This window comes from Mycolicibacterium arabiense, assembly GCF_010731815.2.
GTDB classification, from domain to species: domain Bacteria; phylum Actinomycetota; class Actinomycetes; order Mycobacteriales; family Mycobacteriaceae; genus Mycobacterium; species Mycobacterium arabiense.
The window spans coordinates 2241966-2357308 of sequence record NZ_AP022593.1 but is presented as its reverse complement, the minus strand read 5'-3'; the positions used below and the strand labels follow the sequence as shown (position 1 = coordinate 2357308).

110 protein-coding genes and 1 riboswitch (2 of these 111 cut by a window edge) are annotated in these 115343 nt (G+C 69.4%); of the genes, 72 read left to right on the top strand and 38 right to left on the bottom strand.

The window, feature by feature from the left end; genetic code table 11:
* Positions 1–1048: the 5' portion of a type VII secretion integral membrane protein EccD gene (eccD, locus tag G6N61_RS13010; RefSeq protein WP_163918902.1), read on the bottom strand. It extends 197 nt beyond the left edge of the window; 1048 of the gene's 1245 nt are visible here — the first part of the coding sequence; its start codon is at positions 1046–1048; its stop codon lies beyond the left edge, outside the window.
* Between the two features lie 166 nt (positions 1049–1214).
* On the opposite strand from eccD, the gene eccCa reads away from it, so the two are divergent.
* The 11 genes from eccCa (at position 1215) to G6N61_RS12955 (ending at position 14131) form a co-directional block, all read left to right on the top strand.
* Positions 1215–4817 carry a type VII secretion protein EccCa gene (gene eccCa / locus G6N61_RS13005; protein ID WP_235887518.1) on the top strand — a complete coding sequence of 1201 codons (3603 nt, stop codon included), beginning with the start codon at positions 1215–1217 and terminating at the stop codon, positions 4815–4817.
* The gene (locus G6N61_RS13000; RefSeq protein WP_163918901.1) at positions 4814–5938 is read left to right on the top strand and encodes a type VII secretion-associated protein; all 1125 of its coding nucleotides are present in this window, start codon (positions 4814–4816) and stop codon (positions 5936–5938) included. The genes eccCa and G6N61_RS13000 overlap by 4 nt, the downstream gene beginning before the upstream one ends.
* A 90-nt stretch (positions 5939–6028) precedes the next feature.
* Positions 6029–6352, top strand: a complete 324-nt coding sequence (locus G6N61_RS12995) for a WXG100 family type VII secretion target (protein WP_163918900.1) — start codon at positions 6029–6031, stop codon at positions 6350–6352.
* 28 nt (positions 6353–6380) lie between these two features.
* Positions 6381–6677 (top strand): WXG100 family type VII secretion target, encoded by a 297-nt coding sequence (locus G6N61_RS12990; RefSeq protein WP_163918899.1) that lies wholly within the window; start codon positions 6381–6383, stop codon positions 6675–6677.
* 131 nt (positions 6678–6808) lie between these two features.
* Entirely contained in the window at positions 6809–8092 is a 1284-nt protein-coding gene (locus tag G6N61_RS12985) for a helix-turn-helix domain-containing protein (RefSeq protein WP_163918898.1), read from the top strand.
* Positions 8093–8234: 142 nt separating this feature from the next.
* A complete protein-coding gene (gene adh, locus G6N61_RS12980; RefSeq protein ID WP_163918897.1) occupies positions 8235–9758 on the top strand; it encodes an aldehyde dehydrogenase in 1524 nt (507 codons plus the stop codon).
* Positions 9759–10010: 252 nt separating this feature from the next.
* Positions 10011–10454 carry a 50S ribosomal protein L13 gene (rplM, locus tag G6N61_RS12975; protein WP_163918896.1) on the top strand — a complete coding sequence of 148 codons (444 nt, stop codon included), beginning with the start codon at positions 10011–10013 and terminating at the stop codon, positions 10452–10454.
* A gap of 68 nt (positions 10455–10522) precedes the next feature.
* Positions 10523–10972 (top strand): 30S ribosomal protein S9, encoded by a 450-nt coding sequence (rpsI, locus tag G6N61_RS12970; RefSeq protein ID WP_235887630.1) that lies wholly within the window; start codon positions 10523–10525, stop codon positions 10970–10972.
* Between the two features lie 126 nt (positions 10973–11098).
* Entirely contained in the window at positions 11099–12430 is a 1332-nt protein-coding gene (gene glmM / locus G6N61_RS12965) for a phosphoglucosamine mutase (protein WP_163918894.1), read from the top strand.
* Between the two features lie 43 nt (positions 12431–12473).
* A complete protein-coding gene (locus tag G6N61_RS12960) occupies positions 12474–12776 on the top strand; it encodes a type VII secretion target (RefSeq protein ID WP_163918893.1) in 303 nt (100 codons plus the stop codon).
* Between the two features lie 2 nt (positions 12777–12778).
* Positions 12779–14131 carry a hypothetical protein gene (locus G6N61_RS12955; protein ID WP_163918892.1) on the top strand — a complete coding sequence of 451 codons (1353 nt, stop codon included), beginning with the start codon at positions 12779–12781 and terminating at the stop codon, positions 14129–14131.
* Positions 14132–14153: 22 nt separating this feature from the next.
* On the opposite strand, the gene G6N61_RS12950 is transcribed toward G6N61_RS12955, so the two are convergent.
* From G6N61_RS12950 to G6N61_RS12940, 3 genes are all read right to left on the bottom strand, one after another.
* Positions 14154–15554, bottom strand: a complete 1401-nt coding sequence (locus G6N61_RS12950; protein WP_163918891.1) for a DEAD/DEAH box helicase — start codon at positions 15552–15554, stop codon at positions 14154–14156.
* Positions 15555–15738: 184 nt separating this feature from the next.
* On the bottom strand, positions 15739–16779 hold the full coding sequence (locus G6N61_RS12945) for an LLM class F420-dependent oxidoreductase (protein ID WP_163918890.1): 1041 nt from the start codon (positions 16777–16779) through the stop codon (positions 15739–15741).
* A gap of 43 nt (positions 16780–16822) precedes the next feature.
* Positions 16823–17668 carry a dienelactone hydrolase family protein gene (locus tag G6N61_RS12940; protein ID WP_163918889.1) on the bottom strand — a complete coding sequence of 282 codons (846 nt, stop codon included), beginning with the start codon at positions 17666–17668 and terminating at the stop codon, positions 16823–16825.
* Between the two features lie 98 nt (positions 17669–17766).
* On the opposite strand from G6N61_RS12940, the gene glmS reads away from it, so the two are divergent.
* Positions 17767–19635, top strand: coding sequence for a glutamine--fructose-6-phosphate transaminase (isomerizing) (glmS, locus tag G6N61_RS12935; RefSeq protein ID WP_163918888.1), 1869 nt, complete (start codon positions 17767–17769; stop codon positions 19633–19635).
* A 7-nt stretch (positions 19636–19642) separates the two neighbouring features.
* Here glmS and G6N61_RS12930 read toward each other — a convergent pair whose 3' ends face one another.
* Positions 19643–20515 (bottom strand): alpha/beta fold hydrolase, encoded by an 873-nt coding sequence (locus G6N61_RS12930; protein ID WP_163918887.1) that lies wholly within the window; start codon positions 20513–20515, stop codon positions 19643–19645.
* 83 nt (positions 20516–20598) lie between these two features.
* Between G6N61_RS12930 and G6N61_RS12925 the strand changes: the two genes are divergently transcribed.
* Positions 20599–21072 (top strand): CGNR zinc finger domain-containing protein, encoded by a 474-nt coding sequence (locus tag G6N61_RS12925; RefSeq protein WP_235887516.1) that lies wholly within the window; start codon positions 20599–20601, stop codon positions 21070–21072.
* Positions 21073–21079: 7 nt separating this feature from the next.
* On the opposite strand, the gene G6N61_RS12920 is transcribed toward G6N61_RS12925, so the two are convergent.
* Complete coding sequence (locus G6N61_RS12920; protein ID WP_163918885.1) at positions 21080–21541, bottom strand: MarR family winged helix-turn-helix transcriptional regulator; 462 nt, start codon at positions 21539–21541, stop codon at positions 21080–21082.
* An 89-nt stretch (positions 21542–21630) separates the two neighbouring features.
* Here G6N61_RS12920 and G6N61_RS12915 point away from each other — a divergent pair, with 89 nt between their 5' ends.
* From G6N61_RS12915 to groL, 12 genes are all read left to right on the top strand, one after another.
* Positions 21631–22035 carry a VOC family protein gene (locus G6N61_RS12915; protein WP_163918884.1) on the top strand — a complete coding sequence of 135 codons (405 nt, stop codon included), beginning with the start codon at positions 21631–21633 and terminating at the stop codon, positions 22033–22035.
* Positions 22036–22129: 94 nt separating this feature from the next.
* Positions 22130–23569 (top strand): NAD(P)H-hydrate dehydratase, encoded by a 1440-nt coding sequence (locus tag G6N61_RS12910; RefSeq protein ID WP_163918883.1) that lies wholly within the window; start codon positions 22130–22132, stop codon positions 23567–23569.
* A gap of 8 nt (positions 23570–23577) precedes the next feature.
* Positions 23578–24969: a glutamate decarboxylase gene (locus tag G6N61_RS12905; protein WP_163918882.1), complete on the top strand. Its 1392-nt coding sequence runs from the start codon at positions 23578–23580 to the stop codon at positions 24967–24969.
* Positions 24970–25014: 45 nt separating this feature from the next.
* Positions 25015–26175, top strand: a complete 1161-nt coding sequence (alr, locus tag G6N61_RS12900; protein WP_163918881.1) for an alanine racemase — start codon at positions 25015–25017, stop codon at positions 26173–26175.
* Positions 26172–27296, top strand: a complete 1125-nt coding sequence (locus G6N61_RS12895) for an alpha/beta fold hydrolase (protein ID WP_235887515.1) — start codon at positions 26172–26174, stop codon at positions 27294–27296. Before alr ends, G6N61_RS12895 begins: the two co-directional genes overlap by 4 nt.
* Complete coding sequence (gene tsaE, locus G6N61_RS12890) at positions 27289–27798, top strand: tRNA (adenosine(37)-N6)-threonylcarbamoyltransferase complex ATPase subunit type 1 TsaE (RefSeq protein WP_264077047.1); 510 nt, start codon at positions 27289–27291, stop codon at positions 27796–27798. Before G6N61_RS12895 ends, tsaE begins: the two co-directional genes overlap by 8 nt.
* A complete protein-coding gene (gene tsaB / locus G6N61_RS12885) occupies positions 27795–28424 on the top strand; it encodes a tRNA (adenosine(37)-N6)-threonylcarbamoyltransferase complex dimerization subunit type 1 TsaB (RefSeq protein ID WP_163918880.1) in 630 nt (209 codons plus the stop codon). The genes tsaE and tsaB overlap by 4 nt, the downstream gene beginning before the upstream one ends.
* Positions 28421–28894 (top strand): ribosomal protein S18-alanine N-acetyltransferase, encoded by a 474-nt coding sequence (gene rimI / locus G6N61_RS12880; protein ID WP_163918879.1) that lies wholly within the window; start codon positions 28421–28423, stop codon positions 28892–28894. The genes tsaB and rimI overlap by 4 nt, the downstream gene beginning before the upstream one ends.
* Entirely contained in the window at positions 28891–29916 is a 1026-nt protein-coding gene (gene tsaD / locus G6N61_RS12875; protein ID WP_163918878.1) for a tRNA (adenosine(37)-N6)-threonylcarbamoyltransferase complex transferase subunit TsaD, read from the top strand. Before rimI ends, tsaD begins: the two co-directional genes overlap by 4 nt.
* On the top strand, positions 29913–30386 hold the full coding sequence (locus G6N61_RS12870) for a nuclear transport factor 2 family protein (protein ID WP_163918877.1): 474 nt from the start codon (positions 29913–29915) through the stop codon (positions 30384–30386). The genes tsaD and G6N61_RS12870 overlap by 4 nt, the downstream gene beginning before the upstream one ends.
* A gap of 198 nt (positions 30387–30584) precedes the next feature.
* Positions 30585–30887 carry a co-chaperone GroES gene (gene groES, locus G6N61_RS12865; protein ID WP_070356489.1) on the top strand — a complete coding sequence of 101 codons (303 nt, stop codon included), beginning with the start codon at positions 30585–30587 and terminating at the stop codon, positions 30885–30887.
* 108 nt (positions 30888–30995) lie between these two features.
* Positions 30996–32618 carry a chaperonin GroEL gene (groL, locus tag G6N61_RS12860; RefSeq protein WP_163918876.1) on the top strand — a complete coding sequence of 541 codons (1623 nt, stop codon included), beginning with the start codon at positions 30996–30998 and terminating at the stop codon, positions 32616–32618.
* 187 nt (positions 32619–32805) lie between these two features.
* Here groL and G6N61_RS12855 read toward each other — a convergent pair whose 3' ends face one another.
* Positions 32806–33672 carry a bile acid:sodium symporter family protein gene (locus G6N61_RS12855; protein ID WP_163918875.1) on the bottom strand — a complete coding sequence of 289 codons (867 nt, stop codon included), beginning with the start codon at positions 33670–33672 and terminating at the stop codon, positions 32806–32808.
* A gap of 288 nt (positions 33673–33960) precedes the next feature.
* Here G6N61_RS12855 and G6N61_RS12850 point away from each other — a divergent pair, with 288 nt between their 5' ends.
* The 5 genes from G6N61_RS12850 to G6N61_RS12830 all read left to right on the top strand — a co-directional run bounded on the left by G6N61_RS12850 (position 33961) and on the right by G6N61_RS12830 (position 38091).
* Entirely contained in the window at positions 33961–34518 is a 558-nt protein-coding gene (locus G6N61_RS12850; RefSeq protein ID WP_276078361.1) for a hypothetical protein, read from the top strand.
* Complete coding sequence (locus G6N61_RS12845; RefSeq protein ID WP_163918874.1) at positions 34515–34919, top strand: nuclear transport factor 2 family protein; 405 nt, start codon at positions 34515–34517, stop codon at positions 34917–34919. Before G6N61_RS12850 ends, G6N61_RS12845 begins: the two co-directional genes overlap by 4 nt.
* Complete coding sequence (locus G6N61_RS12840) at positions 34916–36244, top strand: Dyp-type peroxidase (RefSeq protein ID WP_163918873.1); 1329 nt, start codon at positions 34916–34918, stop codon at positions 36242–36244. Before G6N61_RS12845 ends, G6N61_RS12840 begins: the two co-directional genes overlap by 4 nt.
* A gap of 18 nt (positions 36245–36262) precedes the next feature.
* The gene (locus G6N61_RS12835; protein WP_163918872.1) at positions 36263–37264 is read left to right on the top strand and encodes a hypothetical protein; all 1002 of its coding nucleotides are present in this window, start codon (positions 36263–36265) and stop codon (positions 37262–37264) included.
* Between the two features lie 77 nt (positions 37265–37341).
* Positions 37342–38091 (top strand): SDR family oxidoreductase, encoded by a 750-nt coding sequence (locus G6N61_RS12830; protein WP_163918871.1) that lies wholly within the window; start codon positions 37342–37344, stop codon positions 38089–38091.
* Positions 38092–38177: 86 nt separating this feature from the next.
* On the opposite strand, the gene G6N61_RS12825 is transcribed toward G6N61_RS12830, so the two are convergent.
* On the bottom strand, positions 38178–38468 hold the full coding sequence (locus G6N61_RS12825; RefSeq protein WP_163918870.1) for a WhiB family transcriptional regulator: 291 nt from the start codon (positions 38466–38468) through the stop codon (positions 38178–38180).
* Between the two features lie 433 nt (positions 38469–38901).
* On the opposite strand from G6N61_RS12825, the gene G6N61_RS12820 reads away from it, so the two are divergent.
* From G6N61_RS12820 to G6N61_RS12810, 3 genes are all read left to right on the top strand, one after another.
* Entirely contained in the window at positions 38902–39687 is a 786-nt protein-coding gene (locus G6N61_RS12820) for a hypothetical protein (RefSeq protein WP_163918869.1), read from the top strand.
* 88 nt (positions 39688–39775) lie between these two features.
* Positions 39776–40354: a sigma-70 family RNA polymerase sigma factor gene (locus tag G6N61_RS12815; RefSeq protein ID WP_163918868.1), complete on the top strand. Its 579-nt coding sequence runs from the start codon at positions 39776–39778 to the stop codon at positions 40352–40354.
* A complete protein-coding gene (locus G6N61_RS12810) occupies positions 40347–41585 on the top strand; it encodes an anti-sigma-D factor RsdA (protein ID WP_163918867.1) in 1239 nt (412 codons plus the stop codon). Before G6N61_RS12815 ends, G6N61_RS12810 begins: the two co-directional genes overlap by 8 nt.
* A gap of 35 nt (positions 41586–41620) precedes the next feature.
* Here the strand turns inward: G6N61_RS12810 and G6N61_RS12805 are convergent, their stop codons facing one another.
* The gene (locus tag G6N61_RS12805) at positions 41621–42028 is read right to left on the bottom strand and encodes a DUF5319 domain-containing protein (protein WP_163918866.1); all 408 of its coding nucleotides are present in this window, start codon (positions 42026–42028) and stop codon (positions 41621–41623) included.
* A gap of 177 nt (positions 42029–42205) precedes the next feature.
* On the opposite strand from G6N61_RS12805, the gene guaB reads away from it, so the two are divergent.
* From guaB to guaA, 4 genes are all read left to right on the top strand, one after another.
* Positions 42206–43747, top strand: a complete 1542-nt coding sequence (guaB, locus tag G6N61_RS12800) for an IMP dehydrogenase (protein WP_163924793.1) — start codon at positions 42206–42208, stop codon at positions 43745–43747.
* Between the two features lie 47 nt (positions 43748–43794).
* Entirely contained in the window at positions 43795–44943 is a 1149-nt protein-coding gene (locus G6N61_RS12795; RefSeq protein WP_163918865.1) for a GuaB3 family IMP dehydrogenase-related protein, read from the top strand.
* A gap of 179 nt (positions 44944–45122) precedes the next feature.
* On the top strand, positions 45123–46859 hold the full coding sequence (locus tag G6N61_RS12790) for an FAD-dependent oxidoreductase (protein ID WP_163918864.1): 1737 nt from the start codon (positions 45123–45125) through the stop codon (positions 46857–46859).
* A gap of 34 nt (positions 46860–46893) precedes the next feature.
* Entirely contained in the window at positions 46894–48474 is a 1581-nt protein-coding gene (gene guaA / locus G6N61_RS12785; protein ID WP_163918863.1) for a glutamine-hydrolyzing GMP synthase, read from the top strand.
* 18 nt (positions 48475–48492) lie between these two features.
* Here guaA and G6N61_RS12780 read toward each other — a convergent pair whose 3' ends face one another.
* The 9 genes from G6N61_RS12780 to G6N61_RS12740 all read right to left on the bottom strand — a co-directional run bounded on the left by G6N61_RS12780 (position 48493) and on the right by G6N61_RS12740 (position 57832).
* Positions 48493–49410, bottom strand: a complete 918-nt coding sequence (locus tag G6N61_RS12780; RefSeq protein ID WP_407666438.1) for a MerR family transcriptional regulator — start codon at positions 49408–49410, stop codon at positions 48493–48495.
* A 1-nt stretch (position 49411) separates the two neighbouring features.
* Positions 49412–50956, bottom strand: coding sequence for a flavin-containing monooxygenase (locus tag G6N61_RS12775; RefSeq protein ID WP_163918862.1), 1545 nt, complete (start codon positions 50954–50956; stop codon positions 49412–49414).
* A 1-nt stretch (position 50957) separates the two neighbouring features.
* Positions 50958–51878, bottom strand: coding sequence for a ferritin-like domain-containing protein (locus G6N61_RS12770; RefSeq protein ID WP_163918861.1), 921 nt, complete (start codon positions 51876–51878; stop codon positions 50958–50960).
* Between the two features lie 10 nt (positions 51879–51888).
* A complete protein-coding gene (locus G6N61_RS12765) occupies positions 51889–52734 on the bottom strand; it encodes an SDR family NAD(P)-dependent oxidoreductase (protein ID WP_163918860.1) in 846 nt (281 codons plus the stop codon).
* Positions 52731–53732 (bottom strand): alpha/beta hydrolase, encoded by a 1002-nt coding sequence (locus G6N61_RS12760; RefSeq protein WP_163918859.1) that lies wholly within the window; start codon positions 53730–53732, stop codon positions 52731–52733. The genes G6N61_RS12765 and G6N61_RS12760 overlap by 4 nt, the downstream gene beginning before the upstream one ends.
* A 177-nt stretch (positions 53733–53909) precedes the next feature.
* Positions 53910–54629, bottom strand: a complete 720-nt coding sequence (locus G6N61_RS12755; protein WP_163918858.1) for a hypothetical protein — start codon at positions 54627–54629, stop codon at positions 53910–53912.
* Positions 54630–54631: 2 nt separating this feature from the next.
* Complete coding sequence (locus G6N61_RS12750; protein WP_163918857.1) at positions 54632–55843, bottom strand: zinc ribbon domain-containing protein; 1212 nt, start codon at positions 55841–55843, stop codon at positions 54632–54634.
* Complete coding sequence (locus tag G6N61_RS12745; RefSeq protein ID WP_235887629.1) at positions 55840–57363, bottom strand: S53 family peptidase; 1524 nt, start codon at positions 57361–57363, stop codon at positions 55840–55842. Before G6N61_RS12745 ends, G6N61_RS12750 begins: the two co-directional genes overlap by 4 nt.
* Positions 57364–57577: 214 nt before the next feature.
* On the bottom strand, positions 57578–57832 hold the full coding sequence (locus G6N61_RS12740; protein WP_163918856.1) for a hypothetical protein: 255 nt from the start codon (positions 57830–57832) through the stop codon (positions 57578–57580).
* A gap of 407 nt (positions 57833–58239) precedes the next feature.
* Between G6N61_RS12740 and G6N61_RS12735 the strand changes: the two genes are divergently transcribed.
* From G6N61_RS12735 to G6N61_RS12720, 4 genes are all read left to right on the top strand, one after another.
* Positions 58240–58947, top strand: coding sequence for a DnaE2-dependent mutagenesis accessory factor ImuA' (locus G6N61_RS12735; protein ID WP_163918855.1), 708 nt, complete (start codon positions 58240–58242; stop codon positions 58945–58947).
* An 85-nt stretch (positions 58948–59032) separates the two neighbouring features.
* Positions 59033–60652: a DNA polymerase Y family protein gene (locus G6N61_RS12730; RefSeq protein ID WP_163924790.1), complete on the top strand. Its 1620-nt coding sequence runs from the start codon at positions 59033–59035 to the stop codon at positions 60650–60652.
* A 53-nt stretch (positions 60653–60705) separates the two neighbouring features.
* Positions 60706–61152 (top strand): MarR family winged helix-turn-helix transcriptional regulator, encoded by a 447-nt coding sequence (locus tag G6N61_RS12725; RefSeq protein WP_163918854.1) that lies wholly within the window; start codon positions 60706–60708, stop codon positions 61150–61152.
* On the top strand, positions 61149–61571 hold the full coding sequence (locus G6N61_RS12720) for an organic hydroperoxide resistance protein (RefSeq protein WP_163918853.1): 423 nt from the start codon (positions 61149–61151) through the stop codon (positions 61569–61571). Before G6N61_RS12725 ends, G6N61_RS12720 begins: the two co-directional genes overlap by 4 nt.
* On the opposite strand, the gene G6N61_RS12715 is transcribed toward G6N61_RS12720, so the two are convergent.
* Both G6N61_RS12715 and G6N61_RS12710 read right to left on the bottom strand, forming a co-directional pair.
* On the bottom strand, positions 61568–62620 hold the full coding sequence (locus G6N61_RS12715) for a nucleoside hydrolase (protein WP_264077043.1): 1053 nt from the start codon (positions 62618–62620) through the stop codon (positions 61568–61570). The genes G6N61_RS12720 and G6N61_RS12715 overlap by 4 nt on opposite strands.
* A 25-nt stretch (positions 62621–62645) precedes the next feature.
* Complete coding sequence (locus tag G6N61_RS12710; RefSeq protein ID WP_179973617.1) at positions 62646–64667, bottom strand: SDR family oxidoreductase; 2022 nt, start codon at positions 64665–64667, stop codon at positions 62646–62648.
* A 109-nt stretch (positions 64668–64776) separates the two neighbouring features.
* On the opposite strand from G6N61_RS12710, the gene G6N61_RS12705 reads away from it, so the two are divergent.
* Positions 64777–65646: a MaoC family dehydratase gene (locus G6N61_RS12705; RefSeq protein ID WP_163918851.1), complete on the top strand. Its 870-nt coding sequence runs from the start codon at positions 64777–64779 to the stop codon at positions 65644–65646.
* Between the two features lie 24 nt (positions 65647–65670).
* Here G6N61_RS12705 and G6N61_RS12700 read toward each other — a convergent pair whose 3' ends face one another.
* From G6N61_RS12700 to G6N61_RS12690, 3 genes are all read right to left on the bottom strand, one after another.
* On the bottom strand, positions 65671–66147 hold the full coding sequence (locus G6N61_RS12700) for an SRPBCC family protein (RefSeq protein ID WP_163918850.1): 477 nt from the start codon (positions 66145–66147) through the stop codon (positions 65671–65673).
* Positions 66144–66854 (bottom strand): DUF899 domain-containing protein, encoded by a 711-nt coding sequence (locus G6N61_RS12695; RefSeq protein WP_163918849.1) that lies wholly within the window; start codon positions 66852–66854, stop codon positions 66144–66146. The genes G6N61_RS12700 and G6N61_RS12695 overlap by 4 nt, the downstream gene beginning before the upstream one ends.
* 71 nt (positions 66855–66925) lie before the next feature.
* Positions 66926–67621, bottom strand: coding sequence for a histidine phosphatase family protein (locus tag G6N61_RS12690; protein ID WP_163918848.1), 696 nt, complete (start codon positions 67619–67621; stop codon positions 66926–66928).
* Positions 67622–67789: 168 nt separating this feature from the next.
* Here G6N61_RS12690 and G6N61_RS12685 point away from each other — a divergent pair, with 168 nt between their 5' ends.
* The 3 genes from G6N61_RS12685 to G6N61_RS12675 all read left to right on the top strand — a co-directional run bounded on the left by G6N61_RS12685 (position 67790) and on the right by G6N61_RS12675 (position 73090).
* On the top strand, positions 67790–68266 hold the full coding sequence (locus G6N61_RS12685) for an ester cyclase (RefSeq protein ID WP_163918847.1): 477 nt from the start codon (positions 67790–67792) through the stop codon (positions 68264–68266).
* A 93-nt stretch (positions 68267–68359) separates the two neighbouring features.
* Entirely contained in the window at positions 68360–71653 is a 3294-nt protein-coding gene (locus tag G6N61_RS12680; protein WP_163918846.1) for an error-prone DNA polymerase, read from the top strand.
* Positions 71654–72436: 783 nt separating this feature from the next.
* On the top strand, positions 72437–73090 hold the full coding sequence (locus G6N61_RS12675; RefSeq protein WP_163918845.1) for a nitroreductase family protein: 654 nt from the start codon (positions 72437–72439) through the stop codon (positions 73088–73090).
* On the opposite strand, the gene G6N61_RS12670 is transcribed toward G6N61_RS12675, so the two are convergent.
* Positions 73035–74345 carry an amidase family protein gene (locus tag G6N61_RS12670; RefSeq protein ID WP_163918844.1) on the bottom strand — a complete coding sequence of 437 codons (1311 nt, stop codon included), beginning with the start codon at positions 74343–74345 and terminating at the stop codon, positions 73035–73037. The genes G6N61_RS12675 and G6N61_RS12670 overlap by 56 nt on opposite strands.
* A gap of 93 nt (positions 74346–74438) precedes the next feature.
* Here G6N61_RS12670 and G6N61_RS12665 point away from each other — a divergent pair, with 93 nt between their 5' ends.
* Entirely contained in the window at positions 74439–75077 is a 639-nt protein-coding gene (locus G6N61_RS12665) for a DUF1989 domain-containing protein (protein ID WP_235887514.1), read from the top strand.
* 25 nt (positions 75078–75102) lie between these two features.
* Positions 75103–76224 (top strand): oxidoreductase, encoded by a 1122-nt coding sequence (locus G6N61_RS12660; protein WP_163918843.1) that lies wholly within the window; start codon positions 75103–75105, stop codon positions 76222–76224.
* A 15-nt stretch (positions 76225–76239) separates the two neighbouring features.
* On the opposite strand, the gene G6N61_RS12655 is transcribed toward G6N61_RS12660, so the two are convergent.
* A complete protein-coding gene (locus tag G6N61_RS12655; RefSeq protein ID WP_235887513.1) occupies positions 76240–77802 on the bottom strand; it encodes a PucR family transcriptional regulator in 1563 nt (520 codons plus the stop codon).
* Positions 77803–77898: 96 nt separating this feature from the next.
* On the opposite strand from G6N61_RS12655, the gene G6N61_RS12650 reads away from it, so the two are divergent.
* Both G6N61_RS12650 and G6N61_RS12645 read left to right on the top strand, forming a co-directional pair.
* Positions 77899–79323 (top strand): cytosine permease, encoded by a 1425-nt coding sequence (locus tag G6N61_RS12650; RefSeq protein ID WP_163918841.1) that lies wholly within the window; start codon positions 77899–77901, stop codon positions 79321–79323.
* Positions 79320–79904, top strand: coding sequence for a VOC family protein (locus G6N61_RS12645; RefSeq protein WP_198339339.1), 585 nt, complete (start codon positions 79320–79322; stop codon positions 79902–79904). Before G6N61_RS12650 ends, G6N61_RS12645 begins: the two co-directional genes overlap by 4 nt.
* 16 nt (positions 79905–79920) lie before the next feature.
* On the opposite strand, the gene G6N61_RS12640 is transcribed toward G6N61_RS12645, so the two are convergent.
* Entirely contained in the window at positions 79921–80385 is a 465-nt protein-coding gene (locus tag G6N61_RS12640) for a tRNA (cytidine(34)-2'-O)-methyltransferase (RefSeq protein WP_163918840.1), read from the bottom strand.
* A 160-nt stretch (positions 80386–80545) separates the two neighbouring features.
* Complete coding sequence (locus G6N61_RS30835) at positions 80546–80827, bottom strand: hypothetical protein (RefSeq protein WP_235887512.1); 282 nt, start codon at positions 80825–80827, stop codon at positions 80546–80548.
* A gap of 7 nt (positions 80828–80834) precedes the next feature.
* On the opposite strand from G6N61_RS30835, the gene G6N61_RS12635 reads away from it, so the two are divergent.
* The 6 genes from G6N61_RS12635 (at position 80835) to G6N61_RS12610 (ending at position 85821) form a co-directional block, all read left to right on the top strand.
* Complete coding sequence (locus G6N61_RS12635) at positions 80835–83447, top strand: HAMP domain-containing sensor histidine kinase (protein WP_235887511.1); 2613 nt, start codon at positions 80835–80837, stop codon at positions 83445–83447.
* Complete coding sequence (locus tag G6N61_RS12630) at positions 83444–83851, top strand: roadblock/LC7 domain-containing protein (protein WP_163918838.1); 408 nt, start codon at positions 83444–83446, stop codon at positions 83849–83851. The genes G6N61_RS12635 and G6N61_RS12630 overlap by 4 nt, the downstream gene beginning before the upstream one ends.
* Positions 83852–83956: 105 nt before the next feature.
* Positions 83957–84244: a DUF742 domain-containing protein gene (locus G6N61_RS12625; RefSeq protein WP_235887627.1), complete on the top strand. Its 288-nt coding sequence runs from the start codon at positions 83957–83959 to the stop codon at positions 84242–84244.
* Positions 84225–84839, top strand: coding sequence for a GTP-binding protein (locus G6N61_RS12620; protein WP_163918837.1), 615 nt, complete (start codon positions 84225–84227; stop codon positions 84837–84839). The genes G6N61_RS12625 and G6N61_RS12620 overlap by 20 nt, the downstream gene beginning before the upstream one ends.
* A gap of 1 nt (position 84840) precedes the next feature.
* On the top strand, positions 84841–85401 hold the full coding sequence (locus tag G6N61_RS12615; protein WP_163918836.1) for a pentapeptide repeat-containing protein: 561 nt from the start codon (positions 84841–84843) through the stop codon (positions 85399–85401).
* Positions 85402–85443: 42 nt separating this feature from the next.
* The gene (locus G6N61_RS12610; protein WP_163918835.1) at positions 85444–85821 is read left to right on the top strand and encodes a nuclear transport factor 2 family protein; all 378 of its coding nucleotides are present in this window, start codon (positions 85444–85446) and stop codon (positions 85819–85821) included.
* 68 nt (positions 85822–85889) lie between these two features.
* Here G6N61_RS12610 and G6N61_RS12605 read toward each other — a convergent pair whose 3' ends face one another.
* Entirely contained in the window at positions 85890–88535 is a 2646-nt protein-coding gene (locus G6N61_RS12605) for an ATP-binding cassette domain-containing protein (RefSeq protein WP_163918834.1), read from the bottom strand.
* A 254-nt stretch (positions 88536–88789) separates the two neighbouring features.
* Between G6N61_RS12605 and G6N61_RS12600 the strand changes: the two genes are divergently transcribed.
* Positions 88790–89266, top strand: coding sequence for a hypothetical protein (locus tag G6N61_RS12600; protein WP_163918833.1), 477 nt, complete (start codon positions 88790–88792; stop codon positions 89264–89266).
* Here G6N61_RS12600 and G6N61_RS12595 read toward each other — a convergent pair.
* Positions 89263–90462 carry an NADH:flavin oxidoreductase gene (locus G6N61_RS12595; protein ID WP_163918832.1) on the bottom strand — a complete coding sequence of 400 codons (1200 nt, stop codon included), beginning with the start codon at positions 90460–90462 and terminating at the stop codon, positions 89263–89265. The genes G6N61_RS12600 and G6N61_RS12595 overlap by 4 nt on opposite strands.
* A 27-nt stretch (positions 90463–90489) precedes the next feature.
* Between G6N61_RS12595 and G6N61_RS12590 the strand changes: the two genes are divergently transcribed.
* Together G6N61_RS12590 and G6N61_RS12585 are read left to right on the top strand one after the other, a co-directional pair.
* Positions 90490–91344: a bifunctional methylenetetrahydrofolate dehydrogenase/methenyltetrahydrofolate cyclohydrolase gene (locus G6N61_RS12590; RefSeq protein WP_179973669.1), complete on the top strand. Its 855-nt coding sequence runs from the start codon at positions 90490–90492 to the stop codon at positions 91342–91344.
* The gene (locus G6N61_RS12585) at positions 91341–91634 is read left to right on the top strand and encodes a DUF3017 domain-containing protein (protein ID WP_163918830.1); all 294 of its coding nucleotides are present in this window, start codon (positions 91341–91343) and stop codon (positions 91632–91634) included. Before G6N61_RS12590 ends, G6N61_RS12585 begins: the two co-directional genes overlap by 4 nt.
* A 2-nt stretch (positions 91635–91636) precedes the next feature.
* On the opposite strand, the gene G6N61_RS12580 is transcribed toward G6N61_RS12585, so the two are convergent.
* Genes G6N61_RS12580 through G6N61_RS12570 form a run of 3 tightly spaced genes read right to left on the bottom strand, consistent with a single transcriptional unit; the run spans position 91637 to position 94838 of the window.
* Entirely contained in the window at positions 91637–92362 is a 726-nt protein-coding gene (locus G6N61_RS12580) for a class I SAM-dependent methyltransferase (protein ID WP_170314449.1), read from the bottom strand.
* Positions 92359–93504 (bottom strand): homoserine O-acetyltransferase MetX, encoded by a 1146-nt coding sequence (metX, locus tag G6N61_RS12575; protein ID WP_163918828.1) that lies wholly within the window; start codon positions 93502–93504, stop codon positions 92359–92361. Before metX ends, G6N61_RS12580 begins: the two co-directional genes overlap by 4 nt.
* Entirely contained in the window at positions 93501–94838 is a 1338-nt protein-coding gene (locus G6N61_RS12570; protein ID WP_163918827.1) for a bifunctional o-acetylhomoserine/o-acetylserine sulfhydrylase, read from the bottom strand. The genes metX and G6N61_RS12570 overlap by 4 nt, the downstream gene beginning before the upstream one ends.
* 128 nt (positions 94839–94966) lie before the next feature.
* A riboswitch (SAM riboswitch) is annotated at positions 94967–95103 on the bottom strand.
* 161 nt (positions 95104–95264) lie between these two features.
* Between G6N61_RS12570 and G6N61_RS12565 the strand changes: the two genes are divergently transcribed.
* Positions 95265–97517 (top strand): NADP-dependent isocitrate dehydrogenase, encoded by a 2253-nt coding sequence (locus G6N61_RS12565; RefSeq protein WP_163918826.1) that lies wholly within the window; start codon positions 95265–95267, stop codon positions 97515–97517.
* On the opposite strand, the gene G6N61_RS12560 is transcribed toward G6N61_RS12565, so the two are convergent.
* Positions 97514–98353: an epoxide hydrolase EphH gene (locus G6N61_RS12560; protein ID WP_163918825.1), complete on the bottom strand. Its 840-nt coding sequence runs from the start codon at positions 98351–98353 to the stop codon at positions 97514–97516. The two genes, G6N61_RS12565 and G6N61_RS12560, sit on opposite strands and share 4 nt — an antisense overlap.
* Positions 98354–98629: 276 nt before the next feature.
* Here G6N61_RS12560 and G6N61_RS30830 point away from each other — a divergent pair, with 276 nt between their 5' ends.
* The gene (locus G6N61_RS30830) at positions 98630–99016 is read left to right on the top strand and encodes a hypothetical protein (protein ID WP_235887510.1); all 387 of its coding nucleotides are present in this window, start codon (positions 98630–98632) and stop codon (positions 99014–99016) included.
* A gap of 21 nt (positions 99017–99037) precedes the next feature.
* Entirely contained in the window at positions 99038–99856 is an 819-nt protein-coding gene (locus tag G6N61_RS12550; RefSeq protein WP_163924784.1) for an exodeoxyribonuclease III, read from the top strand.
* Here G6N61_RS12550 and G6N61_RS12545 read toward each other — a convergent pair.
* On the bottom strand, positions 99826–100452 hold the full coding sequence (locus G6N61_RS12545; protein WP_163918824.1) for a TIGR03086 family metal-binding protein: 627 nt from the start codon (positions 100450–100452) through the stop codon (positions 99826–99828). The two genes, G6N61_RS12550 and G6N61_RS12545, sit on opposite strands and share 31 nt — an antisense overlap.
* Positions 100453–100539: 87 nt before the next feature.
* Between G6N61_RS12545 and G6N61_RS12540 the strand changes: the two genes are divergently transcribed.
* The 3 genes from G6N61_RS12540 to yhjD are packed head-to-tail and all read left to right on the top strand — an operon-like array spanning position 100540 to position 103003.
* A complete protein-coding gene (locus tag G6N61_RS12540) occupies positions 100540–100926 on the top strand; it encodes a MarR family winged helix-turn-helix transcriptional regulator (RefSeq protein ID WP_276078449.1) in 387 nt (128 codons plus the stop codon).
* Between the two features lie 34 nt (positions 100927–100960).
* The gene (gene trpS, locus G6N61_RS12535; protein WP_163918822.1) at positions 100961–101971 is read left to right on the top strand and encodes a tryptophan--tRNA ligase; all 1011 of its coding nucleotides are present in this window, start codon (positions 100961–100963) and stop codon (positions 101969–101971) included.
* 9 nt (positions 101972–101980) lie between these two features.
* Entirely contained in the window at positions 101981–103003 is a 1023-nt protein-coding gene (gene yhjD, locus G6N61_RS12530; protein ID WP_163918821.1) for an inner membrane protein YhjD, read from the top strand.
* Here the strand turns inward: yhjD and G6N61_RS12525 are convergent.
* The 4 genes from G6N61_RS12525 to G6N61_RS12510 all read right to left on the bottom strand — a co-directional run bounded on the left by G6N61_RS12525 (position 103000) and on the right by G6N61_RS12510 (position 107281).
* A complete protein-coding gene (locus G6N61_RS12525; RefSeq protein WP_163918820.1) occupies positions 103000–104205 on the bottom strand; it encodes a D-alanyl-D-alanine carboxypeptidase family protein in 1206 nt (401 codons plus the stop codon). The two genes, yhjD and G6N61_RS12525, sit on opposite strands and share 4 nt — an antisense overlap.
* 163 nt (positions 104206–104368) lie before the next feature.
* Entirely contained in the window at positions 104369–105361 is a 993-nt protein-coding gene (locus tag G6N61_RS12520; protein WP_163918819.1) for an SMP-30/gluconolactonase/LRE family protein, read from the bottom strand.
* A 22-nt stretch (positions 105362–105383) separates the two neighbouring features.
* A complete protein-coding gene (locus tag G6N61_RS12515; RefSeq protein WP_163918818.1) occupies positions 105384–106772 on the bottom strand; it encodes an aspartate aminotransferase family protein in 1389 nt (462 codons plus the stop codon).
* The gene (locus tag G6N61_RS12510; protein ID WP_163918817.1) at positions 106769–107281 is read right to left on the bottom strand and encodes an Lrp/AsnC family transcriptional regulator; all 513 of its coding nucleotides are present in this window, start codon (positions 107279–107281) and stop codon (positions 106769–106771) included. Before G6N61_RS12510 ends, G6N61_RS12515 begins: the two co-directional genes overlap by 4 nt.
* Positions 107282–107416: 135 nt before the next feature.
* Between G6N61_RS12510 and G6N61_RS12505 the strand changes: the two genes are divergently transcribed.
* From G6N61_RS12505 to G6N61_RS12470, 8 genes are all read left to right on the top strand, one after another.
* Positions 107417–108898, top strand: coding sequence for a gamma-aminobutyraldehyde dehydrogenase (locus G6N61_RS12505; RefSeq protein ID WP_179973615.1), 1482 nt, complete (start codon positions 107417–107419; stop codon positions 108896–108898).
* On the top strand, positions 108895–110088 hold the full coding sequence (locus G6N61_RS12500; RefSeq protein WP_163918815.1) for an enhanced intracellular survival protein Eis: 1194 nt from the start codon (positions 108895–108897) through the stop codon (positions 110086–110088). Before G6N61_RS12505 ends, G6N61_RS12500 begins: the two co-directional genes overlap by 4 nt.
* A 53-nt stretch (positions 110089–110141) precedes the next feature.
* Positions 110142–110816: a TetR/AcrR family transcriptional regulator gene (locus G6N61_RS12495; protein WP_163918814.1), complete on the top strand. Its 675-nt coding sequence runs from the start codon at positions 110142–110144 to the stop codon at positions 110814–110816.
* A 180-nt stretch (positions 110817–110996) separates the two neighbouring features.
* A complete protein-coding gene (locus G6N61_RS12490; RefSeq protein WP_163918813.1) occupies positions 110997–111845 on the top strand; it encodes an ABC transporter substrate-binding protein in 849 nt (282 codons plus the stop codon).
* 15 nt (positions 111846–111860) lie between these two features.
* Positions 111861–112661 (top strand): amino acid ABC transporter permease, encoded by an 801-nt coding sequence (locus tag G6N61_RS12485; protein WP_163918812.1) that lies wholly within the window; start codon positions 111861–111863, stop codon positions 112659–112661.
* Between the two features lie 23 nt (positions 112662–112684).
* Positions 112685–113473, top strand: a complete 789-nt coding sequence (locus G6N61_RS12480; RefSeq protein WP_163918811.1) for an amino acid ABC transporter ATP-binding protein — start codon at positions 112685–112687, stop codon at positions 113471–113473.
* Between the two features lie 50 nt (positions 113474–113523).
* Positions 113524–115107, top strand: a complete 1584-nt coding sequence (locus G6N61_RS12475) for a gamma-glutamyltransferase family protein (protein ID WP_235887509.1) — start codon at positions 113524–113526, stop codon at positions 115105–115107.
* A gap of 5 nt (positions 115108–115112) precedes the next feature.
* Positions 115113–115343, top strand: partial view of a YoaK family protein gene (locus G6N61_RS12470; RefSeq protein WP_235887508.1) — the 5' portion only. The gene runs 435 nt beyond the window's last position; 231 of the gene's 666 nt are visible here — the first part of the coding sequence; it begins with the start codon at positions 115113–115115; the stop codon falls past the right edge of the window.

Below are 115343 nucleotides of genomic sequence, written 5' to 3'. Positions count from 1 at the left end.
CAGCGACGGATGCTGCCAAAGACGCTATGGCGCAGCAGGTTCCGGAGACAATCAGTGCCACCCGTCGCGGCCAGTCGGCATGCGCTCTGGAGCGCAGCCACATGGCGACCGTCACCGCCCCGGTGAACGCCGCGGCCGCACCGTCGTGCGACGCAACGGCGACCACGACCGCACCCACTGCCACCGCAGAGGCGCATCCCGCGGTCAGGCCGTCGAGGATGGCGTGCGCGCGGCAGGCTGCCCCGTCCTCGGCGACGTCGGCACTCAAGCCCGACGTCGCCGCGGCGATCCGCGCCGACGCACCCAGCAGCGCGAGCGCAACGACCCCCGTGACGGCACCCACCGTGGACGCGTGCATCGACCAGGCGGTGCCGGCTCCGGCGGCCACGGCGAGGATGGCCGAGAACACTCCGCAGGCAACGAGAATCGGACTGAGCCGTTCGGTCCACCGCGACAGCACCACGGCCGCAGTGCCCGCCGCCACCGTCGCCAGCACTACGTTGGCCGCTGCGGGGCCAGCGGGAACGGCGAGGAAGCCGGTCCCCGCCCACGCGGCGACGGCGGCTGCGGCCATGACGTCCCGCCGGAGCGTCACCGCCCGCGCCGTCGCGACGACCGCCGCGGCTGCGGCCACGACCACCGGAAACCACCGGTCCGAGCCGACCACGCCGAGCCAGCCCGACGCAGCAACGGCGATGACGATCGCGGCGGCGCCGAACGCGGTGACGTCCACCGGAGCAGCCGAGGGGCGATCGTTCGCCGTGACGGCCGCGTGCGCCGGATCCCACGGGCTGTCCTCGGGCAACCGGGGCGACTCGGACACCAGCAGCAGGACGTCGCCGTCGCGGATGCCGTTGTCACCAAAGGTCAATCCTTCGTCGACCGGCGTACCCGACGGCCGCAGCAGCCGCCACCGCCTCCCGTCGACCGTTGCCGACCGGCCGGCCAGCTCGACGATGTCGGGCAGGAACGCGACCACGGGCGACGACGTCGGCAGCACCAGGTCGGCCTCACTGGTGGTGTCGCCGTCGTCCGCGTGGATGGACAACCGGCACATCGGCATCGACTCACCCCCTCGGTCCGTGGAACCCTTACCACGACGCTAGCGGACCCGGGAACCGCCGCCGTGCACTGAAATTCGACGAGAAATCGATGGAACCGAACGCACTGCGAGCGCGTCTTACGATGCGATGGAGACGATGAAGGCCGGGCGCATGACTGCGCCCCCGATGGACGTCGGCGACGTCGCGGTGGATGCGCCGCCCGACGTTCCGCGCGCCGCGCCTGCCAATCCGCTGGCGCGGCTGCTGCCGTTGGTCATGCTGGTCGCCGTTGGCGGGATGGCCGCGCTGTACTTCACGTCGGGGGCGACGTCACGCGGCCCGACGATGCTGTTGTTCCCGGCGATGATGGCCATCTCGGCCCTGGGGTCGGTGGCCTACGGCATGCGCGGGACCCGGCGGTCGGCCGAGTTGAACGAGGACCGGCGGCGCTACCTGCGCTACCTCGATGCGTTGGACGACGCGGTGGTGCGGACGGCGCGGGCGCAGCAGCACTGTCTGCACTGGCGCCACCCCGACCCGTCGGCGCTGTGGAGCCTGGTCGGCGGTCCACGGACCTGGGAGCGCGGACCCGGTGACGACGACTTCGGCCACGCCCGCGTCGGCGTGGGCACACTGGGTCTGTCCACCACGCTCGTCGCACCGCGCGGGGGACCGGCCGACGACGCCGACCCGGTCACCGCCAATGCCGTGGCGCGCCTGCTGGCCCACAGGTCGACGGTCGAGGGTCTGCCCATCGCACTCGATCTGACCGAGCACCGCCACGTCTCGCTGCGCGGTGACGTCGACTCGGCCCGCGCCACGGTCCGCGCGGTGCTGTGTCAGCTCGCGACGTTCCACCGTCCAGGGGACCTGCGAATAGTCACCGTCACCAGCGACGCAACGGCGTGGGAGTGGCTGAAGTGGTTGCCGCACAACGGTGGTTGGTACCGGCGGCTCGACGCTGCCACTCGGCGCGGCGCGCGACACTTAGTCGTCGTGTCCGACGGTGGCGCGGTCGGCGCCGCCGTGGCCGGTGACGGCGTCACCGTGGTGGAACTCGTTGCCGGAGCGGCGGCAGTAGAGATCCTGGCCGGGGACCGGGCCCTCGAGTGCACGCCCGATGGTCTCGCCCTGGACGAGGCGATCGTGTGTGCCCGCCGAATTGCCTCGCTCGGCGTCCACGCCGTGGACAGTCGCCGGCTGGTTTGGGCCGACCTGCTGGGCATCGGCGACCCAGCCGAGTTGGACCCGGTTCGTACCTGGCAGCCCCGCCTCGGCGCACGGCGGCTGCGGGTGCCGGTCGGCGTCGCCGCCGATGGCACGACGGTCGAGCTGGATCTGAAGGAGGCCGCACACGGGGGCATGGGCCCGCACGGATTGTGCGTCGGCGCAACGGGTTCTGGGAAGTCCGAACTGCTCAGGACGCTCGCCCTCGGTCTGGTCGCCACGCATTCACCCGATGCGCTCAACCTCGCGCTCGTCGACTTCAAGGGCGGCGCGACGTTCCGCGGCTTCGAGCAGATGCGTCACGTCGCGGCGGTCATCACCAATCTCGCCGACGAGGCGCACCTGGTGGCCCGGATGCGCGACGCACTGGCCGGCGAGATGAACCGGCGACAGGAACTGCTGCGCGCCGCAGGGAACTTCGCGAGCATCACCGACTACGAACACGCCCGCACCACGGGGGTGGCGCTGGCGCCGCTGCCGACGCTGCTGATCATCGTCGACGAATTCTCCGAACTGCTCACTCAACAGCCGGACCTGGCCGAACTGTTCGTCGCGATCGGGCGGGTGGGGCGTTCCCTCGGCATGCATCTGCTGCTGGCCAGCCAGCGCCTCGACGAGGGACGGTTGCGCGGGCTCGAGTCGCACCTGTCCTACCGCATCGCGCTCAAGACGTTCTCGGCGGCCGAGTCGCGAGCAGTCCTGGGCACGCCCGATGCGTACGAACTGCCGAACCGGCCGGGCATGGCGTACCTCAAGACCGCAGACGGCAACCTCGTCGGGTTCCGGGCCGCCCACGTCGCGGCGCCGGCCACGCCATCGACCGCACGCGGAGGCGAATGCGACGGAGCCCCAGCGCTGTTCACCGCGGCGTTCGGTCCCGTCGAGACGACGCCTGCTCCCGCGACGAGCCGCTCCCTGCTCGACGTCGTCGTCGACCGCCTGTCCGCACACGGGCGGCGCGCGCACGCCATCTGGTCGCCACCGCTGACGACCTCGCCCGATCTCGGCGAACTGCTACCCGTCGTGCCCTCGGCGGACACCCTCACCGTGCCCATCGGCGTGGTGGATCGGCCGTTCAAGCAGCGCCGCGACACCTTGGTCGTGGACCTCGACGGGGCGGGCGGCAACGTCGCGGTGGTCGGCGGGCCGCGGTCGGGCAAGTCGACGGCACTGTGCACGCTGGCACTCGCACTGGCCGCCACCCGGTCACCAGCCCGGGTGCAGGTCTACGGGCTGGACTTCGGTGGTGGCGGCCTCACCGGGATCCGCGCGCTGCCACACGTCGGATCGGTGGCCGATCGGTTCGAAGCCGACCTCGCGCAACGCATCGTGTCCCGGGTCCACGACGTGGTCCGGCGTCGGCAGGCCCGACTGCGCAACGGCGCCAAACACTTCGAGGCCGATGACGACCACGGACACGTGTTCTTACTGATCGACGGCTGGGCGACCGCGCGCCGCGAATTCGAGGCCCTTGAGGCATCGGTCTCCGAACTCGCCGGGCAGGGACTCTCCGTCGGCGTCCACGTCGTGATCGCGGCGTCGCGGTGGGCCGACCTGCGACCAGCGCTCAAGGACCAGCTCGGAACGCGCATCGAGCTACGCCTTGGGGACCCCGCCGAGTCGGAGATGCACCGCGCGAAGGCCAAGACGCTGGTCGGTCGGCCGGCAGGTCGCGGCATCACCCAGGACGGGCTCGAGCTGGCGATCGCTCGACCGCGGCTGGACGTCGGTGACGGCGACGCGCCGCTCGCCACGGCGGGTGCCCGCCTGGCCGAGCGGTACGGCGCGGTGCATGCGGCTCCGGTGCGCCTGCTCCCCGCGCGAGTCGATGCGGCCGAGATCGCCTGCGGCGGCGCATCTGCGGCGGTTCTACCCCTCGGCGTCGGTGACGGCGATCTGCAGCCGGTCGCGGTCGACTTCGGCGACCGGCCGCATCTGGTCGTGATCGGTGAACCAGGTTGCGGGAAAACCTCCGTGCTGCGAACGCTCTGTCTGGCGGTCGCGCGAGACGCCGAGATCGTGGTCGTCGATCCCCGGCGCGCTCTGCTCGGCGTCCTGGACGACGACGGCTCGACCACCCGCTACGCAGCGTCGGGGGATGCCGCGCGGGCGCACGTCGCGGACCTCGTCGCCATGCTCCGTTCGAGGCTGCCGGGACCGAGAGTCACGCAGCGGCAGTTGCGCGACCGGTCCTGGTGGTCGGGACCGGACGCCTGGGTGGTCGTCGACGACTACGACCTGGTGGCCGACGTCGCGTCGGGCAATCCATTGGCGGCTCTGCTCGAGTTGATCCCACACGCAACCGATCTCGGATTGCACGTCGTCATCGCTCGTCGGTCGGGCGGCGCGGCCCGCGCGATGTTCGACCCAGTGTTGGCACGGCTGCGAGACCTCGGCGCGATGGGCCTGATGATGAGCGCACGACCCGACGATGGTCCACTGTTCGGCTCACTGCGGCCCTCGCCGCAACCGCCGGGTCGCGGCGTCCTGATCCGACCGGGCAGTCCCGACCGACTGGTGCAAGTCGCGTGGACGGATCCGCCGTGACGGCCGCGTGCGTCGTCCTCGTGGGCCCGACCGACGTCCGCAGTGCGCACCCCTTGCCTCCCGAGGCTGCCGAGGAGGCGGTGGCGTGCATCGACGACCGATACGCGTTGGTCGACGACGCCGTGGTGTCCGTCGACGACCTGTGGACCGATCTGCTGCGCCGCGCAGCGGGACCGTCGCCCAATGAGGTGGAGCTGGTCGTGCCGTCTTGGTGGCCGTCCCCACGGACCGACCGGGTCGCGGCCGCTGCGGCACGCGCCGGTCTCGAGGCACGCGTACTGCGCCGGTCAGAACTGATGCGGGACAACGTGTCCCATGTCGTCGAGGTGGCGCCCGAACTGGTCGTGGTGCACCCACCGCACGGCAGCCCCGACGTCGTCGCGAGAGTGGCAGAGCCCGCCCTGGTCGTCGATGCCGTCGTCGACCTGCTGCGCCACGGTGACCTCGTCACCGTCGATGATCCGGTGAGGGACTTGGGCACGGAGATCGCCGAGCGGCTACGGGCGCAACACGTCGAGGTCGTCGAGTTCGACGACGCGAGCCTCGTGGACGCGGCCGCGCCCGAACGCCCGGCCGAGGACCGTCCATCGAACCGCACGCGGTGTCGGGCAGTGGCAGCGCTCGGTGCGGCCGCCACGGTCGCCGCGCTCGCGACCGCGAGCCTCTGGCCGTCCGATGTCGAGCGGTCACCTCCGCGGACATGGCTCGCGGAGGGGCGCGTAACCCTGGAGGTTCCCGCCGACTGGGTGACCGAGCGAATCGTGGACGGACCGGGATCGGCGCGCGTGAGGGTCTCGGCTCCAGACGACCGGCGCCACGCCATGCACGTCACCCAGTCCCCGGTGCCCATCGGACAGTCCTTGGGCGCGGCGGCCGAGGTGGTCCGCACCGCGCTGGCTGAGCAGCCCGACGGGGTCTTCACCGAGTTCGAGCCGTCGGCGACCGTCGCGGGCCTGCCTGCCATCACCTACCGCGAGAACCGACCGGGTGCCCGGGTGCGGTGGACGCTGCGACTCGACGGCCACGTGCGCATCGCCATCGGCTGCGAGGCGGCGACCGACGTGCCCGCGCCGGACGAGCACTGCCTGCACGCGATCCGCACGGCACGCGAGTGGGCATGAAATAGGCACGCAGGCAATGGAACCGAACGCTTGCCCACCGCGTCTTAACTCTCGAGGTCCCAACTTCCAAGACCGAACGAAGGGAACATCATGACCAACCCCACCGGCGGCGCGCTGGCCACCGACCTCGACTTGATGGTCACCGTCGCCAGCCGCATCGACGCACGCAACGACGAGGTGCGGGCCATGCTCGGGTCGTTCATCGGCCAGATGACGAGCGTTCCAGCGTCGGTGTGGGGTGGGGCGGCGGCCACCCGGTTCGCCGGCGTCGTCGAGCGCTGGCACGCCGAGTCCGCGACTCTGCAGACCGCGCTCGCCCGCATCGCGGAGACCATGCGGCTCAACGAGCGCACCCTGCGGGAAGCCGCCGACACCCACGCCGACGGCATAGCGGCCGCGACCGCGGCCCTGTGACACCCAACCCGACGAGAATGGAGCACCCGTGGACCCGGTTCTGTCATACGACTTCAGCCAGATCGAGCACACCGTCCGACAGCAGATCCACGCCACGTCGGCCCGGTTCAACGCTGCGCTGGACGACCTGCGCGCCCAGATCGCCCCACTGACCGCCGTGTGGACCCGCGAGGCGGCCGAGGCCTACCGCATCGAACAGGCGAGGTGGGACCAGTCGGCGGCAGCGCTCAACGACATCCTGTTCCGCCTCGGCAACGCCGTTCGCGACGGCGCCGACGACGTCGCGGCCACCGACCGCCGCGCCGCCACGGCCTGGGGCGCCTAGCCCCGGCCCACGAACCCCTGGGCGGCTTCGGAGGTGGAGAGGACCTTCGGAGCCGCCCAGTGCGGGCTGCGGCTGCGTTACGCTGGCAGCACGCGTGTCACCAGGGAAAACAGGCACGCGCCAGGAGCGTGATGGCCGTGGCCGACCAGGCAGCCCGCCGGGGAGACGACCCGCGTTCGGCCGTGCGCGCAGTACACGACCTCTTCGTCGCCGGGCAGATCGACGCCAGCCACCTCGACACCGTGCCCGTGCGCAGGGTCGTCGCGGAGAGTTGGCAGCGCAGCCTGGCCACCGGCGTCGACCCCGATCGTGGCGGCGCCGAGCAGCCGGCCACGCGCACACTCGACGAGCTGCGTGCCAGCCACCCGCTGGCACCGGCCCTGCCGGTGATCCGCAGGCTGCTCGTCCGCGACGCATCCGAGGCGGGCGTGGTCGTCGCCGTGACCGCCGCCGACGGAACGCTGCTGTGGGTCGAGGGCGATCCGCACGCGTTGCGACGGGCCGAGGCGATGAACTTCGCCGCAGGCGCCGACTGGAGCGAGCGGCGGGCGGGCACCAACGCGCCGGGTACCGCGCTGGCCCTCGATCGCGAGTTGCAAATCCATGGCTCCGAACACTTCTCGCGCATCGTGCAACCGTGGAGCTGTACCGCGGTGCCCGTGCACGACCCGGTCACCGGCGTCCTGCTCGGCGCCATCGACCTCACCGGCGGCGCGGAGGTCGCCACGGCGCAGACACTGGCACTGGTGCGCGCGACCGCCGTCGCCGTCGAGAACCACCTCGCCCTGCTCGCGCTGACCCGTCAGGTTGCGCCGCTCACGACCCGGCCGCGGCTCACCGTGCTGGGCGCGGACCGCCCGCGGTGGACCGTCACCGGCGCCGACGGCCGCTCGCACCCGTCGACCCTGACGGGCAGGCACGCCGACATCCTGGTGCTGCTGAGCCGCCATCCCGAGGGCGTCAGCGCCGACCGGCTCGCAATGATGTTGAACGACAACGACCTCGACGCCGTGACCATCCGCGCCGAGGTCTCGCGACTGCGCCGCGTCATCGGTGCCGACCGCGTGGCGTCGCGGCCCTACCGCCTGCTCGCCCCGATCGACTCCGACGCCGCCGACGTGCTCGACGCGTTGCGCCGCGGGGACGTGGCCGCCGCGATGAATGCCTACCCCGGCGAACTGCTCCCGCAGTCCGTCGCGCCTGCCATCGCCCGGCTGCGCACCGAACTGTCGACGAGCCTGCGCGCGTCCGTGCTCGCGACGGGCAGCCTCGCGCTCCTGCGCCGCTGGCTGGACCTGCCCGAGGGACGCGACGACCGCGAGGGCTGGCGCATCCTGCACGACAGCGCCCCCGGATACTCGGAGCGGGCGACGGCCCGCGGCCACCTGGCAGGCCTCGACCTCGACATCGGGTGACGACCGCACGATTCGTTCGATGCAACCGTGCTGCAACGGTCGACTCCGTACCGTGAGTGACGGAGGACACACTCCGCCTCGCCGTGGGCGACACGTCGCCCGCGCGACGACGAGAGCCACTTTCATCAACGCAGGAGAAGACATGACCGAGTACGCGCGCCCCGGCGCCGAGGGCGCCCTGATGTCGTTCCAGAGCCGCTACGAGAACTACATTGGCGGCGAGTGGGTCGCACCCACCAAGGGCCAGTACTTCGAGAACCCGACGCCGGTGACCGGCCAGACGTTCTGCGAGGTCGCCCGCTCCGACGCGTCCGACGTCGACAAGGCGCTCGACGCCGCGCACGCCGCCGCACCCGCGTGGGGCAAGACCTCGCCCGCCGAACGCGCGGTGATCCTGAACAAGATCGCCGATCGCATCGAAGAGAACCTCGAGTCGATCGCGCTCGCCGAGTCGTGGGACAACGGCAAGCCGATCCGTGAGACGCTCAACGCCGACATCCCGCTGGCCATCGACCACTTCCGCTACTTCGCGGGTTGCATTCGCGCGCAGGAGGGTTCGCTGTCGCAAGTCGACGAGGACACCGTCGCCTACCACTTCCACGAGCCACTGGGCGTCGTCGGCCAGATCATCCCGTGGAACTTCCCGATCCTCATGGCCGTCTGGAAGCTCGCCCCGGCACTGGCCGCCGGCAACGCGGTCGTGCTCAAGCCCGCCGAGCAGACCCCGGCGTCGATCCTCTACCTGGTGTCGCTGATCGGCGACCTGCTGCCCCCCGGCGTGCTGAACGTGGTCAACGGCTTCGGCGTCGAGACCGGCAAGCCGCTCGCCTCGAGCAACCGGATCGCCAAGATCGCGTTCACCGGCGAGACCACCACGGGCCGCCTGATCATGCAGTACGCCTCGCAGAACTTGATCCCCGTGACGCTGGAACTCGGCGGCAAGAGCCCGAACATCTTCTTCTCCGACGTCATGGCCGAGGCCGACGACTACCAGGACAAGGCGCTCGAGGGCTTCACGATGTTCGCGCTCAACCAGGGCGAGGTCTGCACCTGCCCGTCGCGCAGCCTCATCCAGGCCGACATCTACGACGAGTTCCTCGCCTTGGCCGCGATCCGCACCAAGGCCGTGCGCCAGGGCGACCCGCTCAACACCGAGACGATGATCGGCGCTCAGGCGTCCAACGATCAGCTCGAGAAGATCCTGTCCTACATCGAGATCGGCAAGTCCGAGGGCGCGCAGATCCTGACCGGCGGCGAGCGCGCCGAACTCGGCGGAGACCTCAACGGCGGCTACTACGTCGCGCCGACGATCTTCACCGGCAACAACAAGATGAGGGTCTTCCAGGAGGAGATCTTCGGCCCCGTCGTCGCGGTCACCTCGTTCACCGACTACGCCGACGCGATGTCCATCGCCAACGACACCCTCTACGGCCTCGGCGCCGGGGTGTGGAGCCGCGACGGCAACACCGCCTACCGCGCGGGCCGCGACATCCAAGCCGGCCGCGTGTGGACCAACTGCTACCACCAGTACCCGGCACACGCTGCGTTCGGTGGCTACAAGCAGTCCGGCATCGGCCGCGAGAACCACAAGATGATGCTCGACCACTACCAGCAGACCAAGAACCTGCTGGTCAGCTACAGCAACAAGGCGCAGGGCTTCTTCTAGGCCCGGTTTAGCCGCCGAGCAGACGCCAACTCGCACCTTGGGACGCCCGAGCGTGCGAGTTGGTGTCTGCTCGCGGGCGGGGGAGCGCGTTTTGACCTGCGCTGATGGGCCCGGGTAAGCTGCCTCGTTGGCGTGTGCAGGCTTGCCGGAACCTTGGGTCTCCGTCGGTCGCCAAGGCATTTCAGCGCACACGTCGTGGACCGGCTCCCGGCTAGACCCGGGGATCAACCCGAGAGAAGAGAAGGTAGCGCTGTGCCTACGTACACGCCGAAGGCAGGTGACACCACGCGTTCGTGGTACGTCATCGACGCCACGGACGTCGTGCTCGGCCGGCTCGCCGTCGAAGCAGCCAAGCTGCTCCGCGGCAAGCACAAGCCGACGTTCGCGCCGAATGTCGATGGTGGCGACTTCGTCATCATCATCAACGCCGAGAAGGTCGCCATCGGTGGCGACAAGCTCACCAAGAAGTTCGCCTACCGCCACTCGGGTTACCCCGGTGGCCTGCGCAAGCGCACGATCGGCGAGCTGCTGGTCAAGCACCCGACCCGCGTGGTCGAGAACGCGATCGTCGGCATGCTCCCGCACAACAAGCTGAGCCGCCAGGTGCAGAAGAAGCTCAAGGTGTACGCGGGTCCGACGCACCCGCACTCCGCGCAGCAGCCGATTACGTTCGAGATCAAGCAGGTGGCCCAGTGACCGAGACGACTGAAGTGACCGAGGCTCCCGAGGCGACTGACGCCCCGGAGACCACCGACGGAACGTACGTGACCGAGTCCGCCGACACCGGCGCCGCCGAAGAGGCCGCTCCTCGCGAGCCGATCTACATCGACCGCCCAATCCAGACCGTCGGCCGCCGCAAGGAGGCCGTGGTGCGCGTGCGCCTGACGCCCGGCACCGGACAGTTCAACCTGGACGGCCGCAGCCTCGAGGCGTACTTCCCGAACAAGGTGCACCAGCAGCTCATCAAGGCGCCGCTGGTGCTCGTCGACCGTGTCGAGTCGGTCGACATCTTCGCCCACCTCGATGGTGGCGGCCCGTCCGGCCAGGCAGGCGCGCTGCGCTTGGCGATCGCCCGGGCGCTGATCATCGTTCAGCCCGACGATCGGCCGGCGCTGAAGAAGGCCGGCTTCCTCACGCGTGACCCGCGTGCCATCGAGCGCAAGAAGTACGGCCTCAAGAAGGCCCGTAAGGCACCTCAGTACAGCAAGCGCTGATCTTCGTTTCGCTGTGACCGCAAGCGTGCGCGTCGTGTTTCACTCGACGCGCACGCTTTCGGCATTTTCAGACGAGATACCCGTAGACGGGTTTGCCTTCATGCGTACGCGAGGAGCGGATTGTCCATGGCTCGACTGTTCGGCACCGACGGCGTTCGTGGCGTCGCCAACCGCGATTTGACCGCAGAGCTGGCGCTGGCCCTTGGCTCTGCGGCCGCCCGGCAGCGGGCGTCCGGCCGGGCCCGCCGCCTCGCCGTGGTGGGACGGGACCCCCGTGCCAGCGGTGAGATGCTGGAGGCCGCGGTCATCGCGGGCATCACCAGCGAGGGAGTCGACGCGTTGCGCGTCGGCGTGCTCCCCACACCGGCGATCGCCTTCCTGACCCACGCGTACGACGCCGAGTTCGGCGTCATGATCTCGGCGTCGCACAACCCGATGCCCGACAACGGCATCAAGATCTTCGGTCGCGGTGGGCACAAGCTCGACGACGCCACCGAGGACCGCATCGAGGACCTGGTGCGCAGCGGTCCGGGAACCCGTCCCGTCGGGGCGGGGATCGGCCGCGTGCTCGACGCCCAGGACGCGTTGGACCGGTACCTGCGGAATGCCGCCAAAGCCGTCACCGTCCGTGCCGACGGTCTCACCGTCGTCGTCGACTGCGCGCACGGCGCCGCGTCCACGACCGCGCCGAGCGCGTATCGCGCCGCCGGTGCGCACGTGATCGCGATCAACGCCGAACCCGACGGCCTCAACATCAACGACGGCTGCGGCTCCACGCACATGGAGGTCTTGCAGGAGGCCGTCGTGGCCCACGGTGCCGACCTCGGCCTCGCCCACGACGGCGACGCCGACCGATGTCTCGCGGTCGACGCCGCCGGGAACGTCGTCGACGGTGACGCCATCATGGTCATCCTCGCCCTGGCCATGCGGGACGCGGGCGAACTGACCGGCAACACCCTGGTCGCGACGGTGATGAGCAATCTCGGCCTGCACGTCGCGATGCGGGAGGCCGGCATCGACGTCCGCATCACCGGCGTCGGCGACCGCTACGTGCTCGAGGAGCTGCGGGCAGGCGGTTACGCGCTCGGCGGCGAGCAGTCCGGCCACGTGGTGATCCCGGCGCACGGCACCACCGGTGACGGGATCGTCACCGGACTGCGGCTGATGTCGCGGATGGCGCAGACCGGCGCGACGCTGGCCGCCCTCGCCGAGCCGATGCACACCATGCCCCAGGTGTTGATCAACGTCGCGGTGAACGACAAGACCACCGTCGCCGACGCCCCGTCGGTGCGCACCGCGGTCTCCGAAGCGGAGGCCGAACTCGGTGACACGGGCCGAATCCTGCTGCGCCCGTCGGGAACCGAACAGGTGGTCCGCGTGATGGTCGAGGCCGCCGACGAGGACACCGCGCGCATCCTGGCGGCCCGGGTCGCGGAATCGGTCAGCGCACAAACCTGAGCCCGATGGAACCAGACGGCTCGCCGCGGCGTCGAACTCCTACATGGGACACCTCGATACCGCACGGGTCGACGTCGCGATGCTGCATGACGCTGCCCGCGGGTACGACGCCGTCGCTGACGCCGTCGCGCATGCCCGCACCCACCTGGCACGGCTGACGTTCGACGGCGCCGTCGCCGGTCGCTCGCATGCCGTGCGAGGTGACGCGCTCCGCGGCGCGGTCGACCGGATCGACGACGGGATGCGCCGATGGGCGGAGGCCACCGCCGCCGTCGCCGCCGCGCTGCGCAGTTCGGCCGACCGCTACGCCGCCGCGGACGCCGACGCCGCAAGGCGGCTGGGCTGACGATGGCCGACGTCACCGCACGCCTCGCCGAGGGGATGCCCGCCGTTGCGAATGCGGGCGCTTACGTGACGGCGTGCTGCCGTCTGGGCTTCTCTGGGCTGACCAGCGACACCATTGCCGACTGGTACGGCACCGAGGAGGGGCTCGATCTCGCTGCGCTGCAGGCTGATTCGGATGCGCTGAGCGCGGCAGCCACGGCGGCCGACGACGCGGCCCGACAGCAGGCGGACCTGACCTCCCGGCTGGCAGGCGCGTGGCAGGGTGGCGCGGGCGCGGCCGCGCAGGGCTTCCTGCTCGGCCAGGCTGCGGCGGCCGAATCGGTTCGGGACGCACTGCGTACCGCGGCCGTCGCGACGTCGACCCTGCACGACGACCTGGCGGGCGCCGTCGACGCCAAGGTCGACGCCGCGCTGAACATCGACGACCGGGTGGCGGGACGGCGGGCCGAGTGGCTGGATGCGGCGGGCACCGTTCGGACCGGTGCGGGTGACGTGGTGTCGGCGAGCGAACTCGTCGACGCGCAGGTGAAGCCGTTCGTGACCGACGACATCGGTTCGGAGCTGATGTCGCGGTTGCGCGCGTCGTTCGACCGCGTGACCGCAGCGTTCGACGCCGCGATCGCCCGGCTCGAGGCCTGTCCCGCTCCGAGCTTCGACGCACCGGCGGCTGGCGGGGAGCCGACATGGCCGGCTCAGGCGGCCGAGACCCCGGCTGGCGCAGCGGCGCCCGCTGCGTTACAGCCGGTGTCCGCTGCCCCGATGCCCGCCGGTCCTGTCGCAGTCGAACCGACCGCACCCGCCGCCGCGATGCCACCCGCACCCGTCGAGCCGCCCGCCGGACTGCCCGCGGCGGGCAGTCTGGGTGGCGGCATGCCATCGCTCGGGGCGGCGACGTCGGGTCTGTCCGGCCTGGGTCAGCAGTTGGCCGACATGATCGGCGGGTTGTTCGGCGGCGGGGGCTCGGGCGCCGAGGCTCCGGACCTCGAGCCGCCGGACCTGGAGCCGCCGGACCTGGAACCCGAGGACGACGAACTCGAGGACGCGGAGGACGAGGACCTCGAAGACGAGGACCCCGACGACTCTGACGACGACGACGACGAGCCAGCCGAGGCCGACGACACGGCGGTTACCGAACCGACCGCCGATGGGCTAGCCGCACCCCCGGCGGAGGATCCCGTCGAAGCCGTTGCAGGCGAGGATGTTTCGCCGGACGAAGCGCCCGTCGAACCGGACCCCGCCGCGGAGGTGTTGCCGCCCACGCCGCAGGTGCCGCCGCCGGCCGAACCGGAGGCGCTCACCGTGGAGCAGACTCCGTGCGAGATCGCGGCCGAGGAACTGCCCAGCGTCGGGGGCTGATCAGGGGAAGGGCGATGCCAAGCTAGCGGGTGCGTGCGGCGCCGCTGCGCCCGGTGTGCGAGCGTCCGCCGCCCTGCGGGCGACCACCGGACTGCGAGCGTCCGCCGCCCTCGGAGTGACCGGACTGCGAGCGTCCTCCACCCTGGGGGCGTCCGCCGCGTCGCGAGCGGTTGCCGCCGGAGCGGGCTGCGCCTGCGCCGCGCTGGCCCGAACCGTTGTCCTGGTGGGCCGGGACGTCGAGCACGATGGCACCGCTGAAGACGCGCTCGCCGGGTGCGATCTCCTGCAGCACCGGGTGCGTGCCGCCGCGGAACTTGGTGACGGTGGCGTTGACGCCCGCCTTGCGGGTGAGGCTGCGGACGTCGGACACCTGATCGTCGAGCATCAGCGTCACGACGGTGCCGTCGGCACCGGCGCGGGCGGTACGGCCCGAACGGTGCAGGTAGGCCTTGTGTTCGACCGGCGGGTCGGCGTGGACGACGAGGTTCACGTCGTCGACGTGGATGCCGCGGGCCGCGATGTCGGTGGCGACCATGACCGCGGCCGTGCCGTCGGAGAACGCCGCCAGGTTGCGTGTACGCGCGTTCTGAGACAGGTTGCCGTGCAGTTCGACTGCGGGTACGCCGGCCGAGTTCAGCTTGCGGGCAAGGCCTTTGGCGCCGTACTTGGTGCGGGCGAACACGATGGTCTGGCCCGGTGACGCGGCCAGGTCGGTCAGGACGTCGAACCGCGATGCGTTGTCGACGTGCAGGACGTGGTGCACCATGGCGCTGACCGGCGACTGCTCGGAGTCGACGCTGTGCACGATGGGGTTGTGCAGGTAGCGCTTGACCAGCACGTCGACGCCGCCGTCGAGGGTGGCGGAGAACAGCATGCGCTGCCCGTCCTTGGGTGTGCGGTCCATCAGGCGCTTGACTGGGGGCAGGAACCCGAGGTCGGCCATGTGGTCGGCCTCGTCGAGGATGGTGATCTCGATGGCCGACAGGTCGGCGTGGCGCTGCTGGACGTGGTCCTCGAGACGGCCGGGGCAGGCGATGACGATGTCGACGCCCCTGCGCAGCTTGTCGATCTGCGGCTGCGCTCCGACGCCGCCGAAGACGATGACCGAGTTGAGGCCGGTCGCGGCGGCCAGCGGGGCCAGCGACGCCTCGATCTGGGTGACGAGTTCTCGGGTGGGGGCGAGGATCAGCGCGCGGGGCTTGCCGGCCTTGCGGGGCGCCGGGTTGGCGGCGAGACGGGCGACGAGCGGCAGCAGGAAGGCATAGGTCTTGCCCGAGCCGGTGCGGCCGCGGCCCAGGACGTCACGGCCTGCAAGGGAGTCGGGCAGCGTCGCAGCCTGAATGGGGAACGCTTCCTCGATGCCTGCGGCGGTGAGGGTGTTGACGACGGCCGTGGGCAGGCCGAATTCACTGAAAGTGGGCATGGTGGTGTGAAACTCCGAAAGTCGAGTGGTCGTTCTGCCCGGCGCGGGTCTCCGCGGCGCCAAGATCTGGTCTCGGTGTGAACGAACGAGAAGCGGCAAAAGGCAGAACTGACGATGCCGCTGCGACCACTCTAACCGACTGACGGTGCGGCCCCCCAATTAGGAGACGCGCATCACCCCGGGTCTACTTCGCGAGGGCGACCAATTCCTCGACGTAGCGCACCTGTTCCCGGGCTTCCGTAGCGAGCGGGTGCACCAGCAGCGTGGTGACGCCGGCTTCGGCGAACGCGTCCAGCCGCTCCTTCACGAATCCGCGGGGACCGATCAGGGACACGTTGCGCACCAGCTCGTCCGGGACGGCGTTGATCGCCTCGGCCTTCTGTCCGGCGAGGTAGAGGTCCTGGATGCGGTCGGCCACGTCGCCGAAGCCGTACCGGGTGGCCAGCGCGTGGTAGAAGTTCTTGCCCCGCGCGCCCATGCCGCCGATGTACAGCGCCAGTTGGGGTTTCGCCCACGCCAGCCGATCCTCGACGTCGTCGCCGATGGCCAGCGTCGCCGAGACCATGACGTCGAGCGGTCCGAGTTCGGGATCGCGCTTGGCGAATCCGGCGCGCAGTGCGTCACCGAACGCCGCATCGGCCTTCTCCGGGTAGAAGAACACGGGCTGCCAGCCCTCGGCGATCTCGGCGGTCAGTTCGACGTTCTTCGGCCCGAGCGAGGCGATGGTGATCGGAATGCGTTCCCGCACCGGATGATTGATCAGGTGCAGGGACTTGCCGAGGCCGGTGCCGCGGTCGCTCGGCAGCGGAACCTGGTAGTGCTTGCCGTCGAAGTTCACGTTCTCTCGGCGCCAGACCTGCCTGCAGATCTCGACGACCTCCCTGGTGCGCCCCAGCGGTGCGTCGAACGGAACCCCGTGAAAGCCTTCGACGACCTGCGGGCCGGACGTACCGATGCCGAGCCGGAAGCGGCCGTCGGACACGTAGTCGAGTCCGGCGGCGGTCATCGCCAGCAGCGACGGCGTGCGGCTGTAGATGGGGACGACGCCGGAGCCCAGCTCGATCCGCGAGGTCTTCGCCGCGAGGTAGCCCAGCTGGCTGATGGCGTCGTACGAGTAGGCCTCGGCGACGAGCGCGATGTCGACGCCCACCCTCTCCAGCTCGACGACTTGGTCGGCGGCCTCGCGGAAGCCGTCGGCGTAACTGAGGAAGATGCCTGTGCGCATGGGAGATGTATAGCATCCCAACCGGTTGGTTGGGTGATTCGGATCAGGGCTTGAGGAGGGTGACGACCTTGTTCTCCAGCGCGACCGGGTCGTCGGCGAACGGATCGAGCACCTCGGTGTTCGGGAGGGCGACGTTGGGGTCGCTGAACTCCAGGTAGGTCTTGTCGCCGTTCAGCTGATTCAGCAGGTAACCGGTGAGCAGCGCCCGCACGATCTTCTGCGTCTCCTTGTCCGCACCCGGCAGGCCGACGACCCGAGCGATCCGCCGGCCCTCGATCAACCCGCCGGCCTTGACGTTCTTGGCGGCGCGCAAGGTCGAGTCCGGCCACACCCTGGCCAGTTCGGTCGCATTGGACCGGAGCGACATCGGGTCGCCGGGATCGGCCAGGATCAGGCCGGGCACGCGCAGGTTGCGCGCGGGCTCGATCGTCGGAGGGCTCGTCACCGACGGGAACAGCGCGACGACGGCCCGCGTCCTCTCCGGCATCCCGGCCGCGGTGAACACCGCCGCCGAACCGCCGAAACCGTGTCCGACCACGCCGAGCTTGCGGGGGTGGACGCTGATCTTGCCGGTGCCCAGCCGCACCCCGGAGACGATGTCGAGCGTCGTCCCGAGGTCGAAGGCCAGGTTGAGCACCGACGGCGCGACGCTGCGCTCGGTGTTCGGGGCGGCCGCGACGATGCCCCAGGACGCGAGGTGCTCGAGCAGGCCGTGGTAGCGGTCCGCGGCGGCGAGCCAGTCGTGGCCGAACGCGATGGCCGGCAGGTTCAGCCCCTTCTCGGGGGTGAACACCGACCCGGACAGGCCGGCGAACGCCAGGTCACCGCGCAATACGCGGTGTGGGCCCCGCCGGGTCAAGGAAGCGAACAGCTTCTTGGTCTTGGCCACGCGATGACGTTATCGCAACGGGTCCGACCTGGGATGCACGCAGGTGCGGTCGGGTCGCGAATCGGGTCCGCAGGGGTTCCTGCACTACCCTTGACGCCGTGTGTGGAATCGTCGGCTACGTGGGGCAGCGGCCCGCCCGCGGCATCGTGGTGGACGCCCTGCGCCGCATGGAGTACCGCGGCTACGACTCGTCGGGCGTCGCGCTACTCGATGGTGACGGCGGGCTGACCGTCCGCCGACGCGCGGGCAGGCTGGCCAATCTCGAGGCCGCTCTCGACGACACCGACGGCGGCGTGCTCGCAGGCAGCACCGGCGTCGGCCACACCCGCTGGGCCACGCACGGCCGTCCCACCGACCGCAACGCGCACCCGCATCGCGACGCCGCGGGCAAGATCGCCGTCGTCCACAACGGCATCATCGAGAACTTCGCCGCGCTGCGCGCCGAACTCGAGGCCACCGGCGTCGAGTTCGCCAGTGACACCGACACCGAGGTCGCCGTCCACCTCGTCTCGTGGCAGTACCACCACGGCCCCACCGCGGGTGACTTCGTCGGATCCGTGATGGCAGTCCTGCCGCGGCTCGAGGGCCACTTCACGCTGGTCTTCGCCAACGCCGAGGACCCCGGCACCATCGTCGCCGCGCGGCGCTCCACCCCGCTCGTCGTCGGCGTCGGCGATGGCGAGATGTTCATCGGGTCCGATGTCGCGGCGTTCATCGAGCACACCCGCGACGCCGTTGAACTGGGTCAGGACCAGGCCGTGATCCTCACTGCCGACGGCTACCAGATCACTGACTTCCACGGCGTCGACGCCTCCGACCGCGCCCGCCCGTTCCACATCGACTGGGACCTCTCGGCTGCCGAAAAGGGCGGCTACGAGTACTTCATGCTCAAGGAGATCGCCGAGCAGCCGACCGCCGTCGCCGAAACCCTGCTCGGCCACTTCGCAGACGGCCGCATCGTGCTCGACGAGCAGCGGCTCTCCGATCAGGAACTGCGCGAGATCGACAAGGTCTTCATCGTCGCCTGCGGCACGGCGTATCACTCCGGTCTGCTGGCCAAGTACGCCATCGAGCACTGGACGCGACTGCCCGTCGAGGTGGAACTGGCCAGCGAGTTCCGCTACCGCGACCCCGTGCTCGACCGCAGCACGCTGGTGATCGCGATCTCGCAGTCGGGGGAGACCGCCGACACCCTGGAGGCCGTGCGGCACGCCAAGGAGCAGAAGGCCAAGGTGCTGGCGATCTGCAACACCAACGGGTCGCAGATTCCCCGTGAGGCCGACGCCGTGCTCTACACCCGCGCCGGACCGGAGATCGGCGTCGCGTCGACCAAGACGTTCCTCGCCCAGATCGCCGCCAACTACCTCGTCGGCCTGGCGCTCGCGCAGGCCAGGGGCACCAAGTACCCCGACGAGGTCGCGAGGGAGTACCAGGAACTGCAGGCGATGCCCGAGCGCGTCGAGCGCGTGCTCGCCTGCATGGAGCCGGTCGCCGAACTCGCCAAGCAGTACGCGATGTCACCGACGGTGTTGTTCCTGGGTCGCCACGTCGGCTACCCGGTGGCGCTCGAGGGTGCGCTGAAGCTCAAGGAGCTGGCGTACATGCACGCCGAGGGCTTCGCGGCCGGTGAACTCAAGCACGGGCCGATCGCGTTGATCGAGGACGGCCTGCCCGTGATCGTCGTGATGCCGTCGCCGAAGAACGCGGCGATGCTGCACAGCAAGCTGCTGAGCAACATCCGCGAGATCCAGGCCCGCGGCGCCATCACGATCGTGATCGCCGAGGAGGGGGACGACACCGTCCGCCCGTACGCCGACCACCTGATCGAGATGCCTGCGGTCTCCACGCTGTTCCAGCCGCTGCTGTCGACGATCCCGCTGCAGGTGTTCGCCGCCGAGGTGGCCCGCGCCCGCGGCTACGACGTGGACAAGCCGCGCAACCTCGCCAAGTCGGTCACCGTCGAGTAGCGCGACCTCACAGATGCGCTGCGAGGAACGGCCGCATCAACGCCACCACGGCATCGAGCTTGCTCTCCAGTAGGAAGTGGCCGCCGTCGAGCAGGTTGATCTCCGCATGCGGTAGGTCGCGGCCGAAGGCGAGAGCGCCGTCGGGGCCGAAGATCTCGTCGTTGCGCCCCCATACCGCGAGCAGTGGCACCTGGGAGTCCCGGAAGTACTCGTGCACCCGCGGATACAGCTCCACGTTCGCGATGTAGTCGGCGAACAGCGCCAGCTGCGCGTCGACCCGTTCTACGGTGGCGGCGACGGCCGCGTGCGCGTTGACCCACGCGTCGGGATCGACCACCGACGGGTCGGCGACGCCATGGGTGAACTGCCACACCAGACCGTCCGGGCTGATCAGTTCGCGCAGGGCAGCGGCGTTGGCCTCGGACCGGTCGCGACCGTAGGCGAACAGCGGCTCCATCGCGTCGCCGACGAAGCCCTCGACGTAGGCGTTGCCGTTCTGGGTGACGACCGCCGCGATCCGCTCGGGGTGCCGCAGCGCGAGCCGCCAGCCGACGGGTGCGCCGTAGTCCTGGACGTAGAGCGCGTAGCGGTCGACGCCGAGCTGCTCGAGCAGGGCGTCGACGTGGTGGGCCAGGGTGTCGAAGGTGTAGTCGAACTCGTCGGTCGACGGAACGTCGGAGTGGCCGAAGCCGGGGTAGTCGGGCGCGATCACGCGGTAGCGGTCGGCCAGCGCCGGAATCAGGTTGCGGTACATGTGCGAACTGGCCGGGGTGCCGTGCAGCAGCACGACGACCGGCGCACCTGCGGGCCCTGCCTCCCGGTAGAAGAGCCGGCGGCCGAGGACGTCCGCGTAGCGGTGGTGCGTCGTCGTATCGGTCATGTCTAACCCCTTTGAATTAGTTTGATGGTTAGTTCAGTCAAGCCGCTCTTGTCTAACCTGTCAAGTGGCCTATGATGGTTAGCATGAGTGGCGCCGAGGATCAGGCCGCGCTGGTCGATCTGCTGAACACGACGCCCGTGGTGGACGGCCGCCGGACGGAGTCCCTCGACGGGGCATGGCTGCGTGACCACGGGGCGCCGGGGGAGCGCGTCGCCGCGGCGCGGGTGCTGCGCGACGCCCTGCAGGCCGTGGTGCGTGGCGAGTCGTCGGCCGACATTCTGTCCGGCTATCTGCGCGACGTCGTTCGTACGCCGTCGATCGCCGATGGCTCGGTCATCTGGCGCCTCGACGCCGGGTGGGCGGCGCGCATGGTCCTGGCGTGGGGCGAATTGCAGGCATCGATGCCGGGCCGGTTGCGTCCGTGCGCCAACGACGAGTGCCGGTTGTTCCTCTTGGACCGCAGTCGTGCGGGAACCGGCCGCTGGTGCTCGATGAGTGGGTGTGGGAACCGGATGAAGGCACGCCGCCACTACGACCGGTCGGCGCGGAAGTCCTAACGCAGCGCTACATCTCGCGGATGTGCTGCTCGGTGACGTCTTCGGCTGCGCGGGCGAAGTCGGCAAGACGGCCCAGGGCGGCCTCGTCGAAATCGGTCAACAGACCCGCGAGGTCGGCGTTCAACAGCGCGTAATGTGCCGCGACGCGACCGATCCCGTCCCCGGCCGGCTCGATGATGACACGCCGCCGGTCGGCAGGATCCGGCGTCCGCGTGACGTACCCCGCAGCAAGCAGCCGGTCGAGCATGCGGGTGGTGGCCCCGGTGGTGAGGTTGATCCGCCGCGCGAGTTCGCCCGGCGTGGACGGCCCGAAGCGGCTCAGCACGTACAGGCACTGCGTTTCGGTGGGCGTCACCCCGATGCTGCGCGCCACCAGGTCGTTGTACTGCGCGACGAGCACCTGCCACCCGGCGAGTGCCTCGAGGGCGTCGCGCACGGCCGCCGCCCGGTCCCGTACTCGCTCGGCCATTGCGTCTCCTGCTCGAAGCTGGTTCACTAGATTTAGTTGCACGGCGCAGATAATGCGCGGTGCAGTAAATTCTACTCGGAAGGCGTCTCGTGCCCGACTATGCCGGATCGCTCATCGATCACCTCAACATCGCCGTGCCGGATCTGGCCCGCTCGCTGGCGTTCTACGAACCCGTGCTCGCAACGCTGGGCATCACCAAGCTGCTCCGAGTCCCGGCGAGCCCCGGTCAACTCGAGATGCACGGCTTCGGTCGCGATCCCAAACCGTTCTTCTGGCTCGTCGCCGACGGACGGGTCGGAGACGACATGCATCTAGCCTTCACCGCCGCCGACCGCGGCGCCGTTCGCGCGTTCTACGACGCAGCGCTGGCCGCGGGCGCCACGTCGCTGCTCCCGCCCGGTCTGCGGCCCGAATACCAGCCCGACTACTACGGCGCGTTCGTCCTCGATCCCGACGGCATCAACCTGGAAGCCGTGTGCCACCACGCTGACTGAGCGGGCCTCTCGTCGGCGCGGGGCCGGCGCCCGGCCCCGCGAGTTTCCGCGTCGGCCACCCTCGGTGCGCGTCGGCATGGAATCCTGACCATCGATGCGCCACTACTACTCGGCCGACGAGATCCGCGCCGCTGAAGCGCCACTGCTGGCCGAACTGCCAGACGGTGCGCTGATGCGCCGTGCCGCCTACGGGCTCGCGATGGCGATTGCCCGCGAACTGGGCACCGTCGCGGGACGCGGCGTCTGTGCCGTCGTCGGCTCCGGGGACAACGGTGGTGACGCGCTGTGGGCAGCGACGCACCTGCGTCGTCGCGGCGCGGCAGCGACGGCCGTGCTGCTTGACCCCGAGCGGGCACACCGTGAGGGCCTGGCCGCATTTCGGCGCGCAGGCGGCCGGATCGTCGAATCAGTGCCCAGCGCAACGGATCTGGTGATCGACGGCGTCGTGGGGATCTCGGCCTCCGGCCCGCTGCGCCCCGGCGCAGCCGAACTGTTCGACGACGTCGCCGCCCGGGGGATACCCGTGGTGGCCGTCGACCTGCCCAGCGGCATCGACGTGCACACCGGAGCCGCCGACGGTCCACACGTCGAGTCGGCGCTGACCGTCACGTTCGGCGGCTTAAAGCCGGTGCACGCCCTCGGGGAGTGCGGTCGCGTCGAACTCGTCGACATCGGACTCGACCTGCCCGATGCGGATGTGCGCTCCATGGAGGCCGCCGACGTCGCGGCCCGGTGGCCGGTCCCCGGCGCACACGACGACAAGTACACCCAGGGCGTCACCGGCGTCCTGGCCGGCTCGGCCACCTACCCGGGCGCGGCGATCCTGTGCACCGGCGCCGCCGTCGCCGCGACCTCGGGAATGGTGCGCTACGCCGGAACCGCTGCAGCCGAGGTCGTCTCGCACTGGCCGGAGGTCATCGCGACACCGTCGATGCAGGCCGCAGGCCGCGTGCAGGCCTGGGTGGTGGGTCCCGGGATCGGTACCGACGAGGCGGGGGCCGCTGCCCTGTGGTTCGCGCTCGACACCGACCTCCCCGTGATCGTCGACGCCGATGCGTTGACGATCCTTGCCGCCCATCCCGACGTCGTCGCACGGCGATCAGCGCCTACCGTCCTGACCCCGCATGCGGGCGAGTTCGCCCGCCTCGCCGGACATCCCCCGGGTGAGGACCGAGTGGGCGCGGCCCGCAAGCTGGCCGACGCGTTCGGTGCGACGGTGCTGCTGAAGGGCAACGTGACGGTCGTGGCCGACCCGGCGGCCGAAGGAGCGGCAGGCGCGGTGTACCTGAACCGCGCAGGCCAGTCCTGGGCGGCGACCGCGGGATCGGGTGATCTGCTGTCCGGCATGATCGGCAGCCTGCTGGCGGCCGGTCTGCCCCCCGCAGAGGCCGCGGGCACGGCGGCGTTCGTGCACGCGCGCGCCGCGGGGCTCGCAGCAGCCGACCCCGGCCCCGCAGCAGCACCGACCTCGGCATCGCGGATCCTGCACCACATCCGCTCGGCCGTCGCTCAGATTCGCCAGCCCAACCCCTAGGAGATCCCATGCCGCACAGGCACCGTCGTTCGCCGTCGATCGCGCCCGCCTACACGGGACGGCTCTCCACCACGCCGGTGCCGTCGCTGCGGATGCCGGAGAAGTCCATGGAGCCCCAGGCCGCCTATCGGTTCATCCACGACGAACTCATGCTCGACGGCAGCTCGCGGCTCAACCTCGCGACGTTCGTGACGACGTGGATGGACCCCGAGGCCGAGAAGCTGATGGCCGAGACGTTCGACAAGAACATGATCGACAAGGACGAGTACCCCGCGACCGCGGCCATCGAGCAGCGCTGCGTGTGCATGGTGGCCGACCTGTTCCACGCCGAGGATCTGCGCGACGACGACCCGTCGACGGCGATCGGCGTCTCGACCGTCGGATCCAGCGAGGCCGTGATGCTGGCTGGCCTTGCGATGAGCTGGCGCTGGCGGGCGAAGGTCGGCGACGGGGAGAACGGCTGGCGCACCCGCCGGCCGAAGCTCGTGATGGGGTCCAACGTCCAGGTGGTCTGGGAGAAGTTCTGCCGCTACTTCGACGTCGAACCCGTGTACCTGCCGATGGCGGAGGGCCGCTACGTCATCACGGCCCAGCAGGTGCTCGACGCGGTCGACGAGGACACCATCGGCGTGGTGGTGATCCTCGGCACCACCTACACGGGTGAACTCGAGCCGATCGCCGAGATCTGCGCGGCGCTCGACGAGCTGGCATCTGGTGGCGGACCCGACGTCCCGGTCCACGTGGACGCCGCCAGCGGCGGGTTCGTCGTGCCGTTCCTGCACCCCGACGTGGTGTGGGACTTCCGGCTGCCGCGGGTGGTGTCGATCAACGTCAGCGGGCACAAGTACGGCCTGACCTATCCGGGCATCGGGTTCGTGGTGTGGCGCAGCGCCGAGTACCTGCCCGAGGAGCTGGTGTTCCGGGTGAACTACCTCGGCGGCGACATGCCGACGTTCACGCTGAACTTCTCCAAGGGCGGCAATCAGGTGGTGGGCCAGTACTACAACTTCCTCCGGCTGGGCCGCGCCGGCTACGCGAAGGTCATGCACTGCCTGTCGGACACGGCACGCTGGCTCGGCGACCAGCTGCGCGAGAGCGAGCACTTCGAGTTGATCTCCGACGGCTCCGCGATACCGGTGGTCAGCTTCCGCCTGGCGGGCAAGCGCGGGTACACCGAGTTCGACGTCTCACACGCACTGCGCGCCTATGGCTGGCAGGTGCCCGCGTACACCATGCCGGATGGCGCCACCGACGTCACCGTGCTGCGCGTCGTGGTCCGCGAGGGATTCTCCGCCGACCTGGCCAGGGCGCTGCGCGACGACACGATCACCGTGCTCAAGACGCTCGACGAGCTGAAGCCCAACGGCCACTTCGACGACGTTCAGCCCTTCGCGCACTAGGTCGGCGCCCCACTCGGACGTGGTCTGGGACAATCGGCGGTGATCATGGGAATCACCGACCTCACCCCCAGCACGTCGCACGCGGCCACCATGGTGGTCGACCTCGACGCGATCGCCCACAACGTGCGATTGCTGCGCGACCATGCCGGATCGGCCGCGGTGATGGCGGTCGTGAAGGCCGATGGCTACGGGCACGGCGCCACCGCGGTCGCGGAGGCCGCACTCGCTGCGGGCGCCGCCGAGATCGGCGTCGCCACCCTCGACGAGGCGCTGGCGCTGCGCCGCGACGGCTTCACCGGTCCGGTGCTGGCATGGCTGCACGCCCCCGGCGCCGACTTCGGTCCCGCGGTGGCCGCCGACGTCCAGGTCGCCGTGTCCTCGCCGCGTCAACTCGCCGACCTGCTGACCGCCGTGGAACGCACCGGCCGCAGCGCGACCGTGACGGTGAAGGTCGACAGCGGCCTGAGTCGCAACGGCGCAAGCGGTGACGACTTCACCGAGATGCTGCCGACGCTGGCCCGGGCGAGCGCCGCAGACGCCATCCGGCTGCGCGGGATCATGTCGCACCTGGCATGCGGCGACGACCCGGACAGCCCGGTCAATGACCGTCAGGCGCAACGGTTCTCGCAGCTGCGGGCTCGGGCCAGCGCCTCGGGCGTCGACTTCGAGATCGCGCACCTGGCCAACTCGCCTGCCACGATGACCCGGCCCGACCTCGCCTTCGACCTGGTCCGCCCCGGTATCGCGGTGTACGGCCAGACCCCGATCCCGGCGCGCGGCGACATGGGCCTGATCCCCGCGATGACGCTCACGTGCCCGGTCGCCATGGTGCGGCGGATCCAGGCGGGCGACGGTGTCTCCTACGGGCACACGTGGATCGCCGACCGCGACACCACGGTGGCGCTCATCCCGCTCGGCTACGCCGACGGGGTGTTCCGGAACCTCAGTGGGCGCTTCGACGTGCAGATCAACGGCAAGCGCCGACCCAACGTGGGGCGGATCTGCATGGACCAGTTCGTCGTCGACCTGGGCCCGGGTCCGGTCGATGTCTCCGTCGGCGACACCGCCGTCCTGTTCGGCTCCGGAGCGAATGGGGAACCGACCGCGCAGGACTGGGCCGAGACGCTGGGCACCATCAACTACGAGGTGGTGACCAGCCCGCGGGGTCGGGTCGGCCGCATGTACGTCGGCGGGACGAGCCGGTGAGCGAGGTGGCTCGGGCCGACCGGTGGCGTGGCCGGCGGCGCAACGCGAGCTGGCTGGCGGGTCTGGCGGGCCTGGCCGCCGTCGGCAGCCTCGCCGGGACCACGGTGGCGAAGTCGCTGACTCGGCGTGTCACCGCCGACGACCCACACCGCGACGAGGACTTCGAACTGCTCGACGCCGACCGCAGCTGCATCGTCACCACCTCCGACGGCGTGCCGCTGGCGGTCAGGGAGGTCGGCCCGCAGGACGCACCGCTCACGGTCGTGTTCGCCCACGGCTTCTGTCTGCGCATGGGCGCGTTCCACTTTCAGCGCCTGCGGCTCACCGAGCAGTGGGGCCCGCAGGTGCGGATGGTGTTCTACGACCAGCGTGGCCACGGACAGTCGGGCAGCGCCTCGCCGGACACGTTCACGGTGCCCCAGCTCGGCCAGGACCTCGAAGACGTGTTGACGGTGATGGCGCCGCGCGGACCGATCGTGCTGGTCGGCCATTCGATGGGCGGCATGACGGTGCTCTCGCACGCCCGGCAGTTCTCGAAGCACTACGGCACCCGCATCGTCGGCGCGGCGCTGATCTCGTCTGCGGCAGAGGGCATCTCGCGATCCCCGCTGGGTGAGATCCTGCGCAACCCGGCTCTGGAGGCCGCCCGGTTCGCAGTCCGCTACGCGCCGCAGGCCGTGCATCACACCAGGGGCGCCGCCCGATCGGTCATCGGTCCGGTGCTGCGTGCCGCCTCCTACGGCGACGAGAAGATCAGCCCCAGCGTCGTGGCGTTCTCGGAGCGGATGATGCACGACACCCCGATCGCCACGCTCGTCGGCTTCCTGCACGCACTCGAGGTGCACGACGAGACCGAGGGACTCGTCACGCTGGCGAAGATCCCCACGCTCGTCGTGTGCGGCGACCGCGACCTGCTCACCCCACACGAATACGCCGAGGCGATGGCCGCGCGGCTGCCTAAGTGCGAGTTGGTGATCATCGGCGGCGCAGGCCATCTCGTCCAACTCGAGCAGCCGGAGATCGTCGACGACGCGCTGGTCCGCCTGGTGGAGCGCGCCACGCCGTCCAAGCTCGTCGCCCTGACCCGGCGCCTGCGCGAACGGGTGCGCAACCGTGTCTGACACCCACGACGCCACCGCGGGCGGCACCGCCGAACTGGCAACCGCTGAGGACACCATGGCGCTGGGTGCACGACTGGGGGCGGGGCTTCGCGCCGGTGACGTCGTCGTGCTGTCGGGTCCGCTGGGCGCGGGAAAGACGGTGCTGGCAAAGGGAATCGCGCAGGCCATGGACGTCGAGGGCGCGGTGACCTCGCCGACGTTCGTGCTGGCCCGGCTGCACCGTGCCCGCGATGCAGGCCGGCCCGCGCTGGTGCACGTCGACGTCTACCGGCTGCTGGAGGGCCACGACTCGGTGGACGCCGACCTGCTGGCCGAACTCGACTCGCTCGATCTCGACACCGATCTCGACGATGCCGTCGTGGTGGTCGAATGGGGTGAGGGCCTGGCCGAGCGGTTGTCCGACCGGCACCTCGACATCCGCCTGGAACGCGGCGGGGAGACCGACGTGCGCACGGCGATCTGGCAGTGGAGCGGCGCGGGCGAACGGGAGGCCGGGCGGTGAACGGCCTCGTGCTGGCGATCGATACCGCCACGCCTGCCGTCACCGCGGGAGTGGTGCGCCGCGACGCGTCGGAGGTGAAGGTGCTCGGCGAACGGGTCACGCTCGACGCCCGCGCGCACGCCGAGCAGCTGACCCCGAACGTGTTGGGCGCCATGGCCGATGCCGGCGTCGCGATGGCCGACCTCGACGCGGTGGTGGTGGGATGCGGCCCAGGGCCCTTTACCGGACTACGCGTCGGGATGGCGACTGCGGCTGCGTACGCGCATGCGCTCGACGTGCCGGTGTACGGCGTCTGCAGCCTCGACGCGATCGGCATCGACACCCTCGGCGAGGCGCTGGTGGTCACCGATGCGCGGCGACGAGAGGTGTACTGGGCGCGCTACCGCGACGGGGTGCGGGTGGGTGGGCCCGAGGTGTCCGCGCCCGCCGACGTGCCCGCCGGTGCGCTGACGGTGGCGGGTTCGCCCGACCACGCCGCGCTGTTCGACCTGCCCCGGCTGACGCCCACGTACCCCACGGCGTCGGGTCTGGTTCGCGTCGTTGGGTTCTCGCAGCCGCCCGAGCCGCTGGTCCCGCTCTACCTACGGCGGCCCGACGCCAAGCCGCGCAGCGAGCAGACCCGGTGAACCAGCCCGCCCACGTCGTCTACGAGGGACTGCGCATCGGTGACGCGGACCGCTGCGCCGAGCTGGAGGCGCAGCTGTTCCCGGGCGACGATCCGTGGCCCGCGGTCGCGTTCATCCGCGAGTTGGAGTCCCGGCACAACCACTACGTCGCCGCCCGCGTCGACGGGCAGCTCGTCGGATACGCGGGGATCACGCGGCTGGGCCGCAAGCCGCCGTTCGAGTACGAGGTGCACACCATCGGCGTCGACACGGCCTTCCAGGGCCGGGGGATCGGGCGGCGGTTGCTCGACATGCTGCTGGAGATTGCCGACGGCGGCGCGGTGTTCCTCGAGGTGCGGACGGACAACGACGCGGCGATCAAGCTGTATCAGAGCGTTGGGTTCGGCGTCGTCGGACTCCGCAAGCGGTACTACCGTGTCAGCGGGGCCGACGCGTACACGATGCGACGGGACCCGAGAGAGACGTCATGACGATCATCCTGGCCATCGAGAGTTCCTGCGACGAGACCGGCGTCGGCATCTGCGACCTCGCCGACGACGGCACCGTCACGCTGCTCGCCGACGAGGTGGCCTCCAGCGTCGAGGAGCACGTGCGCTTCGGCGGCGTCGTCCCCGAGATCGCCTCGCGCGCGCATCTCGAGGCGCTCGGGCCGACGATGCGCCGCGCCCTCGACGTCGCGGGGGTCCGTAGGCCCGACGTCGTCGCCGCGACGATCGGCCCCGGGCTGGCGGGCGCGCTGCTGGTCGGCGTGGCTGCCGCGAAGGCGTACGCCGCGGCGTGGGGTGTCCCGTTCTATGCGGTCAACCACCTCGGCGGGCACCTCGCCGCGGACGTCTACGAACACGGCCCGCTGCCCGAGTCCATCGGGCTGCTGGTGTCCGGCGGGCACACCCATCTGTTGCACGTCCGCTCACTCGGCGCACCGATCGAGGAACTGGGCAGCACCGTCGACGACGCCGCGGGCGAGGCCTACGACAAGGTGGCGCGGCTGCTCGGCCTGGGCTATCCGGGCGGCAAGCCGCTCGACGACCTGGCGCGCACCGGTGATCGCGACGCGATCACGTTCCCGCGCGGCATGACCGGCCCCAGGGACGCGCCGTACGCCTTCAGCTTCAGTGGCCTCAAGACGGCGGTCGCGCGCTACGTCGAACGTCATCCCGACGCGTCGACCGCAGACGTGGCCGCTGGCTTTCAGGAGGCGGTCGCGGACGTGCTGACGATGAAGGCCCTGCGTGCCGCCACCGATCTCGGCGTGTCGACGCTGCTGATCGCCGGGGGAGTGGCGGCCAACTCACGGCTGCGCGAACTCGCCGAGGAGCGTTGCGCCGCAGCCGGTCTCGTGTTGCGGGTGCCGCGGCCGCGACTGTGCACCGACAATGGGGCGATGATCGCGTCGTTCGCCGCCCATCTGATCGCCGCGGGCGCGCCGCCGTCGCCGCTGGACGTGCCCAGCGACCCGGGACTGCCGGTGCTCACGGGGCAGGTGGCGTGACCGGGGACCTGGCGGCCAAGCTCGCGGTACACGAGCTGCTGTACCGCTACGCCGAACTGATCGACGCGGGCGACTTCGACGGCGTGGGGGTCCTGCTTCGCCGCGCGAGCTTCGGTGGCAGCGCGGGATCGGGCAGAGCGTCGGGCGCCGACGTGATCGGCAAGCTCTTCGCGAAGACCACTCGGCGTTTCCCCGATCACGGCAACACCCCGCGCACCCGGCACCTGGTGCTCAACCCGATCGTCGACGTCGACGGTGACACCGCCACGGCGCGGTCGACGTTCTGCGTGGTGCAGCAGACGGAGACCGTGCCGCTGCAGCCGATCGTCGTGGGGCGGTACTTCGACCGCTTCGCTCGCGACGCCGACGATTCGGGCGGCTGGTACTTCACCGAGCGCAAGGTCGACGTCGAGATGGTGGGGGACGTCTCGGCGCATCTGGCGGTCGATCCGGCCAGTTACGGGCGCTGAGACCGGCGTCCACCACGACGCACAACCCCACCCTTGAGTGCTAGCACTCGCGTGTATAGAGTGCTAGGTGGCACGCAGCCGAGCCCGCGCTGGCTCCCGCGACGACGGCGCAATGGGCACGGACGCATGCCGAACACCTGTTAGTGATCGGGTCCGGGTTGTCCGGACCTACACCCGAACCAAGTGGAGGACCCCATCGTGGCGAGCGTGAACATCAAGCCACTCGAGGACAAGATCCTCGTTCAGGCCAATGAGGCCGAGACCACGACCGCATCCGGTCTGGTCATTCCCGACACGGCCAAGGAAAAGCCGCAGGAAGGCACCGTCGTCGCAGTTGGCCCCGGCCGCTGGGACGAGGATGGCGAGAAGCGCATTCCTCTGGACGTCGCCGAGGGCGACACCGTCATCTACAGCAAGTACGGCGGCACCGAGATCAAGTACGGCGGCGAGGAGTACCTGATCCTCTCGGCGCGCGACGTGCTGGCAGTCGTCAACAAGTAAGCACCCGTGTCCCGCCCCGGAGATCCCCGTCGCACGGGTGATGTCCGGGGCGGTATGCGTTCAACTGGCGGCTAGCGCCGGGAAATCACCTCAGCAGGAAGAACATTCATGAGCAAGCAGATCGAATTTAACGAGACTGCGCGCCGGGCGATGGAGGCGGGCGTCGACAAGCTCGCCGACGCGGTACGCGTCACGCTCGGCCCGCGCGGTCGCAACGTGGTGCTGGCCAAGGCCTGGGGCGGCCCGACCGTCACCAACGACGGCGTCACCATCGCCCGCGAGATCGACCTCGAGGACCCGTTCGAGAACCTCGGCGCCCAACTGGTCAAGTCGGTCGCCACCAAGACCAACGACGTCGCCGGTGACGGCACCACAACCGCGACCGTGCTGGCCCAGGCGATCGTCAAGGCCGGGCTGCGCAACGTCGCGGCGGGCGCCAATCCCATCGCCGTCGGCGCGGGCATCTCCAAGGCGGCCGACGCCGTGTCCGAGGCCCTGCTGGCCGCGGCCACGCCGGTCAGCGACAAGGGCGCCATCGCCCAGGTCGCCACCGTCTCCTCGCGCGACGCCGAGGTCGGCGAACTGGTCGGCGAGGCCATGACCCGGGTCGGCACCGACGGCGTGGTCACCATCGAGGAGTCCTCGACGGTCAACACCGAACTCGAGGTCACCGAGGGCGTCGGCTTCGACAAGGGCTTCATCTCCGCCTACTTCATCACCGACTTCGACTCGCAGGAAGCGGTTCTCGAGGACGCGCTGGTGCTGCTGCACCGCGACAAGGTCAGCTCGCTGCCCGACCTCCTGCCGCTGCTGGAGAAGGTCGCCGAGGCAGGCAAGCCGCTGCTGATCATCGCCGAGGACGTCGAGGGCGAAGCGCTCTCGACCCTGGTGGTCAACGCCATCCGCAAGACGCTGAAGGCCGTCGCCGTGAAGGCGCCGTTCTTCGGGGACCGCCGCAAGGCGTTCCTCGACGACCTCGCGGTCGTCACCGGTGGCCAGGTCGTCAACCCCGACGTCGGGCTGCTGCTGCGCGAGGCCGGACTCGACGTGCTGGGCACCGCCCGCCGCGTCGTGGTCAACAAGGACAGCACGGTCATCGTCGACGGCGGGGGCTCCGACGACGCCATCGAGGGTCGCAAGTCACAGCTGCGTGCCGAGATCGAGTCCACCGACTCGGACTGGGACCGCGAGAAGCTCGAGGAGCGGCTTGCGAAGCTGGCCGGCGGCGTTGCCGTCATCAAGGTCGGCGCCGCCACCGAGACCGACCTGAAGAAGCGCAAGGAAGCGGTCGAGGACGCGGTCGCCGCAGCCAAGGCCGCCGTGGAAGAGGGCATCGTGACGGGCGGCGGCGCTGCCCTCGTGCAGGCCCGATCGGCGCTGAAGGACCTGCGCGCGTCGGTCAGCGGTGACGAGGCGCTCGGCGTCGACGTGTTCTCCGCCGCCCTGTCGGCACCGCTGTACTGGATCGCCACGAACGCGGGCCTCGACGGCTCCGTCGTGGTCAACAAGGTCTCCGAACTGCCTGCGGGCCAGGGCTTCAACGCCGCAACCCTGGAGTACGGCGACCTGCTGGCCGACGGCATCGTCGACCCGGTCAAGGTCACCCGGTCCGCGGTGCTCAACGCCGCGTCGGTCGGCCGCATGGTGCTCACCACCGAGACCGCGATCGTCGAGAAGCCGGTCGAGGAAGACGAGCACGCCGGGCACGGCCACCACGGCCACTCCCACTAGGCAGCGAGTTCACGACGAGACACCCCCGGTCCCTTCGGACCGGGGGTGTCTTCTCTCACGTACTGCCGCGGTCCGATCGCGCGCCCACAACGAACACGACCGAGCCAGCGATCGAGGACTCGGATCGGAGCAATGCGCGCCGCAATGGTTCGTAGCGTCCGCGTTTGGCATGGACCGATGTCGACGGCTATTGGCGAGGGTGGTCTGTTGTTTCCGGCGGGACGTGGCGAGCAAGCTGTCGCGACAGGGGCAGCAACACCAGCAGGCTGACGATGGCCACTACCACGACCATGACCACCACGCTGGGGTCGGTGAAGCTTTGTCCACCGACCACCAGTGCGGCGGCGATGTTGCGCTGGGCGGTTCCCAAACCGAGCACCGGCCGCGTAGCGGCGGCCGGCCCGCCCACTGCCCAGCCGAGGGCGTAGCCGACGGCGATGAACAACAGGCCGGCCAGGATGGCGCGGGTGCCGAACACCGAGAGCACGTTGCGGAAGTTGACCACCACCAGCAGCACCACCACGGCGACCAGTCCGAGGCTGGACAGCCGGTCACACCACGGTTTGACGGCCGCGGCGACGCGGGGCCGTTTGGCGTTGACTGCGAGCGCGATGGCCAAGGGCATCAGCATCAGCACGATCAGGGAGCGCGCGATTTGGCCGGGGTTGACCGAGACGCCGGGCAGCAGCAGCGGCAGCACGAGTGGCAGGTAGCCGACCGTGATCACCATCAGCAGCACCATCAGGGCGACCGCGAACGCCAGGTCGCCTTTCGCCATTTGGGCGAGTTTTGGCAGAAACGGGGCGCCAGCGGCGACCCCGAGCAGCAACAGGCCAACCGCGAACGGTTGATCCAAGTTCAGCATCTTGGCCAGCAGCACAGCCGCGATGGGCATTACGAGGAAGTTGGCCAATAAAGACATCGCGACCAGTCGCACGTTGCGTAGCGGGTTGGCCATCTCTGCGATCGTGAGCCCGAGCCCCATCGCCAACATGCTCGACACGACGAAGATCAGCGTGGCAATGGGGACGGCGTGCTGCAGTAGTGCCATCATCGCGTTGACCTCGGTTCCATCGGCCCGGTCGACGCTTCCCGCTGCGGGAGTGTCAATCCCGGGACGCTCTGCGATTTGCGGACGCGGCGAGGATCCGCTCGGCCTCCGCACCGGTACCGTACAAAGCCACGCTTCCTGTGAGGGCGCTTTCGGCGCCAAAGGCCAGACTCGGCCCTGGCACCATCGATGGCCAATGTCGCGAGCTGTCGACGATTTCGGATCGATGACTTACCCGCCGGTGCTACTGTCACGACGCATCGAGGTTCGAGTCGCCGCGAGGAGCGAGTGATGCCCAACGATGATGACTGGACACGTCCGGCCGCGATGGCCATCCCCAAGGGTGGCTATTTCGAAGAGGAGCGCGGGCGGTATGGGCCGATCTTCCCCAAAACACCTGCCTGTTATGGCTTTTCGATAATCGCGAAGGTGATTCCCGGAAGGGAGGATGCGATCCGTGAGCATGGCAAGGTGCTGGAGGCCGCGGTAGCAGCCGACCCCACCGTGCTGGAGGTGCTGAAGCTGCACTACCTCCGCTGGCAGGTGTTCCCGATCGGGGATGACCAGTACTTCCAGTATCAGGGCATCTTCGACACCGACTTCGACAAGTACACCGAGGACGCGGTGGCCCTGTTCAGCGCAACGGGCATCGACACCGTGTTCACCAACCTCGAAGGTTTCCCCGAGGACTGGAAGACCAACCCCGGCGCATTCGTCGAGTTCGTCCGCAAACACCATGTGCCGAGCTTCTTGGAATACGGCGAGTACCCGTACGTCACCGCCGATGAGGTCAAGAAGGCCTTGCGTCTCAAAGCCGCGTTCTCCACCATGCTCGACCAGATGCAATGAGCGTCACCCCTCTGGCTGCCGTTCACGCGTATCTGGATGCGTTCAACGCAGGCGATTCCGCGGCGATGTCGGCGGCGTTCGCCGCGGACGGTTCGATCCTCGACGGCATGTCACCACACCTATGGCTGGGACCCACGGCCACGGCGGACTGGTACCGCGACGTCTTGGCTGAAGGTGAACACCTAGGTGCGTCGGGTTACCACGTCAGCATCGGTGAACCGGTGCACAACGACACGACAAGCGACGCCGCGTATCTGGTGGTTCCGGCCACGATGACATTCGACCTGAACGGGACGACGGTGACCCAGACCGGCGCGACGTACACGGTAGCGCTTCGCCGAAGCGTCGACGGGTGGCGCGTCGCGGCGTGGGCGTGGGCGAAGGGCCAGCGCGCACCGTGACCGAGGTGTCGCCCCTGCAGTTCAACGACATTCAGCACATCCTGCTGACTCGAACACCCGCGATCACCGGCCGCTACGAGTTCCTCACCTTCGGCACTCCTGCCGGCGGCCGGGCGTGGCTCTCGGAGTTGCTCGACAAGGTGCAGTCGGCCGCCGATGTCCAGGAAACCGTCGACTCCTCGGATCGGTGGGTCACCTTGGCTTTCACCTGGACCGGGTTGCGTGCGCTCGGTGTACCCGAGGACGCGTTGGCCAGCTTTCCAGATGCGTTCCGGGAGGGGATGGCCGCCCGTGCCGACATTCTCGGCGACATCGGCGCCAACGCACCCGAACATTGGGTCGGCGGACTGGCCGGCGAGGATGTGCACGCCATCGCGATCCTGTTCTCGCGGACCGACGAGCAGTGCCGCAGGTCGATCGCCGAACACGACGAGCTGCTGGCCCGTACCGATGGGGTGCGCAGCCTCTCGCACCTCGACCTCAACGCCACACCGCCCTTCAACTACGCCCACGATCATTTCGGGTTCCGCGACAGGCTCTCGCAACCGGTGATGAAAGGCTCCGGCGAGGGACCGACCCCAGGCTCAGGAGACCCGTTGGAACCCGGGGAGTTCATCCTGGGCTACCCCGACGAGAACGGCCCGGTCGCCAACCTCCCTCGACCCGAAGTGCTGTCCCGCAATGGAAGTTACATGGCCTACCGGCGACTTCGGGAACACGTTGGGCGGTTCCGGAACTATCTGCGCGAACAAGGGGAGACTTCGGAAGAGCAGGAGTTGATGGCCGCGAAGTTCATGGGTCGCTGGAGAAGCGGCGCCCCACTCGTGCTCGCGCCGAACCACGATGACCCCAACCTGGGCGCAGACCCCATGCGCAACAACGACTTCAACTACAAAGAGATGGATCCGTTCGGCTACGCCTGCCCGCTGGGCGCGCACGCACGCCGGTTGAACCCACGCGATACAGCCCACAACATGAACCGGCGTCGGATGATCCGCCGTGGCGCCACTTATGGCCCGGCGCTTCCCGAGGATGCGCCCGATGACGGCGTCGACCGGGGTATCGCCGCGTTCATCATTTGCGCGGATCTGGTCCGCCAATTCGAGTTCGCGCAGAACGTGTGGATCAACGACAAGGCGTTCCACGAATTGGGCAACGAGCACGATCCGATCGTCGGCACCCAGGACGGCACACTCGACTTCACCGTCCCCAAGCGGCCGATCCGCAAGGTGCACGAGGGACTTCCCGCGTTCACCACCCTCACCGGTGGCGCCTACTTCTTCCTCCCAGGGATGAACGCCATGCGTCACCTCGCTTCTCTTTGAAAGTCAAAGGACGACTTCATGCATGCTCGTACCTACAACCAAGATCACGTCAGCCGCCCGCACAACGGGGGCCGTCGCATCAGCATCTACTGGACCTGGAGCTACCCGTGGGAGGCGCAACGACCACCCGAGGTGATCGAGAACCGGTTCTCCACGATCACCGAGGTGCGGAACGTCCTTTGGCCTGCCTATGAGACACCGGAGTACGACGAGGCCAACTTCCTACAGGGCATCGCCGGAACGCTAGAACTCTTTCACCGGTCCGCGCTTGCTTTCCAGGAGGTCGCGGGCGAGGCCACCGGTCACCCCGTTGCCGTCTTTCAGCGCATCGACCAAGCCGGCTACAAGCTGCCGATCGACGAGCGGATTCTCGCCGACACGGACACCCTGATGGTGTTCGGACTCGACCATCTGCTCTCCCAAGAGGAGGCCGCGCCGGAGGAGATCGCTGCCATCGAGGACTGGCTGCAGCGCGAGGGCACCTGTCTGCTGCTGGCACCTCACCACGACGTCGGGTTCACCGACGACTTGGAGCAACGGCAGGTCGAGTATGAACACCACGGCGACCGGCTCGTACCTCGTCAGCAACGCTTCACCGCGTACACCCGCTCGCTGATGAAGGCCCTCGACGTTCCGGTGCACAACACCTGGGGACTTCGGCCCGCCGTCGTCGAGGGCACCAAGGAGATCGCACCGCTCACCAGCTTCCGGGACCTCGACACTCCGCGACTGCTCGACAATGTCAGCACCTTCAACTTCCACCCGCACTTACCGCACTACGAATTGACCGCGCCGGAAGGCAAGGACTTGGTCGTACTCGGCCGCCAACGTGTTGACCCGAACCGGCCACATCCATTCACCGCGGCGGGCAACACCGAGTTCAACGCGCTGATCTGGATGCCCCCGAAGGCCAAGCGCTCAGGTGACATCGTGCTCATCGACTCGACGCACTTCACCACACTCTTCGGGGGCACTGACAGCCTTCGAAACCTGTGGCACAACTTGGCCACCATGTCCTAGTCAGCTCTGCGTGATCCGCGGTCCCCCCGGTGGCAAGATCAACCCCGGTTCTACTGAAACGTGCGTGGAGGTCGACCATGCGGATCGCGGTAGCCGGTGCGACCGGCAACATCGGTGCTCGAACGGTGTCGGCTCTCGAGCGAGACGGGCACGACGTCGTGCCGATCAGTCGCTCGCTCGGTGTCGACCTGCTCACCGGAGACGGCCTCGACGCCGCACTCGGCGGGGTGGACGTCGTCGTCGACACAGTCAGCTCACCGCCGGTCGATCCCGACGAGACACGCAGGTACTTCGCGACCGCGACGACCAACCTCCTCGCCGCCGAAGAGCGGGCAGGGGTGCGTCACCACGTCCTGCTGTCCATCGTCGGAATCGACAGGATGGACGGCGGCACCGCCCACTACGCAGGCAAGCGCGAGCAGGAGCGCCTCGTCGAGGCTGGTGGGGTGCCGTGGACGATCGTCCCCGCGACGCAGTTCCACGACTTCGCGGCGATGGCGGCGAGCTGGACCGAGCGCGACGGGGTCGCGATCATCGCGCCGCTCCTGGTTCAGCCGATCGCGCCCGACGACATCGCCGCGGTGCTCGCCGAGGTGGCAACGGGTGCGCCGCAGGGCCGCCACGTCGACGTCGCCGGACCCGAACCGCAAGACCTGGTCGACATGGCTCGCCGCACCCACGCGGTGCTCGGTCGCGACGTCCGGCTGATCCCGTCGTGGTCGGGACCGCTGGGCCTCGAGATGGCAGGCAACGTGCTGCTGCCCGCCGAGAACGCGCGAATCGCGGCCACCACCTTCGATCAGTGGCTGGCCGCTGGCGCCAAGTAGGACCGCCGGCGCATCACCGCTCATCGACGACGCGAGAGGCCCCCACCTTGGCGGGTGGGAGCCTCTGCGATGGTCGTGGGTTCAGGTCAGGCCGAGCGGCGGATCCCTCGCTTCAGGAGCATCTCCCGCTCGGATTCGCTCAGTCCGCCCCAGATGCCGTAGGGCTCGCCGACGGCGAGGGCATGACTGCGGCACTGCGTGATGACCGGGCAGCTGCGGCACATCTCCTTGGCGCGCATCTCGCGCTGCGAGCGAGCGCGGCCGCGCTCGCCGTCCGGATGGAAGAACATCGAGGAATCGACGCCCCGGCAAAGACCGTCCATTTGCCAGTCCCAGATATCGGCGTTGGGCCCGGGCAGCTGCTGTGGCTGTGGCATTGGGTTACCCCTCTCTGCGATTCCCGCGGAAGACGTGCCGCGTGAGTCGTGACCTAACCGAGTCCAAGTCGCCGATGACTTTCTCGTGAGCACAACGTAGAAGGGCTGAGGAAAACGAGTCAATAGGGTGAGCGGTTGCTCAGGGGCTTTACCCCTGCTCGGGAATTTACGTGACGTTCATAGTCAAGACCTGCTCGCAACGAAGGCTGTGCTGGTAGAACCGGCGCGTAGCAACGATCCGTGGTATTTCCGCAGCTCGCATCGAACGGCGTTGTTGCGCTTATGAGTACCCCTGAAAAGGCAGTTGACGTGGAATTAACATGGCCACCACGAACTGTTAACCATTGTTGAATTCGCTACACGAATAAATGCGTGCCCGGCGGTACCGGGTTCTCGCGGTCCCTCGATTTCGAGGTTGGTAGCGTCGTCTCCGATGATCGATCCGGCCTCGCGGTTGGCCCGCGCCGCCTTCGGGAGCGAGCCAGGGGCATGGCCGCTGCCCGACCCCGCCACCGCCGAGCAGGCGTGGCACCGGGCGGTCGCCGCCGGAGGTCAGGGCCGCTACGCCGTAGCGCTCGCCGACCTGGAGCGCCTCGCCAGGATGGCCGACGGCGCAACGTTTGCCTCACTCGCTCACAGCACACGTGCCTCATTCGCCAGGCAGCTGGGCGGGCACGCTGCCGCTCGCTCGTGGGACGGCCGTGCCTGGGCCGCCGCGGGGAACGACGCCGATGCCGGAGCCGACGCACTGATAGGTCTCGCCGCCGACGCGCTCGGCGTGGGACGGTTCGCGCTGTCATCCGACCTGCTGCGGCGCGCACGACACGTCGAGGGCACCTCGCAGCGCATCGCCGTGCGGTTCGAGTGGGTGTCGGCCGAACTCGCCATGGCCACCGGGCGAGCGTCGTCCGCCGTCGACCACGCCGAGCGCGCGGTCGGTCTCGCGGCGGCAATGGGCTCGACGCGACACGCCGTGAAGTCCGAGGTGGTGCGTGCTGCCGCCCTGTGTTGCTCGGGCGACGTCGAGGCCTGCCGGGCCGTGGCCGAATCAGCTCTGAGCATGGCCCGTGAACTCGACTTGGTGCCTCTGACCTGGGCTTTGGCGTGCCTGCTGTCCGATGTCGGCAGCGCGGCTGGTGGCCCGGCGGAAATCGGCGCGCTTCGCGAGGATGCCGCCGCTACCGTACGTCGCAGGGGCGGCGCGTGGTCGGTCCGCTGATTCCGCCCTGCTGAGACGGATCATTAGTCTTTACCTGACACATCTGCTGGGGCCTGCCCCATCCGTAACGCTGGAGAGATCGCGCACGATGACATTTTCGGGAGAAGGTCTCGATGCTGTCGTCGCTCAAGCGGTTGCCGGTGATCGAGATGCGCTCCGGAAGGTGCTGGAGATCATCCGCCCGATCATCGTCCGCTATGTGCGGGCGCGGATCGGAACCGCGGACCGTAGCGGTCTCTCAGCTGACGACGTGGCTCAGGAGGTGTGCTTGGCCGCCATCACGGCGCTGCCGCGCTATAAGGATCAGGGACGACCGTTCCTGGCCTTCGTATATGGCATCGCCGCACACAAGGTTGCTGACGCCCACCGCGCCGCTGGGCGCAACAAGAGTGACGCCACCGACGCCCTGCCGGAACGAGCGTCCACCGCGGCCGGCCCCGAACAGCTGGCCATCGACTCCGAGTCGGCGGCGCGGATGAAGAAGCTGCTCGAGATATTGCCGGAGAAGCAACGTGAAATCATCATCCTCCGAGTGGTCGTCGGCATGAGTGCCGAGGAGACCGCCGAGGCCGTGGGTAGCACCGCCGGTGCCGTCCGCGTGGCGCAGCACCGCGCGCTCGCGCGGCTCAAGAGCGAAATAGTCGCGACGGGACCCGACCATGCCTGATTTCGGTCGATGGACGTCCAACGGCGGCGATTCCTCACTCAACGACATCAACCGCGCCGACCGCTTCGTCGAGGCGCTCAGCACCAATCAGCCGGTCTACTCGACCGACCCCGGTGACGCCGAGCTGGCGTACCTGCTCGCCGACTGGCGCGACGGCGTCCGCGAGACGCCGTTGTTCGCGGTGGTCACCGAGGACGACGCCGCGATGGCGCTTCGCGCCGCGCAGCGGCCGCGCCACGCCAACCGGTTCACGCTGTCGGTCGTCGGATCCGCAGCGGCAGCAGTCCTGTGCATCGGCGGGTTCGGTGCCGCGGTCTACGGCGCCGGTCCTGGCGACGCGCTCTATGGCATGCGCAACATGATCTTTGGCGAGCAGCAGGTCACCCGCGACGACCAGGTCGCACTGGCCGCTCAGCAGGAGCTGGCGCAGGTGCAGCAGCTCGTCGAGCAGGGGCAGTGGGATCAGGCCCAGGACAAGCTCGTCGCCCTGTCGACCACTGTGCAGAGCGTCGACGAGGTCGAGCGCAAGCACGACCTGATCGAGCAGTTCAACGCCCTGTCCTACAAGGTCGTCGAGCAGGACCCGGCCGCCACGCTGCCGCCCGCGGGCGAGCCCCTGCCGGTTCTCCCGGAGTCGCCGCTGACGCTGCTGCCGGTGCCGGTCGTGACCGACACGACGTCGACCACCGAGACCACGACGGGACCCGAGGTCCTGCCGTCGGACTCGACGTCACCCGCCACCACCACTCCGACGTCGCCCACCACGACGCCGTCCTCACCCGGTGCTCCGACGACGTCGCCGGCACCGGGTGCTAGCGAGCCCGGGAACACCGGGACCACCGAGCCGGGAACCAGCGCGCCGGGAACGCCTCCGCCGGGAACCACCGAGCCCGCGACCACGACGGCTCCGCCGACCACGTCGGCACCGGCCACGACCGTGCCGCCGAGCACGACCACCCAGGCGCCGCCGCCCGTGACGACTGTGACCACGACGGTCCCGACCACGGTGACCACGACGACGACGCGCCAGCCGGTGGCCGATGCTCCATCGCCGCAGGCTCCGGCCAGTCAGGCGCCGGCGTCACCGACCCGCGTGGCGACCAGTTCGATCCCACCTGCGCCCAGGACCACCGTGCCCCCGGCACCGGAGGGTGAGGTAGAGGTCGAGGTGGAAGAGGGCCCCGAGGCGCCCGTCACCACGACGATCGTGGTGCCCGAGAGCGCTGGCTGAGTTCGAGGGTCGTTCTAGCCGGGCGGGTTACGCCGTCAGCGATAGCCGTCGGAATCCGACGACGTGGCCTCGTTGAGCGAGGCGTCGGCGTATCCGCGGCAGTAATCCCACGTGACGTACGCGTCCGGTTCCGGATCGTAGGCAGGCTCGTGTGGACGGACCGTGCCGTCGACGAGCAGCTGCAACAGGTTGGCGCGCAGCATGTCCCAGTCGTGGTAGTGGTCCTGCTGGCACTCGTCGCAGCAGACGACGAGCCCGCGAATGCCCTTGTGCGCCAACAGGGCCTCGTACACGGCCAGATCGGCCAAGTCCGCCTCGACGGCTATGCGTTCCTGCGGATCCAGCGGCTGTCCCGGCTCGATCGCGTCGAGAGCCGCCGAAGGATCACACGGGTCGTCGGCGAACGGATCGGGCGGCAAACCCGGTGGCAGGTGGTCACGCACGGTTCCACAGTACGCAGGCCCGCGGGCATCGCGCCAGCGGTGCGGGCCGTTCCACGGCGCGTGTCCTGCACGGATTCCGCGGTCCCGACGGGGCGTGAACCGGATCCTCGCCGCTGGTCCCGATAGGATGGTCACTTGACGACTTTTCCGCGCCGCACCTTCCGGGAGGCCAACCCCATGTCGATCGCTGAAAGCAGCCTTCCCCTCACCGTTCCTGTGCCGACAGGCGGTGATGACCCCACCAAGGTGGCCATGCTCGGTCTGACGTTCGACGACGTCCTGCTGCTGCCTGCCGCATCCGACGTCGTGCCCGCCGACGCGGACACCTCCAGCCAGCTGACCAAGCGCATCCGCCTCCGGGTGCCGCTGGTGAGTTCGGCGATGGACACCGTCACCGAGTCGCGCATGGCCATCGCCATGGCCCGCGCCGGTGGCATGGGCGTGCTGCACCGCAACCTGCCGGTCGCCGAGCAGGCCGCCCAGGTCGAGACCGTGAAGCGGTCCGAGGCCGGCATGGTGACCAACCCCGTGACGTGCTCGCCGACCAACACGCTGGCCGAGGTCGACGCGATGTGCGCGCGGTTCCACATCTCGGGCCTGCCGGTCGTCGACGACCACGGCGCACTCGTCGGCATCATCACCAACCGCGACATGCGCTTCGAGGTCGACACCAACAAGCCGGTCGCCGAGGTGATGACCAAGGCCCCGCTGATCACCGCGCAGGAGGGCGTCTCCGCCGAGGCGGCGCTGGGTCTGCTGCGGCGGCACAAGATCGAGAAGCTGCCGATCGTCGACGGACACGGCAAGTTGACTGGACTGATCACCGTCAAGGACTTCGTCAAGACCGAGCAGTTCCCGCTCGCCACCAAGGACAGTGACGGACGACTGCTGGTCGGAGCGGCCGTCGGCGTGGGCGGCGACGCCCGGGAGCGCGCGATGACGCTGGCCGACGCGGGCGTCGACGTCCTGATCGTCGACACCGCCCACGCCCACAACCGCGGTGTGCTCGACATGGTGTCCTGGGTCAAGAAGATGTGCGGCGATCGCGTGGACGTGATCGGCGGCAACGTCGCGACCCGCTCGGCGGCCGCCGCGCTGGTCTCGGCCGGTGCCGACGCCGTCAAGGTCGGCGTGGGCCCCGGGTCGATCTGCACGACGCGCGTCGTCGCGGGCGTCGGGGCACCGCAGATCACCGCGATCCTGGAAGCCGTCGCGGCCTGCTCGCCCTCGGGCGTGCCGGTGATCGCCGACGGCGGGCTTCAGTACTCCGGCGACATCGCCAAGGCACTCGCCGCGGGAGCGTCGACCGCCATGCTCGGGTCGCTGCTCGCGGGAACCGCCGAGGCCCCCGGCGACCTGGTCTTCGTCAACGGCAAGCAGTTCAAGAGCTACCGCGGCATGGGTTCGCTGGGCGCCATGCAGAACCGGGGCGCGCAGAAGAGCTTCTCCAAGGACCGCTACTTCCAAGACGACGTGCTGAGCGAGGACAAGCTGGTGCCCGAGGGCATCGAGGGCCGGGTCCCGTTCCGTGGGCCCCTGGCCACGGTCGTGCACCAGCTCACCGGCGGGTTGCGCGCCGCGATGGGGTACACCGGATCGGCGACCATCGAGCAGTTGCAGCAGGCGCAGTTCGTGCAGATCACCGCGGCCGGTCTCAAGGAGAGCCATCCGCACGACATCGCGATGACCGTCGAGGCGCCCAACTACTACGCGCGCTAACCGCCCGCGCGCGAAATCTGAAGAGCTGACAGGAAGACGGCACAGTCATGCGTGACATGGTCGAAATCGGCATGGGCAGGACTGCCCGTCGCACCTATGAACTCCGGGACATCAACATCGTCCCGTCGCGTCGGACGCGGTCCTCGCAGGACGTGTCGACGACGTGGCAACTCGACGCCTACCGGTTCGACATCCCGGTCGTCTCGCACCCGACTGACGCGCTGGTGTCGGTCGAGTTCGCGATCGAGATGGGTAGGCAGGGCGGTCTCGGCGTTCTCAACGGCGAGGGCCTGATCGGTAGGCACGCCGACGTCGAGGCGAAGGTCCTGCAGGTCATCGAGGCCGCGGCGAAGGAGCCCGACGACGGCTCGGCTGCCATCCGGCTGCTGCAGCAGTTGCACGCGGCGCCGCTGGACCCCGAGTTGCTCGGCGCCGCGGTGTCGCGGATTCGCGACGCCGGCGTCACCACCGCGGTGCGGGTCAGTCCGCAGAACGCGCAGGCGCTGACCCCGGCACTGGTCGCGGCGGGCATCGACCTGCTGGTCATCCAGGGCACGATCATCTCCGCCGAGCGGGTCGCCCAGGATCACGGGGTCGGCGAGCCACTCAACCTCAAGACGTTCATCTCCGAGTTGGACGTGCCCGTCGTCGCGGGCGGCGTGCTGGACCATCGGACCGCGCTGCACCTCATGCGCACCGGCGCTGCAGGCGTGATCGTCGGCTACGGCTCGACCGAGGGCGTCACCACGAGCGACGAGGTGCTTGGCATCAGCGTGCCGATGGCGACCGCGATCGCCGACGCCGCAGCCGCACGCCGCGAGTACCTCGACGAGACCGGCGGCCGGTACGTCCACGTGCTCGCCGACGGCGACATCCACACTTCGGGTGACCTCGCGAAGGCCATCGCCTGCGGCGCCGACGCAGTGGTGCTCGGTACTCCGCTCGCGGTCGCCGAGGAAGCGCTCGGCGGCGGCTGGTTCTGGCCGTCGGCGGCAGCCCACCCGTCGCTGCCGCGCGGCGCGATGCTCGAGGTGGTCGAGGGCGAGCGGCCGTCGCTGCAGCAGGTGCTCACCGGCCCGTCCGACGACCCGTTCGGTTCGCTCAACCTCGTCGGCGGCCTGCGCCGCGCGATGGCCAAGGCCGGCTACTGCGACCTCAAGGAGTTCCAGAAGGTCGGCCTGACCGTAGGCAGCTAGCCGCCTGGAGGCCGAACGTGACGCCAGCGTCGCGCCGGCGTCTGATAGTCACTCCAGCGTCACGTTCGCGGCCAGCGCCCGATCACGCGTACGCGTGGCCAGCGCCGATGGCTGACTTTCTTTACAAGTTAGGGTGGCCTGTCTAGCACGTTACCGGTCGGTAAGTTCATAATGTCGGAATGGCTCATGACTACGACGTCCTGATCATCGGCTCCGGCTTCGGTGGCAGTGTGAGTGCACTCCGGCTAACCGAGAAGGGTTACCGCGTCGGCGTACTCGAGGCGGGCAGGCGGTTCGCCGACGCCGAGTTCGCGAAGACCTCGTGGAACCTGCGCAAGTTCCTGTGGGCGCCGCAGTTCGGCATGTACGGCATCCAGCGCATCCACCTGCTGCGCAATGTGATGATCCTGGCGGGCGCGGGTGTCGGCGGCGGATCGCTGAACTACGCCAACACCCTCTATGTGCCGAACGAACCGTTCTTCAAGGACGGGCAGTGGCGCGACATCACCGACTGGCGCGAGGAGTTGATGCCGCACTACGAGCAGGCCAAGCGCATGCTCGGCGTCGTCACCAACCCGACCTTCACCGACGCCGACCGGATCATGAAGGAGGTCGCCGACGACATGGGCGTCGGCCACACCTTCGTTCCGACCCCCGTCGGCGTGTTCTTCGGTCCCGACAACGAAAAGACCCCAGGCAAGCGCGTCCCCGACCCGTACTTCGGCGGCGTGGGACCAGAGCGAACGGGGTGCATCGAGTGCGGTTCCTGCATGACGGGCTGCCGCTACGGCGCCAAGAACACTCTGCTGAAGAACTACCTCGGGCTCGCGGAAAGCGCTGGGGCCGACGTCATTCCGATGACCACCGTCAACGATCTGGAACCGCAGCCCGACGGGTCGTGGAAGGTGCACACCGTCCGGACGGGACGCTGGGTCCGCAGGAAGAAGACGACGTACACCGCCGCGCAGGTCATCGTCGCCGGCGGCACCTACGGCACCCAGAAGCTGCTGTTCAAGCTGCGCGACACCGGGCGGCTGCCGGAACTGTCGGAGAAGCTCGGCGTGCTGACCCGCACCAACTCCGAGTCGATCGTCGGCGCGGGACGGCTGCGCGTGCGCGACGACCTGGACCTGACCCACGGTGTCGCGATCACGTCGTCGATCCACCCGTCGGAGGACACTCACATCGAGCCGTGCCGCTACGGCAAGGGCTCCAACGCGATGGGTCTGCTGCAGACGCTGATGACCGACGGCCTGCTGCCCGACGGTTCCGGCGTGCCGCGGTGGAAGCAATTGATCCAGTCGGCCAAGTCCGACCCGCGCGGCACAATGCGTCTGCTCAACCCGCGGCGCTGGAGTGAGCGCACGATGATCGCACTCGTCATGCAGAACCTCGACAACTCGATCACCACCTACACCAAGCGCAACAAGTTCGGCGTGCGCCGGTATCTGAGCAAGCAGGGCCACGGCCAGCCGAACCCCACGTGGATCCCGGTGGGCAACGAGGTCACCCGGCGCATCGCCAAGAAGATCGATGGCGTCGCGGGCGGAACCTGGGGCGAGTTGTTCAACATCCCGCTCACCGCGCACTTCCTCGGCGGTGCCGCGATCGGCAGCGACGCCGAGCACGGGGTGATCGACCCCTACCAGCGGGTGTACAACTACCCGACGCTCTACGTGGTCGACGGTGCCTCGGTGTCGGCCAACCTCGGCGTGAACCCGTCGCTGACCATCACCGCCCAGGCCGAGCGTGCGGCGGCGCTGTGGCCGAACAAGGGTGAGGAAGACCTGCGGCCCAGCCAGGGTGAGCCCTACCGTCGGCTCGATCCGATCCCGCCGGTGCGCCCCGTGGTGCCCGAGCACGCCCCCGCGGCGCTGCGTCGGCTGCCGATCGAACCCGTCAGCTCGGCGGGCTGACGGGTCGGGCTCGTGCCGCCACTAGACTGGCCCGGTGGAAACGGTTCCGGACCCTGATGTTCCTTCATCGCCACGGCCCGTTCTGGTGGTCGACTTCGGTGCGCAGTACGCGCAACTGATCGCACGGCGGGTCCGCGAGGCGCGGGTGTACTCCGAGGTGATCCCGCACAGCGCGACCATCGACGAGATCAAGGCCCGCGACCCGCAGGCGATCGTGCTCTCCGGCGGCCCGGCGAGCGTGTATGCCGAGGGCGCACCGCAACTCGACCCGGCCGTGTTCGACATCGGCGTCCCGGTGTTCGGCATCTGCTACGGCTTCCAGGCCATGGCGCAGGCGCTGGGCGGGACCGTCGCCCACACCGGCACCAGCGAGTACGGCCGCACCGAGCTGTCGGTGGCCGGCGGCTCGCTGCACTCCGATCTGCCTGAGACGCAACCGGTGTGGATGAGCCATGGCGACGCGGTGACCGAGGCGCCCGAGGGGTTCGACGTCGTCGCGACCAGCGCCGGTGCGCCGGTGGCGGCGTTCGAGAACCGTGCCCGTCGGCTCGCCGGGGTGCAGTACCACCCCGAGGTCCTGCACACGCCGCACGGCCAGCAGATCCTCAGCCGCTTCCTGCACGAGTTCGCGGGCATCGGCGCGACGTGGACCGCGGCCAACATCGCCGACGCCCTCGTGGAGCAGGTGCGCGCCCAGGTCGGCGACGGGCGGGCCATCTGCGGTCTGTCCGGCGGCGTCGACTCGGCGGTGGCCGCAGCGCTGGTGCAGCGTGCCATCGGTGACCGGTTGACGTGCGTGTTCGTCGACCACGGTCTGCTGCGGGCAGGTGAACGCGGCCAGGTGCAGCGCGACTTCGTCGCATCGACCGGTGCGAACCTGGTGACGGTGGACGTGGCCGACCGGTTCCTCGAGGCGCTCACCGGCGTCACCAACCCCGAGGGCAAGCGCAAGATCATCGGCCGGGAGTTCATCCGCGCGTTCGAGGGCGCGGTGCGTGACATCGTGTCCGACGGTCATGGCGAGGTCGACTTCCTGGTGCAGGGCACGCTCTACCCCGACGTCGTCGAGTCCGGCGGCGGCTCCGGCACCGCCAACATCAAGAGCCACCACAACGTCGGCGGGCTGCCCGACGACCTCAAGTTCCGGCTAGTGGAGCCGCTGCGCTTGCTGTTCAAGGACGAGGTCCGTGCCGTCGGCCGCGAACTCGGGCTACCCGAGGACATCGTTGGGCGACAGCCGTTTCCGGGTCCCGGCCTCGGCATCCGCATCGTCGGCGAGGTCACCGCGTCGCGGCTCGAGACGCTGCGCCGCGCCGACGCGATCGCGCGCGAAGAGCTGACCGCGGCGGGCCTCGACGGGCAGATCTGGCAGTGCCCGGTGGTTCTCCTGGCCGACGTCCGGTCGGTCGGCGTGCAGGGTGACGGCCGCACCTACGGGCATCCGATCGTGCTGCGCCCGGTGTCGAGCGAGGACGCGATGACTGCGGACTGGACGCGGGTGCCCTACGAAGTGCTGGAACGCATCTCGACGCGCATCACCAACGAGGTGCGCGAGGTCAACCGCGTGGTGCTGGACGTGACGAGCAAGCCGCCCGGCACGATCGAGTGGGAGTAAGGCGCCGGGAAAACTGCCCTAGTCGGCTTCGGCGTCGGCCGCCTTGGCGATGTAGTCGCCGAGGATCTGGCTGACGGCCGATTCGATCGTCGTCTCGATCGAGAACGCCAGCGTGGCGGTGACCGCACTGACGGCCTGGGTGCGGAATCGCACCAGCATCGTGATCAGTTCCGCCACTTCGGTATCCGGCGGTAGCTCGGCGCCGGGCTTGATGCGGTCGACGACGTGCTCGACGCCCGCCTGCACCAGCAGGGCGCTGATCTGGTCGGCCAGGGGCTCGATCTGCTCGTGCAGGTCGACGAGCTTGTCGGTGGCGACGCCGTACTGCTTGATCTCGTTGAAGATCTCGATCAGCTGCGGCCGCACCACCGTGACCTGGCCGTCGTGCTCGGCGTCGCGCTTGATGACGCCGTTGCCGAGCATCCGCTCGAATGCCGGGTCGTCGTCGACCAGGCTGCGGGCGTCGTCCTCGGTCATGCGCTCGGGCCGTTCGGTGGCCCAGGTGCCCGCGATGGCGGATTCGAGGCCCAGCATGTCGCCGAGGTCCTTGCCCTGCTCCCAGGCCGACAGCATCTCGTGCACGTGGGCGATGTTGTAGCCGCGGTCGAGCATCGACGTGATGAGCCGCAGCCGGGTCAGGTGAGTGTCGTTGAACAGCGCGATGCGGCCGACGCGCAGTGGCGGGTGCAGCAGCCCACGGTCGCGATACACCCGGATGTTGCGCGTGGTGGTGCCCGCCAGCCGCGCCAGCTCCTCGATGCGGTACTCGCCGGACGCCTCGATGCCGTGCGGCTGGACCGCCGCATCGAACAGTTGGGACACCGCGTTCTCGATGACGTCGCGTGACCCGCGCCGGATTTGGCGCGGCGCCCGTCGAAGCCCGTTGAGGATGTTCGAGATGGCGCCCGCCTGCTGCCGCGGCTGCTTGCCGGACACGTCAGGCAGATGACATGACTGCTCCACCGGATCGGCGGGCGCGCACGTCGCCGGGTGCGGGACTCGCCGCGTCCCGCGGCACCGCGTCGTAGTCGCCGAACCGGAAGTCACGCATCTGTCGAAGATACTGTGTGGCGAACCCGGGGTACATCGAGGCGTTGAACCCGTCGGGTGTCAGATACCAGCTGCTGCACCCGCTCATCCACGTCGTCTTCGTCAATCGCCGCTGGATGACCTCGTTGTGCGTGCGCTGAACGTCCTCCCGGACGTCGAGGTAGCGCAGGTCGTCGCGCAGGATCTTGGTGATGCCGGCAACGGCGTAGTCGATCTGTCCCTCGACGAACACCAGCAGCGAATTGTGGCCGGGCCCGGAGTTCGGGCCGGTCATGAGGAACAGGTTCGGGTAGCCGTGGGCGTTGATGCTCTTGTAGGCCTGCGCACCGCCCGCCCAGTCCTGCGCCATGGTGCGGCCGCCGCGGCCGGTCACCGGGTACGGCGGGCCGGTGAGGTGGACGTCGTACCCGGTGGCGAAGACGATGGCGTCGAGGTGGTGCTCGATGCCGTCGCTGGTGCGGATGCCGACGGGGCTGATCGTGGCGATCGGCCAGTCGATCAGCTTGCAGTTGTCGCGTTGCAGCGCGGGGTAGTAGTCGTTGGAGATCAGGATGCGCTTGCACCCTGGGGTGAAGTCGGGCGTGAGCTGCCGACGCAGCCACGGGTCCTGGACCTGTCGTTTCAGGTGCGCCTTGCTGATTCGCTTGACCACATTGGTCAGCGGTGAGTTCCACACCAGTGCGGTCGCGCTGGCCTCGTGCCCCCAGTACAGCGCACCCCTCGCAATGCGTTGCACGGCAGGCACCTTCTCGAAGACGCGTTGCGCCGCAGGGGGCGTCGCGAGGTCCATGCGCGGCATCACCCAGCCCGGGGTGCGTTGGAAGACCTTGACGAAGCCGGCCTGCTTCACCAGCTCGGGCACGATCTGAACCGCGCTTGCGCCGGTGCCGATCACGGCGACCCGCTTGCCGGTGAAGTCGTAGTCGTGGTCCCAGCGGGCGCTGTGGATCTTGGTGCCCTCATAGGTGCCGAGCCCGCGGATGTCGGGCCAGTCGTGGTCGGGCAGCGGACCGGATGCCAGCACGACGGTGCGCGCCCGGTAGGTCTCGCCGCCGGTGGTCCGGACGTCCCAGATGCCGAGGTCCTCGTCGAAGTCGAGGCCGTTCACCTCGACGCCGAAGTGGATGCGGCGCCGGAGGTCGAACCGGTCGACCATGTCCTCGATGTGCCGTTGGATCTCCTCGGCGGGGGAGTAGGCCCGTGACCACGTCGGGTTGGGGACGAACGAGAACGAGTACAGCAGCGACGGGATGTCGCACGCCGCACCGGGATAGGTGTTGTCGCGCCAGGTGCCGCCCACGCGATGCTCGCGCTCGACGATGACGAGGTCGTCGACGCCCGCCTGGGTCAGCTTGATCGCCGCGCCGATGCCGGAGAAGCCGCTGCCGACGATGAGCGTGTCGTGGATGCCGGTGGTGCCCCGTGCCGCCACGTCAGGCCGCCGGCTCGTGGGTGAGTTCCTTGAACCAGGTCGGGATGGGGCTCAAGAGCTTCTTGGGGTAGCGGTCCGATGCCCACACCATGGGGTTGGCGATCCAGTGGTAGGGGTTGTCGGGCTTGACCACCATGCGGGCGTGGAGCTTGAGCATCTGGTATGTCGGTACGCGCCAGGTGTATTCGGCGCGTCCACCGAGGTCCTTGAACCTCATCATGGCCTTGTACAGGCGTTCGGGTTCCAGGCCCATGTCGACGATGTTGTTCCGCATCCGGTTGAGCAGCGGTACGTACATGATCATCCCGATGATCAGGCCGGGAGTGGCGAAGCTGCCGACGAAGTCGACGGCGAGCTTGCGCGCCTTCGCGTGGCCGATGAGGTTGAGCACCTCGAAGTCCACGGCGATGTGGCGGGATTCGTCGTTGTTGATCTTCTCGAACACCTGGTGACAGACGGGGTCGTGGACCTCGTCGAGCAGGAACTTGAGCAGCGCGCCGTCGAGCGCCACCTCCAGCATCGGGATGACGGTGCCGAGCACGGACAGTGACATGTCGTCGGCGTAGCGGTCCAGCCACTGGATGGCCAGTCGGATGTTGACGTTCGGCTCCGGCATCTCGCCGTCGTCCAGCATGCCCCAGCGCTTCATCAGCGCGAGTTCGGCGTTCGCGTGCCGCTGCTCCTCGGCGTGGAAGTAGCGGTAGATCTCGGCCAGGGTCGGCGTCGGTGCCTTCTTGGCGAGTGCCGCGAAGCCGCGGGCACCGACGTTCTCGATCCAGCAAAGGTCGGCCATGAAGGCCTTGAGCTTGGGCCGGAACTCGTCGCTGATGGTCTCGGCGCCGGGTGCGTCCCAGTCGATGTCGGCCAGCGCCCACTGCCGGTCCTTGATCTTCGCCAGCATCATGTCCATGTCGATAGCCATCGGGGGCCTCCTAGGAAGTCGTCACGCGGGTGGTCAGACCGACGGCGCGGGTGTACACCGTCGGGGTGAATCGCTTGATGCCCCAGCCGATCCTGGCGTCGGGCTGCGGCATGCAGTAGAGGCCGCCGCGGTCGTGAGTGTCCAGGCACGTACGGGCGACCCGCTCGGGACTGAAGCCGGTCAGGCGCATCAACCGGTCGGCGAGCTGAGTGGATTGCGCTGTGATACGGCCGGATTCGACGATGCCGGTCTTGACGAACGTCGGGCACAGCGCGGTGACCCCGATGCCGGTGCCGGACAGTTCGGCGGCCAGGGTCTCCGACAGCGACAGGACGCCGGCCTTGCTCACGTTGTAGGCGGCCATGCCGGGGGCGGCGCCGAACGCCGCTGCGGAGGCGACGTTGATGATGCCCCGCGGCCGCCGGGGTTCGGCGGCACGCAGGATCGGCGCGAAGACGTGGCAACCGTGGATCGGTCCCCACAGGTTGATGCCCAGCACCCAATTCCAGTCGTCGAGGGTCGCCTCGCCGATGGCGGTGCCGCCCGCGCCGACGCCTGCGTTGTTGATGACGAGCGTGGGAGCCCCGTCGAACCACTCCGTCGCACGAGCGGCGAGCGCGGTGACGTCGTCGATCTGGGCCACGTCGCATCGCACGGAGGTGGCCGAGCCGCCGGCGTCGACGATGGCCTTGGCCGTTGCGGCTGCGGTGTTCTCGTCGAGGTCGCTGCAGACCACGCGGCCGCCGCGGCGGGCCAACTCGAGGGCGAAGGCGGCGCCGATGCCGCTGCCCGCACCGGTGATGACGGCGTCGGCTCCGACGGTCCGCTTGGGGCTTCCGAACCCGAAGACGTTCATCCGGCGGCCCTCTCCATGCTCGAGTCGGCCCAGGAGTCGGCGACGAACGCGGCGACGCGGCGCATCGCAGGGGCGGCCTCGGGGGTGAGCCGGGGCAGCGCCTGGAACACGTGGACCTGATCGGGCCACACCTCGAGCGTGCAGTCGCCTCCCGCCGCAGCGACGTCCGCGGCGAGTCGGCGGGCGTCGGCGACGAGCATCTCGCCACCGCCGGCCTGGATCAGCGTCCGCGGCAGCGTCCGGCCTGCCGCGACGTCGAGTGTGAGCCGTGGATCGGTGAGATCGGTTCCGGCGCAGTACAAGCCGACCAGCTTGGCGGCGTCGACGGCGCGGATCGCCGGGTCCCGGCGCAGCTCCTCGCGCGAGCGGGACAGCCCGAAGGTGAGGTCGATCAGGGGTGAGAACAGCGCGACGCCGGCCGGGTGCGCCACGTCGGGCTGCAGCAGCAGGTCGACGGCGAGGTGGCCGCCTGCGGAGTCACCCGCGATGAAGACCTGGGCGGGGTCGAAGCCCTGGTCTTCGGACAACCAGTCCCAGCCGGCGCGGACGTCGATGGCCGCTGCGGGGAAGCGGTGCTTGGGTGCCAGGCGGTAGTCCACGCAGAACACCGGCAGTCCGGTGAGCCGGGACAGCCACGCGGTGAGGCGGCGGTGCGTACGCGGTGAGCACAGCGCGAACCCGCTGCCGTGCAGGAAGTAGATGGCGCGTTCTCGGGAACTCTCGACGCCGCTGCCCCGCACCCATTCCCCGACCACGCGCCTGCCGTCGGCCAGTCGCACGTCGACCGGGGTGACGCGGGTGCCGGCCAGGGACGGCCCGAAGGCGTCCATGATCCGCGCGACGATCTGGCGCGAGGTCCACAGTCCCCAGGCTCGCTCGGGTGGCAGCACCGCGCTGATCTGGCGCAGCGTCAGGCCGCTGACCCTCGCGGCGCCGCGGGAGCGCAACGAACCGCGGATGGGTATGTCGGGATCGCTCGCACTCGGTGTGGCGGGCATTCGGACCTCCGTTGGTCGAACAGTCCGACGAGTACACCATCAATGGTGACATTGGTCAATGTCACCATTCGGCATTGTGCGATCGCGGTCACCCGCCGAACTGGAGAGTCACGTTGCTCCGCGCGGGGGATTCACGACGTGACTCTCCAGTTCGGCGCAGCAGGGGGGCGGGCCCGCTCAGCGCAGGGGGTCGCCGCGCCAGGTGAAGCTGTTGACGTACTTGCCCATGTCCAAGGCGATCTGGAGGTTGGCGGCCGAGGGCTTGCCGGAGCCGAACTCGGGGCCGAACGCGTGGTACGGCCCGAGCGCGGCGGCGACCAGCGCCAGATCGTTCTTCACCGCCACCATGATCAGCACCCGCATCCGGGTGTAGCTCGTGGCCATGCCCTGCGGCCAGCAGTCCACGGCGACGCCGAAGCCGGGCTGGTAGCCGACCATCGCGTTCGGGATCTCGTAGGCCGTCTTGATGTCGGGTATCGACTCGAGCACCAGCTCGTAGGCGATGTCGCGCGGTGCACGGCCGCGGGCCGGCTCGCCGAACAGCTGCAGCGTGCCGCCGTCGCCGACCAGCAGATCGGCGTTGATGCCGTCGGGCTCCATCTTGACGTCGTACGCGGAGCCCTCCGCCGGGTAGGCGACGCTGAACGAGCCGTCCGCGGCAGTGAAGCGGGGGTTGATCGTCACGGGTTCGCCGATCGGCGGCGTCCCACAGTCCGGGGGGCACACGTAGCGGGACGGCGGCCGCGCGAGGGCGCCGGACAGCGCGACCAGGCCGGCCGCGATGAGGGCGATGGCCAGCACCCACACCACGACGAGGTGCCGGTAGGACGTCTTGGGGCGCTCGGCGACCTGGTAGGTGCCGCGGTAGGTCGAGTAGCCCGGCGCGATGGTCGCCACGGCTACGTCGCCCCGTCCGGTTCGATGCGCACCGGTCGCGCCTCACGTCGGGCCGACCGCGACGACCGGGACGCCGCGTGCGTTGCCGCGCCGCATGCGGGGCAGAACGCCATGTCGGGGATGACGTGACCGCAGTGCGGACACTGGATGGGTTCGTCGAAGATCTCGTCGTGCTGTTCGTGCAGCAGCGCCAGGTGCAGACCCACCCGGAGCAGCAGCAGCGCCACGGCAGCGACGGCGAGATGAACTGCCAGTTGCACGAATTGGGACACCTGCGCCACGTCGACCAATCCGAGGGCGGCGTAGATGGCCATCACCGCGATGCCCATGAGGAACAGGGTGAGGCGCACGAAGTTGCGGTGCTGATGCTTCTTGTTCGCCGGGCGGGTGAACCAGAGCGCGGCGCCGATCAGGCCACCGACGCATGCGGCGGTGAGCGGGACGGCGATCCCGCGGATGCCCGCCTCGACCATCAGTCCGTCGATCGGCCTGGCCTTGGCCACCATGCCGGTCTTGAACTGCGGCGCGAGCCGGGTGAGCGTGGCCGCGCCGGTGCACATCAGGGCGCCCAGCGCACCGATCGCGAAGCCGTCCAACGCTTCCCGGCCGCCAGGACGTACCAGCCGGACGATCACCGCAGGGGCGAGCATCAGCAGCATCCCGCCGAGGGGAACGCCGAGACCGTCGCGTAGCACTCGGGCCGCCGCGACGCCCGCGCCGAGGGGGACGTCGTAGGCGTTGGAGACCATCTCGCCGGTCAGCAGCACCCAGCCGACACCGATGCCGATGCCGAGCGCAGCGGTGCCCACCAGCGTCGCCGACGGGATGTCGCGGTAGACGTCGGCCTCCTGCAGGTAGATGAGGAACAGCAGCGGCAGACCCAGGGCGGCGACGGTGATCAGCGCGCCGGGGAGGCGGAAGACCGTCGCGGCCACCAGCGCCGCCAGCAGCAGGCAGAGCCCGAGCAGGAACGGCGTTCGCGAGCCCGACGCCAGGTGGGGGAACAACGAGCTGACGATGTTGGGCGTGAACAGGTTCTCGCCGGGGGAGGCGCTGAAAGCGCGCCACCGCAACCACTCCGGCCCATTGCCGGGCTGCTCCTTGAGATGGCAGCCGCACAGGCCGCAGAACTCACCGGCGGGGACGTCGGTCTGACAGACCGAGCACTCCATGGTGGGGCGGTCGTCGTCGGTGGTCGTGTCGTCTGTGCTCATCGCGTTGCCCTTTGAAGGATGAGGATGTTGCGGACCAGGTTGTCGACGTCCGGGGTGCCGAGTCCGCTGACGAGGTCATACCCCGGGCCCGCCGTGTCGACGGCATTGCCGCCAAGGGTCACGTCGCGGAAGGCGGGCAGCGGCGCTCCCGCGGCGATGCGGTACAGCACCGGGTTCGCGTCGCCAATCTCGCGGCCGCCGTTGGCGAGCAGGTACTGGTTCATCACCGCTGCCAGCCCGGACCATATCGGCGCTGACTGCGACGTGCCGCCACCGACCACCAGATTGCCGTCGAGCACGATCTTCACCCCGGTGAACGGATCGGCCACCGCCGAGATGTCCGGTGTCATGCGCTTGCCGCCGTTCCGTTCCGGCGCAACGCTGGTGATCATGCCCTGCTGCCAGGGCGGGGTGTCGAACAGCGTGGACACCCCGCCGCCGGTGCCCTGGGACAGTGGCACGTCGAACCAGGCCTGCTCGGAGAGCCAGCCGCCGGCGGAGTCGGTCGACAGCGTGGTGCCGCCGACGCTGGTCATCTCGGGAAGTGAAGCGACGGAGTCCAATCCGACGTCTGACGCGCCGGGTGGTGAGTCCCAGTCGTCGCCGCCCCGGCACTCCAGTCCGGCGAGATCACCGCTGGCGTTGAACGAACTCGTCCCGTTGCGGTGTGCGCGCACCAGCGCCGCGCGCACCGGTGCCAGATCCGCGGCGGTGAGGAGCTTGTCGCAACCCCATCCGATGGAGAAACTCCACACCGCGCCGGGGAAGTCGCGGTCGGTCTGCTCGAGCATCTGGCCGATCTTCACGTAGCCACCCTCGCCCTCGACGGTGGGTCTGGCGTTGACGACGACCTTGGTCGCGTCGGGCGCAATGGCATGCGCCACTTGCAGATCCATCGTCAACTCGCCGCGGGGCCTGCCCGCCTGGCCACCGACCACGACGGGGGTGAACGGCGGAAGTCCGAACGTCGAGGTGAACGTGTCGAGGTCGGTCTGGGCGAAGCCGTCGAACGCGAAGATCACGATCGTCTGGCCCTTGCCGGTGAACCCTGCGCGGGCCAGTGGGGTGACGTTGTAGGTGTTGAGCAGTGCGGTGGGGTCCAGGCCGCGGTCGGGCACGTCGAGCGGCAGGTCCGGCCGGGACATGCTGTGCGGCATGTAGCTCAGGATCCGGCCGAGTTCGGCGACCTCGTGCCGCAGGGATGGCGGCACCTGCGGTTGCTGCGGTGAGGCGTAGAACTCCTGGCCGCGCTTGCCGCGGTAGTCGTGGACCTCGACGGCGAAGGCGTTGGCCACCGCGGTCGGTGCTCCCTCGAGCACCGCCCAGCCGTCGCCGGGTCGCCATCGGACCGAGAGTTCTTGTCCGGCAGCCCATTCGGTGAGTGCACGGGGCTGCTCGGCCCGGTTGAGGGTGGCGGTCAGTTGAACGTGGTCACCACGTGCGGGGCCGAGATCGGTCGACGCCGCGAGCAGCAGTGCGAATGGTCCGTCGATCGTGTGGGCCCGAGGGTCCGGTCGCATTCTCAGATCGGAGGCGACCAGCAGGCTCACGGCGACGATCGAGACCAGCAACCAGCATCCGGGCCTGCCGCGTCTCGGCGACGCGGTCACGGGGTGTGACGGCTGAGAAGCCACGTGAGTCGAACTGTCGCAGTACCTCGGGAGCCGCCGACGCGGCCCACCGGCCCCGGTGACGGGGTGGTGGGTCGGTCAACGCTCCCGAGGCTGCGCGATGTCAGTTGTCGCCAGGAACGGCGGTCGGCGCCGGGGGCGCCTTGATCGACGGCGTGAAGAGGTTTCCGCCAGTGGGGTTGATCGACTTCTCGGTGGGTGACACCGAAGGGGCCGATGTCTCAGTGGTGGTGGTGGTCGTGGTTTCGGGGGATTCTTCCTCGTCGGTTCCACAGGCGGCAGTCAAGCCGACCATGGCAACGATCGCGGTTCCGCCCACGGCCGCCGCGATGCGACGAGCCAGACGATTCGACTTCATGATGCTGTCCTTTGACTATCCCCGAGTAGCGAACACGTGATCTTCGGCGGATCGCAGCGCGATCCCGCACGGTCCGTGGTTCGGTTTCGAGGACCCGAGAAGAGTCCCTCTGCCTGCGGTTCATGGCCCGTACACCAGCCCCATCCCGAAGTGGGTTCTGGCGATCTTGACTCTAACCGACGAGGCAAATCGCCGCATGGTCATTCCGAGACGCTCTCGACTGGGGCTGGCGGGCAGGAGCGGAGCGACCGGGGGGGAGAGGCGGCCGACCCCGCGGCTCGACACGCCCGAGCGGCCCTCTTTGGAGCCTCATCCGCTTGACGGTTGTCGGAGGGTGAGTGTTTACTCGACGTATCGAACAAGTGTTCGATTGAACGCCTGATTCAGATGTTGCGGGAGGTGCTTCTGTGACCAGTGCGACGGGTCTGCGCCAACACCGCTCCGACCGCTCTGAGCAGGTAGAACAGCTGCGTCGCAAGATGGCCGCAATGTCCGGAAAGGGGTCTGCAGGCACTGCTTCGCCGCAGCCTACCGCGACACCCCGACAGGCGCTGCTACCCGACTCCGAGACTTTGCTGCCGGTGCCGGAATCGCTGGCGGATCTGCTTCCGAAGGGGTTGCCCAAGGGGGCGGTGGCGGTGCTGTCGGGGGCGCGGTCGCTCCTGCTCGCGATGGTGGCCGCGGTGACGTCGGAAGGCGGGCATGCCGCGATCGTCGGCATGCCCGACGTAGGACTGCTGGCGGCAGTCGAGATGGGCGCCGACCTGAGCAGGCTTGCGGTCATCCCCGATCCGGGCACCGATCCGGTCGAGGTCGCCGCCGTCCTGATGGACGGCCTGGATCTGGTGGTGCTGAATCTGGGCGGACGTTCCGTCGCGCCGACCAGGGCGCGGGCGGTGACGGCGCGTGCCCGGCAGAAGCAGTGCACCCTGCTGGTCTCCAATGGTGACTGGCCGGGTGCGTCGGCCCGGCTGGAGGCCAGGGTCTGCGGCTTCGACGTGACGGGTGCGGGCGCGGGGGCGCCGATACCGGGGTGCGGCCGGATCAGCCGCGTGCGGCTGGCCATGCGTGGCCGCGGCCGGGCGAGTGATCCGCTGCGCGCCGTGGGCGGGTGACGTGACGGGGCCGGCCGCCTCGGTCGGGGCAACCAGGGTCAGGGCAACCACGGTCAGGGCCACCCGGGTGCTGGCGATCTGGTGCATGGACTGGCCTGCCGTGGCGGCCGCGGCGGCAGCGGGTCTGCCGCCGACCGAGCCGGTGGCCGTGACGCTGGCCAATCGCGTGGTGGCCTGCTCGGCCGCGGCGCGCGCGGCCGGGGTACGCCGCGGGCTGCGGCGCCGGGAGGCGCAGGCGCGGTGTCCGCAGTTGCACGTCGCGGCCGCCGACCCGGCCCGCGACGCGCGGCACTTCGAGGGCGTGACGGCGGCGGTGGACGAGGTGGTGCCCCGCGCCGAGGTGTTGAGGCCGGGGCTGTTGGTGCTGTCGGTCCGCGGGGCGGCCCGCTACTTCGGTTCGGAGCAGGGCGCGGCCGAGCGGCTCGTCGACGCCGTGGCGGCTGCCGGCGCGGAGTGTCAGGTCGGTGTCGCCGACCAGCTGGCCACCGCGGTGTTCGCGGCGCGGGCAGGCCGGATCGTCGAACCGGGGGAGGACGCCCGGTTCCTGGCACCGCTGTCCATCCGCCAGCTGGCCGCCGAGCCGAGCCTGGCCGATCCTCACCGCGACGAATTGGCGGACCTGTTGTGGCGCATGGGCATCCGAACGGTCGGCCAGTTCGCCGAGTTGTCCCGCACCGACGTGGCGTCCCGCTTCGGTGCGGACGCCGTGGCCGCCCACCGGTTCGCCCGCGGCGAGTCCTCGCGTGGGCCGTCGGGCAGGGAGCCGCCGCTGGACCTCGACGCCGTGCGCATGTGCGATCCACCGGTGGAGCGGGTCGACGCGGCGGCATTCGCCGGGCGGTCGCTGGCCGCCGAACTGCACCGCAGCCTGGAGGCGGCGGGCATCGGCTGCACTCGACTGGCCATCCACGCCGTCACCGAGAACGGCGAAGAACTGCAACGGGTTTGGCGGTGCGCGGAACCACTCACCGAGGATGCCACGGCCGACCGCGTGCGCTGGCAGCTGGACGGCTGGCTGAACCGGCGCATGCAGGACCGGCCGACCGCGCCCATCACCATGCTGCGTCTGCACCCGGTGGAGGTGGTGTCGTCCTCGGCGTTGCAGCTGCCGCTGTGGGGATCGTCCGGTGACGAGGACAGGCTGCGGGCCCGACGGGCACTGGTGCGGGTGCAGGGTCTGCTGGGGCCGGAAGCGGTGCGGGTGCCGGTGCTCAGTGGTGGGCGTGGGCCGGCCGAACGCATCTCGTTCACCCCGCTGGGCGACGAACCGGTGCCGCGGGCCGATCCCACGCAGCCGTGGCCGGGGCAGCTGCCGGATCCGTCGCCGACGGTGCTGCTCGACGATCCCGTGGAGGTGCTCGACGTCGACGGCACGCCGGTGCGGGTGACCAGTCGCGGGATGCTCTCCACGGATCCGGCGCGTCTTCGGGTGGCGGATTCGCCCACCCCGCTGGTGGCTGCATTGCTTCCCGCGGCCGGGGCCGATCGCGGCGCGCGGGTGGGCACGGTGAGCTGGTGGGCAGGGCCGTGGCCGGTGGACGAAAGATGGTGGGACGGGGGGCATTCCTCGACCCGGCAGTCCGGTCCCGGGCGGACCGCGCGCATGCAGGTGCTGCTCGAGGCGCCGTCGGAGGCAGGTCCGGGATGCGCGATGCTGCTGTGCTACCGGCAGCGGAGGTGGTACCTCGAAGGGGTCTACGAGTGAGATCGTCGACACATTGATTGTGCACAATTGAATTGAGGGCTACCGTCCTTGGCATGGCGGTGGTCGGAATCGATGATCAGTTGTGCTTCGCGCTGTACTCGGCGTCGCGCGCGATGACCGCCGCCTACCGGCCGATCCTGGCCGAACTGAACCTCACCTACCCGCAGTACCTCGTGATGCTGGTGCTGTGGGAGGAGGAGCAGGTCACCGTCCGGCGTCTCGGTGACCGGCTGCACCTCGACTCCGGCACGCTGTCCCCGTTGTTGAAGCGCCTGGAGGCCGGCGGTCTCATCAGCAGGCAGCGGTCACGCGAGGACGAGCGCGTCGTCGAGGTCACCCTCACCCCCGAGGGCCGCCGGCTCTCGGGCCGGGCCGAGTGCATCCCGGAGCAGCTGTTCTCCGCGACCGGCATGACCGCTCGAGACGCCGAGGGCCTGCGCGACGCGGTCCGTCGACTCACCGATGCGCTCAGCGCATCCGAAGGAAGGAAAGACTCGTGAAGACTCTCTACACCGCAGAGGCACTGGCCACCGGCGAGGGCAGGGACGGCCACGGCCGCACCTCCGACGGACGCCTCGACCTCGACCTGGCCACGCCGACCGAACTCGGTGGCGGTGGCAACGGCACCAACCCCGAGCAGCTCTTCGCCGTCGGCTACGCCGCCTGCTTCCACTCGGCGCTGCGACTGGTCGCCCGTCAGGAGAAGGCCGACGTCTCCGATTCCGCAGTGGGAGCACGGGTTTCGCTCGGTCAGATCGACGGCGGCGGTTTCGGTCTCGCAGTCGAGCTGGAGATCACCCTGCCCAACCTCGATCACGACGCGGCGCAGGCGCTGGCCGAGAAGGCGCACCAGGTGTGCCCCTACTCGAACGCCACCCGCGGCAACATCGAGGTGACGCTCACCGTCGGCGACGACTAGGAGACCAGGCTCGCCGCGAACGGCCCCACCCGGGCGATGAAGCGGTCGAAGAACGCCTCGGGGTCGACCTCGACACCGATGTGCGCGTTGGGGTAACGACCCCACGCGCCGGACCAATCGGCCACCGTCATCCCGCGGGTCAACGTGCCGGTCAGCTCGACGTCGACCGTCGCCTGCCGGTAGCGCACCAGGTCGGGATCGAGCGCCACCGCGGCGGCGAGTGGATCGTGCAGGTGTGCGAGGTATCCCTCGCCCTGGTCGAAGTGGAACTCGAAGTAGAACCGCATCGCATCCTCGAGGACGCGGATCAGGGGATTCGCGGCGGCCGATCGCGTGCCGCGGTCGTCGAGCACGCTCATCGGCGTGGTCGACGACCCGGCTGCGGCGGCGAGGCGCCCGAGCGTCGACGGTGTCATCGCGGCGTGTTCGGTGAGGTTGAGGCCCAACACGATCGGCAGGTGCGAGGGCTTCTCCAACCCCCACGCCGCGCCCCACACGTTGAAGACCTCGGAGGCTGCCTCGGGGTCCACGTGGACGTTCCACTCGGACACCGGCGTGGTGTTTCCGCGGTAGCCGAAGGCGCCGCCCATGATCACCAGGCGCCGCAGCAGCCGCGGCAGTGCGGGCTCGATGCGCATCGCCAGCGCGAGGTTCGTCAGCGGGCCCACGGCGAGGCCGACCAGTTTCCCCGGATGCTCCCGCGCCGCGCGCACCCACGCCTGCGCCGCGTCGTAGTCGGTCAGTCGTCCGTCGACGGGAGGCAATCGGGCATAGCCGAGTCCCTCCGGGCCGTGGGTGTCCTCGGCGGTGCGCAGCGGGATCGACAGCGGACCGTCGGCTCCCCTGGATACGGGTATCCCCGTGCGACCGCACAGTTCGAGTAGCCCGAAGTTGTTGGTGCACACCTGATCGACGGGCACGTTGCCCGCGGTGGAGGCAATGCCCACCACGTGGGCGTCGTCGCTCGCGAACAGATAGGCGAGCGCCATGGCGTCGTCGACGCCGGTGTCCACGTCGGCGAACACGGGTAACGCCTCGGCCTCCGTCACGCCGCCAACGATAGGGGCGAGGCGGTTACCAGTGCACGCCGGGGATCAGTCGCACCGCCCGCGTGACGGGCCGGGTGATCGCGCCGGGGAGACGCACCTGGGGAACGGCGGGCCGGGCGGGCGGCTTCGACCGTCGCACCGCGGGCTCCGCGGGGCTCTCCCCACGGGCCGCGGGGGAGTCCGGATACCCGAGGTAGAGCTGGTGCAGTATGCGGCGGGACAACTTCGGGACGACGTACGTTCCGAGATCGGCCAGCGTCCCGACCGGGGTGTCGATCCGCGCGGGCTTGTCGACGAGCCCTCGCACGACCATTGCCGCGGCGTGTTCGGCGGTGATGGCCGGCATCGGGTTGAGTTGGCGCGACGGGGCGATCATCGGCGTCTTCACCAGCGGCATGTGGATGTTGGTGAACGTCACGTGGTCCGAGAGCGTCTCGGTGCCCACCACGTCGGCGAAGGCGTCGAGCGCGGCCTTCGTCGGAACATAGGCGCTGTACTTCGGGCTGTTGGCCTGCACGCCCGCACTGGACACGTTGACCACGTGGCCGAATCGGCGCTCCCGCCAGTGCGGCAACAGCGCCAGCACCATTCGTACGGCGCCGAAGTAGTTGACCGCCATGACGCGCTCGTAGTCGTGCAGGCGGTCGGTCGACGCGCTCACCGAGCGGCGGATCGACCGGCCGGCGTTGTTCACCAGGTAGTCGACATGGCCGAAGCGGCCGAGGATGTCCTTGACGGTGTGATCGACCGACGACGAGTCGGTGACGTCACAGGTGAATGCGTAGGCCCGCCCGCCCTTCTCGCGGATCTCGGCCACCAGGTCGTCGAGTGCGTCGGCGCTGCGCGCCAGGGCGAACACGGTGGCTCCCCGCTCCGCGACGGCGATGGCCGAGGCGCGACCGATGCCGCTCGAGGCGCCGGTGATGACGACGTGCCTGCCGACCAGCGCGCCCGCGGGATGGTCGCGGCGGGCCCGGTCGGGATCCAGATGCTCGGCCCAGTACCGCCACAGCCGGGGTGCGTAGTCGGCGAAGTCGGGGACAGTGATTACGCTGTCCCGCAACGCCTCCGAAGTGTGCTCCGAGGCGAACGTCGGCGCGAGTTCGACGACGTCCAGCACCTCGCCGGGGATGCCCAGCTGGGTTGCGGCCATGTTGCGCAGCACCTTCGCCGCGCCGGACGCATTCATGAACGGGACGGCGGTGGCGCGCGGCAGCGCTCCCCGCAGCGGGGGAAGCCCGGCCTCCTTGGCGATGCCGCGGTAGATGCCACGGAGCCCGGTCGTCTTGCGGGCGGTGAGGTGGAACGTCTGACCATCGCGGCCCTCGGCGTGCATCAGCGCGACCAGTGCGTCGACGACGAAGTCGACGGGCACGATGTTGGTGCGGCCGACGTCGGGCAGCAGCACCGGCGTCACCGACGGCAACTTCGCCAGCCGACCCAGCACGCCGAAGAAGTAGTAGGGGCCGTCGACCTTGTCCATCTCGCCGGTGCGGGAGTCCCCGACGACGACGCCGGGGCGGTACACGCGGTACCGCAATCCGGGCGTCGAGCGCACCAGCAGCTCTGCCTCGAACTTCGTCTGGTGGTAGGCGGTGGGCAGGTTCTGGGAGACGTCGAAGTCCTCCTCGGTGTACTCGCCGCGGAAGTCTCCCGCGACGGCGATCGAGGAGACGTGGTGCAGGGTCGCACCCAGGCGTGACGCCAGGTCCGCGACGGCCCGGGTGCCGTCGACGTTGGTGGCCCGCTGCTGGGCGTCGTCGGCGGTGACGTCGTAGATCGCCGCGCAATGCACGACGTGGTCGACCCGGCCGACGTCGGCCAGCGTCTGGTCGCTGAGCCCTAGGTTCGGTGCGGTCAGGTCGCCCACCAGCGGTTTCGCTCCGTCGCCCCACTGTTCGGCGAGCTGCTCGAAGCGCCCGAGCGACTCGCGTCGCACCAGCACCCACACCTGGGGGGCGTCACCGGTGGGGCTCGTTGAGGACAGAAGCTTGGACACGACACGGCGACCAATGAACCCGGTACCGCCGGTAACGACATAGCGCATTCGGGTCATGGTCGTCCTCGGCGCCGGGAACGTCAATGCCCCCTCGCGCCGTCGGCTACTGTCCGTCACGACCCCGACTGAACGCCTTCGCCCACAGGGAGACATTCCAATGCCGATCAATCCGGACGCCATCGGTGCCAAGACCGATCCGCAGCGCTTCTCGTGGACCGACCGCGAAACGCTCCTGTATGCACTCGGCGTCGGGGCAGGCACCAAGGACCTCGCGTTCACGACCGAGAACAGTCACGACATCGAGCAGCAGGTGCTACCCACCTATGCCGTGATCGCCTGTCCGGCATGGGGTGCCGCCGCGCACGTCGGTTCCTTCAACTGGGCGATGCTGCTGCACGGCAGCCAGCGGATCCGCCTGCATGCGCCGCTGCCGCCCGCCGGGGCGCTCGACGTCACCTCCGAGGTCGCCGACATCCAGGACAAGGGTGAGGGCAAGAACGCGATCCTCGTGCTCAAGGGCACCGGCACCGACCCCGAGACCGGCGAGGTCGTCGCCGAATCGTGGTCCACTGCCGTGATCCGCGGCGAGGGCGGCTTCGGCGGACAGCCGGGCGATCGGCCCGCCGCCCCCGTGTTCCCCGACCGCGAGCCCGACGCGAAGGTGCCGCTGCCCACCACGGAGGACCAGCCGCTGATCTACCGGCTCTCGGGTGACCGCAACCCGCTGCACAGCGACCCGTGGTTCGCGCAGAACCTCGCGGGCTTCCCGAAGCCGATCCTGCACGGCCTGTGCACCTACGGTGTTGCGGGCCGCGTGCTGGTGGCGGAACTGGGTGGCGGCGACGCGACCAGGATCCGGGCCGTCGGCGCGCGGTTCACCTCGCCGGTGTTCCCGGGCGAGACCCTGACGACGTCGGTGTGGCGCACCGAACCGGGTCACGCCGTGTACCGCACCGAGGCCGCCGAGCCCGACGGCTCCAACGCTCGTCTGGTACTCGACGACGGCACCGCGGAGTACGTCGACTGAACCCGAATCCGTTGCCGGGCTAGCTCACCCGACGACGGCACGCTCCAGCGCGGCGAGTGACTCGTCGATGAACTCGGGGCCGAAGACCGGCACCCCCACCGCGTCGCGGAAGCCCTGCTCGGTGCCGCTCCAGTCGTAGGTGATCGTCACGTCCGTGCCGGAACCGTTGGGCCGCAGGTCGTATCGCCACCACCAGCCGCCCGGCCCATGCTTGCCCGCGTCGTCCAGTTGGCCGGGCAGCCAGGCGATGGTGCGGTCGGGCTCGAACTCGGTGACCAGGTTGTGCATGACGTAGTGGCCGCCGGCCGCCTCGAGGAACATGTTCACCGCGAAGATCTGGCCAACCCGGGTGATCGGCTCGGTGTCGATCGCGTCGCGGACCCAGTCGCCGGGTTCGGTGTCCCGGTGCCGCGTCGGGTCGGCCAGCACGGCGAACACCTCGGACGGACTGGCGGCGATGGTGCGGGTGGCGACGTAGCGCTCCCGGGTCGGTGCGCTCATCGCCCGGCTCCGTCCGGGCCGTAGTACTTGGCGACGTCGGGGGAGTCGAGCCACTTGGAGTAGGTCGGCGACTTCGGCCAGCCCTCGGGGGAGTCCTGCCATTCCTCCTGGCGTCCCCACGGCAGCAGGTCGATCAGCGCGAAGGTGTGGCTCAATTGCTCGGTGCCGCGGCCATTGGTGTGCCAGGTGCGGTAGACGGTGTCGCCGTCGCGCAGGAAGACGTTGACCGCGAACCCTTCTCCGGGTGCGGCGTCGACGTCGGCGCCGAACGAGCTGCCCGCCGAGGAGTACCAGTCCATGCGATTGCCGACCTTCGTCCGGTAGGCCAACGCCTCCTCGATCGGACCGTTGGTGACGACGACGAAGCGGGCGTCGTAGGCGTCGAGGAAGTCGAGCCGGGTGAACTGCGAGGTGAATCCGGTGCACCCGCCGCACTGCCACTGGGCGCCGTCGGTCCACATGTGGTGGTAGGTGATCAATTGGCTGCGACCGTCGAACACGTCGGCGAGCCGGACGGGTCCGTCCTCGCCTGCGAGCGTGTACTCGGGGAGTTCGACCATGGGCAGGCGTCGGCGCTGCGCTGCGATGGCGTCGAGTTCTCGGGTGGCCGCCTTCTCGCGGCGGCGCAGGTCGTCGAGCGCGGCGCTCCAGGTCGCCTGGTCGACGACGGGGGGCTTGGCGGTGCGAGTCACGGTCTGTTCGGTCATGGGTGCCTCCTCCAGAATCTGATCCTCTTGACGATGTCGACTCGGCTGCGGCGTGGAACTCATCGCCGCGGTCACTCGACTTCTGCGCCGTCCCATTCGACGAGGTGCCAGCCGTCGTGCGGGTTGCCGCGCACGACGACGCGGCCGGTGTTCGGCAATGGCTTGGACTCGGCGAGGTCGAGCGGGGGATCGTCGACGTTGAGCATCGTCCACATCGCGATGGCCGCGCCGTGGGAGTAGACGACGGGCTGCTGCTGGCCGCTGCCATAGACGGCGTCGACGGCCTGGTCGAACCTGGCGTCGAATTCGTTGCCGTCGATGGAGCCGGGGATGCGAGCCGCGCGGTCGCCGTCGAGCCACTGCCGAAGTGGTTGGAAGTAGCCGGTCAGGGCGTCGCGCTCCGGGGTGCCTTCGAGGTCGCCCGCCTCGATCTCGCGCAGGCCGTCCAGGACGACGATGGGGAGGCCGAGTTGGTCGGCGAGGGGCTGCGCCGTCTGCTGGGTCCTGATCATTGACGAGGCGTAGATGCCGTCGTGCGGCGTGCGAGCCAGCTCGACGGCGACCTCCTTGGCCTGCCGTTCGCCCTCGGGCGTGATCGACGGCCCTGGCACGGTGGTGTCGATGATGCCGCTGGCGTTGCCTGCGGACTCGGCGTGCCGGACGAAGGTGATGGTGACGTCGGGATCCGCCGATGCCGGTGCTGCGACGACCAGCGCTGCCGTCATCGACGCGAACAGGACGCCCAGCGTGCGACGAAGTCGACTCATCGATCCATCCTGCGGGGTCAATGCCACCACTACAAGATCAGGACCTCCCTACGATCTCCACGTTCTCTCCACCTACCGCGGCGTGCGGTGAGCGAGGCTGAACTCGTGAACCCGACACCAGTTCCGAACACAGACCGTGCGCAACTCTGCGTTCGGTCCATCCACCTCATGGCGACGTCCGAGCCGGCCGAGTTCGCCGAGGTGATTCACCCGCGCGCGGTGAACCGCGAGGCGATCGCCGAACCGCCGGCGGCCCGGGGCTTGGGGCCCCTCGCCTACCGCGCGACGGCGTTGTGGCTGCAGGAGGCATTCGACGATCTGGCGTGGGACGTCCATGACGTGGTCGAACACGGTGACCTGGTCGTCGTCCACGTGACGATGCGCGGCATCCAGACCGGTACGTTCGTCAGCTACGGGCCCGATGCCCGACCCGTCGCGGCGTTCCCGGCGCGGGGACGCCGTTTCGCCATCACTCAGACGCACTGGCTGCGCACTGCCGACGGCTTGGTCATCGAACACTGGGCAAACCGGGATGATCTCGGCATGGCGCAGCAACTGGGTTGGACGCCGCCGTCTCCCGGCTACTTGCTGTCGATGTGGTGGGCGCTGCGTCGAGCCCGCGCCGCGCACGACCGTCAGGGGTGATGCCCGGGGAAGGTCTCCGGATCGCGACTTGGTCGAGGAGTGTCAGCCGGAGGATGACTACAAGATCGAACGCATGTTCGATAGCATTCATGGGTGGGCTGGAACGATGGACCTTCGACGTGGACGGAGATGGAGCGCGTCCTCACCAGCAAGCCACGCCGGGCGGGCCTGCCCATCGCCGAACCGACGGGCGACGGTGGCGACAGCCCGGCCTGGTCGCGCAAGCGTGGCGCCTACGAGCCGGTGGGGGAGAAGCGTCGGCCTTCCGCCATCCCGTATGCCGAACTGCACGCCCACTCCGCCTACAGCTTCCTCGACGGCGCCAGCACGCCCGAGGAACTGGTCGAGGAGGCGGCCAGGCTCGACCTGCGCGCCATCGCGCTGACCGACCACGACGGGCTCTACGGCGTGGTGCGGTTCGCCGAGGCGGCCAAGGAACTCGACGTGTCGACGGTGTTCGGTGCGGAGCTGTCGCTCGGGAACGTGCCCCGCACCGAGGATCCCGACCCGCCGGGCCCGCACCTGCTGGTCCTGGCCCGTGGACCGGAGGGGTACCGGCGGCTGTCGCGTGAGATCGCCAAGGCGCACCTGGCCGGCGGGGAGAAGGGCAAGCCCCGTTACGACTACGACAGCCTGTCCGAAGCGGCGGGCGGGCACTGGCACGTGTTGACCGGCTGCCGCAAGGGACATGTTCGGCAAGCGCTTTCGACGGGCGGGCTGGAGGCGGCCGAGGCGGCGCTTGCCGACCTGGTCGACCGCTTCGGCGCTGACCGCGTCAGCATCGAACTCAGTCGCCACGGCCACCCGCTCGACGACGAGCGCAACGCCGTGCTGGCCGGGTTGGCACCCCGCTTCGGCGTCGACGTGGTCGCCACCACCGCCGCGCACTTCGCCGAACCCTCCAGGGGCAGGCTGGCCATGGCGATGGGCGCCATTCGGGCGCGCAACTCGATGGACGAGGCGGCGGGATGGTTGGCGCCGCTGGGTGGGGCGCACCTGCGCTCGGGCGAGGAGATGGCCCGGCTGTTCTCGCACTGCCCCGAGATCGTCACGGCGGCAGCCGATCTGGGCGAACAGTGTGCGTTCAAGCTGGCGTTGATCGCGCCCCAACTACCGCCGTTCGACGTGCCCGAGGGGCACACCGAGGACAGCTGGCTGCGGCAGCTGACCATGACCGGCGCCGAGCGGCGGTACGGCCCGCGGGAGCGTGCGCCGCATGCGTACGCGCAAATCGAGCACGAGCTGAAGGTCATCGCTCGGCTGAACTTCCCTGGCTACTTCCTGGTGGTCGACGACATCACGCGGTTCTGCCGGGACAACGGCATCCTCTGCCAGGGCAGGGGATCGGCGGCCAACTCGGCGGTCTGCTACGCCCTGGGCGTCACCAACGTCGACCCGGTGGCCAACGGCCTGCTGTTCGAGCGGTTCCTGTCGCCGGCGCGTGACGGACCTCCGGACATCGACATCGACATCGAGTCGGATCTGCGGGAGCAGGCGATCCAGTACGTCTACGACCGCTACGGTCGCGACTACGCCGCGCAGGTCGCCAACGTCATCACCTACCGCGGGCGCAGCGCGGTGCGCGACATGGCCCGTGCCCTCGGTTACTCCCAGGGCCAGCAGGACGCGTGGAGCAAGCACATCAGCCGGTGGAACGGGCTACCCGACTCGCCCGACGTCGAGGACATCCCGGAGTCGGTGATCGACCTGGCGCTCCAGGTCAAGAACCTGCCCCGGCACATGGGCATCCACTCCGGGGGCATGGTGATCTGCGACCGGCCGATCGCCGACGTCTGTCCGGTGGAGTGGGCGCGCATGGAGAACCGCAGCGTGCTGCAGTGGGACAAGGACGATTGTGCGGCAATCGGTTTGGTGAAGTTCGACATGCTTGGCCTCGGAATGCTCTCGGCGCTGCACTACTGCATCGACCTGGTCGCCGAGCACAAGGGCATCGACGTCGACCTGTCGCAGCTGGACCTCTCGGAGGCCGCCGTCTACGAGATGCTGCAGCGGGCCGACTCGGTCGGCGTGTTCCAGGTCGAGTCCAGGGCGCAGATGGCGACGCTGCCGCGGTTGAAGCCGAGGGTCTTCTACGACCTGGTGGTGGAGGTGGCGCTCATCCGCCCCGGCCCCATCCAGGGTGGGTCGGTGCACCCGTACATCAGCAGGCGCAACGGGGAGGAGCCGGTCGTCTACGACCACCCGTCGATGGAGCCGGCGCTGCACAAGACGTTGGGCGTGCCGCTGTTCCAGGAGCAGCTGATGCAGTTGGCCGTCGACTGCGCAGGGTTCTCCGCGGGCGAGGCCGACCAGCTGCGCCGGGCGATGGGCTCCAAGCGGTCGACCGAGAAGATGCGACGCCTGCGCGACCGGTTCTACGACGGCATGCGGACCCGGCACGGCATCACCGGCGACGTGGCCGACCGGATCTACGAGAAGCTGGAGGCGTTCGCGAACTTCGGCTTCCCCGAGAGCCATTCGCTGAGCTTCGCCTCGCTGGTGTTCTACTCGTCGTGGTTCAAGCTGCACCATCCGGCGGTGTTCTGTGCGGCGCTGCTCCGCGCGCAGCCGATGGGCTTCTATTCCCCGCAGTCGCTGGTCGCCGACGCGAGACGCCACGGCGTGCTCGTGCATGGTCCCGACGTCAACGCGAGCCTGGCACACGCCACGCTGGAAAACTCGGGCATGGAGGTGCGGTTGGGCCTCGGCGCGGTTCGAAACATCGGGTCCGATCTCGCCGAGCAGATGGTCGACGAGCGAAATGCCAACGGCCCGTACACGTCCCTGGTCGACCTGACCGGTCGCGTTCAGCTGTCGGTGCCGCAGACCGAGGCGCTGGCCACCGCGGGTGCGCTGAACTGCTTCGGCATCGAGCGGCGTGAGGCGTTGTGGGCGGCGGGGGCGGCGGCCAGTCAGCGGCCGGACCGGTTGCCGGGCGTCGGGTCGTCGTCCCACGTGCCGTCGCTGCCCGGCATGACGCACCTCGAGCTGACCGCGGCCGACGTCTGGGCCACCGGGGTGTCGCCGGACAGTCACCCCGTGCAGTTCCTGCGGGCAAAGCTGGACGCGATGGGGGTGGTGCCCGCCGATCGGCTGCTCTCGGTGCGCGACGGCACCCGGGTGCTGATCGCGGGTGCGGTGACCCACCGGCAGCGCCCGGCCACCGCGCAGGGCGTGACGTTCCTGAACATCGAGGACGAGACCGGGATGGTCAACGTCATGTGCTCGCGCGGGGTGTGGGGGCGGCACCGCAGGCTGGCGCAGACGGCGTCGGCGCTGGTGATCCGCGGCATCGTGCAGAACGCGACGGGCGCGGTGACCATCGTCGCCGACGAGCTGCGGCCTATCGACCTGCGCGTGGCGTCACGGTCGCGCGACTTCCAGTAAGCGTGGGCCAGTAGGTAAGCCCCTCCTCCCGCGAGCGTGCGTGTCTGCGGGCGACACGCCGCTCGCCGGGCGATCTCTGCGCACGCTCGGCCCACACTCTCCGCCGAGCGTGGGCCTTATGTACGCAGAACGCCCCCCGTGCGTACACAACCCCCACACTCGAGGCGTCGATCACGTACGGACGCTGGCAGCGCACTTGGCGCCGCGCAGCGTCATCATTTGTTGACGCGTCCGGGAGCGACGTGCTGCGCGCTCGCTCGGCGCCACCGCCGAGCCCCCGGCCGAGCGTGGGGCTTATGCACGCAAAACGCCCCTTGTGCGTACACAACCCCCACACTCGAGGCGTGGTTCATCGCGCGGACGCCGACAGCGGACACATAGCGCCGCGCAGCGTCATCATTCGTTGACGCGTACGAGCGACCGTTCTGAGTGCACGCTCGGCGCCACCGTCAACCCCCTGCCGAGAGGCGTCGTTCACGTACGGACGCTGGCAGCGCACTTGGCGCCGCGCACCGTCATCAATCGTTGACGCGTACGGGAGCGAGACCGTGCTGCGCCTCGCTTGGCGCAGCGCCGAACCCCTGCCGAGCGTGGGCCTCCTGTACGCAGAACACCCCTCGTGCGTGCACAACCCCCACACTGGAGGCCGTTCTGCCAGCGGACACATGGCGCCGTGCACCGTCATCATTCGTTGACGCGTCCTGGAGCGACGTGCTGCGCGTCACCACTGGACGCAAACCTTGGCGCGGGTGACCCTCAGGCACGCTGGGTAGTCTCCGAAACATGACTTCCTCCGAGCCGCTGAACCTGACCGTCGACGAACTCCTGACCACCACCCGCTCGGTCCGCAAACGCCTCGACCTGGAGAAGCCGGTGCCGCGCGAGGTCCTCCTCGAATGCCTCGACCTCGCGCTGCAGGCGCCCACGGGATCCAACTCGCAGGGCTGGCAGTGGGTGTTCGTCGAGGACCCCGAGAAGAAGAAGGCGATCGCCGACGTCTATCGGATCGCCGCCAATCCCTACCTCGCCGCCCCCAAGCCCCAGTACGGCGACAGCCGCGACGAGCGCACCCCGCTGGTCGTCGACTCCGCGAAGTTCCTCAGCGATCACCTGCACGAGGTGCCGGTGCTGATGATCCCGTGCCTGGAGGGTCGACCCGACGGCGCGCCCGCAGGGATGAGCGCCGGTTTCTGGGGATCGCTGATGCCCGCGGCGTGGAGTTTCATGCTGGCCCTGCGGTCGCGCGGGCTCGGCTCGGCGTGGACCTCGCTGCACCTGATGGGCGACGGCGAGAAGCAGGTCGCCGACCTGCTGGGCATCCCGTTCGACAAGTACTCCCAGGGTGGGTTGTTCCCCGTCGCCTACACCAAGGGCACCGACTTCAAGAAGGCCAAGCGTCTGCCGGCCGAGCAGCTGACGCACTGGGATACCTGGTAAGTCGCTCCATCTCCGCGGCGGCGGCCAGCACGACGTCGTCGTCACCGTCCGGGGCGGATACCAACAAGCCCATCGGCCCCGGCATCGGCAGCGTCAGTCCGCACGCGCCGAGGTAACTCAGCACCATCGTGGTGCGCAAGGTGCTCGCATTGCAGGCGTCGTAGACCTCGTCGGAGGCGAGGAGGTCGTCGATGCGTGGTGGTTCGTGCCGCACCGTCGGGCACAGCAGCACGGCGCCCGCCAACTCGGCGGCGAACCGAGCGCGCAACGGTGCCATCGCGCTGCGCACCGGTCGAACCGACTGCGCCACATCGGCATTGCGGGCGAGCCGCCGCGCGGTCGCTGGCTCGATGTTCGCCGACGTCGACAGCAGCGCGCCGTAGGTGGCGTACGCGTCGGCGCCGACGATCGTGCCGTGGGCGTCGAGGAGTTCCTGCGCGCGTGTCATCGATTCGACGTGCTCGACCGTGACGTCCGCGCCGCCAGCGCGCAGGGTCTCGACGGCCGAATCGAACGACGACCGGACCGCGGGCGTGCAGTCGTCGAGCCATTCACCGGACGGAACGACGGCGCGGCGCACCGCGGGCACTCGGCCGTCGCGTCCGACCAGCAGCCGGTCCAGCAGGCGGACGTCCGCCACCGAGCGGGCCAGCAGGCCGACGCTGTCGAGCGTGGGGGAGAGTGGCCGAAAGTCGTGCTCCCCGTACCGAAATCGGCTCGCCCGGTAGCCGACGCAGCCGCTGAACGCGGCGGGCACGCGCACCGAGCCGGAGGTGTCGGTCCCGATCGCGAAGGGCGCGATCCCGAGCGCGACGGCGACGGCCGACCCCGACGACGAGCCGCCGGGCACCAGCGCCGGATCCACGGGGTTGACCGGTGTGCCGAAGCGCCGGTTGATGCCGAGTCCGGAGAACGCGAACTCGCTGAGGTTCGTCTTGCCGACGGTCACCATGCCCAGCGAGGCGCACCGCCGCACCAACGCGCTGTCGGCACGGGCGGGTGGATCGTCGGCGAGCGAGGCCGAGCCACACGTGGTGACGGTGCCCGCGACGTCGAACAGGTCCTTCCACACCACCGGGACGCCGTCGAGCGGCCCGAACAAGGCATCGTCGCGGCGTCGGCCACCGCTGCGGTCGGCTTCCCGGCGGGCGCGCTCATGGGTAACGGTGATCATCGTCGACCGGGCCGCGGCGTCCGCGGTGCGGGCGAGGGCACGCTCGCACGCGTCCCGGGCCACGCCGTTGGGGGACTCCATCGCACCGAGGCTAACCAGGCTCACCGGCACGGGCCATGGAGGAACGCACACCGAAGCCGGGCGTCACTGAACGAAACGACATGAGCAGTCGACGTGACCGCGACGTTGACTGTGGACATGGAGTTGACGCACGACACCACCAACATGGTGATTCCCGCCGGCCAAGGCCTGGCGTTCCGCATCCGCGCGGGTGACCGCTTCCGCCTCGTCGACCCCGAGGGCGGCCAGGTCGGCGACCTGTTCGCTTTCGCGGCATCCGACCCGACCGAATACCTGTCCGCCGCGCATACCCGAACGTCGGTCAGCAGGCTGTTCCCGCGCGTCGGGGAGCCTTTCCTGACCAACCGACGGCGGCCGATCCTCACCCTGACGGCCGACACGTCACCAGGTGCGCACGACATGCTGATCGCCGCCTGTGACCCCGCCCGCTACGAGGCGTTCGGGGTAACCGGGCACGCCTCGTGCGCAGACAACCTCCGAATCGCCCTGTCTCGCCTCGCGATCACCACGCCGGTGGTCCCACAACCGGTCAACGTCTTCATGAACATCCCGGTCGGCGCCGACGGCGACCTGAGTTGGCTACCCGCGCCGAGCCGCCCCGGCGACGCCGTGACCCTCGAGGCGGACATGGATTGCGTGATCGTCGTGTCGGCCTGCCCGATGGACCTCAATCCCATCAACGGCGACCGACCCACCTCGCTCGCCATCGAATTCGTCGCACCCCGTACCTAGCACCCCACCCCAGCAGGAGGACACCATGCAGCACGCACACCCCGCCCTGAGTCCCCATCGCATCGGCGCTCTGGCGCTGCGCAACCGGCTCGCCGTCGCCCCGATGACCCGCGTCTCGGCGAACCCGGACGGCACGGCCACCACGGAGATGGCCGACTACTACGCCGAATTCGCGCGCGGCGGTTTCGGGTTGATCGTCACCGAGGGCATCTACACCGACACCACGCACAGCCAGGGGTACCTCAATCAGCCAGGCCTGGCGACCGAGGCACACGTCGAGGCATGGCGTGGCGCCACCGACGCTGTGCACGCCCACGGCGTTCCGTTCATCGCCCAGCTGATGCACGCCGGCGCGCTGTCCCAGGGCAACTCCTTCGGCGCCGGAACCATCGCACCGTCTGCCATCGCCCCGATCGGCCGCCCGCTCGGCGAGTACGGCGGTCACGACCACTGGCCCACGCCCCGAGCCGCCACCCACGACGACATCCGCAGCGTCACGGCCGGTTACGCCGACGCGGCCGCGCGGGCCGTGGCCGCGGGCTTCGACGGCGTGGAAGTCCATGCCGCCAACGGCTACCTGCTCGATCAGTTCCTCACCGTCTACACCAACCAGCGCGACGACGACTACGGCGGCGACCTGGTCAACCGCATCCGGTTGACGGCCGAGGTCGTTGCGGCGATCCGCGACCGCGTCGGCGCCGACGTCCCGATCGGGGTGCGGTTGTCGCAGACCAAGGTCAACGACTTCACCTACCGCTGGCCGGGTGGTCCTGCCGACGCCGAGGTCATCTTCGCCGCGCTGGCTCGAGCGGGTGTCGACTATCTGCACGTCGCCAGTGAGGGACGGGACTTCATCGACACCGCGCGGTTCTCGGATCGCCGCACCATCACGGCGCTGGCCCGTGAGGTCAGCGGCGTACCGGTGATGGCCAACGGTGGAATGCACGGTCCCCGACAGGCGGCCGACGTCCTCGACGGAGGGCACGCCGACCTGCTGTCCGTGGCGCGCGGGGCGCTGGCCAACCCGGATCTGCCCGAGCGGCTCGCCGCAGGCGTCGAACTGAATCCCTTCGACCACGCGATGATTCAACCGATGGCGACCATCGCCAACGCGCGGGAGTGGTCGACCGCGCGCAGCGTCCGATGAGACCCGCGGTGATCGTCAGCCCAGCGCGTCGGCCTCGATCGCGAGGAACAGGTCGACCCGGTCTTCGAGCCGGCTGACGTCCCGTCCGGTCAGCTCGCCGATCTTGGCGATGCGGTTGCGCAGCGTGTTCACGTGGACGTACAGGGCGCCCGCCGTGGTCGACCACTGCCCGTCGTTGCCGAGGAACGTCCGCAGCGTACGTTCGAGTTCCGTCCCGTGCTGGCCGTCGTGGCTGCGCAGCGGCCCCAGGATGTCATCGGCGAAGCGTCGCAACACCGTTCGGTCGTGCAGGCCGAGCAGCATGCGGTGGGTACCGACGTCGGCGAACGTCCCCACCCGCGAGCCGGTACTGCGCCTGCGCAGCACCTGGCACACCTCGCGCGACCCGATCAGCGGTTCGCGCAGCGCTGCGGAATCGGTTGCCACCGAACCGATCCCGATCACCGTACGGTCATCGGGAAAGCGGGCGCCCATCGCGGCCACCACTTCCTCGGCCAGCGTCACGATCGCCGCGGCATCATCGTGCCACGGGAAGACGACGACGGTGTCCTGGCTGCCGGCGACGACCACCGCCGGAACACCCCGTCGGGCGAAGAAGTCCTCGACCTCGTCGGTCGACCCGGCGGGTCGTCGTGGGCCGTCGCCGACGACGAGGGTGATGACCGCCAACCGACCGGCGGGGTCGATGCCGAACGCGCGCAACCTGTCTCGAACCTCGCCGGCCCGCGCGGCGCCCGAGAGGATCATCTCGAGGAGTTCGCTGGAGAACCGCGACTCGATCGCCTGCAGGGCCTGCTGCTTGGTGACCTCCAGGCTCAGGAACCGGGCCGCCTGATCGACGGCATCCTGCTCCTCGGGAGTGAGGTCGGCCATGGGGCGCAGGCAGAACACGCCCGCGTCCACCTCGCCCATCGCCCCCTCGACGAGGAACACCGACGCGTGGCCGCCGTCGGGCAGGTCGACCTCGAGCGGCGGGGGTCTGCGTGCGAGCGCGTGCGCCGCGGTCTGGTCGAAGTCGGGGTGTACACCGGCGCCTGCCAGTCGCCTGCCCATCCTGTCGACCACGACCAGCGGCAGATCGTGATCGCGACGCAGGACGTCGAGCACGCCCTGTGCGCCCCCGCCACGCGAGATGGCCGTCGCAAGCGCGTTCCCGCGCCGCACCAGACCCGCCAGAGCCTCCTGACGGGCCGCGCCCTGGATGCGAGCCGCAGCCTCGGTGATCGCCGTGAACGGCACGGCGATCGACACCGACGCGAGTGGGAGGCCGGCGTCGGTGCAGGCGTCGAGCAGGTCGTGCGGAACCGTCGGCGTCGTCTCGGTGAGCCCGAAGATCAGGCCGGAGGCGCGGGCCCGTCGGAGTGCCGCCACGAAGTCCGCGGCACCGGCGACGTCGCGCCACAGCCCGTTGGTGAGCACGAGTTCGGTGGCGCGGACGTACGGCGACGGGTCGGGTAGCTCGGTGTTGTGCAGCCACAACACTTCCCGGTCGGTATCGCCCGGTCCGCCCGGCGCCAGGAGGTCGAGTTCGAGCGCGGCGTCGTCGAGCAGGGCACGGAACGTGAGCACGTGTCTCATCATCCAGTCAACGAGGGCGACGGTGGACGTTTATCCACTCACTCGCCGTCGCGGGCGGTGTTTCGATGATCGTGCCAGCAACGACAGGAGTCCGCGATGTCGACCAGTCCGCTCGACGCACCGACCACGACCGACCCCACGGCAGATGCCGCGGTGCCCTTCGACGCCCACGGGATCGACCCGATCCCCGACGACAGCCGCGACTGTTCGCCGTGGGAGTTGTTCTGGATCTGGTCGGGCGCCAACATCGCGCCGATCAACTGGGTGCTGGGCGCACTCGGCATCACATTGGGCCTCAGTCTGGTGGAGACGCTGCTCGTGGTGGTGCTCGGCAACGTCGTCGGGTGCGCCGTGTTCGGCGTGTTCAACGTCATCGGGCACCGCACGGCCGTCAACCAGATGGTGCTGGGCCGGGCGCCGTTCGGCAGGAAGGGCGCCATCGTCCCGGGGCTCGCGCAGTTCGCGCTGACGATGGGCTGGGTGGGCGTCAACACCTGGGTGGTGCTCGACCTGGCATTGGCGATGCTCGGCGAACTCGGCGTCACCGGCGGTGTGTGGCTCGAGGTCGCCGTGGCCGCCGGCATCATGGTCGTCCAGCTGGGGTTGGCCCTCTACGGGTTCTATGCCATCCGGAGCTTCGAGAAGTACACCGTGCCTGCCACTGTCCTGGTGATGGCGGTCATGACCGTGATGGCCATGGCGACCACCGACGTGAACTGGACCCTGACCGGCACCCCGATGGACGGCGGCGACAAGGTCACCGCGGTGACGCAGCTGCTGACGGCCATCGGCATCGGCTGGGGTCTGACGTGGATTCCCTACGCGTCGGACTACAGCAGGTTCGTCCGTGTCACGGCCTCGACCCGCGCGGTGTTCTGGTCGTCCTCGCTCGGCATGTACCTGCCCACCGTCTGGCTCGCCGCGCTGGGGGCATGCCTGGCCAGCGCAGGCCACGGCAGCGACCCGTCCACCCTGGTGGTCAGCACCTTCGGCGTCATGGCGATCCCGGTGCTGCTGCTCCTGGTGCACGGGCCGATCGCGACGAACATCCTCAACCTGTACTCGTGCTCACTGGCTGCGCTGTCGATCGGCGTCCAGGCGGCGCGCTGGAAGGTGACCCTGGTCGCGGGTTTGGTCGCCTCCGGCGTGCTGGCGGTGTTCGTCAACGCCGACAGCTTCGCCCATGCCTTCGATCAGTGGATGGTGTCGATCCTGGTGTGGATCAGCCCGTGGGCGGCGATCGTGCTCGTCGACTACTTCGTGGTCCGGCGCGGGTCGCTGGACGTCGCGTCGCTGTATCCGGGTGACCGGGCGCTACCAGGCCGCGCGTTCAACGTCAGCGGACTGGTCAGCCTCGCCGCCGGCCTGGTCGCAGGTTGGTCGTGGCAGTACGGGTTGGTCCCGGTGATGCAGGGCCCGTTGGCCAAGGCGCTCGGCAACACCGACTTCTCCTGGCTGTCCGGAAGTCTCGTCGCCGGTGGGCTGTACTTCCTGCTGACCCGGCGGGAGGCGCGCTCGTGAGCGACGACCCCTCGCTGCCCACGGTGCTCAGCGCCACCACGCTGTCGAATGGTTTCTTGGGCAAGCTGATCGAGATCTGCTTCGTCACCGCCGACCACCGCCGGACAATGGAGGGCCTGGTGCGGCTCGGCATCGGGCCGTGGCGGGTGTACACCTTCGACTCGGCCACGGTCACGGGCCGCACGTACCGCGGCGCCGACGCCGACTACGCGATCAAGGTCTGCTTCGCCGACGTCGGCGATCTGGCCGTCGAGATCATGGAGCCGCTGTACGGTCCGTCGATCTTCCAGGAGTTCCTCGACGCCCACGGCGAAGGCATTCAGCACGTCGCCTTCGACTGCGAGGAGAGGCCCTGGGAGCAGCGCGCGGCCGAGTTCGAGCGGCGGGGCTTCCCGCTGGTTCAGTCGGGCCGGTTCATGGACGCCAACGCGTTCGCGTTCTTCGACACCGAGGCCGCCACCGGCACGACGTTCGAGACGTACTCGATCCCGACGGGCTTCGTCTGGCCGGAGCCCGAGGAGTGGTACCCGGCCCCGCCGCCTGCCGGTCAGGCGCCCCCGGTGCGGGAACAGCGGCACTGATCCTCCCGCGGCGCGCTCACGTGGCGCCCGCGAAGCCGTTCTGTCGCCAGGCCTCGTACACCGCGACCGCGGCGGCGTTCGACAAGTTGAGCGACCGTCGTCCCGCCAGCATCGGGATGCGCACGGAGGTGGTGACGTTCGGGTCGCCGAGTGTCTCGGCGTCCAACCCCGTCGGTTCGGGTCCGAACAGCAGGACGTCCCCGGGTCGGTAGTCGACGGCGGCGAACGACGTCTCCGAGTGGGCGGTGAACGCGAAGACCCGGGCCGGCAGGACCGCTGCCCAGGCCGCGTCGAGGTCGGCGTGCACGGTCACCGATGCCAGGTCGTGGTAGTCGAGCCCGGCGCGACGCAATTTGGGCTCCGACAGATCGAAGCCCAGCGGCTCGACGAGGTGCAGTTCGCATCCCGTGCCCGCGACCATGCGAATCGCATTGCCCGTGTTGGGCGCGATGCGCGGCGAGTAGAACATCACCTTGAACAATTGCCGCGCCTTTCCGATCGTCAGTACTGCCGACGCTACGTGGCTCCTCGTCGTTCGACGCCGCGAGAACGGCAATGGTCTCGGGCGTGCAACGAGATTTGCTCGTATGGCACACGAAGTGGCAACGCCCTGGTCACGAACTCCGTTCGATCAGCAGCAGTCATGGAAACGCCCGCTCATCGCTGTCATACTCGATCAATTGCCGGGCGATGACGCCTGCCCATCGATGGGCGAAGAGCTGCAGGAAGTCACATGAACGACGCGCGATCACAAAGATGCGGCCGACCGGCCCGAAATGCGGCGCAGTCGCGATGACGCGCGCTGCGCAGCCGCCATTCGCGGGCACGACAACCGAATTCGGCGACCATTCGGCGCCGCCGGTGAAGCGGCCTGCGCGATGGTCGGTGAGCAATTGGCCCGTCGGCTGGAAAGTGTTCGCCATCGTATTGGTGCCGCTGTTGCTGGCAGGCGCATTCGGCGGTCTGCGGATCTACTCCGGGTGGAATGCGGCAGCCGATTTGCGAGTGGCCGCCGACCGCGCGGAGATGGTGCCCGCCATCGAGCGCTATACGGCGGCCCTCGAATCTGCCCTGCTGGCCAATTCGACCGGCGGTGACAGCGCATCGGCGATTGCCGACTACGACGCAGCCAAGCAGGAACTGCAGCGCCGACTCGGTACCACCGACGTCGTGCCCGACGTGGCCGGCGGCGTGAACTCGCTGCTCGACGACGGGCAGTCGCTGCTCGATCAGGTGGCGGCCAACAGCATTGCCCTGCGCGACCGGATCACCAGGTACGCGCCGATCCTGCTCACCGCGGAGGACGCCGTGAACGGGTCGGTCCGCGTCGACGACGAGCGCATCCGTGCCGACGCGCTGGGGCTGTCCAGGGCGATGGGCGCGCGCGGCCAGATGGTCATGCAGCAGTTGCTGGTCAACCTCGGGGCGCAGGTGCCCGAACCCGAACTGCGGACGTCGATGATCACGCTGGCAGGCACCGAGCCCTCCACGCTGTTCGGCATGGTGCAGGTGCTCGGGGTCGGCTCCCCGGACGCCGAGAAGCTGCAGGCCGAGATGGTGCGCCGGATGGCGCTCATGTCCGATCCGGCGGTACCGCTGGTCAACAACCCCGAGATCTCGGAGTCAATCCGGACCACCGGTGACATCGCCCGCCAGGTGATCGACCGGACCACCGCGGACGTCACCTCCGGTGTCGAGGATCAGGCAGCGGCCACGCGCAGCGAGGCCATTCGCGACTCGGTGATCGTTGGCATCGCCCTGCTGCTCGCGCTGCTGTTGGTGGCGATCGTCGCGACCACTCTGATCCGGCCGTTGCGCCGGCTTCGCGACGGTGCGTTGCGGGTGGCGCACGAGGACTTGGCGCGTGAACTCGACCGGGTTCGCTCCGGTGGCGAGGTGCACCAGATCGAGCCGCTGCCGGTGTACACCACCGAGGAGATCGGGCAGGTCGCCCACGCGGTCGACGAACTGCACGAGCAGGCCGTCCTGCTCGCTGGCGAACAGTCGCGGCTGCAGGTGCAACTCGGCGACATGTTCGAGACTCTGTCGCGCCGAAGTCGGTCGCTGGTGGACCAGCAGCTGTCGCTCATCGACCACCTCGAGCGCGACGAGGAAGACCCGGAGCGTCTGCGGAGCCTGTTCCGACTGGACCACCTGGCGGCCCGCATGCGACGCAACGGCGCAAACCTGCTGGTGCTCGCGGGATCGAAGGTGCCCCGCGAACACGCTGAGCCCGTGCCGGTCGCGGCGCTGGTCGACGCCGCGGCTTCCGAAGTGGAGGACTACACGCGGGTCGTCACGGCGGGGGTTCCGGACAGCGAGGTGCTCGGGGTGGTCGCGGGCGACCTCGTGCACCTGCTGGCCGAGCTGCTCGACAACGCACTGCGCTACTCGCCGCCGGTCTCGCAGGTGCGGGTGTCCGCGGTGCACACCGGCAACGGCGGCCTCGTCGTGGAGATCAGTGACGTCGGCCTCGGCATGACCGACGCCGATCTCCGGGTCGCCAACGCTCGGCTGCAGTCCGGTGGCGAGGTCAACCCGTACACGGCCCGGCACATGGGCCTGTTCGTCGTCGGGCGCCTCGCTGGCCAGCACGGATTGGTGGTCCGGCTACGCAATACCACTGCGGGCGAGCGCAACTCGGGCACCACGGCGGGTGTGTACGTGCCCGCGGAGTTGCTGCTGCGCAACGGTGCGCCGATCCCTGCCGCAGCCCAGGCGGCAGCCGAGCCCGAACCCGCCGCCGCGGAATCTGCTGAGGTCGGCTACGACGAATTCGCCGAGTACACCGAGGACGCCCCGGACACCGACGAGTTCGTCATCGGCGAACCGGCAGAAGAACCGGCAGCGGAACCGGTAGACCGCAACGGCCACGTCGACGTGCCGGTGTCGTTCCTCCCGCAACGCAGACCGGGTGCCAGCGGCATCACCGACATCCCCCCTGGGCCAGCGGAGTTCACCGAACTCGTCCCGCGAACCGATGAGCAGGCACCGACCGACACCTCCGCGTTCTTCGCATCACGCGCGCACGCGGCAGCCGAGGCACCACCGCCCCGACCCGAACCGCCCCAACCCGAACCGCAACGGCCCCAACGCGAACCCCGACCGCCGAGCGACCCGGCCGAAGCCCGCGCAGGGGGCAGCGGTGACGGCAGCATCTTCGACAAGATGCTGTCGGAGTGGCTCATCGACGACCCGCACGAACTCGCCCAGAGCACCGACCTCGATTGGCAGACGGTGTGGGACAAGGGTTGGTCGGCGGCCGCGGCGGCCGAGGAGGCACCCGTCGCTCAGCACACCGACGACGGCCTGCCCGTGCGGCAGCCCGGCGCGCGGCTGGTTCCCGGCGCCGCCGACCGTGATGACCGCAACGGCGTCGGCGCCAACGGCTCGAACGGTGCGCAGAACCGGACCGCCGACGAGTCACGTCCGATGCCCGCGCGCGACCCGGAAGCCGTGCGCGCCAGCATGAGTAGTCATTTCGGCGGCGTGCACGCCGGCCGCAACCACGTCCGCGAGAGCAGGGAGACCGACCGCGAATGACCCGTTCCGCCCAGCGCGACTCCCTTGACTGGCTGGTCGCCAGGTTCGCCGACGAGGTCGCCGGGGTGTCGCACGCCATCCTGGTGTCCGCCGACGGGCTGCTGATGGCGGCCAGCGCGCACATGCCGGTCGAACGGGCGGATCAACTGGCTGCGGTGGCGTCGGGTCTGGCGAGCCTGTCCAGCGGTGCGGCGCAACTGTTCGAGGGCGGTTACGTGCTGCAGTCGGTCGTCGAGATGGAGAACGGCTACCTACTGTTGATGCGCGTCGGCGACGGGTCGCACCTCGCCACCCTGGCGACCAGGTCGTGCGACATCGGACAGATCGGCTACGAGATGGCCATCCTGGTTGAGCGGGTGGGCGCCGTGGTGCAGTCCGGGCGCCGCTCCGCGCACCGGGGGTGAGTCGACGTGGATCAGGTGCGCGACGGCTGGCGTAACGGCGGTTCCCCCGCTGAGCCCAACCTGGTGCGGCCCTACATCCTGACCGCGGGCCGCACCGCGCCGCGCATGGATCTGCCGCTCGAGGCGACGATCGCGACGGTCGAACCGAGCCCACCGGCACGCTGGCCGGGCAGCGACGTCCGGGCCAGGATCGTCGATCTCGGCGGCGGCGACACGTCCGTCGCGGAGGTCGCTGCGCGGCTCGACTTGCCGCTCGGCGTTGCGCGCGTGCTGATCGGTGATCTCGTGGCGCAGGGGTATCTTCGGGTGAACGCCACGTTGTCGGAATCGGCGACGATCGAGGAACGGCGGGAACTCATAGGGAGGACGCTGCGTGGGCTACGGGCACTCTGAGCGCACGCGCTCATCCGGCTCGGAGTCTTCGCGCAAGCGCTCATCCGCCTCCACGAAGATCGTCGTCTCCGGTGGTTTCGGCGCAGGCAAGACCACATTCGTCGGCGCCGTCTCCGAGATCGTGCCGCTGCGCACCGAGGCCATCGTCACCAACGCCTCGTCGGGCCTCGACGGGCTCGACGCCACGCCGGACAAGAACACCACGACCGTCGCGATGGACTTCGGCCGCATCACGCTGGCCGACGACCTGATCCTGTACCTGTTCGGCACTCCCGGGCAGCGGCGCTTCTGGTTCATGTGGGACGACTTGGTGCGCGGAGCGATCGGCGCGATCATCCTGGTCGACGTGCGGCGCCTGCAGGACAGCTTCGCGGCCGTCGACTTCTTCGAGGCCCGCAAGATGCCGTTCCTCATCGCGGTCAACGAGTTCGACGGCACGCGACGGTATTCGGCGGAGGCGGTGCGCACAGCGCTCGCGTTGCCCGACCACGTTCCGGTGGTGCTCGTCGACGCGCGCGACCGGCACTCGGCGCGTGCCTCGCTGATCGCGCTCACCGAGTACGCGCTGATGAACGTCAGCTCGATGACCGGCTGACGTGGTCGATACCGACGACATCTGGATCGACCGGGAGTACGTCGGGCACGACTTCCGCGACCAGGACCTCAGCCGGCTACGCACCGAGCGGGTGGTGTTCACCGAGTGCAACTTCAGCGGTGTCGACATGACCGAGTCCGAGCATCTGGGCTCGGCGTTCCGCAACTGCGACTTCCGTCGGACGGCGCTGGCGCACAGCACGTTTCGCCAGTGCAGCCTGCTGGGCTCGGTCTTCACCGAGTGCCGCCTGCGCCCGATCACGCTGCAGGAGGTCGACTTGACGCTCAGCGTGCTCGGCGGATGCGACCTGCAGAAGGTGGACCTGTCGGACTGCCGCCTCCGCGAGGCGAGTCTGGTGGGCGCGAACCTACGAGAGGCGGTGCTGCGTCGCGCCGACCTCTCCGGGGCACGCACCCAGAACGCGAGGTTCGGCAAGGCCGATCTGCGTGGCGCCCGCGTCGACGCGACGTTCTGGACCACCGTCGAGATGCGCGGCGCGCGGGTCGACGTCGACCAGGCGGTCGCCTACGCGGTGGCCCACGGCCTGGTGCTCGCCGACTGAAAGCGGTTGCCAGCTGGTCGGTTCGTGCGATAGACCGGCACCATGTCGACCCGAGCCACGATCGCACGATGGCTGACCCTGTTCAACGCCGGTGATGCCGACGGCATCGCCATGGTCTACGCCGAGGACGCCGTCAACCATCAGATCGCACTGCAGCCCGTCGTGGGGCGGGCGGCGATCGCCCAGTTCCACCGCGAGACGTTCGCCGGGGGACCACTGACGTGCGAACCGATCAACCTGGTCGTCGACGGGGAGTGGGCGGCGCTGGAGTGGACCGACCCGGACGGGTTCCGGGGCTGCGGCTTCTTCCTGGTGCGTGACGGCCTGATCGTGCACCAGCGCGGCTACTGGGACAGCGCACAATGGCCGCGGTGCACCCAGGGGTACACGCCGAGTGAGCACGAGCCGTCATCGAGATAGCGCTCAGCGCGACGATGTTCGAGTAAGCCTGTCCGTGAGCGCTACCTGAACGACCCGGCAAGCGCCCGTCAGCCGGCCTTGAGCCGAATCTTGAAGCGTACGAAGCACACGTAGAAGATCGACAGCACGCCCAGCATGGCCATGTCGAACAGCCACGCGTCCGACGTGTGCTTCCAGTGCGAGTCGTCCGGCATGATCGGCGGCTTCACCATGTCGGTCACGCCCACCGTCGATGCCGTGGCGCCGAAGCCCCAGCGGGCCGGCGTGATCCACGACAGCTGGTCGAGCCCGAGGCGACCCGTGACAGGAATCAGACCGCCGGAGAACACCAGCTGCGACATGATCGCGACGACCAGCAGCGGCATGATCTGCTCGCTGGTCTTGGCCAGCGCCGACAGCGCGAGGCCCACCGTCGCCGCGCAGACGGTCGTGGCGGCCATGCCGATGAACAACTCGATCGAGGCGGCGACCTCGCCGTCGCCCAGCACCACCGCGCCGTTCTGCGGCGCGCCGACGCCGATCAGCGTGATCCCGGTGACGATGGCGGACTGCACGATCGCGAACACCGAGTAGATGCAGACCTTCGCCAACAGGTAGGCCGACGTCGACAGACCCACCGCCTGTTCGCGGAGGAAGATCGCGCGTTCGCCGATCAGGTCGCGAACGGTCAGTGCGGTCCCCATGAAGATGGCGCCCACGTTGAGCAGGACCAGCACCTGGCCCGGCTGATTGGGCGCGTCGCCGACGGGGGAGGGCTGACCGAAACCGGTGGAGCCGGGCACGGACAGTGACAGCACACCCATGATGAACGGGAGGATCGCCAGGAAGATGAAGTAGCCGCGGTCGGAGACGATGAGCCGCATCTGGCGCCGGGCGATCGTCGAGAACTGGTGCATCACACTGGTGCTCGCCGGGCTGCCAAGGTCTGCGGGTTGCTCCGCGGGCGGTGCCGGTGGCGGCGGACCGTTGAGGTCGAGGTAGCGCCTGCTGGCCGCGTCGGGATCGCCAGCGACCGTGCTGAAGATGTCCGCCCAGTTGGTGGTGCCCAGCTGCGTCCCGATCTGGTCGGGCGGCCCGCAGAACGCGGTCTTGCCGCCCGGGGCGAGGAGCAGCACCTGGTCGCACACGTCGAGGTAGGTCAGCGAGTGGGTCACGACCAGCACCACGCGGCCCGCGTCGGCGAGCTGGCGCAGCATTGTCATGACCTGGCGGTCGAGCGCAGGGTCCAGGCCGGAGGTCGGCTCGTCGAGGATCAGCAGCGACGGGCCGGTGAGCAGTTCGAGCGCCACCGATGCGCGCTTGCGCTGACCACCGGACAGCTTGTCGACGCGGGTCTCCAGATGCTTGGTCATCTCGAGTTCTTCGAGGACCTGCATGACGACGTGCTCGCGGTCTTCCTTCGTCGTGTCGGGCGGCAGCCGCAGTTCCGCGGCGTACATCAGCGCCTGCTTCACGGTGAGCTGGCCGTGCACCACGTCGTCCTGGGGGACCATTCCGATTCGCGATCGGAGCGAGGCGTACTCGGAGTGGATGTCGTGACCTTCGAAGGTCACGGTGCCGCTGGTGGGGTGGGTGTAGCCGGCGACGAGCTTGGCGAACGTCGACTTGCCTGCACCGGACGGGCCGATCACCGCGGTCAGCGTGCCTGTGCGCGCGGCCAACGAGATGTTGTTCAGCAGCGTCTTGTTGCCCTCGATGGTCCACGTGACGCCGTTGACCTCGAGGCCGCCGGTGCGGGTGGCCGTCGCCTCGGTCTGGGTGCGCCGGGCTAGGCTGCCGCCTGCGAAGACGAGGTCGACGTTGCCGATCGTGACCACGTCGCCGTCGCGCAGAAGTGCGGCCTCGACGCGGGTGCCGTTGACGAACGTGCCGTTGATGCTGCGGTTGTCGACGATCTCGGTGCCGGCGGGGGTCATCACCAGGCTGGCGTGGTGGCGCCCCGCCAGCACGTCCGGGATGACGATGTCGTTGTCGGTGGCGCGGCCGATCTTGACCGCGCCCGCCGGGGTCTCCGGTGCCCCCCGCCCCGGGCGGAGGATCTTCATCATGCTGGTCGCGAGGTTTCCCTCGCTCTGACGTGGCGCAGCGGTCGGCCCCAGCGTCGTGACGGGTTCGGCGGACGGCTGGGAGATCGGCTGGGCGTACCGCTGCTGCGGCGCGCTCGGGTAGCTCGGCGCACTCGGGTAGCCGGTCTGCGGACCCTGGGGGTAGGCCTGCCTGCCGCTCTGCGGCGCGGGCGCGGGACCGGACGGGTAGCGCGGCGGCTGACCGGGCGGGTACGGCTGACGCGGCGGCGGCATCGTCTGCGGTGACATGGCGTGCGGCTGCTGCGCCGACCAGGAGGTGCTCGGGCGGCCCGCGACGGGGACGGCTGCGGTGGGTGGCGGGGAACCGACCGAACCCTGGTGCCGCCCCACCTCGAACGTCAGCCGAGGCCCGTCGGGATTGCCGATGTTGAGGTTGAGGCCGTCGGTGATGTCGACGACGGGAACGCGCTGCCCGTTGACGTACACGCCGTTGAGCGAGCCGTTGTCGACGGCGACCCACCGGCCCTGGTCGTACCGCAGGAGTAGGTGGGTACGCGAGGTCAGTGGGTGGGCGATGCGGATGTCGGCGCGCAGATCGCGGCCGACGACGACGTCGCTGCCGGGTGCGAAGGTGCGCGACGATCCGTCGTGTCGGACGGTCAGCGCAGGCGGAGTCGGTCGCGTCATCGGCTACGACTCTAACGGCATGGGTGCGCTGCGAGGCCGGCCCACGAGGCGGTGTCGGCGGCGGGTCGCGGCCTCGGCGGGCCCCCTGTGGCGGCACGGCCGGCTGCCAACTGGTTGCGAAGCAAACGATTCACCGGTCGGTGGGGTCGATCATGACCGGTGGCGTGCCCACATTGGTTGCGACCGCGTGACGATTAGGTCTTGGTACGGCGCATAACCAACCATGTGCAGGCACGACGTGGTGTCGTTGACGCATGGCGAACTTGGCGGCCGTGACCCGTGCGGCGATTGCGGCGGTGCTCCTCGGGGCTGCCGGCTTCGGCTCCGTGGCTACGGGTACGTCTTTGCCTGCCGCGCTGGCCGCACCGGGTGACCGGCCGACCGATGCCAGGGGCTTCGTCGGCACCACGGCGCGCTGCGACGGGCCGATGAAGACTGCCGCGCTGGGGCGCACGCCGCTGTCCCTGATCGTGATCTGCTCCAACCCGCGCGGCGGGTTCGAGTACCGGGGGATGCGCATCCGCGACCGCGCGCCGCTTCGACTGCCTGCCACCGAGCTGGCCAACGGGTGCTTCGGGGTTCGCGGTGATGGCGTGGACTACACCGTCTCGCCGAACAAGTTGCTGCTCACCGCGGGCATGCGGATCGTCCGCGACGAGCGGATGCTGCAGTTCGAGGACCGCCGCGTGCCGGAGTCGGCGCCGATCTCCAAGACGTCCGGCGGCGGTTAGCCCGGTGCTCCGGTGACGACGCAGTGGGTGTGGCTGTAGATCGTCGCCATGCACTTGTTGCAGTGGGTGCACGCCGACTTCACGGTGTGGGCGTCGCCGTCGGCCTTGATGCGGTTGATCAGGTCGGGCTCGGCGAGCAGGGCCCTGCCCATCGCGACGAAGTCGAAGCCCTCGGCCATCGCGAGGTCCATCGTCTCGCGATTGGTGATGCCGCCGAGCAGGATCAGCGGCAGCTTCAGCTCGGCGCGGAACTGCTTGGCGTCGCGGAGCAGGAACGCCTCCCGGTAGGGGTATTCGCGGAGGAACTTCTTGCCCGTCATCCGGATGCCCCAGCGCAGCGGCGGCTTGAAGGCGCCCGCGAACTCCTTGATCGGTGCGTCGCCGCGGAAGAGGTACATCGGGTTGACCAGTGAACTGCCCGCGGTCAGTTCGAGTGCGTCGAGGCCACCGTCGTCCTCGAGCCACTTGGCGGTCTGCAGCGACTCCTCCAGCGGGATGCCGCCCCGCACGCCGTCGGTCATGGTGAGCTTCGCGGTGATCGCGATCTGGCCGCCGACCGCGTCGCGTACCGCCCGCACCACGCCGCGCGCCACCTTGGCGCGGTTTTCCAGGGAGCCGCCGAACTCGTCGTCGCGGCGGTTGATCAGTGGGCTCAGGAACGAACTCGCGAAGTAGTTGTGCCCGAGGTGGACCTCGACGGCGTCGAAACCGGCGTCGACGGCGTACCGGGCGGCGTGCGCGTGCGCGGCGATGACGTCGGAGATGTCCTGCCGGCTGGCTGCCTTGGCGAACCGCATCCCGATCGGGTTGAAGAAGCGCACCGGCGCGAGCGCCCTTGCCTTATTCGACTTGGCGTTGGCGACGGGTCCCGCGTGACCGATCTGTGCGCTAATGGCCGCACCCTCGGCGTGGATGGCGTCGGTGAGCCGTCGTAGCCCAGCGATGGCCTCGGGACGCCAGTAGATCTGTGCGCCGTCGGTCCGGCCGCCGGGTGAAACGGCGAGGTAGGCGACGGTCGTCATGCCGATTCCGCCTGCGGCGGGAAGGCGGTGGTAGGTGATCAGGTCGTCGGTGACGAGCGCGTGGGGGGTAGCCGCCTCGAACGTCGCGGCCTTGATGATCCGGTTGCGCAGAGTGATGGGCCCCAGTCGGGCGGGGCTGAAGACGTCGGTGGACACATTGGGCTGACTGTCCATTCTCGGGAGCCTGCCACAATGAACACCGTGGGAGCGATCACTTTGGACGGCAAGGCCACGCGCGACGAGATCTTCACCGACCTGAAGGAGCGGGTGGCGGCTCTGAGCGCCGCCGGACGCACGCCGGGTCTGGGAACGGTGCTGGTCGGCGACGACCCCGGCTCGCACGCCTACGTCCGGGGCAAGCACGCGGACTGCGCGAAGGTCGGCATCACGTCGATCCGTCGCGACCTGCCCGCCGACATCAGCCAGGCGACGCTCGAAGAGACCATCGACGAACTGAACGCCAACCCCGAGTGCACCGGTTACATCGTGCAGTTGCCGCTGCCGAAGCACCTCGACGAGAACGCCGCGCTGGAGCGCATCGATCCGGCCAAGGACGCCGACGGGCTGCACCCGACCAACCTCGGCCGGCTCGTGCTCAACGAGCCGGCCGCGCTGCCGTGCACGCCGCGGGGCATCGTCCACCTGCTGCGGCGCTACGAGGTCGAGATCGCCGGTGCGCACGTGGTCGTGATCGGGCGCGGCGTGACGGTGGGCAGGCCGATGGGTCTGCTGCTCACCCGTCGGTCGGAGAACGCGACGGTGACGTTGTGCCACACCGCAACTCGGCACCTGCCGCAGCTCACCCGGGAGGCGGACATCGTCATCGCGGCCGCGGGCGTCCCGCACATGGTCACCGCCGAGATGGTCAAGCGGGGAGCCGCCGTGGTCGACGTCGGGGTCAGTCGCGACGATGCGGGCAAGCTCGTCGGCGACGTGGCGCCCGACGTGTGGGACGTCGCGGGCCACGTGTCGCCGAACCCCGGTGGCGTCGGCCCGCTGACGCGGGCATTCCTGCTGACGAACGTCGTCGAAGCCGACGAGGCGAAAGTGCGTTGACACCCAGGGAGTTCGCCCGCAAGGTGTTCGCCGGCCAGTGGCCCATCCTGGTCGTCGGGCTGTTCTTCGTCGCGGCGTTCGGTTTGGTGATCGCGGGCTACTGGCGGCGCGGGGCACTCGTCATGGCGATCGGCGTCGGGGTGGCCGCGGTGATGCGCCTGGCGTTGTCGGAGGACCGGGCCGGGCTGCTGGTGGTGCGGTCGCGGATGATCGACTTCGCGACCACCGCGTCGGTCAGTGCGGCGATGCTCTACATCGCCTGGACCATCGACCCGTTGGGCACCAGCTAGTTTCAGGCGAGCGTCGCGCGCAGGCCTACCGTCACGTAGGGCAGCGCAAGGCCGGTCGTGTTCACCAGTGCGGGGTGAGTGGCCAGTAGTTCGCGGACGCGTCCCAGTGTGCGCGTGCGTACTTCGTCGGGCGAGGTGATGCAGTAGCTGCGCGAGGCCACCAGATCGATGAGGGCTTGCGGCGTCAGGTAACTCGTCCATTCGAAGTGGCGACGCTCCAGCCCGGTGAAGAGCGGGGGCAACGTGACGTCGTCCTTTGACGGGTCGTCGTGACCGATGATGCGCCCCAGATCTCTGACCCAGCCCAGTCGTTCGTCGCGGGTGTTCCACACCAGGCCCAGGGTCCCGCCGGGCCGCAGCACGCGGGCGATCTCGGCGCTGGCCCGGTCCCGGTCGAACCAGTGCCACGCCTGCGCCACCAGCACGGCGTCGACGCTGTCGTCGGGCAGCGGAATCTCCTCGGCCGTGCCCAGCAGCGCGGGGGTGTCCGGCAGCGACGAGCTGAGCACCTCGAGCATCTCCGGGATCGGGTCGACGGCGGTGACGTCGAGGCCACGCTCGACGAGTCGCACGGTCAGCTTGCCGGTGCCCGCGCCGAGGTCGAGCACGTGGCGCGCGGTGGACGGCAGCAGCCAGTCGATGGCCTCCGGCGGGTACGACGGCCTGCCCCGCTCGTATGCAGCGGCCGCCGATCCGAAGGACAGCGACCGTTCCTGGGACTCGGTCACTTCTGCGTCGTCCCCGATGCCAGCTCCAGCGTCCGCCGGATGAGCTTGCCGACCTGTTCGGTCTCGACCAGGAAGCCGTCGTGCCCGAACTCCGACTCGACGACGTTGAGTTCTGCGCATCCAGGCAGCAGGTCGGCCAGTTCCCGTTGCAGGCGAATGGGATACAGCCGGTCGGTGGTGATGCCGCCGACGACGACGGGCACGTCGCAGCCGGCGAGCGCAGTGTCGACCCCACCCCGGCCGCGCCCGACGTCGTGGCTGCTCAATGCATCCGACAGCGCGACGTAGGTGCCCGGGTCGAAGCGTGCGGCGAGCTTGCCGCCCTGATACTCGAGATAGCTCTGCACGGCGTAGCGTCCGCCCTCGGTGGGGTTCTCGCCGACCTGTCCGTCGTTGCGGAACCGTTCGTCGAGTTCTTCCTCGCCGCGGTAGGTGAGGTGTGCGAAGCGCCGGGCGATGTCCATGCCGGTGTAGGGCGCCCGTCCCGTGCCGTGATAGTCGCCGCCCTGCCAGTCAGGGTCGGCCTTGATGGCCGAGACCTGGCTGCTCTGCGTGCCGATCTGGTCGGCCGTCGCTCGTGCCCCGACGGCGAGGATCAGTGCGGCGCCGACGGTTTCGGGATGACCCACGATCCATTCGAGGGCGCGGGCACCGCCCATCGATCCTCCTACGACTGCGGCCACGCGGGTGATGCCCAGCGCCGCCAACGCGGCGATGTCGGCCTGCACCTGGTCGCGCACGGTGATCGCGGGGAACCTCGACCCCCACGGCTTGCCGTCGGGCGCAATGGAACTCGGCCCGGTCGAGCCGCGGCAGCCGCCCAGCACGTTGGTCGAGACCGCGCACCACCGGTCGGTGTCGATCGGTGCGCCCGGCCCGGCGACGCCGTCCCACCAGCCCGGGGTGGGATGGTCGGGACCGGCGGGCCCGGTCACGTGCGAGTCGCCGGTGAGCGCATGCAGCACCATGACGACGTTGTCGCGTTCGGGCGACAACTCGCCCCACCTCTGCACGGCAATGGACACGTCGTCGAGGACGACGCCGCTCTCCAGGGTCAGCGCGCCGATGTCGACCACGCCGATCTCGGCTTCCGCGGGCAGGTCGCCGGTCACGAGCGCCCGGCTCTCGTCGAGAAGTGTCACACCGATGCCACCGTGCTCGACGCGCCCCCGAACACCTTCGCGGCGGCGAACCCCTGCTCGAGGTCGGCGAGGATGTCGTCGATCCCTTCGATGCCGACGGCGAGCCGCACCAACCCGGGCGTCACGCCCGTCGCGATCTGCTCCTCGGGGGAGAGCTGCGCGTGCGTGGTCGATGCGGGATGGATGACCAGCGAGCGGACGTCGCCGATGTTGGCGACGTGGCTGTGCAGGCTCAGCGCGTTTACGAATGCCTTGCCCGCCTCGACCCCGCCGCCCAGCTCGAAGGCGAGCACCGCGCCGGTGCCCTTGGGGGCGATCTTGCGGCCCAGCTCGTACCACGGTGACGAGGGCAGCCCGGCGTAGTTCACCGACACGACGTCGTCGCGCTCGGCGAGGAACTCGGCGACCCGCTGCGCGTTGGCGACGTGACGCTCCATCCGCAGGCTCAGCGTCTCGAGGCCCTGGGCGATCAGGAAGGCGTTGAACGGTGCGGCCGACGAGCCGAAGTCGCGCAGCAGTTGCACGCGGGCCTTGAGCGCGTAGGCGGGCGGACCGAGTTCGGCGAACACTACGCCGTGGTAGCTGGGGTCCGGCGTCGTGAAGCCGGGATGCCTGCCCTGGGTCCAGTCGAACGCGCCTCCGTCGACGATCACGCCCGCGATCGCGGAGCCGTGGCCGCCGAGGTACTTGGTCGCCGAATGCACCACGATGTCGGCGCCGAGCGCGAGCGGCTGGATGAGATACGGCGTGGCGATGGTGTTGTCGACGATCAGCGGAACGCCGCTGTCGTGCGCCACACCCGCGACGCCGGGGATGTCGAGGACGTCGATCTGCGGGTTCGAGATGGTCTCGGCGAAGAACGCCTTGGTATTCGGCCGGACCGCGGCACGCCATGACTCGAGGTCGTCGGGATCCTCGACGAAGCTGACCTCGATGCCGAGCTTGGGCAGCGAGTAGTGGAACAGGTTGTAGGTGCCGCCGTAGAGCCGCGGGCTCGACACGATGTGGTCGCCGGTGGCTGCGAGGTTCAGGATGGCGAAGGTCTCGGCGGCCTGCCCGGACGACAGGAACAGTGCTGCGACACCGCCTTCGAGTGCGGCGATGCGCTGCTCGACGACGTCGGTGGTGGGGTTGCCGATGCGGGTGTAGATGTTGCCGGGGACCTCGAGGCCGAACAGCGCCGCGGCGTGCGCGGTGTCGTCGAAGGTGTACGACGTGGTCTGGTAGATCGGCAGGGCGCGTGCGTTTGTCGCGATGTCGGGGGTCTGGCCGGCGTGTACCTGCTTGGTCTCGAACGACCAAGAAACAGTGGGGTCTTCTTCGGGTGTGGACATGTCGGTCTGCTCCTACGTGAGGGGAGTCGAATCAAGAGTCAGCGCAGCAGAAGCGCGCACGAGGGGTCTACGAATGACGACACATGATGGGCCTCCAGGTGTCCCTGTCTTCGGGGCCCGTGGATGCGGACCCGCGCTTGCCGTGTGGCCGACTGTCATGCTCTTCGCAGACGGCTACCCAACCTGGTCAATCACCCGGGGCACCCCACCGCGGTTGGAGGGTTGCCGGCCAGCGAGCCGGGGCTTGACGCTGGCACTCATGACCGCTGATAAGCGTAGCTCACGACCTCGCGGTGGTGCCAGCGGGTTCTCGGCCACCGGGGGAGCCTCTGACCCATCGGTGACGAACGCGTAGGTTCGTATTCGACGCGATTCCGAGGGTCGCGGACTGCACGAGACCACCGACTGGACGCCGGGAGAATGACCATGGGTGACAAGCAGCCGAGCATCATCTACACGCTCACCGACGAGGCGCCGCTGCTCGCGACGTACGCCTTCCTTCCGGTGATCCGAACCTTCGCCGAGGCCGCCGGCATCGACGTGAAGACGAGCGACATCTCGGTCGCCGCGCGCATACTCGCCGAGTTCAGCGACCGTCTCCCCGAGGACCAGCGGGTGCCGAACAACCTGGCCGAACTCGGCGACCTGACCCAAGACCCAGAGACCAACATCATCAAGCTGCCGAACATCAGCGCCTCGGTTCCGCAGCTGCTCGCCGCCATCAAGGAACTCAAGGCCAAGGGTTACGACCTGCCGGACTACCCGGGCGAGCCCAAGACCGACGAAGAGAAGGCGATCAAGGAGCGCTACGCGTCCTGTCTCGGCAGCGCGGTCAATCCGGTGCTTCGCGAAGGCAACTCGGACCGTCGCGCGCCGAAGGCCGTCAAGGAGTTCGCCCGCAAGCACCCGCACAGCATGAGCGAGTGGTCGCAGGCCTCCCGCACCCACGTGGCGACCATGAAGCACGGCGACTTCTACCACGGCGAGAAGTCGATGACGATCGACAAGGACCGCAAGGTCAAGATGGTGCTCGAGACCACACCCAAAGACGGCGGGGCCGGCGAGACCATCGTCTTGAAGCCCGAGGTGGCGCTGGGCGACGGTGACGTCATCGACAGCATGTTCATGAGCAAGAAGGCCCTCTGCGACTTCTACGAGGAGCAGATGGAGGACGCCTACAAGACCGGCGTCATGTTCTCGCTGCACGTGAAGGCGACGATGATGAAGGTGTCGCACCCGATCGTCTTCGGGCACGCGGTGAAGGTGTTCTACAAGGACGCATTCGCCAAGCACCAGAAGCTGTTCGACGAGTTGGGCGTCAACGTCAACAACGGCCTGTCGGATCTCTACAGCAAGATCGAGACGCTGCCCGCGTCGCAGCACGAGGAGATCATCCGCGACCTGCACGCGTGCCACGAGCATCGGCCGGAGCTGGCGATGGTCGACTCGGCGAAGGGCATCTCGAACTTCCACTCGCCCAGCGACGTCATCGTCGACGCCTCGATGCCCGCGATGATCCGTCTCGGCGGCAAGATGTACGGCGCCGACGGCCGCACCAAGGACACCAAGGCCGTCAACCCCGAGTCCACGTTCTCCCGCATCTACCAGGAGATCATCAACTTCTGCAAGACCCACGGGCAGTTCGACCCGACCACGATGGGCACCGTCCCCAACGTCGGGCTGATGGCGCAGAAGGCCGAGGAGTACGGCAGCCACGACAAGACGTTCGAGATCGCCGAGGACGGCGTAGCCAACATCGTCGACGTCGACACCGGTGAGGTGCTGCTGACCCAGAACGTCGAGGCCGGCGACATCTGGCGCATGCCGATCGTCAAGGACGCGCCGATCCAGGACTGGGTCAAGCTCGCCGTCACCCGTGCCCGCGAGTCCGGGATGCCTGTGGTGTTCTGGCTCGATACCGAGCGGCCGCACGAGGCGGAGCTGCGCAAGAAGGTGAAGACCTACCTGAAGGACCACGACACCGAGGGTCTGACGATCCAGATCATGCCGCAGGTGTGGGCCATGCGGTACACGATCGAGCGCGTGATCCGTGGCCAGGACACCATCGCCGCGACCGGCAACATCCTGCGCGACTACCTCACCGACCTCTTCCCGATCCTGGAGCTGGGCACCAGTGCCAAGATGCTCTCGATCGTGCCGTTGATGGCGGGCGGCGGGCTGTACGAGACGGGGGCCGGCGGCTCGGCGCCCAAGCACGTGCACCAGCTGGTCGAGGAGAACCACCTGCGCTGGGATTCGCTTGGCGAGTTCCTCGCGCTCGCGGTCAGCCTCGAGGACCTCGGCAACAAGCACGACAACGAGCGGGCGCGGATCCTGGCCAAGACGCTGGACACCGCGACCGGACGACTGCTCGAGGAGAACAAGAGCCCGTCGCGCAAGACCGGCGAACTCGACAACCGGGGCAGCCAGTTCTACCTGGCGATGTACTGGGCCGAGGCGATCGCCGGGCAGTCCGACGACAAGGAACTGGCCGAGCACTTCTCCGCGCTCGCCAAGACCCTCGCCGAGAACGAGGAGGCGATCGTCGCCGAACTCAACGAGGTCCAGGGTGAGGCCGTCGACATCGGCGGCTACTACTACCCGGACCCCGAGAAGACCACGTCGGTGATGCGTCCCAGCAAGACGTTCAACGAGGCACTGGCTGCCGCGCAGGGTTAACCCGCGGGCGGCACCGCCCGCTTGCGCTCGGTGTGCTCGTCGACGAACTCGCTGATCAGCTCGGTGATCTGACCGGGCGCCTCGAGCATCGGGATGTGTCCGAGGCCGGGAAGCCTGGTAACCCGGGTGTCCTTGGGCAGGTTGTCGATGAAGTAGCGGTTGCCGCGCGGGGTGGGGAAGACCCTGTCCTTCTCGCACAGCACCAGGTGCGTGGGCGCCGCGACGTTGGCCAGCTCGAGCAGGCCGGGCAGTCGGAGCGTCTTGACCAGCAGCTGGACGTAGGCCGTGCAGTGGGTCGCGTCGTCGACGAGGGCGACCAGGTCGGCGTGGCTCGGGCCGTCGGCGGGGCCGCTGACGGGCAGCGTGGCGATCCTGCGCACCCCGGGGTACTCGAGGATGCGCGGGCCGATCAGCCGGGCCGCGACCAGCGCCGGGCCGCCGAGCAGGAACTTGAGCACCGTCTCGTACTTGGTGGCGGCGTGCTGTCCCCATCCGCCCGCGGGGGCGATGCCGGTCAGGGTGCGGGCGCGTCCGCGGCGCTCCAGTTCGAATGCGACCCAGCCGCCGAGGGAGTTGCCCACGATGTGCGCGGTGTCCCAGCCGAGCTTGTCCATCCGGCGCTCGACGTCGTCGACCAGGGCGGAGGTCTCGAGGAACCAGGTGCCCGAGCGCGTGCCGCCGTTGTGGCCGGGCATCGTCGGAGCGAAGACCTCGAAGCGGCCGGTGTCGGCGAGCTGGTCGGCGACGGTCCGCCACACGTTCTGCGAGCACAGGAACGGGTGCAGCAGGACGATCGGCTCACCGGTTCCGACGTGAATGGGGTCGCGTTCAGGCATGCGGCGACACTAAAGGTGATACCGCCGGTATCGCAAGACGGTGGTGTCGGTGCGGCTCGGCATGCTCGCGGGATGGAACTCGATGCGACCGAGAGTCGAGCAGTCGTCGATCCGGGTGCGTCATCAAATGATGACGCGGTGTCATCGAATGATGACGGTGCAGGGCGAGGGGGCGGCCTGGTGGGGGCCGTCGCGTCGGGCGATATTGCCGGGTACGCCGGCGTGACCGGGAGTCGAGCAGTCGTCGATCCGGGTGTGTCATCGAATGATGACGCGGTGTCATCAAATGATGACGCCGCCAACCGCGAAGGTGCTTCGTCAGGCGCCGAGCCCAACGCCAACCCCAACTCCTTCCGAGACCGACCGTGGTGGGAGACGGATCCGACGATTCAGGCCAACGCCCGCCGAGCGCTGGAGGAGATCGAGGATGCCGCGCCGCGGTCACCCGAGCCCACCGGCCCGGATCCGGTGTTCGCCGAGATCGTCAGCGGGGCCAGGTTGCGTGAGCTGGCTGACGCCCGCGACGACCTGGCCCGGGCCAAGCAGCGCTACGTCGACGCGATCCGAGGTGCACGCGTCGCCGGGTTCTCCTGGGGCGAGATCGGACGCATCCTCGACGTCCCGCGCCAGGCACTGCACCGCCGCTATGGCGCTCTCGGTTAGTGTCTCGCGCTGATGTCCTCGATGATCGTGAGCACCGTCAACGTCAACGGCATTCGTGCCGCCGTCAAGGAGCGGTCGGCCGACAACCTCGGCATGCTGCCGTGGCTGGCCGCGACCCGCGCCGACGTCGTCTGCCTGCAGGAGACGCGCGCCGACGACGAGCAGCTCGCCGAGGCGCTGGCCCCAGCCCTGAACGACGGCTGGCACCTGGCCTCGGCCGACCCGCACCTCAAGGGGCGCAACGGCGTCGCGGTGCTAAGTCGGAAGCCGGTCACGCGTACGAAGATCGGCCCCGGCGGTGACGTCGACGAATTCGCCTCGCACGGACGCTATCTCGAGGTCGACGTCGCAACCCCGGACGGCGACCTCACCGTCGTCAGCGTGTACTTCCCGACCGGCGAGGCGGAGACCGACCGGCAGCTCGAGAAGGAGCGCTTCATGGCCGCCGTCGCCACCCGGATGGCCCACCTACTGGAATGCGGCCGCGACGCCGTGGTGTGCGGCGACTGGAACATCGGCCACACCGAACTCGACATCAAGGCGTGGAAGGCCAACCGCAAGAAGGCGGGCTTCCTACCCAGTGAGCGGCAGTGGATGACCGATCTGCTGACCACCGGTTGGGTCGACGTGGTGCGCGTCCTGCACCCCGAGGTCCCCGGGCCGTACAGCTGGTGGTCGTGGCGCGGCAAGGCGTTCGACAACGACGCGGGTTGGCGCATCGACTACCAGGTCGCCACGCCGGCGCTGGCCGGTCGCGCGACCCTGGCCCGCGTCGAACGGGCCGACGCCTACGCGCTGCGCTGGTCGGATCACGCCCCGGTGACCGTCGAATACGCCTGACTCCACCCCGGGTCGCGGCCGAGATGCCGTAGGACGCGGGCGAAGTCGTCGTGATCGGCCGACGGCAGTGCACGTGCGAACGGTGACCCGTCCGCGTCGCGGAAGTCGCCGTCGGGTACTGCCATGGCCACCGGCACCAACGCAGCGATCACGTCGTCGGGCAGGGCGAAGGGCGCCCCGATGGTGACTGCGACGTCCCATGCGTGCACCGCGTAGTCGACGAAGTGGAACCCGATCGCCTGCTCGCCAGGGATCACGACATTGGGGCCGAATTCCGGCATGGCGAACGGCTTTTCGTCGATGCCCTCGGTGTCGAAGGCGGCGAGGACGTCGCGCGCAGCCGCGGCGTAGGTGCCCGCGGGGTCGTCGGCGACGGCACGAACGAAGCGCTCGGCCCGCCAGACGTCGGCGTCCGCACCGTGGCCGCGCGCGGCGGCCGCGAAACCGTGGTGCTGGGCGGTCATGTGGGTGAGTAGCTCGGCGAGGTCCCAGCCGGCGCACGGTGTAGGGAGCGTCAACTGATGGGGCGCGACGGCGTCGACGACCGTTACGGAGGCGAGGACGGCGGTGCAATGCTGCGGTGCGAAAGTAGGCATGTGCGTATCGTATGCGCGCGCATACGGTATGGCAACGCTTACGCTCGCCCGGTGGCTGCGACACCCAGGCGTCCGGACCTCGCCGCGATGCTCGGTCCGCTGATCCGCGAACTGATGGCCGCGGAGGCTCCCGTGCTGAAGGCGCACGGCCTGACGATGTGGGGATACGTCGTCCTGCTCGCGCTGGACCGGGGGACCGTGCGCACCCAGGCGGCGCTCGCCGAGGCAATCGGCGCGGACAAGACCCGCATCATCGCCACCCTCGACGGCCTTCAGGACGACGGCTACATCGAGCGGTACCCCGACCCCGACGACCGCCGCGTGCGAGTGCTGGCCATCACCGCCGCCGGCCGCGCGGTCAAGGACGCCGCCCAGGCCGAGATCCAGCGTGGGGAGGAGCGCTGGCTGGGCGTGCTGGACCCCGAGGAACGCCGGGTGTTCCTGCGCGCGTTGCAGCGAATGGCCCCTGGCTGACCGGGATGCCGACAGTGAGAGGATCGAGGTCATCATGAGCACTCAGCCCGTCGTCTTCTCCGGCGTCCAACCCACCTCCGATTCCCTGCATCTGGGCAACGCCCTTGGCGCGATCAAGCAGTGGGTGGGTCTGCAGGACGACTACGACGCCTACTTCTGCGTCGTCGACCTCCACGCGATCACCATCCCCCAGGACCCGGCGACACTGCGCCACCGCACGCTGGTGACCGCGGCGCAGTACCTGGCCCTCGGGATCGACCCCGCCCGCGCCACGATCTTCGTCCAGAGCCAGGTGGCCGCGCACACTCAATTGGCCTGGGCGCTGGGCTGTTTCACGGGTTTCGGTCAGGCTTCGCGGATGACGCAGTTCAAGGACAAGTCGCAGAAGGAGGGCGCGGACGCCACGACGGTCGGTCTCTTCACCTATCCAGTTCTGATGGCCGCCGACGTGCTGCTCTACGACACCAACCTCGTTCCGGTCGGCGAAGACCAGCGTCAGCACCTCGAACTGGCCCGCGACGTCGCCCAGCGGTTCAACGCCCGCTTCTCCGACGCGCTCGTCGTGCCCGAGGCAATGATCCCCAAGGCGACGGCCAAGATCTACGACCTACAGGACCCCACCGCCAAGATGAGCAAGTCCGCGGCCACCGATGCCGGCCTGATCAGCCTGCTCGACGACCCGAAGAAGACCGCGAAGAAGATCCGCTCGGCTGTCACCGACAGCGAACGCGAGGTCCGCTTCGACCGCGAGTCCAAGCCCGGCGTCTCCAACCTGCTGACCATTCAGTCGGCGGTCACCGACGTCGACGTCGACACGCTGGTCCGCGGCTACGCGGGCCGCGGGTACGGGGATCTCAAGTCCGACACCGCCGACGCCGTCGTCGAGTTCGTGACGCCCATCAAGGCGCGGGTCGACGAGATGCTCGCCGACCCGGCCGAACTCGAGGCCGTGCTGGCCGCCGGTGCGCAGCGTGCCGGTGAGGTGTCCGCCAAGACGCTCGCGCGGGTCTACGACCGGTTAGGGTTCCTGCAAAACTCGCGCTAAGGAGGCCGGATGACCGAACCGGCCGAACCCGGTCTGCTCGACCGACTCCGGTCCAGGTTCCGGTGGCTCGACCGCGCGCTGCGGGCGCAAGAGCGCTACCAGAGCCGCAAGGGTGACTTCTTCGCGGCGGGCATCACGTACTTCACGGTGTTCGCCATCTTTCCGCTGGCGATGGTGTCCTTCGCAGCCGCCGGGTTCGTGCTCGCCAACGACTCCGGGCTGCTGCTGCAGGTCGAGAACCAGATCAGGTCCGCCGTGTCGGGCGACGTCGGCGAACAGCTCGTCGAGCTGATGAACTCGGCCATCGACTCCCGCACGTCGGTGGGCCTCATCGGGCTCGCGACCGCCGCGTGGGCGGGGCTCGGCTGGATGGCCAACCTGCGCGAGGCGCTGTCGGAGATGTGGGAGCAGCGCCGCGAACCCGCCAACCTGGTCAAGACGAAGCTGTCCGACCTGTTGGCGCTGATTTCGACGTTCGGCGCGCTGGCCGTCACGATCGCGCTCACCGCGCTGGGCAACTCACGCCTGCTGGAGACGATCCTCGAATGGCTCGGCCTGCAGGACGTACCGGGCGCCGGGGTCGCCGTATACCTGGCGTCGCTGGTGCTGTCGCTACTGGTGTCGTGGCTGCTGTTCGCATGGATCATCGCGCGCCTGCCCCGAGAGACGGTGTCGTTCCGCAGCTCGGTGCGGGCGGGACTGCTCGCCGCCGTCGCGTTCGAAATCTTCAAGCAGTTGGCGTCGGTCTACCTGAAGTCGGTCGTCACCGGCCCGGCGGGGGCGACGTTCGGTCCGGTGCTCGGCCTGATGGTGTTCGCCTATGTCACCGCGCGGCTGATCCTGTTCGCGACCGCGTGGGCCGCGACGTCGGAGGACAACCTCGCCGCGGCACCCGTCGACCCACCCGGCCCTGCTTTGATCACCACGCGGGTGCAGGTACGAAACGGTTCCGGCGTGGGCACCGTCGCGGCGGCGGTGGCGGGCGCGATCGGGGCAATCGGGTTGTCGCGCCTGACACGTCGACGGCGCTAGAGCGTGCGGCGGCGGTTCAGCGACCGCGCGGCCATGATGAGCGCGAACACGATCAGCGATCCGGCGACGCCGACGCCGACGCGCACCGGGGTGGCGTCCTCGGGTGGGAGCAGCGTGGCGAGGTCCTGGGCGGCGTCGAGGGTCGAGAGCTCCTCGGCTTCCTTGGGGCTCAGCGACGGGTCGGGCTCGATCAGCGTGCCGACCTTGGTGCCGGGCTCGGTCGCGAATCCGTAGTCGAGCAGACGCGCAGCCTGCTCCCACGGCGCGATCGGCTGCCGGGTGCCGCGCAGCAGCACGGCCACCAGCCTGCGGCCGTCGCGTTCGGCCGCACCGACGAAGGTTTGGCCTGCGTCGTCGGTGTAGCCGGTCTTGCCGCCCATCGCTCCCGGGTAGTTGTCGAGCAGCTTGTTGTCGTTCTCGAGTTCGTACTCGGGCAGCTGGTAGGTGCGCGTGGCCACGATGTCGGTGAACACGTCGTTCTGCCAGGCGTATCGATAGAAGAGGCCCATGTCGTAGGCCGACGTGCTCATGCCCGGCCCGTCGAGACCCGACGGCGTGGCGGCCCTGGTGTCGCGGCCGCCGAGCTTGGACGCCAGGTCGTTGATCTTGCGCAGCGCGGCGTCCATGCCGCCCAGCTGACCGGCGAGCGCGTGGGCGGCGTCGTTGCCCGAGTGCATCAGCAGGCCGTGCAGCAGGTCGTTGACGGTGTAGACGCTGCCGTCCTTGACGCCGATCTGCGTGCCCTCGGCCGCCGCGTCGTCGGCGGTGCCAACGACCTGCTTGTTCAGCGGCACGTCCTTGATCGACTGCATTGCGACGAGCACCTTGATGACGCTCGCGGGTCGATGCCTGCCGTGCGGGTCTCGCGCGGCGATCACGTCGCCGGAGTCGAGGTCGGCGACCAGCCAGGCCTCGGCCGAGACGTCGCCGGGCACCGGTGGCGTGCCCGGTGCGGTGATGATGCCGCAGCCGGACAGGGCCTCGCCGCCCAGGGGTGTCGCGGGCACGGGCAGCGGCGCGGGCGGCGGGCCCGCCTTCGGCACCTCGGAGTCGTCGACCGCAGGCGGTGTGACCACCTTGTACGGGCAGGGGTCGGGTTCCGCGGCGGCGGTCGGGACGCCGGCGAACACGGGGACCACGGCGAAGGTGAGTGCCGCCGCGAGGCACGCGACGCGGCGCGTGAGGGGTCCGGAGGTAGCCATGGTCCTTGCAGGCTAAGAGACCGGCGCCGGATATCCGTGGAGGCACGCTGTGACTGCTGTGACTAGTGCGACCGCTGTTGCTCGCCATCCCCGGCCGAGCAGACGCAAAGGCCCCTGTTTCGACATGAATGAGGGGCTTTCGCGTCTGCTCGCGACGGGCGACCTACAGGTCGACGTACCCCAGCGCGGAGAACTCGATCGTCGACATCCACAGCCGGCCGTCGTGTTCGACGACGCCCGTCACGCCGCCGAAACCGGGCTGGTCGGTCCGGACGCCGTCGACCGCGGTGCCGTGGTCGGCGTCGAAGCCGACGACCCACACCTCGGGCTGCACCTTCGGCTGCAATCGCGACGGCAGTCGCCAGATGACCTTGCGCAGCAACGGCGTTCGCGGCATCAAGCCCTCCGCGGCGGCGTTGACCGGCGTGACGAGCGCAACCCAGATCCGCCCGTCGGAACCGGTCGAGATGTTGTCCGGCATGCCCGGCAGGTGCACCGCCAGCGGCGTGACGGTGCCCGCCCGAGGTCCGCTCAGCCAGTACTTCGACAGCCGGCGGCCCATGGTCTCGGCGAACACCAGCGCCGACCCGTCGGCGGTTACCGTCACGCCGTTGGGGAAGTACAGCCCGCCGACCAGCGTGGTGGCCGTTCCGTCCGGGTCGAGCCGGAACAGGCTGCCGGTGCCGCGCGCCTCGAGGAACGCGCCGAGGAAGTGCTCGAAGTGGAACTCGCTGGTCGACTCGGTGAAGTAGATCGTGCCGTCCGCGGTCTCGGTGACGTTGGAGCAGAACCGAAGCGGCCGTGCCTCGACCGTCGCGACAAGGACGTCGAGCACCCCGGAGGCCGGGTCGAGTGCCAACAGGCCGCGGTGGCTGTCGCAGATCAGGACGCGACCGTCGCGGGCGACGTGCATCCCGAGCGGCCTGCCACCGGTGTTGCTGACCACGGTCTGCTCGCCGCCCGGCGCGATGCGCACGATGCGGCCGTCGACCAGCCCGGTCCACAGGTTCCCGTCGGCGTCGACGACGACGTCCTCGGGACCGTGGCCGGGCACCGGCACCACCGTCACCGGCCGCGCCGACTGCTCGGGCAGCGGCTCGACCGGTGGCGGCTGCCAGCGGACTGGGTGGATCGGCGGCTTGCGAGTGCGGGCCATCCGCCGACGATAACGCGGTGGGCTACATCATCTGGCTGGCTCGACCCAAGACGTCGCTGAGGATGTCGTAGATCGCGTCGAACTCGGCCTGCCCGGAGATCAGCGGCGGCGCGAGCTGCACCACTGGGTCGCCACGGTCGTCGGCGCGGCAGTACAGCCCCGCCTCGAACAGCGCGGGCGTCAGGAAGCCGCGCAGCAGCCGCTCGCATTCGTCGTCGTCGAAGGTCTCCTTGGTGGCCTTGTCCTTGACGAGTTCGATTCCGTAGAAGTACCCCTCGCCGCGGACGTCGCCGACGATCGGGAGGTCGAGCAGCTTCTCGAGCGTCGCGCGGAACGCCGGGGCGTTCTCCTTGACGCGGTCGTTGAGGCCCTCGCGCTCGAAGATGTCGAGGTTGGCCAGTGCCACGGCCGACGACACGGGGTGCCCGCCGAAGGTGTAGCCGTGCCCGAACACCGTCTGCCCGTCGTTGAACGGCTCGAACAGCCGGTCGCTGGCGATCATCGCGCCGATCGGGGAGTAGCCCGACGTCAGACCCTTGGCGCACGTGATGATGTCGGGCGTGTAGCCGAAGTCGTTGCACGCGAACATCGATCCGATGCGGCCGTAGGCGCAGATGACCTCGTCGGAGACGAGCAGCACGTCGTACTCGTCGCAGATCTCGCGGACCCGCTCGAAGTATCCGGGCGGCGGCGGGAAGCAACCGCCTGCGTTCTGCACGGGCTCCAGGAACACCGCGGCGACGGTGTCGGGACCTTCGAACTCGATCGCCTCGGCGATCCGGTCGGCGCAGTACCGGCCGAACGCCTTCGGATCCGAGCTGAACATCTCGGGGGCTCGGTAGAAGTTCGTATTGGGCACGCGGAATCCGCCTGGGGTCGGCGGATCGAACGGTGCCTTGAACGTCGGGATGCCGGTGATGGCCAGCGCTCCCTGCGGCGTGCCGTGGTAGGCGATGGACCGCGACATCACCTTGTACTTGCCCGGCTTGCCGGTCAGCTTGAAGTACTGCTTGGCCAGCTTCCACGCGCTCTCCACGGCCTCACCGCCACCGGTGGTGAAGAAGACGCGGTTCAGGTCGCCCGGGGTATATCCGGCGAGGCGCTCGGCCAGCTCGATGGCAGGCGGCGTCGCGAAGGACCACAGCGGGAAGAAGGCCAGCGACTCGGCCTGCTTGGCCGCAGCCTCGGCCAGCTCGGCGCGGCCGTGTCCGGCCTGCACCACGAACAGCCCGGACAGGCCGTCGATGTACTTGTTGCCCTTGCTGTCCCAGATGTGGACGCCCTCACCCCGGGTGATGACCGTCGGGGTGATGCCCTCGCCGTGGCGGGCGAAGTGGCCCCACAGGTGGCGGTTGGCCTTGGCGTCGAGATCGGTGGTGGATGTTTCGGCAGTTTCAGAGATGATTGTCATCGCGTACCCCAATTGTATTGCTGCTTGACGAGTTTGAGATAAACCAAGGTTTCGGTGGATATCACTCCCGGTACGGCGCGGATCTTGGTGTTGAGTAGGTCGAGGAGGTCGCCGTCGTCCTCGCAGACCACTTCGACGATGGCGTCGAACGAGCCCGCGGTGAGCACCACGTAGTCGACCGATTCGATGGTCGCCAGCTTCTCGGCGACCTTCGTGGTGTCGCCGGTGCAGCGGATGCCGATCATCGCCTGACGGGCGAAGCCGAGCTGCATGGGATCCGTGACGGCGACGATCTGCATCACGCCCGCATCGACCATGCGCTGGACCCGTTGCCGCACCGCAGCCTCGGACAACCCCACGGCCTTGCCGATGCCTGCGTAGGAGCGGCGACCGTCGGCCTGCAGCTTCTCGATGATGGCCTTGGACAACTCGTCGAGCTGATACGCGGCACCGGGGCGGATTCGCAACGAGACAGCGGGCAACCCGGTGTGGGCGTCGGGCGTGACCATGCTCACGATTGTGCACGGAATCCGTCATGACAAGCAACCAGGCCGACGGAATCACTCGTTTCCGGTGCCCACAACGTGGGAATGCGTCGTCAACTCGGTCGCGGTGTCCCGGGCGAACGCGATAGCGTGACGTCCATGGCTCACACGGTGGCAAGCAGCTATGTCGACGGCGTCGAGGTCAAGACGGGTGGTGGTCAATTCTCCATCGTCAGCCCGGCCGACGGGAGCGTGGTGGCCGAATACGCCCTCGCCACGGCGGCCGACGTCGACGCCGCGGTGTCCTCGGCGCGTGCGGCGCTCCGCGGGTGGTCGACGGCCACTCCGGTGGACCGCTCGACCGTGCTTGCGAAGCTGGCCAGGCTCGCCGACGAGGCGTCCGACGACCTGGTGGCCGAGGAGGTCAGTCAGACGGGCAAGCCCGTGCGCCTCGCCCGGGAGTTCGACGTCCCGGGCAGCATCGACAACATCGACTTCTTCGCCGGGGCGGCGCGGCACCTGGAGGGCAAGGCGACCGCGGAGTACTCGGGCGACCACACCTCCAGCATCCGGCGCGACGCGATCGGCGTCGTCGCCACCATCACGCCGTGGAACTACCCGTTGCAGATGGCGGTGTGGAAGGTGTTGCCGGCGTTGGCCGCCGGTTGCTCGGTGGTGATCAAACCCGCGGAGATCACGCCGCTGACCACGCTGACGCTCGCGCGGCTCGCGACCGAGGCGGGCCTACCCGACGGCGTGCTCAACGTCGTCACCGGCGCCGGGCACGACGTCGGCACCGCCCTGGCCGGTCACGCCGACGTCGACCTGGTGACGTTCACCGGTTCGACACCCGTTGGGCGCAAGGTGATGGCGGCCGCCGCGGCGCACGGCCATCGCACGCAGCTGGAACTGGGCGGCAAGGCGCCGTTCGTGGTGTTCGACGACGCCGACCTCGACGCCGCCATCCACGGCGCGGTCGCTGCGTCGCTGATCAACACCGGTCAGGACTGCACCGCGGCCACCCGCGCGATCGTCGCCCAACCCCTGTACGACGACTTCGTGGCGGGCGTTGCCGAATTGATGGGCAAGGTCGTCGTCGGCGACCCGCATGACCCGGACACCGACCTGGGCCCGTTGATCACGATGGCGCACCGCGACAAGGTGGCGGGCATCGTCTCGCGCGCACCCGGCGAGGGCGGCCGCGTCGTCACCGGCGGCAGCGCGCCCGACCTGCCCGGGTCGTTCTACCGGCCGACGCTGATCGCCGACGTCGACGAGCGCTCGGAGGCCTACCGCAACGAGGTCTTCGGACCGGTACTCGTCGCGCGGCCGTTCACCGCCGACGACGACGCCATCCGGCAGGCCAACGACACCGAGTACGGGCTGGCCGCCTCGGCGTGGACGCGCGACGTCTACCGCGCGCAGCGGGCGTCGCGTGAGATCCACGCGGGGTGCGTGTGGATCAACGACCACATCCCGATCATCAGCGAGATGCCGCACGGCGGCGTCGGGGCCTCGGGCTTCGGCAAGGACATGAGCGACTACTCCTTCGAGGAGTACCTCACCATCAAGCACGTGATGAGCGACATCACCGCGGTGGCCGAAAAGGATTGGCACCGGATCATCTTCAGTAAGCGATGAGCGCCCTCGCCCCTCGCGACATCACCGACGCCCAGTGGCGCGACGTCCCCCTGCTGACGGCGACCAGCTTCGGCTCGACCTGGCATCCCGAGACGTTCGCCGCGTGGCGGACCGCCATGCCGCCGCGCAGCTCGGTGGTCGTCGTCGACGGCGACGACCTGGTCGGGCAGGCGCACTACCTGGACTTCGAGCTGACGGTGCCCGGGGGAGCAGTGCTGCCGACCGCGGGCATCACGTGGGTCGGGGTGGCGCCGACGCACCGTCGCCGCGGGCTGCTGCGCGCGATGTACACCGACCTGCACGACCGGTTCGCCGAGAACGGGTATCCGCTGGCCGCGCTGACCGCGACCGAGGGCGGCATCTACGGCCGTTTCGGCTACGGCCCCGCGACGGTCGACACCGAGTTCAGCCTCGACCGGCGGTTCGCCCGGTTCCATCGTGACGCGCCCGATCCCGGTGGCGTCCGGATCGTGCGCCCGGGTGAGCACCGCGACGAGCTCGCCGCCATCTACGACCGGTACCGGCGCGGCACACCCGGCGGCCTGGCCCGTCCGACCCCGCTGTGGGACGACCTGCTCGCCGATTGGGAGGACTCCCGAGGCGGCGGCACTGCCTGGTTCTGCTTCCTGCACGACGACGGCTACCTGCTCTACCGGTTGTTCCGCGGATCGGCGAGGACCGTTCGGGTGGAGGAGTTCACGGCCGTCACGCCCGAGGCGCACGTCGCACTCTGGCGTGCGTTGATCGGCCTCGACCTGGTCGAGACCATCACGGTGGTCAGTCACCCCGGTGACCCGCTGCCCTACCTGCTCGACGATCCTCGGCTGGTCCGCACCACCGGGTCGGAGGACGGGCTCTGGCTGCGGCTGATGGACGTGCCGAGAGCGCTGGCGGCCAGGACGTACGCAGCCGACGTCGACACGGTGCTGGAGGTCGGTGACGGATTCCGTTCCGACGGAGGACGGTTCGCGCTGTCCATCCGTGACGGCCGGGCCGAGTGCGCGCCGACCGACGCGCCCGCGGAGTTCGCCTTGGACCTCGACGTGCTGGGCAGCCTGTACCTGGGCGCACACTCGGCGGCGCTGCTCGCCGCGGCCAATCGCATCCGCGGCAGCGATCGGACGCAGCTGGCGCGCCTCGATGCCGCCTTCCGCAGCGACGTGCCCGCGCGGCTGGGCTTCCACTTCTAGGTGCCGGCCTACGGCGCCGTCGACCGCGTGGGCCGGTGTGTCACAGTGGTCGGGTGAAGTACGGGCCGGGCTGGGAACCGAGGGCCGTCGACTGGTCGTCGACGCGTGGCCGCATCCTGCTGTCGGCCTCGGTGCTGTTCGCTCAGCGCGGTTACTTCGGCACCTCGACGCGTGACATCGCCGAGGCCGTCGCGATCCGGCAGCCCTCGCTGTTCCACCACTTCCAGGCCAAGCACGAGATCTTCCGGACCCTCGTGGAACTCGACCTCGGGCCCTCGATCGACCGGATGAACCAGCGGCTCGCCGAGGACTCGCGATGGGCCGAGAAACTGCATCTGGCCATCGCGTGCGACGTCCGGGAGATCCTCGTCCAGCCCTTCGACGCCCGCGGCCTCTATCAGGACGCAGTGCTCGCCCTCGACGAGTTCGCGGCCGAGCGCGAGGGTATCGCGCTCTTTCACGACCAAATCGAGCGCGTGATCGACGGCGGTTGCCAGGCAGGTGAATTCGTGTCCTTCGAGTCGAGTTTCGTGCAGCGCGCCATGAACGGCGTGTTGTTCGAGACGTTGCGCGAACAGGGTGGTCCCTCGAGTTCGGTTCGGCACGAGCGGCCCCTGCAGGCGGCGGACTTCGTCGTGCGATCCCTGCTCGTCGACCAGGCCAGTCTGACGGAGATCCGTGAGGTGACGCGTGCGCGCCTCGGCGACCTCGAGATGGCCGTCACCTGACACACCGGGCACCGTCCCCTGAGCCACCGCCCGCAGTCGGTCGTGTGACGACTGCGTAAACCGTGTTACGAGTTCCGTCAAACCGTTCCTCTGCGGCCGACGGTGCCCTATCGTTCGATAGGGAACTCGCCATGACCTGCACGGCGTGCGACCGGACCGCTCTATCTTTCGGAGGAAAAGTTGAAGACATCGTTGATCGCCGGCCTCGCCGGCGTTGCACTCTTCGGCCTCGTGGGTTGTTCGTCGTCGTCCGACGAGGCGGCGCCGAGCCCGACCGGACCGGCAAAGGTCTCGCCGCCCGCGATCCTGGAGGCCGACACGCTCACGATCTGCGCGCCGAACGACGGCACGCCGCCGAACGTCTACCACGACGAATCGGGCAAGCTGGTCGGCAGCGAGGTGGAACTGGGCGAGGCGCTCGCCGCTCAGATGGGCCTGAAGGCGAAGTTCCACGAATCCTCGTTCGCCACGGTCATTCCCACGTTGCAGGCCAAGCAGTGCGACGTCATCATGGCCCAGCTCTACATCAAGCCGGAGCGCGAGGCCGTCGTCGACTTCGTGCCGTACGTGCTGTCCGGCACCGGCATCGCGGTGTCCGAGGACAAGCCCGCCGACATCACCGGCATGGACGACAGTCTGTGCGGCAAGAAGGTCGTGCTGGCGGTCGCCACCACGGCCGAGTCGCTGGCGCAGGAGCAGTCGGAGAAGTGCACGGCCGCAGGCAAGCCGCCGGTCGACATCACCCGCAGCAACCAGGCGGACGTGTCGATCCAGCAGGTGCAGAACGGCCAGGCCGACGCATTCATGGACACCGCCGAGACGCTGGGCTACTACGCCACCAAGACCGGCGCGAAGATCACCCCCGTGGGAGAGCCGTTCGGCACCATCGAGATTGGTGCCGCCACGCTCAAGGGCAACACCGCCCTGCACGACGCCATCGCCGCGGCACTCGGCGAACTCGAGGCCAACGGGACGTACAAGAAGATCCTCGATGAGTGGGGCATGAGCGACCTCGGCCTCTCCAGCTGATCGGAAGGCACACGGATGCAGTTCGATTGGGCGTTCTTCTGGAAGTCGCTATTCGCGCCGAGTGAATCGTTCGTCGACGGGTTGATCCTCACGATCGTCGTCTCCGCGGTCGCCATGGTCCTGGCCACCCTCGTCGGCCTGGCCGTGGCGCTCATGCGGCGCTCGCGGTTCGCGGTGGTGCGCTGGTGCGCCGGGTGCTACATCTGGGTGATCCGCGGCACGCCGCTGCTCGTGCAGCTGGTCATCATCTACACCGGGCTCGCGGCCATCGGGCTCTACCAGTTCCACGATGCATCCATCCTCGGGCTGTCGGTCAAGGCCGCCGTCCAAGCCGCGATCATCGGGCTGATGATCAACGAGAGCGCCTACATCGCCGAGATCATCAGGGCCGGGCTGGATTCCGTGCCCAAGGGCCAGTTCGAGGCGGCGGCATCACTCGGCATGACACCGACCAGGCTGATGCGCTACATCATCGTGCCGCAGTCGCTGCGCGTCATGGTGCCGCCGATGGGCAACTCGTTCAACGGGATGATGAAGACCACGTCGGTGCTGTCCGTGATCGGCGTGAGCGAGATGTTCCTGGTCACCCAGCAGATCAGTTCGGCGACGTTCCACACGTTCGAGATCTTCATCGTCGCCGCGATCTACTACCTGGCGCTCACCACGGTGTGGACGTTCATTCAGGCGGGCATCGAGAACCGGCTCACCCGGCAGCTCGGCATCGAGGTGCGCGTACCGATCACGGCGCGACTACTGGGCGCGCGTCGTGCCGGCCCCGCCGCGGCGACTAACGCAACCCTGCAACCACACGGATGAACGCCGCACCCAAGGGAGATGCCATGAGCGCGAACGACGTACGCGAGACGCCCGACGTACCCATCGTGTCGGTGCGCAACGCCTGCTGCACGCTGGGTGGACGCCGCGTCCTCAACGACGTGAACCTCGACGTGGAGCGTGGGCAGGTCGTCGTGCTCATCGGTCCCTCCGGGGCAGGCAAGACCACGCTGCTGCGGTCGGTGAACCACCTCGAGTCGTTGGACAGCGGTGAGGTGTTGGTCGCGGGCGTGTCGATCGCGCACCGCGAGGTGGGTTCCGATCGCAAGGTCGGCGTCGCCGAGCTGGCGCGCCGCCGGCGTGAGATCGGCTTCGTCTTCCAGCACTTCAACCTCTTCCCGCACATGACGGCGTTGGAGAACGTCTGGAACGGCCCGGTCCGAGTCCTTGGCCAGCCGAAGGCCAAGGCGCGCGAAGATGCCCGGGCCCTGCTTGAGCGGGTGGGGTTGGGCGACAAGGGCGAATCCCGTCCGAGCCAGCTGTCCGGCGGCCAGCAACAGCGGGTCGCGATCGCCCGCGCGCTGGCGATGCGCCCGAAGGTCATGCTGTTCGACGAACCGACCAGCGCCCTCGACGTCGAGATGGTCGGCGAAGTGCTCGAGGTGATGCGGGAATTGGCGCGCGAGGAGATGACGATGCTCGTGGTGACCCACGAGATGCGGTTCGCCAGGGACGTCGCCGACCGCATCATCGTCATGGACGCAGGCCGCATCATCGAGGACTCGCCGCCCAGCGAGCTGTTCAGTAGCCCAAAGAACGAGCGGACCAAGGCGTTCCTGTCGACGATCCACTGACTGCTCGCATCCGCCCGTTCCCCTTCCCCGAGCGAGGAGTCGAATCCCCCGTGCCCACACCATCGGCGTCGTTCACCGGAGCCCTCGCGACGCCGCACGCACTGGCGACCGAGGCAGGCATGCGTGCCTACCGCGACGGCGGCACGGCCATCGACGCCGCCATCACGGCCGCGGCGGTCTTGACCGTGGTCTACCCGCACAACGTGGCGCTGGGCGGCGACCTGATCGCGCTGGTGCGCACACCGGACGGCGACGTGCGCTGCATCAACGCCTCGGGGTGGTCGGGGCGCGGCGTCGACGTCGCGGACGTGCGCAGACGGTGTGGCGACTGGCTGCCCACCCGCGGTGCCGACACGGTGACCGTACCCGGTGGCGTGCGCGGCTGGGATACGTTGCGCACGTTCGGTTCCCGGCTCGGTTGGGCCGAGACACTGGCGGCGGCCGAGGACGTCGCGCGGGCCGGCGTACCGGTGGCGCCGTCGCTCGCCGGCCACCTCGCCGACCCCGAGAACGCGGACCTGTTCGGTGTCGCGGACTTCGATGCGGTATTCCACCCGGGCGGTCGGCCCCTGGCGGTCGGCGACGTCCTGACCCAGCCCGCCCTCGCCGACACGTTCGCGGGGCTGCGCGCTGCCGGTCCGGACGCCTTCTACGTCGGCGACCTCGCCCGCCGCAGCATCGACTACCTGCGCCACCACGGTTCGGTGCTCGACGCCGACGACTTCGCCCATTTTCGTCCGGAAGTCATGGAGCCGCTGTCGGCGGCGTTCGGTGCCCTCACGGTGCTGACCAGCCCGCCGAACACGCAGGGCTTCCTACTGCTGCGCGCCCTGCGGGCGCTCGACGAACTCGGCGTCACCGACCCGCTCGGGGACGGTCTCGGCCGGCTGATGCGCATCTTCCACCGCGGCAACGCCCTACGTCGCGACCGGCTCGCCGATCCGCGGTTCGCCGACGTGGACGTCACCGCGCTGCTGAAGGACGGCCTCGCCGACGTCACCGATGTCGGAGCTGCGCAACCGGGGCACGCTCCGGTCGCACGCGGGGACACGGTGGGCATCGCCGCGGCCGACGACCAGGGCTACGCGGTCTCCCTCATCCAGAGCGTCTACCACGCCTTTGGTTCCGGCCAGATCGACCCCGAGACCGGGATTCTGTTCCACAATCGGGGCACCAGCTTCTCCCTCGACGCGGCGTCGCCGAACGTGCTGGCGCCGCGCAAGCGGCCCGCGCACACTCTGATGCCCGTACTGACCACCGAGGGCGGGGCCGTGCGGCACGTGCTCGCCACGATGGGTGGGCAGGCGCAGCCGCAAATCCTCGCCCAGGTGCTGCTGCGTGCGCTCGACGGCGCGGACGCGCAGGCCGCCGTCAGCGGTCCGCGGGCCGCGGTGGGCGTCCAGATCGACGGCGAGACCGCCGATTCGGTGACCGTCGAGGCCGACGTGCCCGCCGACGCGGTGGCGGCGGTGGTGGCCGAGGGTCTGCTGCCCTGGCAGGTGTCGGCGCACACCGAGGCGCTCGGGCAAGCCAACGTCGTGTTCGCCGATGGTTCCGGCTCGCTGGTCGCGGCGTCGGACCCGCGCGCCGACGGCGCGGCGAGCGTCACGCAGTTTCCCCGCCGGGACCGCTAGTGCCGGTGCGGACCACGCACCTGCGGGTGTGGCTGATGATGGCGCTGACGTGCGTCACCGGACTGCTCGACGCCGTCGGCTATCTCGGTCTGGACCGGGTGTTCACGGGCAACATGACCGGCAACATCGTGATCCTGGGCATGGGGCTGGCCGGCGCCGACGGCCTGCCGGTCGCCGGTCCGCTGGTGGCATTGGGCGGCTATGTGGCCGGCGCCGCACTAGGAGGCCGGCTGGTG

Excerpts from the sequence above, each read along its gene's own strand:
- eccCa (WP_235887518.1), top strand. The coding sequence starts at position 1,215 with ATGACTGCGCCCCCGATGGACGTCGGCGACGTCGCGGTGGATGCGCCG.
- G6N61_RS12995 (WP_163918900.1), top strand. The coding sequence starts at position 6,029 with ATGACCAACCCCACCGGCGGCGCGCTGGCCACCGACCTCGACTTGATG.
- G6N61_RS12985 (WP_163918898.1), top strand. The coding sequence starts at position 6,809 with ATGGCCGTGGCCGACCAGGCAGCCCGCCGGGGAGACGACCCGCGTTCG.
- adh (WP_163918897.1), top strand. The coding sequence starts at position 8,235 with ATGACCGAGTACGCGCGCCCCGGCGCCGAGGGCGCCCTGATGTCGTTC.
- glmM (WP_163918894.1), top strand. The coding sequence starts at position 11,099 with ATGGCTCGACTGTTCGGCACCGACGGCGTTCGTGGCGTCGCCAACCGC.
- G6N61_RS12960 (WP_163918893.1), top strand. The coding sequence starts at position 12,474 with ATGGGACACCTCGATACCGCACGGGTCGACGTCGCGATGCTGCATGAC.
- G6N61_RS12955 (WP_163918892.1), top strand. The coding sequence starts at position 12,779 with ATGGCCGACGTCACCGCACGCCTCGCCGAGGGGATGCCCGCCGTTGCG.
- G6N61_RS12950 (WP_163918891.1), bottom strand. The coding sequence starts at position 15,554 with ATGCCCACTTTCAGTGAATTCGGCCTGCCCACGGCCGTCGTCAACACC.
- G6N61_RS12945 (WP_163918890.1), bottom strand. The coding sequence starts at position 16,779 with ATGCGCACAGGCATCTTCCTCAGTTACGCCGACGGCTTCCGCGAGGCC.
- G6N61_RS12930 (WP_163918887.1), bottom strand. The coding sequence starts at position 20,515 with ATGACCGATACGACGACGCACCACCGCTACGCGGACGTCCTCGGCCGC.
- G6N61_RS12925 (WP_235887516.1), top strand. The coding sequence starts at position 20,599 with ATGAGTGGCGCCGAGGATCAGGCCGCGCTGGTCGATCTGCTGAACACG.
- G6N61_RS12920 (WP_163918885.1), bottom strand. The coding sequence starts at position 21,541 with ATGGCCGAGCGAGTACGGGACCGGGCGGCGGCCGTGCGCGACGCCCTC.
- G6N61_RS12910 (WP_163918883.1), top strand. The coding sequence starts at position 22,130 with ATGCGCCACTACTACTCGGCCGACGAGATCCGCGCCGCTGAAGCGCCA.
- G6N61_RS12905 (WP_163918882.1), top strand. The coding sequence starts at position 23,578 with ATGCCGCACAGGCACCGTCGTTCGCCGTCGATCGCGCCCGCCTACACG.
- alr (WP_163918881.1), top strand. The coding sequence starts at position 25,015 with ATGGGAATCACCGACCTCACCCCCAGCACGTCGCACGCGGCCACCATG.
- tsaD (WP_163918878.1), top strand. The coding sequence starts at position 28,891 with ATGACGATCATCCTGGCCATCGAGAGTTCCTGCGACGAGACCGGCGTC.
- groL (WP_163918876.1), top strand. The coding sequence starts at position 30,996 with ATGAGCAAGCAGATCGAATTTAACGAGACTGCGCGCCGGGCGATGGAG.
- G6N61_RS12855 (WP_163918875.1), bottom strand. The coding sequence starts at position 33,672 with ATGATGGCACTACTGCAGCACGCCGTCCCCATTGCCACGCTGATCTTC.
- G6N61_RS12850 (WP_276078361.1), top strand. The coding sequence starts at position 33,961 with ATGCCCAACGATGATGACTGGACACGTCCGGCCGCGATGGCCATCCCC.
- G6N61_RS12845 (WP_163918874.1), top strand. The coding sequence starts at position 34,515 with ATGAGCGTCACCCCTCTGGCTGCCGTTCACGCGTATCTGGATGCGTTC.
- G6N61_RS12835 (WP_163918872.1), top strand. The coding sequence starts at position 36,263 with ATGCATGCTCGTACCTACAACCAAGATCACGTCAGCCGCCCGCACAAC.
- G6N61_RS12830 (WP_163918871.1), top strand. The coding sequence starts at position 37,342 with ATGCGGATCGCGGTAGCCGGTGCGACCGGCAACATCGGTGCTCGAACG.
- G6N61_RS12825 (WP_163918870.1), bottom strand. The coding sequence starts at position 38,468 with ATGCCACAGCCACAGCAGCTGCCCGGGCCCAACGCCGATATCTGGGAC.
- G6N61_RS12820 (WP_163918869.1), top strand. The coding sequence starts at position 38,902 with ATGATCGATCCGGCCTCGCGGTTGGCCCGCGCCGCCTTCGGGAGCGAG.
- G6N61_RS12815 (WP_163918868.1), top strand. The coding sequence starts at position 39,776 with ATGACATTTTCGGGAGAAGGTCTCGATGCTGTCGTCGCTCAAGCGGTT.
- G6N61_RS12810 (WP_163918867.1), top strand. The coding sequence starts at position 40,347 with ATGCCTGATTTCGGTCGATGGACGTCCAACGGCGGCGATTCCTCACTC.
- guaB (WP_163924793.1), top strand. The coding sequence starts at position 42,206 with ATGTCGATCGCTGAAAGCAGCCTTCCCCTCACCGTTCCTGTGCCGACA.
- G6N61_RS12795 (WP_163918865.1), top strand. The coding sequence starts at position 43,795 with ATGCGTGACATGGTCGAAATCGGCATGGGCAGGACTGCCCGTCGCACC.
- G6N61_RS12790 (WP_163918864.1), top strand. The coding sequence starts at position 45,123 with ATGGCTCATGACTACGACGTCCTGATCATCGGCTCCGGCTTCGGTGGC.
- G6N61_RS12770 (WP_163918861.1), bottom strand. The coding sequence starts at position 51,878 with ATGGCTATCGACATGGACATGATGCTGGCGAAGATCAAGGACCGGCAG.
- G6N61_RS12765 (WP_163918860.1), bottom strand. The coding sequence starts at position 52,734 with ATGAACGTCTTCGGGTTCGGAAGCCCCAAGCGGACCGTCGGAGCCGAC.
- G6N61_RS12760 (WP_163918859.1), bottom strand. The coding sequence starts at position 53,732 with ATGCCCGCCACACCGAGTGCGAGCGATCCCGACATACCCATCCGCGGT.
- G6N61_RS12750 (WP_163918857.1), bottom strand. The coding sequence starts at position 55,843 with ATGAGCACAGACGACACGACCACCGACGACGACCGCCCCACCATGGAG.
- G6N61_RS12745 (WP_235887629.1), bottom strand. The coding sequence starts at position 57,363 with ATGCGACCGGACCCTCGGGCCCACACGATCGACGGACCATTCGCACTG.
- G6N61_RS12740 (WP_163918856.1), bottom strand. The coding sequence starts at position 57,832 with ATGAAGTCGAATCGTCTGGCTCGTCGCATCGCGGCGGCCGTGGGCGGA.
- G6N61_RS12730 (WP_163924790.1), top strand. The coding sequence starts at position 59,033 with ATGGACTGGCCTGCCGTGGCGGCCGCGGCGGCAGCGGGTCTGCCGCCG.
- G6N61_RS12725 (WP_163918854.1), top strand. The coding sequence starts at position 60,706 with ATGGCGGTGGTCGGAATCGATGATCAGTTGTGCTTCGCGCTGTACTCG.
- G6N61_RS12710 (WP_179973617.1), bottom strand. The coding sequence starts at position 64,667 with ATGCGCTATGTCGTTACCGGCGGTACCGGGTTCATTGGTCGCCGTGTC.
- G6N61_RS12705 (WP_163918851.1), top strand. The coding sequence starts at position 64,777 with ATGCCGATCAATCCGGACGCCATCGGTGCCAAGACCGATCCGCAGCGC.
- G6N61_RS12700 (WP_163918850.1), bottom strand. The coding sequence starts at position 66,147 with ATGAGCGCACCGACCCGGGAGCGCTACGTCGCCACCCGCACCATCGCC.
- G6N61_RS12695 (WP_163918849.1), bottom strand. The coding sequence starts at position 66,854 with ATGACCGAACAGACCGTGACTCGCACCGCCAAGCCCCCCGTCGTCGAC.
- G6N61_RS12690 (WP_163918848.1), bottom strand. The coding sequence starts at position 67,621 with ATGAGTCGACTTCGTCGCACGCTGGGCGTCCTGTTCGCGTCGATGACG.
- G6N61_RS12685 (WP_163918847.1), top strand. The coding sequence starts at position 67,790 with ATGGCGACGTCCGAGCCGGCCGAGTTCGCCGAGGTGATTCACCCGCGC.
- G6N61_RS12675 (WP_163918845.1), top strand. The coding sequence starts at position 72,437 with ATGACTTCCTCCGAGCCGCTGAACCTGACCGTCGACGAACTCCTGACC.
- G6N61_RS12670 (WP_163918844.1), bottom strand. The coding sequence starts at position 74,345 with ATGGAGTCCCCCAACGGCGTGGCCCGGGACGCGTGCGAGCGTGCCCTC.
- G6N61_RS12660 (WP_163918843.1), top strand. The coding sequence starts at position 75,103 with ATGCAGCACGCACACCCCGCCCTGAGTCCCCATCGCATCGGCGCTCTG.
- G6N61_RS12655 (WP_235887513.1), bottom strand. The coding sequence starts at position 77,802 with ATGAGACACGTGCTCACGTTCCGTGCCCTGCTCGACGACGCCGCGCTC.
- G6N61_RS12650 (WP_163918841.1), top strand. The coding sequence starts at position 77,899 with ATGTCGACCAGTCCGCTCGACGCACCGACCACGACCGACCCCACGGCA.
- G6N61_RS30835 (WP_235887512.1), bottom strand. The coding sequence starts at position 80,827 with ATGGCGAACACTTTCCAGCCGACGGGCCAATTGCTCACCGACCATCGC.
- G6N61_RS12630 (WP_163918838.1), top strand. The coding sequence starts at position 83,444 with ATGACCCGTTCCGCCCAGCGCGACTCCCTTGACTGGCTGGTCGCCAGG.
- G6N61_RS12625 (WP_235887627.1), top strand. The coding sequence starts at position 83,957 with ATGGATCTGCCGCTCGAGGCGACGATCGCGACGGTCGAACCGAGCCCA.
- G6N61_RS12610 (WP_163918835.1), top strand. The coding sequence starts at position 85,444 with ATGTCGACCCGAGCCACGATCGCACGATGGCTGACCCTGTTCAACGCC.
- G6N61_RS12605 (WP_163918834.1), bottom strand. The coding sequence starts at position 88,535 with ATGACGCGACCGACTCCGCCTGCGCTGACCGTCCGACACGACGGATCG.
- G6N61_RS12600 (WP_163918833.1), top strand. The coding sequence starts at position 88,790 with ATGGCGAACTTGGCGGCCGTGACCCGTGCGGCGATTGCGGCGGTGCTC.
- G6N61_RS12595 (WP_163918832.1), bottom strand. The coding sequence starts at position 90,462 with ATGGACAGTCAGCCCAATGTGTCCACCGACGTCTTCAGCCCCGCCCGA.
- G6N61_RS12570 (WP_163918827.1), bottom strand. The coding sequence starts at position 94,838 with ATGTCCACACCCGAAGAAGACCCCACTGTTTCTTGGTCGTTCGAGACC.
- G6N61_RS12565 (WP_163918826.1), top strand. The coding sequence starts at position 95,265 with ATGGGTGACAAGCAGCCGAGCATCATCTACACGCTCACCGACGAGGCG.
- G6N61_RS12560 (WP_163918825.1), bottom strand. The coding sequence starts at position 98,353 with ATGCCTGAACGCGACCCCATTCACGTCGGAACCGGTGAGCCGATCGTC.
- G6N61_RS12550 (WP_163924784.1), top strand. The coding sequence starts at position 99,038 with ATGATCGTGAGCACCGTCAACGTCAACGGCATTCGTGCCGCCGTCAAG.
- G6N61_RS12545 (WP_163918824.1), bottom strand. The coding sequence starts at position 100,452 with ATGCCTACTTTCGCACCGCAGCATTGCACCGCCGTCCTCGCCTCCGTA.
- G6N61_RS12540 (WP_276078449.1), top strand. The coding sequence starts at position 100,540 with ATGCTCGGTCCGCTGATCCGCGAACTGATGGCCGCGGAGGCTCCCGTG.
- trpS (WP_163918822.1), top strand. The coding sequence starts at position 100,961 with ATGAGCACTCAGCCCGTCGTCTTCTCCGGCGTCCAACCCACCTCCGAT.
- yhjD (WP_163918821.1), top strand. The coding sequence starts at position 101,981 with ATGACCGAACCGGCCGAACCCGGTCTGCTCGACCGACTCCGGTCCAGG.
- G6N61_RS12525 (WP_163918820.1), bottom strand. The coding sequence starts at position 104,205 with ATGGCTACCTCCGGACCCCTCACGCGCCGCGTCGCGTGCCTCGCGGCG.
- G6N61_RS12520 (WP_163918819.1), bottom strand. The coding sequence starts at position 105,361 with ATGGCCCGCACTCGCAAGCCGCCGATCCACCCAGTCCGCTGGCAGCCG.
- G6N61_RS12515 (WP_163918818.1), bottom strand. The coding sequence starts at position 106,772 with ATGACAATCATCTCTGAAACTGCCGAAACATCCACCACCGATCTCGAC.
- G6N61_RS12510 (WP_163918817.1), bottom strand. The coding sequence starts at position 107,281 with ATGGTCACGCCCGACGCCCACACCGGGTTGCCCGCTGTCTCGTTGCGA.
- G6N61_RS12505 (WP_179973615.1), top strand. The coding sequence starts at position 107,417 with ATGGCTCACACGGTGGCAAGCAGCTATGTCGACGGCGTCGAGGTCAAG.
- G6N61_RS12500 (WP_163918815.1), top strand. The coding sequence starts at position 108,895 with ATGAGCGCCCTCGCCCCTCGCGACATCACCGACGCCCAGTGGCGCGAC.
- G6N61_RS12485 (WP_163918812.1), top strand. The coding sequence starts at position 111,861 with ATGCAGTTCGATTGGGCGTTCTTCTGGAAGTCGCTATTCGCGCCGAGT.
- G6N61_RS12480 (WP_163918811.1), top strand. The coding sequence starts at position 112,685 with ATGAGCGCGAACGACGTACGCGAGACGCCCGACGTACCCATCGTGTCG.